The organism is Nonomuraea sp. NPDC001636 (assembly GCF_040298265.1).
Taxonomy (GTDB): Bacteria; Actinomycetota; Actinomycetes; order Streptosporangiales; family Streptosporangiaceae; genus Nonomuraea.
This window is the reverse complement of record NZ_JBEOZT010000020.1, coordinates 1-115,343: the sequence shown is the minus strand read 5'-3', so window position 1 is coordinate 115,343 and position 115,343 is coordinate 1. Positions and strand designations below refer to the sequence as shown.

At 72.8% G+C, this 115,343-nt stretch carries 95 protein-coding genes, 3 pseudogenes and 1 riboswitch; of the genes and pseudogenes, 43 read left to right on the top strand and 55 right to left on the bottom strand.

Going from position 1 to position 115,343, the window contains the following annotated elements:
* Positions 1–13 precede the first annotated feature (13 nt).
* Positions 14–859, top strand: coding sequence for a helix-turn-helix transcriptional regulator (locus ABT158_RS32110; protein ID WP_352359812.1), 846 nt, complete (start codon positions 14–16; stop codon positions 857–859).
* Between the two features lie 15 nt (positions 860–874).
* On the opposite strand, the gene ABT158_RS32105 is transcribed toward ABT158_RS32110, so the two are convergent.
* Positions 875–2,311 (bottom strand): MFS transporter, encoded by a 1,437-nt coding sequence (locus ABT158_RS32105; RefSeq protein ID WP_352359810.1) that lies wholly within the window; start codon positions 2,309–2,311, stop codon positions 875–877.
* 110 nt (positions 2,312–2,421) lie between these two features.
* Positions 2,422–2,853 carry an ester cyclase gene (locus ABT158_RS32100; RefSeq protein ID WP_352359808.1) on the bottom strand — a complete coding sequence of 144 codons (432 nt, stop codon included), beginning with the start codon at positions 2,851–2,853 and terminating at the stop codon, positions 2,422–2,424.
* A gap of 342 nt (positions 2,854–3,195) precedes the next feature.
* On the opposite strand from ABT158_RS32100, the gene ABT158_RS32095 reads away from it, so the two are divergent.
* From ABT158_RS32095 to ABT158_RS32070, 6 genes are read left to right on the top strand one after another with little or no spacing between them, the layout of a single operon-like run.
* The gene (locus ABT158_RS32095) at positions 3,196–3,387 is read left to right on the top strand and encodes a CbtB domain-containing protein (protein WP_352320001.1); all 192 of its coding nucleotides are present in this window, start codon (positions 3,196–3,198) and stop codon (positions 3,385–3,387) included.
* Positions 3,388–3,396: 9 nt separating this feature from the next.
* Positions 3,397–4,182, top strand: a complete 786-nt coding sequence (locus ABT158_RS32090) for a CbtA family protein (protein WP_352359806.1) — start codon at positions 3,397–3,399, stop codon at positions 4,180–4,182.
* Between the two features lie 5 nt (positions 4,183–4,187).
* Positions 4,188–4,739, top strand: coding sequence for a histidine phosphatase family protein (locus ABT158_RS32085; protein WP_352359804.1), 552 nt, complete (start codon positions 4,188–4,190; stop codon positions 4,737–4,739).
* Positions 4,736–6,844: a VWA domain-containing protein gene (locus tag ABT158_RS32080; protein ID WP_352359802.1), complete on the top strand. Its 2,109-nt coding sequence runs from the start codon at positions 4,736–4,738 to the stop codon at positions 6,842–6,844. The genes ABT158_RS32085 and ABT158_RS32080 overlap by 4 nt, the downstream gene beginning before the upstream one ends.
* A 2-nt stretch (positions 6,845–6,846) precedes the next feature.
* Positions 6,847–7,449, top strand: a complete 603-nt coding sequence (gene cobO / locus ABT158_RS32075) for a cob(I)yrinic acid a,c-diamide adenosyltransferase (protein WP_352359800.1) — start codon at positions 6,847–6,849, stop codon at positions 7,447–7,449.
* Positions 7,450–7,457: 8 nt separating this feature from the next.
* Complete coding sequence (locus ABT158_RS32070) at positions 7,458–8,810, top strand: cobyrinic acid a,c-diamide synthase CobB (protein ID WP_352359993.1); 1,353 nt, start codon at positions 7,458–7,460, stop codon at positions 8,808–8,810.
* Here the strand turns inward: ABT158_RS32070 and cobN are convergent.
* Positions 8,765–12,376: a cobaltochelatase subunit CobN gene (cobN, locus tag ABT158_RS32065; RefSeq protein WP_352359798.1), complete on the bottom strand. Its 3,612-nt coding sequence runs from the start codon at positions 12,374–12,376 to the stop codon at positions 8,765–8,767. The genes ABT158_RS32070 and cobN overlap by 46 nt on opposite strands.
* Positions 12,377–12,414: 38 nt before the next feature.
* A riboswitch (cobalamin riboswitch) is annotated at positions 12,415–12,596 on the bottom strand.
* Positions 12,597–12,627: 31 nt separating this feature from the next.
* Between cobN and cobG the strand changes: the two genes are divergently transcribed.
* From cobG to cobJ, 3 genes are read left to right on the top strand one after another with little or no spacing between them, the layout of a single operon-like run.
* On the top strand, positions 12,628–13,830 hold the full coding sequence (gene cobG, locus ABT158_RS32060) for a precorrin-3B synthase (protein WP_352359796.1): 1,203 nt from the start codon (positions 12,628–12,630) through the stop codon (positions 13,828–13,830).
* A complete protein-coding gene (locus tag ABT158_RS32055; RefSeq protein WP_352359794.1) occupies positions 13,827–14,447 on the top strand; it encodes a precorrin-8X methylmutase in 621 nt (206 codons plus the stop codon). Before cobG ends, ABT158_RS32055 begins: the two co-directional genes overlap by 4 nt.
* Before the next feature lie 5 nt (positions 14,448–14,452).
* Positions 14,453–15,931: a precorrin-3B C(17)-methyltransferase gene (gene cobJ / locus ABT158_RS32050; RefSeq protein ID WP_352359792.1), complete on the top strand. Its 1,479-nt coding sequence runs from the start codon at positions 14,453–14,455 to the stop codon at positions 15,929–15,931.
* Here cobJ and ABT158_RS32045 read toward each other — a convergent pair.
* From ABT158_RS32045 to cbiE, 4 genes and pseudogenes are all read right to left on the bottom strand, one after another.
* Complete coding sequence (locus tag ABT158_RS32045) at positions 15,922–16,677, bottom strand: cobalt-precorrin-6A reductase (protein ID WP_352359790.1); 756 nt, start codon at positions 16,675–16,677, stop codon at positions 15,922–15,924. The two genes, cobJ and ABT158_RS32045, sit on opposite strands and share 10 nt — an antisense overlap.
* A complete protein-coding gene (cobM, locus tag ABT158_RS32040; RefSeq protein WP_352359788.1) occupies positions 16,662–17,417 on the bottom strand; it encodes a precorrin-4 C(11)-methyltransferase in 756 nt (251 codons plus the stop codon). Before cobM ends, ABT158_RS32045 begins: the two co-directional genes overlap by 16 nt.
* A complete protein-coding gene (gene cbiT, locus ABT158_RS51330) occupies positions 17,414–17,977 on the bottom strand; it encodes a precorrin-6Y C5,15-methyltransferase (decarboxylating) subunit CbiT (protein ID WP_502911584.1) in 564 nt (187 codons plus the stop codon). Before cbiT ends, cobM begins: the two co-directional genes overlap by 4 nt.
* A gap of 63 nt (positions 17,978–18,040) precedes the next feature.
* A pseudogene (gene cbiE / locus ABT158_RS51325) lies at positions 18,041–18,622 on the bottom strand (precorrin-6y C5,15-methyltransferase (decarboxylating) subunit CbiE); the annotation flags it as partial.
* 150 nt (positions 18,623–18,772) lie between these two features.
* Between cbiE and cobF the strand changes: the two are divergent.
* Entirely contained in the window at positions 18,773–19,531 is a 759-nt protein-coding gene (gene cobF, locus ABT158_RS32030; RefSeq protein ID WP_352359784.1) for a precorrin-6A synthase (deacetylating), read from the top strand.
* A 46-nt stretch (positions 19,532–19,577) separates the two neighbouring features.
* Here cobF and ABT158_RS32025 read toward each other — a convergent pair whose 3' ends face one another.
* From ABT158_RS32025 to ABT158_RS32015, 3 genes are all read right to left on the bottom strand, one after another.
* A complete protein-coding gene (locus ABT158_RS32025; protein ID WP_352359782.1) occupies positions 19,578–20,792 on the bottom strand; it encodes a Dyp-type peroxidase in 1,215 nt (404 codons plus the stop codon).
* Positions 20,792–21,349, bottom strand: a complete 558-nt coding sequence (locus tag ABT158_RS32020; protein ID WP_352359781.1) for a copper chaperone PCu(A)C — start codon at positions 21,347–21,349, stop codon at positions 20,792–20,794. Before ABT158_RS32020 ends, ABT158_RS32025 begins: the two co-directional genes overlap by 1 nt.
* A 156-nt stretch (positions 21,350–21,505) precedes the next feature.
* Positions 21,506–22,069, bottom strand: a complete 564-nt coding sequence (locus ABT158_RS32015; RefSeq protein ID WP_352359779.1) for an MFS transporter — start codon at positions 22,067–22,069, stop codon at positions 21,506–21,508.
* Positions 22,070–22,306: 237 nt separating this feature from the next.
* Between ABT158_RS32015 and ABT158_RS32010 the strand changes: the two genes are divergently transcribed.
* The 6 genes from ABT158_RS32010 (at position 22,307) to ABT158_RS31985 (ending at position 29,328) form a co-directional block, all read left to right on the top strand.
* Complete coding sequence (locus ABT158_RS32010; protein WP_352359777.1) at positions 22,307–24,619, top strand: molybdopterin-dependent oxidoreductase; 2,313 nt, start codon at positions 22,307–22,309, stop codon at positions 24,617–24,619.
* Positions 24,620–24,668: 49 nt separating this feature from the next.
* Positions 24,669–25,220, top strand: coding sequence for an EF-hand domain-containing protein (locus ABT158_RS32005; protein ID WP_352359775.1), 552 nt, complete (start codon positions 24,669–24,671; stop codon positions 25,218–25,220).
* A gap of 136 nt (positions 25,221–25,356) precedes the next feature.
* On the top strand, positions 25,357–26,661 hold the full coding sequence (locus ABT158_RS32000; protein WP_352359773.1) for an MFS transporter: 1,305 nt from the start codon (positions 25,357–25,359) through the stop codon (positions 26,659–26,661).
* A 182-nt stretch (positions 26,662–26,843) separates the two neighbouring features.
* Entirely contained in the window at positions 26,844–27,359 is a 516-nt protein-coding gene (locus ABT158_RS31995) for a DUF3592 domain-containing protein (protein ID WP_352359771.1), read from the top strand.
* Positions 27,360–27,466: 107 nt separating this feature from the next.
* Positions 27,467–28,612 (top strand): hypothetical protein, encoded by a 1,146-nt coding sequence (locus tag ABT158_RS31990; protein ID WP_352359769.1) that lies wholly within the window; start codon positions 27,467–27,469, stop codon positions 28,610–28,612.
* 74 nt (positions 28,613–28,686) lie between these two features.
* Positions 28,687–29,328 carry a mycothiol-dependent nitroreductase Rv2466c family protein gene (locus ABT158_RS31985; RefSeq protein WP_352359767.1) on the top strand — a complete coding sequence of 214 codons (642 nt, stop codon included), beginning with the start codon at positions 28,687–28,689 and terminating at the stop codon, positions 29,326–29,328.
* Positions 29,329–29,448: 120 nt separating this feature from the next.
* Here the strand turns inward: ABT158_RS31985 and ABT158_RS31980 are convergent, their stop codons facing one another.
* A complete protein-coding gene (locus ABT158_RS31980; RefSeq protein ID WP_352359765.1) occupies positions 29,449–29,997 on the bottom strand; it encodes an NUDIX hydrolase in 549 nt (182 codons plus the stop codon).
* Between the two features lie 294 nt (positions 29,998–30,291).
* On the opposite strand from ABT158_RS31980, the gene ABT158_RS31975 reads away from it, so the two are divergent.
* Positions 30,292–31,554 carry an MFS transporter gene (locus ABT158_RS31975; RefSeq protein WP_352359991.1) on the top strand — a complete coding sequence of 421 codons (1,263 nt, stop codon included), beginning with the start codon at positions 30,292–30,294 and terminating at the stop codon, positions 31,552–31,554.
* Between the two features lie 72 nt (positions 31,555–31,626).
* On the opposite strand, the pseudogene ABT158_RS31970 reads toward ABT158_RS31975, so the two are convergent.
* The 3 genes and pseudogenes from ABT158_RS31970 to ABT158_RS31960 form a co-directional block, all read right to left on the bottom strand.
* Positions 31,627–31,981, bottom strand: a pseudogene (locus ABT158_RS31970) (DUF6624 domain-containing protein).
* A gap of 32 nt (positions 31,982–32,013) precedes the next feature.
* Positions 32,014–32,256 (bottom strand): hypothetical protein, encoded by a 243-nt coding sequence (locus tag ABT158_RS31965; protein WP_352359763.1) that lies wholly within the window; start codon positions 32,254–32,256, stop codon positions 32,014–32,016.
* A gap of 196 nt (positions 32,257–32,452) precedes the next feature.
* Positions 32,453–33,043 carry a hypothetical protein gene (locus tag ABT158_RS31960; protein ID WP_352359761.1) on the bottom strand — a complete coding sequence of 197 codons (591 nt, stop codon included), beginning with the start codon at positions 33,041–33,043 and terminating at the stop codon, positions 32,453–32,455.
* Between the two features lie 248 nt (positions 33,044–33,291).
* On the opposite strand from ABT158_RS31960, the gene ABT158_RS31955 reads away from it, so the two are divergent.
* On the top strand, positions 33,292–33,483 hold the full coding sequence (locus ABT158_RS31955; protein ID WP_352359759.1) for a hypothetical protein: 192 nt from the start codon (positions 33,292–33,294) through the stop codon (positions 33,481–33,483).
* 7 nt (positions 33,484–33,490) lie between these two features.
* Here ABT158_RS31955 and ABT158_RS31950 read toward each other — a convergent pair whose 3' ends face one another.
* Together ABT158_RS31950 and ABT158_RS31945 are read right to left on the bottom strand one after the other, a co-directional pair.
* Positions 33,491–34,504, bottom strand: coding sequence for a hemolysin family protein (locus tag ABT158_RS31950; protein WP_352359757.1), 1,014 nt, complete (start codon positions 34,502–34,504; stop codon positions 33,491–33,493).
* Positions 34,501–35,847, bottom strand: a complete 1,347-nt coding sequence (locus tag ABT158_RS31945) for a hemolysin family protein (RefSeq protein ID WP_352359755.1) — start codon at positions 35,845–35,847, stop codon at positions 34,501–34,503. The genes ABT158_RS31950 and ABT158_RS31945 overlap by 4 nt, the downstream gene beginning before the upstream one ends.
* A 319-nt stretch (positions 35,848–36,166) precedes the next feature.
* Here ABT158_RS31945 and ABT158_RS31940 point away from each other — a divergent pair, with 319 nt between their 5' ends.
* A complete protein-coding gene (locus ABT158_RS31940) occupies positions 36,167–36,985 on the top strand; it encodes an ion transporter (RefSeq protein WP_352359753.1) in 819 nt (272 codons plus the stop codon).
* 198 nt (positions 36,986–37,183) lie between these two features.
* Here ABT158_RS31940 and mgtA read toward each other — a convergent pair whose 3' ends face one another.
* The 10 genes from mgtA to ABT158_RS31890 form a co-directional block, all read right to left on the bottom strand.
* Positions 37,184–39,652 carry a magnesium-translocating P-type ATPase gene (mgtA, locus tag ABT158_RS31935; RefSeq protein ID WP_352359751.1) on the bottom strand — a complete coding sequence of 823 codons (2,469 nt, stop codon included), beginning with the start codon at positions 39,650–39,652 and terminating at the stop codon, positions 37,184–37,186.
* Positions 39,636–39,983 carry an ArsR/SmtB family transcription factor gene (locus ABT158_RS31930; protein WP_352359749.1) on the bottom strand — a complete coding sequence of 116 codons (348 nt, stop codon included), beginning with the start codon at positions 39,981–39,983 and terminating at the stop codon, positions 39,636–39,638. Before ABT158_RS31930 ends, mgtA begins: the two co-directional genes overlap by 17 nt.
* 69 nt (positions 39,984–40,052) lie before the next feature.
* A complete protein-coding gene (locus tag ABT158_RS31925; RefSeq protein ID WP_352359747.1) occupies positions 40,053–40,283 on the bottom strand; it encodes a twin-arginine translocase TatA/TatE family subunit in 231 nt (76 codons plus the stop codon).
* A gap of 126 nt (positions 40,284–40,409) precedes the next feature.
* On the bottom strand, positions 40,410–40,796 hold the full coding sequence (locus ABT158_RS31920) for a metalloregulator ArsR/SmtB family transcription factor (RefSeq protein WP_352359745.1): 387 nt from the start codon (positions 40,794–40,796) through the stop codon (positions 40,410–40,412).
* Positions 40,797–40,900: 104 nt separating this feature from the next.
* On the bottom strand, positions 40,901–42,340 hold the full coding sequence (locus ABT158_RS31915; RefSeq protein ID WP_352359743.1) for an FAD-dependent oxidoreductase: 1,440 nt from the start codon (positions 42,338–42,340) through the stop codon (positions 40,901–40,903).
* Between the two features lie 143 nt (positions 42,341–42,483).
* Positions 42,484–44,460 (bottom strand): YehQ family protein, encoded by a 1,977-nt coding sequence (locus ABT158_RS31910; RefSeq protein ID WP_352359741.1) that lies wholly within the window; start codon positions 44,458–44,460, stop codon positions 42,484–42,486.
* Positions 44,457–45,578: a VWA domain-containing protein gene (locus ABT158_RS31905; RefSeq protein WP_352359739.1), complete on the bottom strand. Its 1,122-nt coding sequence runs from the start codon at positions 45,576–45,578 to the stop codon at positions 44,457–44,459. Before ABT158_RS31905 ends, ABT158_RS31910 begins: the two co-directional genes overlap by 4 nt.
* Positions 45,575–47,821, bottom strand: coding sequence for a DUF5682 family protein (locus ABT158_RS31900; protein ID WP_352359737.1), 2,247 nt, complete (start codon positions 47,819–47,821; stop codon positions 45,575–45,577). Before ABT158_RS31900 ends, ABT158_RS31905 begins: the two co-directional genes overlap by 4 nt.
* Positions 47,822–47,824: 3 nt before the next feature.
* On the bottom strand, positions 47,825–48,901 hold the full coding sequence (locus ABT158_RS31895) for an ATP-binding protein (protein WP_352359735.1): 1,077 nt from the start codon (positions 48,899–48,901) through the stop codon (positions 47,825–47,827).
* Positions 48,898–52,407: a DUF4132 domain-containing protein gene (locus ABT158_RS31890; RefSeq protein WP_352359733.1), complete on the bottom strand. Its 3,510-nt coding sequence runs from the start codon at positions 52,405–52,407 to the stop codon at positions 48,898–48,900. Before ABT158_RS31890 ends, ABT158_RS31895 begins: the two co-directional genes overlap by 4 nt.
* A 113-nt stretch (positions 52,408–52,520) precedes the next feature.
* Here ABT158_RS31890 and ABT158_RS31885 point away from each other — a divergent pair, with 113 nt between their 5' ends.
* Positions 52,521–53,102, top strand: coding sequence for an RNA polymerase sigma factor (locus tag ABT158_RS31885; protein ID WP_352359731.1), 582 nt, complete (start codon positions 52,521–52,523; stop codon positions 53,100–53,102).
* The gene (locus tag ABT158_RS31880) at positions 53,099–53,980 is read left to right on the top strand and encodes a hypothetical protein (protein WP_352359729.1); all 882 of its coding nucleotides are present in this window, start codon (positions 53,099–53,101) and stop codon (positions 53,978–53,980) included. Before ABT158_RS31885 ends, ABT158_RS31880 begins: the two co-directional genes overlap by 4 nt.
* Before the next feature lie 27 nt (positions 53,981–54,007).
* On the opposite strand, the gene ABT158_RS31875 is transcribed toward ABT158_RS31880, so the two are convergent.
* Positions 54,008–55,048 carry a nitrilase family protein gene (locus ABT158_RS31875; protein ID WP_352359727.1) on the bottom strand — a complete coding sequence of 347 codons (1,041 nt, stop codon included), beginning with the start codon at positions 55,046–55,048 and terminating at the stop codon, positions 54,008–54,010.
* A 96-nt stretch (positions 55,049–55,144) separates the two neighbouring features.
* Here ABT158_RS31875 and ABT158_RS31870 point away from each other — a divergent pair, with 96 nt between their 5' ends.
* The gene (locus ABT158_RS31870) at positions 55,145–56,041 is read left to right on the top strand and encodes a LysR family transcriptional regulator (RefSeq protein WP_352359725.1); all 897 of its coding nucleotides are present in this window, start codon (positions 55,145–55,147) and stop codon (positions 56,039–56,041) included.
* A 53-nt stretch (positions 56,042–56,094) separates the two neighbouring features.
* On the opposite strand, the gene ABT158_RS31865 is transcribed toward ABT158_RS31870, so the two are convergent.
* Positions 56,095–57,348: an SGNH/GDSL hydrolase family protein gene (locus ABT158_RS31865; RefSeq protein WP_352359723.1), complete on the bottom strand. Its 1,254-nt coding sequence runs from the start codon at positions 57,346–57,348 to the stop codon at positions 56,095–56,097.
* Between the two features lie 176 nt (positions 57,349–57,524).
* On the opposite strand from ABT158_RS31865, the gene ABT158_RS31860 reads away from it, so the two are divergent.
* Positions 57,525–58,343: an alpha/beta fold hydrolase gene (locus ABT158_RS31860; protein ID WP_352359722.1), complete on the top strand. Its 819-nt coding sequence runs from the start codon at positions 57,525–57,527 to the stop codon at positions 58,341–58,343.
* Between the two features lie 34 nt (positions 58,344–58,377).
* Here ABT158_RS31860 and ABT158_RS31855 read toward each other — a convergent pair whose 3' ends face one another.
* Positions 58,378–58,863: a hypothetical protein gene (locus tag ABT158_RS31855; RefSeq protein WP_352359720.1), complete on the bottom strand. Its 486-nt coding sequence runs from the start codon at positions 58,861–58,863 to the stop codon at positions 58,378–58,380.
* Positions 58,864–58,935: 72 nt separating this feature from the next.
* Here ABT158_RS31855 and ABT158_RS31850 point away from each other — a divergent pair, with 72 nt between their 5' ends.
* The gene (locus tag ABT158_RS31850) at positions 58,936–59,424 is read left to right on the top strand and encodes a GNAT family N-acetyltransferase (protein WP_352359718.1); all 489 of its coding nucleotides are present in this window, start codon (positions 58,936–58,938) and stop codon (positions 59,422–59,424) included.
* A gap of 76 nt (positions 59,425–59,500) precedes the next feature.
* Here the strand turns inward: ABT158_RS31850 and ABT158_RS31845 are convergent, their stop codons facing one another.
* From ABT158_RS31845 to ABT158_RS31820, 6 genes are all read right to left on the bottom strand, one after another.
* Positions 59,501–61,477 (bottom strand): right-handed parallel beta-helix repeat-containing protein, encoded by a 1,977-nt coding sequence (locus ABT158_RS31845; RefSeq protein ID WP_352359716.1) that lies wholly within the window; start codon positions 61,475–61,477, stop codon positions 59,501–59,503.
* 25 nt (positions 61,478–61,502) lie between these two features.
* On the bottom strand, positions 61,503–62,360 hold the full coding sequence (locus tag ABT158_RS31840; RefSeq protein WP_352359714.1) for a carbohydrate ABC transporter permease: 858 nt from the start codon (positions 62,358–62,360) through the stop codon (positions 61,503–61,505).
* A 9-nt stretch (positions 62,361–62,369) separates the two neighbouring features.
* Positions 62,370–63,320, bottom strand: coding sequence for a carbohydrate ABC transporter permease (locus tag ABT158_RS31835; protein ID WP_352359712.1), 951 nt, complete (start codon positions 63,318–63,320; stop codon positions 62,370–62,372).
* On the bottom strand, positions 63,302–64,549 hold the full coding sequence (locus tag ABT158_RS31830) for an ABC transporter substrate-binding protein (RefSeq protein WP_352359710.1): 1,248 nt from the start codon (positions 64,547–64,549) through the stop codon (positions 63,302–63,304). Before ABT158_RS31830 ends, ABT158_RS31835 begins: the two co-directional genes overlap by 19 nt.
* Before the next feature lie 215 nt (positions 64,550–64,764).
* Entirely contained in the window at positions 64,765–66,597 is a 1,833-nt protein-coding gene (locus tag ABT158_RS31825; protein WP_352359708.1) for a heparinase II/III domain-containing protein, read from the bottom strand.
* Entirely contained in the window at positions 66,587–67,849 is a 1,263-nt protein-coding gene (locus ABT158_RS31820) for an alpha-L-fucosidase (RefSeq protein ID WP_352359706.1), read from the bottom strand. The genes ABT158_RS31825 and ABT158_RS31820 overlap by 11 nt, the downstream gene beginning before the upstream one ends.
* A gap of 95 nt (positions 67,850–67,944) precedes the next feature.
* Between ABT158_RS31820 and ABT158_RS31815 the strand changes: the two genes are divergently transcribed.
* The gene (locus ABT158_RS31815; RefSeq protein ID WP_352359704.1) at positions 67,945–68,745 is read left to right on the top strand and encodes an RraA family protein; all 801 of its coding nucleotides are present in this window, start codon (positions 67,945–67,947) and stop codon (positions 68,743–68,745) included.
* Positions 68,746–68,790: 45 nt separating this feature from the next.
* On the opposite strand, the gene ABT158_RS31810 is transcribed toward ABT158_RS31815, so the two are convergent.
* Both ABT158_RS31810 and ABT158_RS31805 read right to left on the bottom strand, forming a co-directional pair.
* A complete protein-coding gene (locus ABT158_RS31810) occupies positions 68,791–69,699 on the bottom strand; it encodes an aldo/keto reductase (protein ID WP_352359702.1) in 909 nt (302 codons plus the stop codon).
* Positions 69,696–71,597, bottom strand: coding sequence for a DUF8034 domain-containing protein (locus tag ABT158_RS31805; RefSeq protein WP_352359700.1), 1,902 nt, complete (start codon positions 71,595–71,597; stop codon positions 69,696–69,698). The genes ABT158_RS31810 and ABT158_RS31805 overlap by 4 nt, the downstream gene beginning before the upstream one ends.
* Before the next feature lie 147 nt (positions 71,598–71,744).
* On the opposite strand from ABT158_RS31805, the gene ABT158_RS31800 reads away from it, so the two are divergent.
* The 4 genes from ABT158_RS31800 to ABT158_RS31785 all read left to right on the top strand — a co-directional run bounded on the left by ABT158_RS31800 (position 71,745) and on the right by ABT158_RS31785 (position 75,324).
* Positions 71,745–72,602, top strand: coding sequence for an amidohydrolase family protein (locus ABT158_RS31800; protein WP_352359698.1), 858 nt, complete (start codon positions 71,745–71,747; stop codon positions 72,600–72,602).
* A gap of 25 nt (positions 72,603–72,627) precedes the next feature.
* Positions 72,628–73,623: an acetylxylan esterase gene (locus ABT158_RS31795; protein ID WP_352359696.1), complete on the top strand. Its 996-nt coding sequence runs from the start codon at positions 72,628–72,630 to the stop codon at positions 73,621–73,623.
* 56 nt (positions 73,624–73,679) lie between these two features.
* Positions 73,680–74,408, top strand: a complete 729-nt coding sequence (locus ABT158_RS31790) for a GntR family transcriptional regulator (protein WP_352359694.1) — start codon at positions 73,680–73,682, stop codon at positions 74,406–74,408.
* Between the two features lie 70 nt (positions 74,409–74,478).
* Positions 74,479–75,324, top strand: a complete 846-nt coding sequence (locus ABT158_RS31785; RefSeq protein WP_352359692.1) for an SAM-dependent methyltransferase — start codon at positions 74,479–74,481, stop codon at positions 75,322–75,324.
* Here the strand turns inward: ABT158_RS31785 and murJ are convergent.
* Positions 75,314–76,912 carry a murein biosynthesis integral membrane protein MurJ gene (gene murJ / locus ABT158_RS31780; protein WP_352359690.1) on the bottom strand — a complete coding sequence of 533 codons (1,599 nt, stop codon included), beginning with the start codon at positions 76,910–76,912 and terminating at the stop codon, positions 75,314–75,316. The genes ABT158_RS31785 and murJ overlap by 11 nt on opposite strands.
* Positions 76,913–77,000: 88 nt before the next feature.
* Positions 77,001–78,773, bottom strand: a complete 1,773-nt coding sequence (locus ABT158_RS31775) for a right-handed parallel beta-helix repeat-containing protein (RefSeq protein WP_352359688.1) — start codon at positions 78,771–78,773, stop codon at positions 77,001–77,003.
* On the opposite strand from ABT158_RS31775, the gene ABT158_RS31770 reads away from it, so the two are divergent.
* The 3 genes from ABT158_RS31770 to ABT158_RS31760 all read left to right on the top strand — a co-directional run bounded on the left by ABT158_RS31770 (position 78,760) and on the right by ABT158_RS31760 (position 81,151).
* Positions 78,760–79,080, top strand: coding sequence for a hypothetical protein (locus tag ABT158_RS31770; protein ID WP_352359686.1), 321 nt, complete (start codon positions 78,760–78,762; stop codon positions 79,078–79,080). The two genes, ABT158_RS31775 and ABT158_RS31770, sit on opposite strands and share 14 nt — an antisense overlap.
* A gap of 115 nt (positions 79,081–79,195) precedes the next feature.
* Positions 79,196–79,984: a hypothetical protein gene (locus ABT158_RS31765; RefSeq protein ID WP_352359684.1), complete on the top strand. Its 789-nt coding sequence runs from the start codon at positions 79,196–79,198 to the stop codon at positions 79,982–79,984.
* A 159-nt stretch (positions 79,985–80,143) separates the two neighbouring features.
* Positions 80,144–81,151, top strand: a complete 1,008-nt coding sequence (locus ABT158_RS31760; protein WP_352359682.1) for an RNA polymerase subunit sigma-70 — start codon at positions 80,144–80,146, stop codon at positions 81,149–81,151.
* A gap of 54 nt (positions 81,152–81,205) precedes the next feature.
* Here ABT158_RS31760 and ABT158_RS31755 read toward each other — a convergent pair.
* Together ABT158_RS31755 and ABT158_RS31750 are read right to left on the bottom strand one after the other, a co-directional pair.
* A pseudogene (locus tag ABT158_RS31755) lies at positions 81,206–81,367 on the bottom strand (dihydrofolate reductase family protein); the annotation flags it as partial.
* 201 nt (positions 81,368–81,568) lie between these two features.
* Positions 81,569–82,141, bottom strand: a complete 573-nt coding sequence (locus ABT158_RS31750) for a hypothetical protein (RefSeq protein WP_352359680.1) — start codon at positions 82,139–82,141, stop codon at positions 81,569–81,571.
* 96 nt (positions 82,142–82,237) lie between these two features.
* Between ABT158_RS31750 and ABT158_RS31745 the strand changes: the two genes are divergently transcribed.
* A complete protein-coding gene (locus tag ABT158_RS31745; RefSeq protein ID WP_352359678.1) occupies positions 82,238–83,593 on the top strand; it encodes a serine/threonine-protein kinase in 1,356 nt (451 codons plus the stop codon).
* Complete coding sequence (locus ABT158_RS31740) at positions 83,482–85,533, top strand: WD40 repeat domain-containing protein (protein WP_352359677.1); 2,052 nt, start codon at positions 83,482–83,484, stop codon at positions 85,531–85,533. Before ABT158_RS31745 ends, ABT158_RS31740 begins: the two co-directional genes overlap by 112 nt.
* Before the next feature lie 46 nt (positions 85,534–85,579).
* On the opposite strand, the gene ABT158_RS31735 is transcribed toward ABT158_RS31740, so the two are convergent.
* From ABT158_RS31735 to ABT158_RS31720, 4 genes are all read right to left on the bottom strand, one after another.
* Positions 85,580–86,110 carry a MarR family winged helix-turn-helix transcriptional regulator gene (locus ABT158_RS31735; RefSeq protein WP_352359675.1) on the bottom strand — a complete coding sequence of 177 codons (531 nt, stop codon included), beginning with the start codon at positions 86,108–86,110 and terminating at the stop codon, positions 85,580–85,582.
* Positions 86,100–86,822, bottom strand: coding sequence for an SDR family NAD(P)-dependent oxidoreductase (locus tag ABT158_RS31730; RefSeq protein WP_352359673.1), 723 nt, complete (start codon positions 86,820–86,822; stop codon positions 86,100–86,102). Before ABT158_RS31730 ends, ABT158_RS31735 begins: the two co-directional genes overlap by 11 nt.
* A gap of 72 nt (positions 86,823–86,894) precedes the next feature.
* Positions 86,895–87,860 (bottom strand): helix-turn-helix domain-containing protein, encoded by a 966-nt coding sequence (locus tag ABT158_RS31725; protein WP_352359671.1) that lies wholly within the window; start codon positions 87,858–87,860, stop codon positions 86,895–86,897.
* Positions 87,857–88,816, bottom strand: coding sequence for a transcriptional regulator (locus ABT158_RS31720; protein WP_352359670.1), 960 nt, complete (start codon positions 88,814–88,816; stop codon positions 87,857–87,859). The genes ABT158_RS31725 and ABT158_RS31720 overlap by 4 nt, the downstream gene beginning before the upstream one ends.
* 118 nt (positions 88,817–88,934) lie before the next feature.
* On the opposite strand from ABT158_RS31720, the gene ABT158_RS31715 reads away from it, so the two are divergent.
* On the top strand, positions 88,935–92,834 hold the full coding sequence (locus ABT158_RS31715) for a S8 family peptidase (protein WP_352359668.1): 3,900 nt from the start codon (positions 88,935–88,937) through the stop codon (positions 92,832–92,834).
* A gap of 49 nt (positions 92,835–92,883) precedes the next feature.
* Positions 92,884–92,982, top strand: a complete 99-nt coding sequence (locus ABT158_RS31710; RefSeq protein WP_352359666.1) for a zinc-binding dehydrogenase — start codon at positions 92,884–92,886, stop codon at positions 92,980–92,982.
* 85 nt (positions 92,983–93,067) lie between these two features.
* Here the strand turns inward: ABT158_RS31710 and ABT158_RS31705 are convergent, their stop codons facing one another.
* Positions 93,068–96,145: a S8 family serine peptidase gene (locus ABT158_RS31705; RefSeq protein ID WP_352359664.1), complete on the bottom strand. Its 3,078-nt coding sequence runs from the start codon at positions 96,143–96,145 to the stop codon at positions 93,068–93,070.
* Between the two features lie 300 nt (positions 96,146–96,445).
* Here ABT158_RS31705 and ABT158_RS31700 point away from each other — a divergent pair, with 300 nt between their 5' ends.
* Positions 96,446–97,255, top strand: coding sequence for a hypothetical protein (locus ABT158_RS31700; RefSeq protein WP_352359662.1), 810 nt, complete (start codon positions 96,446–96,448; stop codon positions 97,253–97,255).
* A gap of 43 nt (positions 97,256–97,298) precedes the next feature.
* Here the strand turns inward: ABT158_RS31700 and ABT158_RS31695 are convergent, their stop codons facing one another.
* Both ABT158_RS31695 and ABT158_RS31690 read right to left on the bottom strand, forming a co-directional pair.
* Entirely contained in the window at positions 97,299–98,510 is a 1,212-nt protein-coding gene (locus tag ABT158_RS31695) for a cytochrome P450 (protein ID WP_352359660.1), read from the bottom strand.
* Positions 98,507–99,499: a methyltransferase gene (locus ABT158_RS31690; protein ID WP_352359658.1), complete on the bottom strand. Its 993-nt coding sequence runs from the start codon at positions 99,497–99,499 to the stop codon at positions 98,507–98,509. The genes ABT158_RS31695 and ABT158_RS31690 overlap by 4 nt, the downstream gene beginning before the upstream one ends.
* Before the next feature lie 153 nt (positions 99,500–99,652).
* Here ABT158_RS31690 and ABT158_RS31685 point away from each other — a divergent pair, with 153 nt between their 5' ends.
* Entirely contained in the window at positions 99,653–101,194 is a 1,542-nt protein-coding gene (locus tag ABT158_RS31685) for a 4-hydroxyphenylacetate 3-hydroxylase family protein (protein ID WP_352359656.1), read from the top strand.
* 42 nt (positions 101,195–101,236) lie between these two features.
* Positions 101,237–102,391, top strand: a complete 1,155-nt coding sequence (locus tag ABT158_RS31680) for an epoxide hydrolase family protein (RefSeq protein ID WP_352359654.1) — start codon at positions 101,237–101,239, stop codon at positions 102,389–102,391.
* A gap of 62 nt (positions 102,392–102,453) precedes the next feature.
* Here ABT158_RS31680 and ABT158_RS31675 read toward each other — a convergent pair whose 3' ends face one another.
* The 3 genes from ABT158_RS31675 to ABT158_RS31665 are packed head-to-tail and all read right to left on the bottom strand — an operon-like array spanning position 102,454 to position 105,423.
* Positions 102,454–103,833: an FAD-dependent oxidoreductase gene (locus ABT158_RS31675; RefSeq protein WP_352359989.1), complete on the bottom strand. Its 1,380-nt coding sequence runs from the start codon at positions 103,831–103,833 to the stop codon at positions 102,454–102,456.
* A 1-nt stretch (position 103,834) separates the two neighbouring features.
* On the bottom strand, positions 103,835–104,236 hold the full coding sequence (locus ABT158_RS31670) for an SgcJ/EcaC family oxidoreductase (RefSeq protein WP_352359652.1): 402 nt from the start codon (positions 104,234–104,236) through the stop codon (positions 103,835–103,837).
* 11 nt (positions 104,237–104,247) lie between these two features.
* Entirely contained in the window at positions 104,248–105,423 is a 1,176-nt protein-coding gene (locus ABT158_RS31665; protein ID WP_352359650.1) for an acyl-CoA dehydrogenase family protein, read from the bottom strand.
* A gap of 174 nt (positions 105,424–105,597) precedes the next feature.
* Between ABT158_RS31665 and ABT158_RS31660 the strand changes: the two genes are divergently transcribed.
* The gene (locus ABT158_RS31660; protein WP_352359648.1) at positions 105,598–106,806 is read left to right on the top strand and encodes an acyl-CoA dehydrogenase family protein; all 1,209 of its coding nucleotides are present in this window, start codon (positions 105,598–105,600) and stop codon (positions 106,804–106,806) included.
* Positions 106,807–106,860: 54 nt separating this feature from the next.
* On the opposite strand, the gene ABT158_RS31655 is transcribed toward ABT158_RS31660, so the two are convergent.
* The 4 genes from ABT158_RS31655 to ABT158_RS31640 all read right to left on the bottom strand — a co-directional run bounded on the left by ABT158_RS31655 (position 106,861) and on the right by ABT158_RS31640 (position 113,040).
* Positions 106,861–108,408, bottom strand: coding sequence for an MFS transporter (locus ABT158_RS31655; protein ID WP_352359646.1), 1,548 nt, complete (start codon positions 108,406–108,408; stop codon positions 106,861–106,863).
* A gap of 24 nt (positions 108,409–108,432) precedes the next feature.
* Complete coding sequence (locus ABT158_RS31650; RefSeq protein ID WP_352359645.1) at positions 108,433–109,491, bottom strand: glucose-1-phosphate thymidylyltransferase; 1,059 nt, start codon at positions 109,489–109,491, stop codon at positions 108,433–108,435.
* Between the two features lie 73 nt (positions 109,492–109,564).
* On the bottom strand, positions 109,565–112,630 hold the full coding sequence (locus tag ABT158_RS31645; RefSeq protein ID WP_352359644.1) for an AfsR/SARP family transcriptional regulator: 3,066 nt from the start codon (positions 112,628–112,630) through the stop codon (positions 109,565–109,567).
* 215 nt (positions 112,631–112,845) lie between these two features.
* Entirely contained in the window at positions 112,846–113,040 is a 195-nt protein-coding gene (locus ABT158_RS31640; RefSeq protein ID WP_352359643.1) for a hypothetical protein, read from the bottom strand.
* Between the two features lie 368 nt (positions 113,041–113,408).
* On the opposite strand from ABT158_RS31640, the gene ABT158_RS31635 reads away from it, so the two are divergent.
* Positions 113,409–113,735 (top strand): hydroxyisourate hydrolase, encoded by a 327-nt coding sequence (locus ABT158_RS31635; RefSeq protein WP_352325979.1) that lies wholly within the window; start codon positions 113,409–113,411, stop codon positions 113,733–113,735.
* A gap of 18 nt (positions 113,736–113,753) precedes the next feature.
* The coding region (locus ABT158_RS31630) for a 2-isopropylmalate synthase (RefSeq protein ID WP_352359642.1) at positions 113,754–115,343 on the top strand (1,590 nt) is incomplete at its 3' end.

The window sequence follows — 115,343 nt, the reverse complement described above, 5'->3', positions numbered from 1 at the left end:
CAGGCTTGGGGCTATGTATCCCGCTTCTGCACTTGGTGAGTTCCTGCGGTCCCGGCGGGCCCGGCTGCGGCCCGAGGACGTGGGCCTGAGCTCAGGGGTCAGGCATCGGCGTGTCGCGGGGCTGCGCAGGGAGGAGCTGGCGCCGCTGGCCGGAGTCAGCGTCGGCTACTACACCCGCCTGGAGCAGGGGCAGAGCCCCAACGTCTCGGACGACGTCCTGGACGCCGTGGCCCGCGTCCTGCGGCTGGACGACGACGAGCTGGCCCACCTGCACCGGCTGGCCAGGGCCGCCCGGACCGGGGCGCGGGCCAGGCCGGAGCAGCTGCGTCCCGGCATCAGGCTGATGGTGGACGCCTTCACCGACCGGCCCGCGATCGCGGTCGGCCGGCGGGGCGACATCCTGGCCTGGAACCGTCCGGCGCACGCGCTGCTCGCCCCGCACTGGCCCTTCGAGGGGGCGGAGAAGCCGAACTTCGTCCGCCTCGACTTCCTGGAGCTGGAGTTCGCCCGCGGGCTGTACGTCGACTGGGCGCAGAAGGCCCGCGACGACATCGCCTACCTGGAGGGCTCCCTGAGCCGCTTCCCCGCCGACGAAGGGCTGAACGCGCTGGTCGACGAGCTGCTGGCGCTCAGCCCGGAGTTCCGTGCGATGTGGACCGAGCACCCGGTGAGCAACTGCGCCTCCATCTCGCGCGACTACCGGCATCCGGAGGTGGGGGTTATGACCCTCACCGCCGAGCTCCTGCGCACGCCCGACGACGAAGGGCAGGGCGTGACGGTCTTCCAGGCCGAGGCGGGCTCGCCGTCGGAGGACCGGTTGCGGCGGCTGGCCGAGCTGGCCGCCGCCGTCTCACCGTAGGGCCTCAGCGGCAGGTCACGCGGCCGGGGCGGGGCGGCGCAGCAGGGGGCCGCCGACGAGGGCGCCGGCCAGCGCCACCGCGCCGGCCACCAGGAAGGCGGCGTGCAGGCCGCCGAGGGTGGCCGACGCCTCGGTGGCGGCGGAGGCGAGCGCTTCCGTACGGACGGCGGCGATCGCGGTGAGCCCCGCCACGCCGACGGCGCCGACGAAGGTGGGCATCTGGGCGAGGCTTCCGGCCACGCCCTGGTCGGCCTCGCCCAGCCCGGACGTGATGGTCGTGACGGCGGCCACCACCGTCAGGACGTGCCCGAGCCCCATGGTGGCCGACGTCGCCAGCAGCAGGACCAGGCCGCCCTGGGCCGGCAGGAACACCATGGCGGCGGTGCCGGCGGCCTGCACGGTCAGGCCGGTGACGATGGTCGCCGCCGTCCCTCGCGTGCTGATCATCCTGGCCGCGAAGCTGCCCGCGACCAGGGCCGCGACGCCCTCCCCGAGGAAGCCGAGCCCGGTCTGCAGCGGCGTGTAGCCCAGGACGTCCTGCATGTGGATGCTGAGCAGCAGGGTCGCGCCGCCGCACATGCCGAAGGTGACCAGCCCGACCGTCATGCCCCACTTGACCGTCCTGCGGCGCAGCAGCCGCAGCGGGACGAGCGGGGCCGCGTGCCGCGCCTCGACGGCCAGGAACGCGCCCAGCAGCAGGGCCGCCGCCGTCAGCGTGGCCAGCGTCGGCAGGCTGCCCCAGCCCGCCGCCCCGCCGGTCGAGATGCCGTAGACCAGGGCGAACAGGCCGCCGCTCGCCAGGAGCGCGCCGGGCACGTCGAGCCTGGCGCGGCCGCGTACGGCCGTCTCCCGCACCACCGTCAGCGCGCCGGTCATGACCAGGACGCCGATGGCGAACAGGATGAGCATCGTCCAGCGCCAGTTCAGGCCGCTGGTGATGAGGCCGCCGCCGATCGTCCCGACGACGAAGCCCAGCGACAGCAGGGCGCCGTTGACGCCCAGCGCCCTGGTGCGCTGCGGCCCTTCCGGAAACGTGCCGGTCATCAGCGCCAGCGCGGTCGGGCCGATCATGGCCGCCGCCACGCCCTGTCCGGCGCGGGCCGCCACCAGCAGCCCCGGGGTCGGCGCCAGCCCGGCCAGCAACGAGAACACCGCGAACGCCGCCACGCCGATGACGAACAACCGGCGCCTGCCCACCATGTCGGACGCGCGTCCGAACAAGGGCATCAGCGCGGCGGTCGGCAGCAGGCAGGCGGTGGCCACCCATTGCAGCGCCGAGGCGGAGGAGAAGCCGAGGTCCCTGCCGATCTCCGGCAGCGCCACCGTGATGATCGAGTAGTCCAGCCCGGTCATCAACGTCGCGCCGCACAACGTGATGAGGACGAGCCAGCCGCGCAGCCCCCATCGCGGGGCCGGGTCGGCGGCGGTCAGGTGGTGAGTGTCCGTTGTCATGCGGCCAGAGTGCGGCCGGCCGCGAAGATCAACCAGAGCCCTGCTGAGGGTACATCTGCCAGATGCAGGACGAGCCGACGCGGGGGCGATCCATCGCGTCCGGCAATTCGCTAAGGAAGCTGCAAAGTCACCGAGCTGGAGAGCTGGGTGAGCAACTCCAGTTGATCGAAATAGAGGCGCAGACTCGTGATGAGCCCGTCTTCCACTGTGCAGACATAACAGCATCGCAAACGAAGAGGGCGGTCCGTCGCGGGAAGCACCTGACCGTCGGGCATGGTGTACGGGCCTCGGTGAGTTCCGACCATGAGAAGCTCGTCGACGGTCGTGGCCTCACCCGCGGAGGACTCCGTGATCACGGCCCGGACGTCGGGGAACGCCGTCCAGAACTCCTCCAGGTAAGAGGCCAGCTCGCTGTGTCCCTGAGAAACGCCTTCAGGGCTGATGGACACCCCGGCCGGGCTGAAAGTGCTGAGCAGTGCCTTCATATCGTGGGCGTTGAACGCGTCCGTATAGCGGTCGCGTACGTCGCGGGCAACATTCATGACACCGGGTCCTCCTCATATTCGCTCGATGCCCAGCGTGGCTGTCGATATGCGGTCGAATGACCAACGCAGGCTAGATCCGTACACTCGACGAGGTAGAATTCCGGGCCTTTCGCAAAGGCGCGCGGCGTGGCGGCAGGTGACGGAGGGTCACCATCCCGCATGTTGACGCGAACGTGAGGAAAGGATACGTTCCGGTAGATTTCACGGTTGTCCAAGGGAAATCCGGTGAGATGCCGGTGCGGACGCGCCACTGTATCCGGGACGTAGATCCCGGGAGCCAGGTCGCTTGGCAGCCGTGACCTCGTGATATGGGACGCGTGACCCCTGAGGAGGCTTGACATGACCGGGTTGTCCACCCCGTCGACGATTCCCTTTCCGCGCCTGCGCCCTTGGCTGCTGCTGGCCGTGCCCGTGCTGCTGCTGGTCGCCTACCTGGTTCTGATGGACAACGGCGCCATCTCCCAGACCGGCACCTTCCTGCACGAGCTGATGCACGACGGGCGTCATCTGCTCGGCGTGCCCTGCCACTGAGCGCCGGCCATGATACGCACCTTCCTGGCCAGAGGTCTGCTCGTCGGACTCCTGGCCGGACTGATCGCGGGCGCCTTCGCCTTCGCCTTCGGTGAACCTCGCGTGGACCACGCGATCGCCCTGGAGGAGGCCGCCGCCCAGGCCGAGACGCCCGATCCGGACGCCGGGACGGCCGGGCACGACCACGCCGAAGCGGCCGGGCACAGTCACGGCGAGGACGCCGTGGTCGGCAGGCCCGTGCAGAAGGCGGGGCTGTTCCTGGCCACCGGGCTCTACGGGCTGGCCGTGGGCGGGGTGTTCGCCCTGGTGTTCGCCGGACTGCGCGGGCGGGTCGGCCCGCGTTCCGACGGGCGGCTGGCCATGGCCGCGGCCGGTACGGCGTTCGCCGCGATCATCCTCGTGCCCTTCGTGAAATATCCGGCCAACCCGCCTGCGGTGGGCGATCCGGACACCATCAACAGCCGCACGCTGCTCTACGTGGTGATGATCCTCGTCGGGCTGGCGGCGACGGCGATCGCGGTGGCGACGGCCCGCCGCGTCGACGGCGGCCCGTGGGCGCGCTGGACGGCGGCGGCGGTCACGTTCCTGGTGCCCGTCGTCGCCGCGTGGTGGTTGCTGCCGGCGGTCGACGAGGTGCCCGAGGGGTTCCCCGCCACGCTGCTGTGGGAGTTCCGGCTCGCCTCGCTCGGCACGCAGCTCGTCTTCTGGGCGGCGTTCGGCGTGCTGTTCGGCTGGGCGAGCGACCGGGCGGAGCGGCGTTCGGCGGCTCATCCGCTGGTCGCGGCGCCGAGCTGAGCAAGGTGCTGTTCGTCCGGCATGCCACGACACCGGGGATGCGGGCCGGGTGCTTCCCCGCCGACGAGGACGCCGACGCGGCGAGCCTGACCAGGGCCGCCGCGTCGGGGCCCATCGATGCGGCGGCGGCATGGGCCGCTCCCGGCAGGGCCGCGCGGCAGACGGCCGCCGCCATGGGGCTGGCGGCCCGCGAGGTGCCCGCCCTGGCGGAGGCCGACTGCGGCCGGTGGCGCGGCCTGCCGTACGGGCGGGTCGCGCTGGAGGAGCCGGACGCGCTGGCGAGCTGGCTGACCGACCCGCACGCCGCCCCGCACGGCGGTGAGTCGCTGAGCGCGCTCGCCGCCAGGGTGGCGGGCTGGCTCGACTCGGCACGGGACGAGCCGCGGGCCGTCGTGGTCTGCGACGCCGGCGTCATCCGAGCGGCGCTCGGCCATGTCCTGGGGCTGGATCCGCTGCGCGCGGCCCGTTTCGACCTGGCTCCTCTGTCCACCACCGAGCTGACCGTCGCGCGGGACGGCTGGCGGGTGGTCCACGTCAACCGGAAGGCTGAGTCTTGATCGTCACCTATCCGTTCAGCGCCGTCGTCGGGCTCGGCGACCTGAAGCTGGCGCTGGTGCTGAACGCGGTGTCGCCCCGGGTGGGCGGGGTGCTCGTCCGCGGGGAGAAGGGAACGGCGAAGTCCACGATCGTGCGGGCGCTGGCGGCCCAGTTGCCGACGGTGGCCGTGGTGCCCGGGTGCCGGTTCGCCTGCGACCCCGCCGTGCCCGACCCCGAGTGCCCGGACGGGCCGCACGAGCCCGACGCCGGGCGGGTGGACCGGCCGGCCGCCCTGGTGGAGCTGCCGGTCGGCGCGTCGGAGGACCGGCTGGCCGGCTCGCTCGACGTCGAGCGGGCGCTGACGGAGGGGGTGAAGGCGTTCGAGCCGGGGCTGCTGGCGGCCGCCCACCGCGGCGTCCTGTACGTGGACGAGGTGAACCTGCTGCACGACCACCTCGTGGACCTGCTGCTCGACGCCGCCGCGCTGGGCACGTGTTACGTCGAGCGCGAGTCGGTGTCGGTGCGCCATGCCGCCCGCTTCCTGCTGGTGGGCACCATGAACCCGGAGGAGGGCGAGCTGCGTCCGCAGCTTCTCGACAGGTTCGGGCTGACGGTCGAGGTCAGGGCGTCCCGCGACCCGGAGGAGCGCGCCGAGGTGGTGCGGCGGCGGCTGGCCTTCGAGGCGGACGCGGCGGCGTTCGCCGATCGTTGGGCGGGGGCGGAATCGGCGCTGTCGGCCCGCATCGCCGCCGCGCGGTCCCGGGTTCCCGCCGTGCGGTTGCCGGACGCCCGGCTGCGGCAGATCGCGACGGTGTGCGCCGCCTTCGAGGTGGACGGCCTGCGTGCCGACCTGGTGACGGCGAACGCGGCCATCGCCCACGCCGCCTGGCAGGGCCGCGACACGGTGACGACCGAGGACGTGCGGGCGGCGGCCCGGCTGTCGCTGCCGCATCGCAGGCGGCGGGACCCGTTCGACGCTCCGGGCCTGGACGAGGCGCTGCTCGACGAGCTGCTGGACCGCACGTCGGCCGACGACGACCCGGACGGCGGCCCCGACGACGCCGGGCCCGGCGGCTCCGGTCCCGACGGCTCCGGTCCCGGCGGGCCTGCGGGAACGCCGCCACCGGGCGACGGCGCCGGACCCGAAACGCGGAACCACCCGACCGGCGCCGAGCCCCCGGCGGACGGCCGGACGGCCGCCGCTGACCCGCCGTCGTCCATGGCCGCCGGTGCGGACGCGCCGCCGGTGGCAGAGGAGCCCGCTCCGGACGCGTCGCCCGCCACGGGGGCGGTGACCTCCCGAGCAGCGGCGCCGCAGGCGGCCACGCAGGTGGCGGGCGTGGCCGCGCCGTACCGGGTGCCATTGCTGGCGGTGCCGGGGGTCGGCGAGGGGGCGGTGGGCCGGCGGTCGCGGTCCCGGACCCGGCGCGGCCGCAGCGCCGGCGCGCGCCGCCCGTCCGGTCCCGCACGCGACCTCCACGTGCCGGCGACGCTGCTGGCGGCGGCGCCGCACCAGCGGGAGCGCGGCCACCAGGGCCCCGGGCTGGCGCTGCGCGGCGACGACCTGCGCGAGGTGGTGCGCGAGGGCAGGGAGGGCAACCTCGTGCTCTTCGTGGTGGACGCGAGCGGCTCGATGGCGGCGCGCAGGCGCATGACCGCGGTCAAGACGGCCGTGCTCAGCCTGCTCCTCGACGCCTACCAGCGGCGGGACAAGATAGGACTGATCACCTTCCGGGGCGCCGGCGCGGAGGTGGCGCTGCCGCCCACCTCGTCGGTGGAGGCGGGCGCGGCCCGGCTGCGCTCCCTGCCCACCGGAGGGCGCACGCCGCTGGCGGCGGGGCTGGTGCGCGCGGCGGAGGTGCTGCGGGTGGAACGGCTGCGCGACCCCGCCAGGCGTCCGCTGCTGGTGCTGGTCACCGACGGACGGGCCACGGCCGGCGGTGACGTGGACCGGGCCGCCGGGCTGCTGGCCGGCACCGCCTCGGTGGTCGTGGACTGCGAGGGCGGGCCGGTCAGGCTGGGCCTGGCCGTCCGGCTGGCCGCCCGGCTGCGCGCGCGGCTCGTGCCTCTCGACTCTCTGGCCGAGCTCGGTTCGGTCGTCCGTGACCACAGGAAGGCGGTCTGACCATGCCTCAGGGAAAACCGGCTGTCGTGCCCGACGACGGCCTGACCACGCGCCAGCGGCGGACCCGTCCGCTGCTGATGGTGCACACCGGACCGGGCAAGGGCAAGTCCACGGCCGCCTTCGGGATGGCGTTGCGGGCCTGGAACCAGGGCTGGCCGGTCGGGGTGTTCCAGTTCGTGAAGTCGGCCAAGTGGCGCATCGGCGAGGAACGGGCGCTCAAGGTGCTCGGCGAGACGGGCGAGGGCGGCCCGGTGGCCTGGCACAAGATGGGCGAGGGCTGGTCGTGGATCCAGCGGCCCGGCAGCGAGGAGGACCACGCGGCCGACGCCCGTGAGGGCTGGGAGCAGATCAAGCGCGACCTGGCGGCGCAGACGTACCGGTTCTACGTGCTGGACGAGTTCACGTACCCGCTGAAGTGGGGGTGGCTGGACCTGGACGACGTGCTGCAGGCGCTGACGGACCGGCCGGGCAGCCAGCACGTCGTGATCACCGGCAGGGACGCGCCCGGACGGCTGATCGAGGTCGCCGACCTGGTGACGGAGATGGGCAAGGTACGCCACCCCATGGACGCCGGGCAGAAGGGGCAGAAGGGCATCGAGTGGTAGTTCCCCGCCTGGTGATCGCCGCGCCGTCGTCGGGCTGCGGCAAGACGACGGTGGCCACCGGGCTCATGGCGGCGTTGCGGGCGCGCGGGCTGCGGGTCTCGCCGCACAAGGTGGGGCCCGACTACATCGACCCGGGCTATCACGCGCTGGCCGCCGGCCGTCCCGGCCGCAATCTGGATCCGTGGCTCGTCGGGGAGGAGCTCGTCGCCCCGCTGTTCCTGCACGGCGCTGCCGGGTGCGACGTGGCGGTGGTCGAGGGCGTGATGGGCCTGTTCGACGGCAGGGGGGACACCGGCTTCGCCTCGACCGCGCACGTCGCGACGCTGCTGGACGCGCCGGTGGTGCTGGTCGTGGACGCGGCCCGGCAGAGCAGGTCGGTGGCGGCGGTGGTGCACGGGTTCGCCACCTTCGACCCGGATGTGCGGGTGGGCGGGGTGGTGCTCAACCGGGTGGGCTCCGACCGGCACGAGGAGCTGTGCCGGTCGGCGCTGGCGGCGGCGGGCGTGCCGGTGCTGGGGGCGATCCGCCGCGACGACGCCGTGGCCACGCCCTCCCGGCACCTGGGGCTGGTGCCGGCCGCCGAGCGCCGGACCGAGGCGGTCGCCGCCGTGGACCGGCTGGCCGCCCTGGTGGCGCGTTCGTGCGATTTGGACGCGCTGCTGCGGCTGGCGCGCTCGGCTCCCCCGCTGGGCGGTCCCTCCTGGACGCCGCCGACGCCCGCCGCGACGCGCGGCCGGCCGGAGGAGGCGGCGACGAGTGCCGCGCCCGGCCGGCCGGTGGTGGCCGTGGCCGGTGGGGCGGCGTTCACCTTCGGCTACGCCGAGCAGGCCGAGCTGCTGCGGGCGGCGGGGGCGGAGGTGGCCGTCTTCGACCCGCTGCGCGACACGCGGCTGCCGGACGGGACCGGCGCGATCGTGATCGGCGGCGGCTTCCCGGAGGTGTACGCCGCCGAGCTGGCCGCCAATGAGCCCCTGCGGCAGCAGGTCGCCGCCTTCCCCGGCCCGATCGCCGCCGAGTGCGCGGGGCTGCTGTACCTGTGCGACGAGCTGGACGGTCAGCGCATGTGCGGGCGCGTCCCCGGGCGGGCGCGGATGACGTCCCGGCTGACGCTCGGCTACCGGGACGCCGTCGCGCTGCGGCGCTCACCGCTCACCAGGACGGGCGAGCGGCTGCGCGGGCACGAGTTCCACCGGACGGCCGTCACGTACGCCGGCGAGCCGCTGTTCCGCTGGGACGGCGGCCACGACGGGTACGGCGACCCCGGCGTGACCGCGTCCTACCTGCATCTGCACTGGGCGGGCGCGCCGCGCCTGGCTCAGCGGCTGGTGTCGTCCTCCAGGTCGCCCTCGGTCTTGAGGTAGACCTCCTGCAGGCCGCGCAGGACCTCCGGATCCGGGTGCTGCCACATGCCGCGCTCGGCGGCCTCCAGGAGGCGTTCGGCGATGCCGTGCAGCGCCCAGGGGTTCGAGCGGGCCATGAACGCCTGGTTCTCGGGGTCGAGCACGTACGTCTGCGTGAGCTTGTCGTACATCCAGTCGGCCACCACGCCGGTGGTGGCGTCGTAGCCGAACAGGTAGTCGACGGTGGCGGCCAGCTCGAAGGCGCCCTTGTAGCCGTGGCGGCGCATGGCGGCCAGCCAGCGCGGGTTGACCACCCTGGCGCGGAAGATCCGTGAGGTCTCCTCCGACAGGGTGCGGGTGCGCACGGCGTCGGGGCGGGTGCTGTCGCCGACGTAGGCGGCCGGGGCCCTGCCGGTGAGCGCGCGCACGGTGGCGATCATGCCGCCGTGGTACTGGAAGTAGTCGTCGGAGTCGGCGATGTCGTGCTCGCGGGTGTCGACGTTCTTGGCGGCGACGGCGATGCGGCGGTAGGCGTCCTCCATCTGGGGGCGGGCGGCGACGCCGTCGAGGTCGCGGCCGTAGGCGTAGCCGCCCCACACGGCGTACACCTCGGCCAGGTCGGCGTCGTCGCGCCAGTTGCGGCTGTCGATGAGCGGCAGCAGCCCGGCCCCGTACGCGCCGGGCGCGGAGCCGAAGACGCGCATCGTGGCCAGCCGCTCGTCGCCGCCCGTCGCGGCCACGTGGGCGCGGACGTAGTTGTCCTCGGCCGGCTCCGCCAGCGACGCGACCAGCCGTACGGCGTCGTCGAGCATGCCGACCACGTGCGGGAAGGCGTCGCGGAAGAAGCCGCTGATGCGGACCGTCACGTCGATGCGCGGGCGGCCCAGCTCGGCGAGCGGGATCGGCTCCAGGCGGATGACGCGGCGCGACGCCTCGTCCCATTCGGGGCGGACGCCGAGCAGGGCCAGCACCTCGGCGACGTCGTCGCCCGCCGTGCGCATGGCGCTGGTCCCCCACACCGACAGCCCGACCGAGCGCGGCCACTCGCCGGTGTCGGCGCGGTAGCACGCCAGCAGCGACTCCGCCATCGCCTGGCCGGTCTCCCAGGCCAGGCGGCTGGGCACCGCCCGGGGGTCCACGGAGTAGAAGTTGCGGCCGGTCGGCAGCACGTTGACCAGGCCGCGCAGCGGGGAGCCGCTGGGGCCGGCGGGCACGTAGCCGCCGTCCAGGGCGTGCAGGACGTGGTCGAGCTCGTCGGTGGTGCGGGCCAGGCGCGGCACCACCTCGGTGGCGGCGAACGCCAGCACCCGCGCCACGAGCTCCACCCGTTCCTCGGCCACGCCACCCAGTACCGCGCGGGCGACGGCGGGGGCTGCGTCCGGGGCCCAGGCGTGCTGCTCCATGGCCTCGACCAGGGCGCGGGCGGTCGTCTCCGCGCGGTCCACGTCGCCCAGCGCCGCCGTGCCGTCCTCGGCCAGGCCGAGCGCCTCGCGCAGGCCGGGCAGCGTCTCCCTGCCGCCCCACATCTGCCGGGCGCGCAACATGGCCAGCACCAGGTCCACCCGCACCTGGCCGGTGGGCGCCTGGCCGAGGACGTGCAGCCCGTCGCGGATCTGGGCGTCCTTCACCTCGCACAGCCAGCCGTCCACGTGCAGGATGAGGTCGTCGAACTCGCTGTCGTGCGGCCGGTCGGCCAGCCCGAGGTCGTGGTCGAGCCGGGCGGCCTGGATCAGCGTCCAGATCTGCGCCCGGATCGCGGGCAGCTTGGCGGGGTCCATGGCGGCGATCGTGGCGTGCTCGTCCAGCAGCTGCTCCAGCCGGGCGATGTCGCCGTAGGTGTCGGCGCGGGCCATCGGCGGCACCAGGTGGTCCACCAGCACGGCGTGCGCGCGCCGCTTGGCCTGCGTGCCCTCCCCCGGGTCGTTGACGAGGAAGGGGTAGACCAGCGGCAGGTCGCCGATGGCGGCGTCGGTGCCGCACGCGGCCGACATCCCCGCCGACTTGCCGGGCAGCCACTCCAGGTTGCCGTGCTTGCCGACGTGCACCATCGCGTGCGCGCCGAACTCGGCCGACAGCCAGCGGTAGGCGGCCAGGTAGTGGTGGCTGGGCGGCAGGTCGGGGTCGTGGTAGATGGCGATCGGGTTCTCCCCGAAGCCGCGCGGCGGCTGCACCATCACCACCAGGTTCCCGGCCCGCAGCGCGGCCAGCACGATGTCGGTCCCGCTGTCGCCCTCGTGCACGAACAGCTCTCCGGGCGGCGGCCCCCAATGGCGCTCCATTCCCTCGCGCAGGGCCGCGGGCAGCGTCCGGTACCACTGCTCGTAGGAGGCGGCGGAGATGCGCACCGGGTTGCCCGCCAGGTGCTCCTCGGTCAGCCAGTCCTGGTCCTGGCCGCCGGCGGCGATCAGCGCGTGCACGAGCGCGTCGCCGTCCTGGTCGGCCACGCCGGGGAAGCCGTCGCCCAGGTCGTAACCCGCCTCGGCGAGCCGGGCCAGCAGCCGGACGGTGCTCGCGGGGGTGTCCAGCCCGACCGCGTTGCCGACGCGGGAGTGCTTGGTCGGGTACGCCGACAACATCACCACCAGCCGCCGCTCTGCGGGAGGGGTGTGCCGCAGCAGGCCGTGGCGCACCGCGATGCCCGCCACCCGGGCGGCCCGCTCGGGGTCGGCGACGTAGACGGTCAGCCCGTCGGGGTCGATCTCCTTGAACGAGAACGGCACCGTGATGATCCGCCCGTCGAACTCCGGGATCGCCACCTGGGAGGCGGCGTCCAGCGGCGACAGCCCGTCGTCGTTCTCCTCCCATGCCTGCCGGGTGGTGGTCAGGCAGAGTCCTTGCAGGATCGGCACGTCCAGCTCGGCCAGCGCGCCGACGTCCCAGGCCTCGTCGTCGCCGCCCGCCCCCGCGGTGGCCGGACGGGAGCCGCCCGCCGCCAGCACCGTGACGACCAGGGCGTCCGCCGCGCGCAGCGTGTCCAGCAGCTCCGGCTCGGCCGCGCGCAGGGACGAGCAGAAGACCGGCAGCGCCTGCCCGCCCGCGTCCTCGACGGCCTCGCACAACGCCTCGACGAACGCGGTGTTGCCGGCCATGTGGTGGGCCCGGTAGTAGAGCACCCCCACCACGGGACCGCCGGTGGTCCTGGCAGGGCGGTCCAGCCGTCCCCAGGCGGGGGCGGGGACGGGCGGCTCGAACCCGTGCCCGGTCAGCAGGACGGTGTCGGACAGGAACGCGTGCAGCTCGGCCAGGTTGGCCGGGCCGCCATGGGCCAGGTAGGCGTGCGCCTCGGCGCACACCCCGCCGCTGACCGTGGACAGCTCCATCAGCTCGGCGTCGGGGGCCTGCTCCCCGCCCAGCACCACCACCGGGCGCGGCCCGGCCAGCAGCGCGTCGAGCCCTTCCGGCCAGGCCCGCCGCCCGCCCAGCAGGCGCACCACGACGAGGTCGGTCCCCTCCGTCAGGCCGGGGACGTCCTCGGCGGTCAGCCGGGCGGGATTGCCCAGGCGGTAGCCCGCCCCGCAGGCGCGAGCGCTCAGCAGGTCGGTGTCGGAGGTGGAGAGCAGCAGAAGGGTACGGCTGTCGCCAGGCACGGCGCATTCCTCCCTCGGGGTCCTCGCCCCGGTCGCGGGTGACACGACGGCAGGAGTCTCCTGGCTCCCGGATCGACGCTCACCCCGGCCTTCCCGCCCGTCTCCGGACAGTGGCCTCGTGGTGGGGTTCGCTCCCCGGTCACAGTGGCGGGACCGCGCCGGATTCGCACCGGCTTCCTCCCATTGCCATCGTCTACGCCGAAGCTTACGACAGGAGCGACCCGTCCCAGAAGTGGCGTTACGATCCCTTCGTGCCCGTAGGTGAATCTTCCGGACGTACGCGTCCCGATGCCTGTCCGGGGGCGCTCCAGGTGCACGAGGCCGCAGACGGCCCGCTCGCCCGTGTGCGCCTGCCCGGCGGCGCGGTGTCGGCCGCGCAGCTCCGCGTGCTCGCCGGGTGCGCGGCCGAGCTGGGAACGGGCGTGATCGAGCTGACGTCGCGGGCGAACGTCCAGGTGCGGGGGCTGCGCGCGCCGGAGGTCTTCGCCGGGCGGATCGCGGCGGCCGGGCTGCTGCCGTCGCCCGCGCACGAGCGGGTGCGCAACATCCTCGCCTCGCCGCTGAGCGGGCGCGGTCCCGACGGGCTGCTGGACGTGCTGGCGATGGCCGACGCCCTGGACCGGGCGCTGTGCGCGCGGCCCCGGCTGGCCGAGCTGCCGGGACGGTTCCTGTTCGCCCTGGACGACGGCACGCGGGACGTCGCCGGGCTCGGCGCGGACGTCACCTACGTGGCGACCGGACGGCTGCTGCTCGCCGGCGCCGACACCGGGCTGACCGCCGCCCCGGACGCGGCCGTCCCGCTCATGATCGACTCCGCCGAGGCGTTCCTGGACGAGCTGTCCCCCGACGGCCCGCGCGCCTGGCGCATCCGCGACCTCCCGGACGGCCCCGCCCGAATCGCCACCCGCCTGCGCGACGGCGAACCAAGCCTGACCGACGCCCCGGACGCCGCGAACGCCCCGGACGCCCCGGAGGCCCCGGACGCCCCGCCCGCCTCCGCCTTCGCGCGCCGCCCGTCCCCGGGCAGGATCGCGCAGCGGGACGGCCGGGTGGCGATCGAGGCCCTCGTGCCGCTCGGCCGCCTGACGTCCGACCAGGCCGCAGCCCTCGCGGACCTCGGCCAGCCGGTGCGCCTGACACCCTGGCGGACCGTCGTCCTGCCGGACCTCTCCCCCGGCGAGGCGGACCCGACCGAGCGGGCGCTGGCCGCCGCCGGGCTCGCCACCGACCCGGACTCCCCCTGGGCCGGGGTGACCGCCTGCACCGGCCGTCCCGGCTGCGCGAAGGCGCTCGCCGACGTGCGGGCCGATGCCCGGCAATGGGTGCGGAGCCTCGGCCGCGCACCCGCCACGCCCGTCCACTGGGCCGGTTGCGAGCGGCGCTGCGGCCTGCCACGCGGCCCGGTCCGCCAGCTGATCGCAACCATCAACGGATACGAGGAACGCCAGGAGTGAGCGACTACATCCGCGACGGCGCCGAGATCTACCGGCGCTCGTTCGCGACCATCCGCGCCGAGAGCGACCTCACGGGCCTGCCGCCCGAGGTCGCCCAGGTGGCGGTGCGCATGATCCACGCGTGCGGCATGACCGACCTCGTCACCGACCTGGCCTGGTCGCCGCAGGTCGTCGCGCGGGCCAGGGAGGCGCTGCGCGGCGGCGCGCCGGTGTTGTGCGACGCCATGATGGTCGCCTCCGGCGTGACCCGGCGCAGGCTGCCCGCGGGCAACGAGGTGCTGTGCACGCTGGGCGATCCGCGCGTGCCCGAGCTGGCCGAACGCCTCGGCACCACCCGCAGCGCCGCGGCCCTGGAGCTGTGGCGCGACCGCCTGGAGGGCGCGGTGGTGGCGATCGGGAACGCGCCGACCGCCCTGTTCCGGCTGCTGGAGCTGGTGGCCGAGGGCGCGGGACGCCCCGCGGCCGTGCTCGGCATCCCGGTCGGCTTCATCGGCGCGGCCGAGTCCAAGCAGGCGCTGGCCGGCAGCGACCTGGAGCACCTGGTGGTGCACGGCCGCCGCGGCGGCAGTGCGATGACGGCCGCCGCGATCAACGCCATCGCGAACGAGACGGAGTGACGACCATGTCAGGACGCCTGTACGGAGTCGGCCTGGGCCCAGGCGACCCCGAGCTGGTCACGGTCAGGACGGCCCGGCTGATCGGCGAGGCCGACGTGATCGCCTACCACGCCGCCCGGCACGGCCGCAGCATCGCCCGTTCGATCGCGCTGCCGTACATGCGCGCGGGCCAGATCGAGGAGCTGCTGCTCTACCCGCTGACCACGGAGACCACCGACCACCCCGGCGGCTACCAGGGAGCGCTCGACGACTTCTACGCCGACTGCGCCGAACGCCTGGCCGCCCACCTGGACGCGGGCCGCACCGTGGTCGTGCTGGCCGAGGGCGACCCGCTGTTCTACGGCTCCTACATGCACATGCACAAGCGGCTCGCCCACCGCTACCCGACCGAGGTGGTGCCCGGCGTGACCTCGGTCAGCGCCGCCGCCGCCGTGCTGGGACGGCCGCTGGTCGAGCGGGGCGAGGTGCTGACCGTGCTGCCCGGCACGCTGCCCGCGCAGGTGCTGGCCGAGCGGCTGCGCGACACCGACTCGGCCGCCGTGCTCAAGCTGGGCCGCACGTTCGGGAAGGTGCGCGACGCGCTGTCCGAGGCGGGCCGCCTCGACGACGCCTGGTACGTCGAGCGTGCCACCATGGGCGCCGAGCGGGTCGCCCCGCTCAAGGACGTGGACCCGGACGGAGTCCCGTACTTCTCGCTGGCCCTGCTGGCCAGCCCGGCCGAGCGCACCTTCGTCCCCGAGCGCCCGGCGGACGAGGGGCCGGGCGAGGTGGCCGTGGTCGGCCTGGGCCCGGCGGGGCGGCCGTGGCTGACGCCGGAGGCGCAGGAGGCGCTGGCCGCGGCCACCGACCTGGTCGGCTACGGCCCGTACGTGGACCGGGTGGCTCCGAACCCGCGCCAGCGCCGCCACCGCACCGACAACCGGGTGGAGGCCGAACGCGCCAGGCACGCCCTTGAGCTGGCCCGGGACGGGGCCCGGGTGGCGGTCGTGTCGTCCGGCGACCCGGGCGTGTTCGCCATGGCCAGCGCCGTGCTCGAAGCCGCCGCCGACTTCCCGGACGTGCCGGTGCGGGTCGTGCCGGGGCTGACCGCCGCCCAGGCGGTCGCGGCCAGGGCGGGCGCGCCGCTCGGGCACGACTACTGCGTGCTGTCGCTGTCCGACCTGCTCAAGCCGTGGGAGGTGGTGGCCGACCGGCTGTCCGCCGCCGCGCGGGCGGACCTGGTGCTGGCGATCTACAACCCGGCCTCGCGCAGCCGTACGTGGCAGGTCGCCGCCGCCCGGGACCTGCTGCTGGAGCACCGCGCGCCGGACACCCCCGTGGTGATCGGCCGCGACGTCGGCGGCCCGCGGGAGAGCGTCACGGTCACCACGCTCGGCGAGCTGGACCCCGGCCAGGTGGACATGCGCTGCCTGCTGATCATCGGCTCGTCCACGACCCGGGCCACCGAAGGCGGCGTCGTCTACACCCCGCGCCGCTACCCCTGAACCCAGGCCGCCGCCGCCGCCACGCTGTCCGTGGCCCGGACGCCCGCGGGCAGCGGCGGCCGGTCCACCATGATCACCGGCAGGCCGAGCTCGCGCGCCGCGACGAGCTTGGCCGTGGTCATGCCGCCGCCGCTGTCCTTGGTCACCAGCACGTCCAGGCGGTGCTCCGAGATCAGGGCGCGCTCGCCCTCGACGGTGTACGGCCCGCGGTCGAGCAGGACGTGCACGTTCGCCGGCACCGGCCCCTCCGGCGGGTCCACCGACCTGGCCAGCAGCCAAACGCCGGGCAGCGGCGCGAACACCGGCAGGCTCCGGCGTCCGGTCGTGAGGAAGACCCGGGTCTCGCGGCCGGCCGCGCCCCACCGGGCCGTGGTCAGCAGCCCGGCCGCCGCCTGGAGCGAGCCGACCCGCAGCCACGCGTCGCCCGGCCCCTCCCGCCACCCCGGACGCCGCAGCACCAGCAGCGGCACCCCGGTCGCCGACGAGGCCGCGACCCCCGAGGCGGTCATCCGCTCCGCGAACGGATGCGTGGCGTCGACCAGCACGTCGATGCGCTCCTCCCGCAGCCACGCGGCCAGGCCCGACGGCCCGCCGAACCCGCCTTCCCGCACCTCGCCCACGGGGAGCCGCGGGTTGTTCACCCGTCCCGCCAGGGAGGACACCACGTGCAGCCCGGGATCGGCGGCCAGCTCGGCGGCCAGGGCCCGCGCCTCGGCGGTGCCGCCGAGGATCAGGACCCGTCGCACGCACGCTCCCTGGCGTCGCTGTAGAGGTGGCTGTCGGGGAACTGGGTCGCCGACAACACCCGGCCCACGACGATCACGGCCGTCCGCCGGATCCCGGCGTCGTGGACCTGTCCGGCGATGTCGGCGAGCGTGCCGCGCAGGATCACCTCGTCGGCCCGGCTCGCCCGCGCCACCACGGCCACCGGGCAGTCGGGGCCGTAGGAGGGCAGCAGCTCGGCGACCACCGCGTCGATCCGCTGCACGGCCAGGTGCAGCACCATCGTGGCCCGGCTCGCGCCGAGCGTCCCGAGGTCCTCACCGTCCGGCATGGGGGTGGCGCGGGCGGAGGTGCGCGTCAGGATGACCGTCTGGCCGACGCCGGGCACGGTCAGCTCCCGGCCCAGCGCGGCCGCCGCCGCCGCGAACGCCGGAACCCCGGGCACCACCTCGTACGGCACGCCCAGGGCGTCCAGCCGGCGCATCTGCTCGGCCACGGCGCTGAACACCGACGGGTCGCCCGAGTGCAGCCGGGTCACGTCGAGACCGTCGCGGTGCGCGGCGGCCAGCTCGGCGACGATCTCGTCGAGCGTCAGGTCCGCCGTGTTCACCAGCCTGGCCCCGGGCGGGCAGGCGTCGAGCAGCTCGCGCGGCACCAGCGACCCGGCGTACAGGCAGACCGGCGACGCCTCCAGCCGCCGCAGGCCGCGCAAGGTGATCAGGTCGGCCGCGCCGGGACCGGCTCCGACGAAGTACACGGTCACGGTTGATCCTTCCTCGTGATCGACCACACGGTCACCGGCATCGCCGCCCGCCAGCCGGTGAACCCGCCGACCGGCGAGGCCCGCTGGACGCTCAGGCGCACCAGGTCGCCGCCGAGCCTGCCGTACCAGTGGGCGAGGACGGCCTCGGACTCCAGGGTCACGGCGTTCACCACCAGCCGGCCGCCGGGGCGCAGCGCGGACCAGCAGCGGTCCAGCAGGCCGAGGGCGGTCGCGCCGCCGCCGACGAACACCGCGTCCGGCTCGGGCAGCCCGTCCAGCGCCTCGGGGGCCTTGCCCTCGACCACGCGCATCGACGGCACGCCGAGCCGCTCGGCGTTGCGCCGGACGGCCGCGGCCCGGTCGGCCCTGCTCTCGATCGCCACGGCGGCGCACGAAGGGTGGCTGCGCATCCACTCGACGGCGATGCTGCCCGCCCCCGCGCCCACGTCCCACAGCAGCTCGCCGGGCAGCGGGGCCAGGCGGGACAGGCTGACGGCGCGGACCTCCCGCTTGGTGAGCTGCCCGTCGTGCTCGTACGCGCCGTCGGGCAGCCCCGGCACCCTGGCCAGGGGCTCGGCGTCCCGGGCGAGGACGCACTCGACGGCGATCACGTGGAGCGCGGACGCCTGGCCCGCCGCCCAGCTCTCGGCCGTGCCCCGCCGTTCGGACTCTCCTGGACCGCCCAGCTCCGACAGCACCGTCATCGGGCTCGGACCGTACCCGTGCCGGACGAGCAACCCGGCGACCACCGGCGGCGAGCCGGGCCCCGCGCCGAGCACGACGATCCGGCGGCCCGGCTGGAGCGCGGCGGCCAGCGCCGCGGGCGGACGGCCCACCAGGCTGACGACGTCCACCTGCTCGGCCGGCCAGCCGAGGCGGGCGCAGGCCAGCGCCGGCGAGGACACGTGCGGCAGCACCAGGACGCGCTCCGCGCCCAGCAGCCGGACCAGCGTCGAGCCGATGCCGTGGAACATCGGGTCGCCGCTGGCCAGCACGCACACCTCGCGCCCGGCGTACCGGTCCATGAGCGCGGGCAGGGCGGGCAGCAGCGGCGACGGCCACGTCACGCGTTCGGCGGCCGTCGCGGGCACGAGGTCGAGCTGCCGCGCGCTGCCCATGAGCACGTCGGCGGCCTCCACCGCGCGGCGCGAGCCCGGGGTCAGCCCGTCCCAGCCGTCCGCGCCGATCCCGACGACCGTGATCACGCGTCGCGCCGTGTCAGCTGGATCTCCTCGGCGAGCCGCTCCTGACGGGAAGCGGTGAAGGCGTCGCCCTGATCGGCCAGGTTCACGATCCTCCTCTATGGCAAAGTGCGAGGGATATCGTATATCTGCCTATCTGGCAGACTTTGGCGGGTGAAACGGCTTCTCGTCATCGGGATCGGCGCCGGCGATCCGGACCATCTCACTCTGCAGGCGGTCAAGGCCATCGCCGCCACGGACGTCTTCTTCATCGTCGACAAGGGCGAGACCAAGCACGAGTTGATCCAGCTCCGCCTCGACCTGATCGCCGAGCACGGCCGCGAGCCGTACCGGATCGCCGAGGCCCGCGACCCGGAACGGGACCGCACCGCCCCCGCCTACACCGCCGCCGTCGAGGACTGGCGCTCGCGCCGCTCGCTCGCCTGCGAAGCGCTCATCCAGGACGAGCTGGGCGCCGGGGAGACCGGCGCGTTCCTGGTGTGGGGCGACCCGGCCGTCTACGACAGCACGCTCGCCATCCTCGACGAGATCCGGCGACGCGGGAACGTCACGTTCGACGTCGAGGTCGTCCCCGGCATCAGCAGCGTGGCCGCCCTCACCGCCCGGCACCGCATCGGCCTGACCCAGGTCGGCCGGCCCACGCACCTGACCACCGGCCGCCGCCTGGCGGAGCAGGGCCCCAGCGCCGACGACGTGGTGGTCATGCTCGACGCCCACTGCTCCTTCGCCGGTCTCGACGACTTCCACATCTACTGGGGCGCCTACCTCGGGACGCCGGACGAGATCCTGGTGTCGGGGCCGGTGCCGGAGGTCGGTGACCGCATCCGGCGGCTGCGTGCCGAGGCCCGCGAGCGCAAGGGCTGGATCATGGACACGTACCTGCTGCGCCGCCTGTCATCGGGGGACCGCTGACCTGACACCGAGGGGGCCCGCCGCCAGGCCGGCGGGCCCCCTCGCGTCACGCCAGCAGCCCCTGCCCGATCCAGCCGCCGGGCGGGCAGCCCGGCGGGATGGCGAACACCGCCGATCCGATCGGCGTGGTCCACTCGTTGAGCAGGTCGGCCTCGGCCAGCCGGCGCTGCATCGGCAGGAACTGCGCGCCGACGTCGGCCTGGTAAGAGGCGAAGAGCAGGCCGCTGTCGGGGTGTCCGGCCGCGGTGAGCCCTTCGTCGTAGTTGTAGGGGCGACGGAAGATGCCCTTGGCCGGGTCGGCGCTGTGCGCCCGCCTGATGTGGGCGTACTCGGAGATGACCGGGAACCCCACGGGCGTCAGCTCGGCGAAGTCGGGCGGGTCGTGCTCGGCGGTCCCGGTCAGCGGGGCGCCGGTGTCCAGGCGGCGTCCGACCGTGAACTCCCTGGCGACCCGGTCGGCGGCGTCCCAGGTCTCCAGTTCGACCCGGATCCGCCGCAGCACCAGCGTGGTGCCGCCGCGCAGCCAGTCCGGCGCGTCCGCGCCGGCCCACACCACCCGGTCGAAGACAGGGCTCCCGGGGACGGCGTTGGCGGTCCCGTCGAGCTGCCCCATGATGTTGTGCTGGGTCAGCCCGGACGCCTGCACGCCGGCGGCCCGCCGGAACCCGCGCTGGACCCATCGGACGCGGGTGAAGGCGCGGGCGTCCTTGATGATCATGCGGAGGGCGTGGGCCACGGTCAGCGGGTCGTCGGCGCAGATCTGCACCAGCACGTCGCCGCCGTTCCACCGGTCCTGCAGCCTGTCGATGGAGAAGCGGGGCAGCGCCTTCAGCGAGGACGGGCGCGCGTCCGCCAGGCCCACCTCGTCGAACAGACCGGGCCCGAACCCGAAGGTGACGGTCAGCCGGGCGGGCAGCACCGCCAGTTCCGGTTCGGTGTCGGCCAGGGCGGGACCGCCCGCGCTCAGGCGGCGGGCGTCGTCGGTGAGCAGCCGCATCATCCGGGACACCGCCGCACGGCCGACGCCGTCGCGCAGGTCCAGGCCGACGAAGACGGCGTGCGCCTGCGGGACGGTGGCGATCCCGGCCTGGTGCGGGCCGTGGAAGGGCTCCACCGCCGCACCCGGCGAAGCAGCCCGGGCCGGGCCCGCCGAAGCGGCCTGTGTCGCGAGCGCGCCGGCCGCGGCGGCCGCGGCGGCCGCGGTCGAGGCCAGCAGGCCGCGCCGGGTCAGGCGGGACCTGCCGCCGGTGTGCGCGTCCATCAGTGCTTGCCCTCGCCCGGCTGGTAGTTCTCCTTGCCGCCGGCGAAGTCCTTGCCGATCGCGGTGAACTCGACGGTGGAACCGTCGGCGAGCGTGAGGGTGAAGGGCACCTCGGCTCCCGGCTCCACCTTCCCGGTGACCCCCATCAGCATGATGTGATCGCCACCGGGCGCCAGCTGGTGCGAACCGCGAGCAGGTACCACGAACCCGCCCTTCTTGGGGCGCATCACCATCTTGCCCCCGGAGTCCACCACTTCGTGCAGCTCGACCGTCGGAGACAGCGGCGAGGCGCCGGAGACGACCGTCAGCTCCGCGTCGGTGTTGTTGACCAGGGTGCCGAAGGCGGCGGTCATCCCCTTCCCGCCGGTCTTGATCCAGGGGTCGGTGACGGTCAGAGCGGGCGAAGGGGTGGCGGCGGCGGCGGCGACAGTGGCGGCGGCCGGTGACGCCGACGCGGTCGTCGCGGTCGTGCTCTGGCCGCCGCAGCCGGCGACGAGCACGGCCACGGCCAGCGCCGCGGCGGGAAGAAGCGGGGAACGCGAACGGAGAGAGTACATGGTGGGCCTTTCCAGGCAGGCCTCGGCGCGCGGCGGCGTTTCCCACCGCGCCGGAGGCGGATCAGGCAGGGGCGCTTGACGCGGCCGCGACGTCGGCGGCCACGCGGACCCGGACGGAGCCGGGCATGACGACGTACTCCGGCCGCACCATGAGGGTCAGCCGGAGAAAGCGATCACCTGCGTGAACGGCGGCCCGCGCGTGGGGGCGGCGTGTGCAAGCACCGCCGGGCGCAGCCGGCCCGGCTCGGGCGCCGTCACCACGACGACCGGCTCGTGCAGCGGACGCGGGAGGAGCGCCAGGAGGACCCGGCACAGCCGCGCGGCCAGGCGGTGCAGCAGCCCCCACAGAGCGGCCTCGCCGCGGGCCAGCCACAGGGCGATCAGCCCGGTGGCACCGACATGCGTGACGAGCATGCCGAAGCCCGGCACCAGTCCCGAATGGCCGTGGACGAGCGCGGCGTAGGCGTCCGCGGCATGGCTGAGGGAGAACAGCACATGCAGCACCACCTGCATGCCGGCCAGCAACGGCAGGATCACCGCCAGCGTGCGCTCACGCGCCGAGGTCACGACCCCGCCCCCGAACGCCAGCAGCAGCCCACCGGCCGTCACCGGCCCCGTGACCGATCCCCCGCCGAACAGGTGCGCCAGCACGCCCAGCGCCACGCAGACCACGGCGAACACCGCGGCACGGGCGAGACGGAACGGCAAGGAGGCGGTCATAACGGGCCCATCATCCCATCGCACCCCCTCGCCCTGGCATCCGCCATCGTGCCTCTCCGGCCCGGGGGCTGGACGAAGCGTCACGGTCATGATGCAGCCGGTGCACACCGACGGGGTTGAGCAGCCGGGCATGGGGGAAAGTCTCCGTCCTGCGGGCCGTCGACTGGAGTGGAGGCCCCTGCGACGCCGGCAACCGCTGGTCGAAAGCAGGGGGAACTTCAGGGATGGGGTGGATGCATGGTGGAACGACGCATGTCGGTCGCGACGCACTGGGGCAGTCTCATCGCAGTGGTCGATTCCGGGCGATTAGTACGAATTGAGCCGAGGGACGACGACCCCGTGCCGTCACCCATCGGCCCCGGCATGGTGACGGCCGCCGACGACGGCGCTCGCGTGCTGCGTCCCGCGGTGCGCAAGGGATGGCTCGACGGCCGGCCGCGCGTCCACGACGCCGCCAGAGGCGCGGACGCCTTCGTGGAGGTGAGCTGGGACGACGCGATCACGCTGGTGAGCGACGAACTCCGTCGAGTGCGTTCGCAGCACGGAGACAGCGCGGTGTTCGGCGGGTCGTACGGCTGGGCGAGCGCGGGCGTGTTCCACAACGCGCAGAGTCAACTCCACCGGTTCCTGGCGCTGGGCGGGGGGTTCACCGACTCTCGCAACACCTACAGCACCGCCGCGTTGGAGGTCATCCTTCCCCATGTGATCGGCGGGCATCCGTGGAGCTATCAGTCGCGGATGCCGATGTGGGACGAGATAGCCGACCACTGTGAGCTGGTAGTGGCGTTCGGCGGGCTGGCCCTCAAGAACAGCCAGATCAACCCCGGCGGGCTGGCCAGGCACCAGACGCAGAACCTGCAGCGACGGTGCCGTGCGGCCGGGGTGCGGTTCGTGAACGTCAGCCCCATCCGCAGCGACGTCGCCGGCTTCCTCGACGCCGAGTGGCTGCCTGTCGTCCCCAACACCGACACCGCCGCGATGCTGGGCATCGCCCACACGATGCTGGTCAACGGGTGGCACGACGAGGACTTCCTGCGCCGGTGCTGCGTCGGGTTCGACCGCTTCGCCGCGTACGTGGCCGGCGAGCTCGACGGCGTCCCCAAGGACGCCGCCTGGGCGGCGAGGATCACCGGCATCGGCCGCGAGGCGATCATCGACCTCGCTCGCCGCCTTACCGAGCGACGTTCCCTCATCATGGTCAACTACGCGGTGCAGCGGGCGGACCACGGCGAACAGCCGATCTGGATGTCGGTCGTGCTGGCCGCCATGGCGGGCTCGATGGGCCGGCCCGGCTGTGGCTGGGGAGCAGGTTACGCGACGATGGACGCGACCGGCGTGGCCAGAGGCCGCCCCTCCGTGGCGACGGTGCCCGGGGTCGCCAACCCTGTCCCGGACTTCATCCCGGTCGCGAGGATCGCCGACACCCTGCTGCATCCGGGCAGGACCATCGGCTACGACGGACGGCGCCTCACGTTGCCGGAGCTTCGCCTGATCTACTGGTGCGGCGGGAACCCGTTCCACCACCATCAGGATCTCCATCGGCTGGCCCGAGCCTGGCAGACCCCTGACACGGTGGTGGTTCACGAAGCCTGGTGGAACACCACGGCCAAGTTCGCGGACATCGTCCTTCCCGTCGCCACCAGCTTGGAGCGCGACGACTTCGCCGCCGGATTCTCCGATCCCCACCTCGTCGCGATGCCCAAGGTCCGCGAGCCGGCGGGAGAGTCACGCACCGACCATCACATCTTCGCCGCATTGGCCTCCCGGCTCGGGTACGAGCAGGAGTTCACGCAGTCGCGCTCCGAGCTCGAATGGGTCCGGCACCTGTACGAGCAGACGCGGGCGACACTCGGCGACGATGCCGCGTTGCCGGGCTTCGACGACTTCTGGCGCAGCTCCACCGCTGAGCTGCCGGCGTTGACCGGACCGTTTCCCGGCAGCTTCGAGGCGCTCCGCGCAGATCCGCAGCGATTCCCCCTGCCGACGCCGTCGGGCCGGATCGAGATCTTCTCCGAGGAGATCGACTCGTTCGGCTACGACGACTGTGCCGGGCATCCGATGTGGTTCGAACCAGCGGAATGGCTCGGCGGCGATCTGTCGAGCCGGTTCCCGCTGCACCTGATCTCGAATCAGCCCGCCGCACGCCTGCACAGCCAGTACGACAACGGCGGCCACAGCCTCGACTCGAAGATCCGTGGCCGTGAGCCCGTGACGATGAACCCGTCGGATGCCGCGTCGCGCGGCATCGAGAACGGCATGATCGTACGCATCCACAACGACCGGGGCAGCTGTCTGGCCGGCGCGGTCCTGTCGGACGACGTCATGCCAGGCGTCGTCCAGCTGTCCACCGGCGCGTGGTGGGATCCGGTCCAGCCAGGTCTGAGCGGAACACTGGACCGCCACGGCAATCCCAACGTCCTTACTGCAGATCGGCCGTGCTCGCAGCTGTCCCAGGGGCCGAGTGCTCTCAGTGCGCTGGTAGACGTCGAGCCCTACGACGGACCTCATCCCGATGTGCTCGCCTTCACCCCACCGCGCCTGGAGCATTGACACGACAGGCGCTTGATTTAACGTAATCGATCGAATACTTTGCGTAATCGTGACTCGACTTCAAGACCTCAAGTACGGCCAATGGTTCAGGGGCGCCGACGTCGACGGCGACGGGTTCATCACCCAGCGGGACGTCCGGATGATGAGCGAGCGTTACATCGCCGCCCGCGGCGCCGCGCCCGACTCCGGGACCGCCCGCCTGCTCGCCGAGAGAATGGACGCATTCTGGACGCACGTGATCGCCCCGATGGATCGCGACGGTGACGGGAAGGTCGATCTGCGGGAGATGACCGAAGGGTTCAGGCGGGCCCTGACCGACCGCGCCCTGTACCCGGCACAGATCGAGCCGGTGACCAACTGCTTCTTCGACCTCGCCGACCTCAACGGAGACGGCAGGATCGACCAGGCGGAGTTCCAGCAGATGTTCGACTCGGTCGGCGGCGTCCCCGGCGACGACTGCGCCGCGGTCTTCGCCGCCCTCGACCGAGACAGCTCCGGCGTGCTGGACCGCGCCGAGTTCCATCAGGCGGTCACCGAGTTCTTCTACGGCGACGACCCGGACGCCCCCGCCAACCACCTGTTCGGCAGGGTGGCCGGCTGACGGCCCTGACGCCTCTGTCGTCCACCGAGGTCTCGCCCACCGGTGGCCGCGGGCACTCCCCACCCCGGTCGCCGCGACGTCCTCGCTGCCCGCCGGGTTGGACAGCGTCCTCCCTGACGGGTATCTTCTCCGCCTCGTGACCGACATCGTCCCGCTGCGGAAGAACGCGCGTTTTCAACTGTTGTGGGTCGGCAGCGCGGTCTCCCAGCTGGGGTCGGAGCTCACCACGCTCGCCATGCCGCTGCTGGTGCTGGCGCTCACCGGCTCACCGGGGCTGGCGGGCGTCGTCGCCGGAGCTCGTACCGTCGCCTTCCTGGCGGTGCAGATGCCGGCCGGCGTCTGGGTGGACCGGTGGGACCGCCGCCGTACGCTCATCACGGCCCAGAGCCTGCAGGCGGTCGTCTCCGCGCTGCTGACGGCGCTGATCATCACCGGTCAGGTGCAGGTCTGGCAGTTCGTCACGCTGGCGGTGCTGGACGGGCTGTGCGTCGCGTTCATCGGCCCCGTCCAGGACACGGCGGTCCGCGGCATCGTCCCCTCAGGCCAACTGCACAGTGCGTACGCGCAGGAGGAGGCCCGCACCCACGCGGCCGGACTGATCGGTCCTCCGCTCGGCGGCCTGCTGTACAGCCTGGGACGGGCGGTGCCCTTCGTCGTCGACACCATCACCTTCGTCGCCGCCACGCTCTTCTACGCGCTTGCCAAGGTGCCCCGCCGCCCGGCGGACGAGCCGCGGCCCTCTGCCGGAGATCATGGCGAGGAGCAGCGGCCGGTCCGGCGCAGCATGCGCCGGGAAGCGGCCGAGGCCGTCATCTGGCTGTGGCGGCGGCACGGCCTGCGGGAGGTCACCGCAGCGGTGATGGTCCTCAACCTGCTCGGCGGAGCGTTCCTCATCCCGCTGATCGTGCTCGTCGGCGAACGCGGCGGGGACGCGCGCATCACCGGCACGGTCCTGGCCGGTCTCGGCATCGGCGGGCTGACCGGTGCGCTGCTGTCGGGCCGCATCAGCAGGCTCCTGCCTCCCGGAAGGCTCCTGCTGACCGTCGTGACGGTCTTCGGGACCGCGCTGGCGGCCACGGCACTGCCCTGGGGGGCGTGGTGGCCGATGGTCCCGTTGGTGTTCATCACCTTGTCCACGCCCTCACTGAACGTGGTGATGAACGTCGTGGTCGCACGGATGGTGCCGGAAACGATGCTCGGCCGGATGGGCGCGGTCCTGAGCACGAGCGCGATGGCGCTCAAACCCCTCGGGCCCGTCCTCGGCGGGGCGCTGGCCGCGACGCTGGGCGGCGCGGTGGCACTCGTCGTGCTGGGCGGACTGCTCGTCCTGACCGCCGCGGTGGCCGCGCTCAGCCCGGAGCTGCGCCACTTCACCGGAGAGGCCGCCACCGCCGGAGACGACACTCCGACCGACGACAAGGCCCCGCACGCCCCCGCCTAGCTGTCGCATGCCGTGACGCCTGCTCCCGCCGGCCCGTGGCAGCCGGAGAACAAGGCCGATCCGGCCCCACGCCAGGAGCGCCGGCTTCCGCTTCCGGTTGGCCCTGCACTCTCCCGCGGTGCCGCGAACCATGCACCGCTTTCGATCGTTGTCTGGGTGTTGCCGATTTCGAGGGGGCCGCAGTGGAGCAAGTCTTCGAGTACCTGCCCTTACTGTTCGTGGCGTTCGGCGCCGTGATCGTGCTGGTCTCGGTCAGGGGGATCGTGCACGGCAGACGGTTCGTGCGCGGGGCGCGACGAGTGCCGGGCGTGGTCACCGACGTGGCCACCACGTTCACCGGACGCGGCGAGCATCTCAAGGCGAGCCGGCGTCCGGTGCTGACCTTCACGACCGCGGAAGGGCGGGAGGTGACCGCCGAGTCCTTGGTCGAGTCGCAGCTGGGCATCGGCAGGGAGACCGACGTCCTCTACGACCCGGAGGACCCGACGAAGGCCGCGCCCGCCGGCGACGCCGGTGTCGGGGGCGGTTACGCCGGCATCGTCATCGGGCTCATCGCCGCCGCCGTCGGCCTGGCCGTCTTCGCCGCCTTCTCCGGACATTTCACCCCGTCCGGCGGCACCGAGAACAGCTGCCAGATCGAACCCGCCGACGGCACCTCCGAGCCCGTCGACTGCCCTCCGGGCATGGACGTCGGCTGACGCGTCCCGCCGCTTTCTGCCAGGCGGTACGGAGATCGAAAGAATATGATGGACGAATGCGGCTTTGGCGGCGGCACCCGTCCCAGAATCATGTCATTGCTGGACATATGCAGAAGTTCTTCCGCAGCCTGCACCAAGATGAGCAACCAGAACAAGTAGCCAAGAAATACGCGGCCTACTTCTGGGACCGGGACGCGGACACCTTACGGGACATGAGCTCACTCACCCGACACGAGTTCGACGTGAGCCTCGGCCTCAGAGGAACCGACCTCACCGCCATCACCAAGCGTGTCTCGCTCATTTCCGACACCCTCCTTCTTTCTGACGGCATGGGTGGGACGTATCACGAGATCGGACTGACCGGAATCCACTGGGACGACCCGGCGAGACGCTCAGGGAGCAAACCGCAGCTCCCGCCCGGCACGCCCGCCGACCTACCGGCGTCGATGCTGCACATGGCAGCCGTCCGTGAGCCTCGTGAAGACTGGCGGGAGGACCACTTCGGCATCAGAACGCTCGATCTGGCGCAACTCGGCACCTGGATCCTTCAGGCCCGACCTCTGCTGCAAGCCGGGCTGACCTGGTACCTGCCCAACTACTGCCTCCGCACGCAGCAGGTGAAGAAGGGACGCCCCGTCCAAAGGAGCAGGGCGATCCATGACGCTCGGGCAGTCGACTTTCTCCTCAATGGGCGGCGCGCGATCGAGGCGTCAGGCGAGGAGCCCGTCAAAAGCCGGCTCGTCCGACCGATCCTGGAGATCAAGCTGCCCTACATCGACGGCGTCGGACTTCGGGACTTCAGCAGGATCACTGTCGAGGAGTTCGGGTCCTACGACCGTTTCCGCACTTACCTGCGCGGGAAATTCCTCCAGCTCGACGAAGCCCAGGACGCCGTCCAGTCCGAACTGGCCCTGACCCGGATCGGCCTGGAGATCCGGGAGCAGATTCAAGAATGCCAGGCCGAAATGGCCAGGATTCAACGGACCAGAGCCCTTGCCGCCACCGGCGCCGTCCTCGGAACGACGGGAGCGACCCTCACCGCCGTGTACGGTCCGGCTCTGACCGCCGCGCTCGGAGTCCTGGGCGCCACCGGTGGAATATGGAGCGTGGTCCAGGCGATCAGCCAGAACAGCGTCCGGACACTCCGTGAGGGGAAGTGGTACTACGTCTGGACCCTCGATCAGGCGTACGAACACAAACGAGCGAAGAGCGGCGCACGCCACCCTCCCCAGCGCTCGAAGAAGCGGCGTTAGCGCAGTTCCCGGGGCAGACGGGCCGGCAGCTCGCGTCGCGGGTGCGAGATCGGTCCGAGAGGAAGGAAGGCATCATGACGATCACGAAAGACGCGGAGCTCGTCGAGGTCCCGTTCTGGTTCGATCCGCTGTGCCCCTGGGCGTGGGTCACCTCGCGCTGGCTGCTGGAGGTCGAGAAGGTACGGCCGGTGCAGGCCGACTGGCGGGTCATGTCGCTGGCCCACCTGAACCTCGTCCAGCGCAAGGGCGAGGGGATGAGCGAGGACTACCGGAACCAGATGGAGAAGGCCTGGGGGCCGGTGCGGGTCTGCGCGGCCGCCGCCGAGCACGCCGGCCGCGGGGTTCTCGGCCCGTTGTACACCGCGATCGGCACCCGGTTCCACAACCAGAAGCGTCGCGATGACCCGACGGTCATCACCGAAGCCCTCGCAGAGGTGGGCCTGCCCGCCGCGTTGGCGGCGGCCGCCGACAGCGACGCGTTGGATCCGCTCATCAGGGACTCCCACGACGAGGCCTTCAACGAGGTGGGGCTCGATGTCGGAACCCCCGTTCTCCGCGTCGGCGGGATGGCCCTGTTCGGCCCGGTGATCAGGCAGGCGCCGCGCGGCGAGGCAGCCGGCAGGCTCTGGGACGGCCTGGCCCTGGTCGCCGAAACGGAGGACTTCTTCGAGCTCAAGCGGAGCCGGGGGCGGGGCGTCAGACCGTCCTTCGACTGAGGGACGCCGCATCTGGCCAGTGCCTGCTCCGGCTGGGCGCCCGTTCGAGGCTTCGCCGTTCCGTCCGTCCCAAGGGCAACGGCGGCGGGGCCTCGACGGGCGCGCCGCGGCCGACGGGTTCTACTCGCGGGCCGGCACGGCTCGCGCGATGCGCGGGCCGACGAGGCGCTCGGCCTCGCCGAGCGGGTACCAGCCCGCGTCCGTCACCTCCGACTCCTGGATCGGCCCCAGGTCCGCGTGCGTCACGAACGCGAACCCGATGTCGAGGTGGTGGTGCGCCGGCTCGCCCTTCTGCGGCCGTGCCGGAACGCGGGCGTACTCGATGTAGACGGGGGCCTGCGACGCCGGCACGACCTGCGCGGGGTCGATTCCGGTCTCCTCCGCCAGCTCGCGCACCGCCGCGTCGATCAGTGAGGCGTCGGCCGGCTCCAGATGGCCGCCGGGCTGCAACAGGATGCCGTAGGCGCGGTGCCCGACGAGCAGGACCTCGGCGCCGTCGCGGACCAGCAGCGCGCCGGCGGTCACGTGCATCGGGAAATTCCGCCGCGAGGCGAAATCCCGGCCCTCGGCCAGCAGGCGCAGCGGCTCGGACAGCAGCGCGGACTCGTCCGGGAACCGCGAGAGGTGGTCCCGGACGGCGCTCGCTATGTCCGCGTCAGTGATCGCCACAGGTCGCTCCCGCACCTTCCCGATGACCGAGAGGAGGCTTCGCACCGTACAGGTGCGACCGGTCGGCGCGCGCCTGCCACGCCGACGGGACGGGACATCGGCCAGGTGGGACGCTGGACCCGAGCAAGCGCGTGAGAGGTTCGGAGAAGGGGCCATGCACGAAGCTGCCGGATCAGGAAGCGGTCCTCCTCGGCCGGGCGAGCCGATCGCCTTGGCGTCGCCGGGGATCTCCGCCCCGAGCGCCACGGTCGCCCGCCAGCGGCACGTCCGGGCCGGACGGGGCCCGCGGCGGTGATGCGGGAGCGCCTCGGCGCCGCCGTGGAGCTGCTGCGCCGGAACCGGAACTTCCGCCGCTACGCCGTGGGACGAACCGCTTCGGTCCTCGGCACCACCACGGCCCCCGCCGGGCTGGCCTTCGCCCTCATCGACAGGGACGGCGGAGGCACCGCCATCGGCGTGGTGGCGACCGTCAGCATGCTCGTCTTCCTGACCGTCACCCCGGGCGCCGGGGTGCTGGCCGACCGGCTGCCCCGGGTATGGATCATCGTGACGTGCCAGCTCGTCTGCGGCCTCAGCCAGTGCGTCTCCGCCGCGCTGTTCCTGAGCGGCTCGGCGACCGTCTGGTCCCTGGGCGGCCTGGCGGTGCTGACCGCCGCGGCCGCCGCGTTCTTCGCCCCCGCGGCGAAGGGCCTGATCGCCGGCATCGTCGAACCCGGCGCCCTCGTCCCGGCCAACGCCCTGCTGCAGATCGCCGGCAACCTCGTCGCGATCGTCGGGCCCACGGTCGCCGGGCTGGTGATCGCCTCCGTCTCGCCGGGCTGGGTACTGGGCTGGGACGGGGTCACCTACCTGCTGTCCGGCGCGGTGTTCCTCATGGTGCGGGTGCCGGCCGCAGCCGTCCGTCCCGAGCGGCGTGGGTTCGCCGGGGAGCTGATCGAGGGTCTGTCCGCGTTCGCCGGTCGCCGCTGGTTGTGGACGCTGACCGGCCTGCAGGCGCTGACGTCGGCATGCTGGGGAGCCGGGTTCACGGTCCTCGGGCCGCTGTACGCGGCACGCCACCTGGAGGGCGGCGCGGTCGGCTGGGGCGTCGTCGGCTCCGCCCTCGGCGTCGGGCTGGCCATCGGCTCGGTGACCGCGCTGACGCTGGCACCCGTACGCGTGGGCCTGCTGCTGTGCGCCACGGCGCTTCCCGAGGCGCTGCTCCTGGCCAGCATGGCAGCCGCGGCGCCCACGTGGTGGATCGCCGCCGCAGGCGCGCTCACCGGAGTCGCCGGCACGCTCCAGCTCATCTCGTACACCAGCCTGCAGCAGCGCGAGATCCCGCAGGAGCAGCTCAGCCGGGTCCTCGCCACGTCGTCGGTCGTCGGCAGCGTCCTGGTCCCGCTGTTCTCGGCGTTCGCCGGCCCGCTCGCCGACGCCGTCGGGTTGCGAGCCGTGCTCGCCGGGTGCGCGACGGTCGTCGTCGCCGGTGCGGCGGCCGCGTTCGGTGTTCGAGACGTACGCCGTCTCCGCACGACCACGAGCACCGCCGGCCCCGCCAGCGGTCGATGCCAGTGACCCGGCCATCTGACCGCGCGGCGCTGCCGGCCCGGACCTTCACCGGCGACCGATTCGCCCTTGAGGCCGGTCTCACCCGTACTGCTGACGCATGGAGCTGTCGTAGTCGGCGTGCGGTCCCAGCCCGACCTCGGCTCGGCGCTCATCGAGCCGATCACGATCTTCTATGGGCTGCGGCTGGAGAACGCCGTCAGGGGCGTGGTACTGCGTGCCGAACACCTGCGGCCGCCCCTCCCCGACCCGAACGCGGTCCACGAGACGCTCCTTCCTCTCCGACGAGGTCGCGCCCCGGCCAGCCGTGCTCGTCGATCACCTGCTTGAGGTAGGCGGTGTTGTCGGTGTCCACGGTCGTCCATCGCTCCATCAGGTCATCGGGCACGGGACCGCTCTTGGGCAGGCTCAGGCGGACCTCCTGGTCGCGCCTCATGCGGTCCAGCAGCTCGGCACGGAGCTCATCGTTCATCGGCGCCACCTTTGCGGCCGGAGGTCAGCGGGGCGGTAGCCGGGCCAGGACTTGCGCGTGTCCTTGGAGACGTGGGGATTCGTCAGCAGGTGCTTGACGACGTCCCCGCCGGTCACCGACCAGGCGGTGAGGTCGCCGGGCAACCGGACGGGCACGGCCGGTCCGGCGGCGCGTAGGGAGTCGGCCTGCTCATGGATACGGCGTCCGCTGCTGTCGAGAACCACGGGTGTGGGGGTCACGCGTGCCTCCGGTGCGGGGTTCGGCGGGACACGGCGAAGGGATCGCCTTGTTGCGGCGAAGCTCACGCCGAGCGCTGCGAGGCAATCACGGAAAGCCTGGCCGGTCGGGGCCGCCTCTTGGCGGGAGGGTTTGCGCGGAGCGAGCCCCCGCCCCTCTCGCAGTTCAAGGGGGGCGGGGGCTCGCGGCGGTGCTCGTTCAGGCGGAGGGGGCCAGCCTCACGTAGCTGACCTCGACGTTCAGGTAGGTGGCGAGGCCGTAGTCGTGGCCGCGGATGGCCAGGAGGTTGCAGCGCTCCAGGTGCCTGGCGGGGATGACGACGTTGATCGCGCCCGCGGCGCAGCCGCCGCTCCTGACGGTCTGCACGAGGTGGCCGTTGAAGTAGACCCGCGCATCGTTGTCGATCGTTCCCTGGATGCGGACCAGCCGGGCGTTGCGCGGGATGTGCACCCAGTGGCGTACCAGGATGTCGGTGTTCACCGCCCAGGACGTCTTGACGTTGGTGGAATTGTTCCAGGCGCAGGTGCCGTTGGTGGTGCCGAATCCTTCTTGCCCGCTCGACCAGTCGCTGTCATCGAAGTCCGGCTCGTAGAAACGCGGGGCGTTGGCCCCGGACGGCACCTGGAGGTATTTCCAGTCGGTGCTGTTGTAGCCGAGGACGGTGACGACATTTTGCCGCGTTCCGGCTCGGGAGGCTGACGCCGACGCCGGAGCGGGCAGGGCCACGGTGGCCAGCAGCGAGCCGGCCGCGAGGCCAGCGGGAAGGAAACGCAGCAGTTTCTTGAACATGGCGATCTTCCTCCGTCGATGGTGCGAAATGTCGATCCTGCAGCCGCCGAAAGCGACATGTCATCCATGTCGCAATTCTGCCGCCTAGCATCCCGGCCGGAATGGGTAAATCGAATCATAATTTGAGCACACACCGACAGGTAAGGCAATGGCAAAGAAAGGCCGACGAGAAGAGGCGGGCGCATTCATAAACAAAGAGGAATTTCCCGATATGCCGAATATGAGTGCCCTGAACATGGAAACCTCAAGTGCATCCCCCGCCGACCCGCGAACCACTGGACGCCGAGCAGGCGGGCGTGCACGACGCCGGACGGCTCAGCCACCTGGCGATGCGCAAGGTGGGCAAGCGCTACGAGGACCGGCGGCTCGACGCCCCGGCCGGACAGGGCGTCGCCGAGTTGCCGCCCGGCCGGGCCACCGCACCGGACGAACTGCGCTGAACGGTGGTCAGGCGGGCACCAGCAGAGTGGTGAGCAGGTCGTCCAGGGTGACGAGGCCGATGACCGCGCCCGCGTTGTCGCGGATCAGGGCGATCTGGCTGTGCGCGGCGCGCAGCCGCGCGACCGCGTCGGCGACCGAGGTCTCCTGAGGCAGGTCCGGCACGCGGTAGGCGAGCTGGGCGGCGGTGGTGGCGGTGCCGCGCCGGCGGGCCAGGTAGGCGTCACGCAGGTGCACGACCCCGCTGGGCCCGGCGTCGGACCACACGATCAGCCGGGTTAGCCCGGACCGGTTGCAGGCGTCGATGATGTCCTGGGCGGCGGCGGTGGCGGGCACGCCGATGATCTGCTCGGCCGGGGTGATCAGCGCGGTGATGCCGGACTGCGGCGCCTGCAGGGCCTGGCTGAGCACCACGTGGTCGTCCGGCTCGATCAGGCCGAGCCGGCGTGACTCCTCCACCAGGTGCCGGAGCTGGTCGGGGGTACGCGCCTTGGCGCCGGCCTCGTCCGGACGGACGCCGAACAGCCGCAGCAGGCCGTTGGTGACCGCGTTCAGCGCGCTGATCAGCGGACGGACCAGCAGGGTGAAGCCGCGGAACGGCAGCGCGAGCAGGGTGGCCGAGCGCTCGGGGTGGGCGATGGCCCAGGACTTGGGCGCCATCTCGCCGAGCACCATGTGCAGGAACGTCACGACCGCCAGCGCGATGACGAACGCCACGGCGTGCGCGGCGGCCTCGGGCAGGCCGACGGCGTCGAAGAGCGGGACGAGGGTGCCGGCGATCAGCGGTTCGGACACCACGCCGAGCCCGAGCGAGCACAGCGTGATGCCGAGCTGCGCGCCGGCCAGCATGAGCGACAGCTCCTTGATCCCCGACAGGGCGGCGGAGGCGGCCTTGCTCCCCTGCGCGGCGGCCTTCTCCAGACGGTGCCGCTTGGCGGCGACCAGGGCGAACTCGGCGGCCACGAAGAAGCCGTTGCCGATCAGCAACAGCAGGGTGAGCAGCAGCCCGACGGACAGGTTCATGCCTGCTCCTGCGATTCGTCACGGTAGGGGGTCAGGCGGACGCGGTCGGGCACGTGCCGGTCCAGCGTCAGCACCTCGATGCGGGCGTGCGTGGGGGCGTGGGGGTCGAGCGTGGCGGGCAGGTCGGCGGTGATGACGTCGCCGGGGACGGCGAAGCGGCCCAGCCGGTGCAGGATGAGCCCGGCCAGGGTGTCGTACTCGTCCTCGTCGGGCAGGTTCAGGTCCGTCTCCAGAGCGATCTCGTCGATGCGCAGGGCGGCGTCCAGTTCCCAGCCGTCGCCCTGGCGCACTGCCCGGGGGGTGTCGGCGTCGTTCTCGTCGGCGATCTCGCCGACCAGTTCCTCGGCGACGTCCTCCCAGGTGACCAGTCCGGCCAGGCCGCCGTGCTCGTCCACCACGCAGGCCACTTCCTGGCCGCGGGCGTGCATCTGGGCCACCAGGTCCGGCAGGCTGATCGAGAAGGGCACGATCAGCACGTCGTGGGCGAGGTCGGCGACGCGCGTGGTGGCGGCCTTCTCGACCGGGACGGCGGCCAGGTCGCCCAGGCTGACCAGGCCGATCACCTCGTCGAGGGTGGCGCCGAGCACCGGGTAGTGGGTGTGGCCGTGGGCGGCGACGATCTCGTCCAGATCGGGCACGGTGGCCGCGCCGGTCACGGCGACCACCTCCACGCGCGGCACCATCACTTCCTCGGCGGTGTGGTCGGAGAAGGCCAGGGCCCGTTCGAGCACGTCGGCGTGGCTGCCGGGCAGGTGGCCGTGGGCCTCGGACTCGCCGATGATGTGGCCCAGCTCCTCCAGGGTGGCGCCGTGGTGCAGTTCCTCGACCGGCTCGATGCCGACGGCGCGCAGCAGCCTGTTGGCGGCGGTGTCGAACAGCTTGATCACCGGTCCGGCGACGGCCAGATAGACCAGGGTGGAGCCGGCCAGGGCGCGGGCCAGCGGCTCCGGACGGGCCAGCGCCAGGTTCTTGGGCGCGAGCTCGCCCAGCACCATCTGGATCACGGTGGCCAGCGCGAACCCGATCCCGAGCGCGATGCCGCCGATCGCCGCCTGCGGCACGCCGATCGCCTCCAGCGCGGGGGCGATCAGCTCAGCCAGCGCGGGCCTGGCGATGAAACCCACGATCAGCGCGGTGACGGTGATGCCGAGCTGCGCGCCGGACAACATGAACGACAGCCGTTCCATCACCTTGACCGCCTTGGCCGCCTTCTTGTCACCGGCGGCGGCCTGCTGGGACAGGGCGAGCCGGTCGGCGCTGACGTAGGCGAACTCCTGGGCGACGAAGTAGCCGGTGGCGAGGGTGAGCAGGACGATGGCCACCAGGCCGAGTGCGACACTCATCGCGGCTGTGCACCCCGCAGACGAAGGCCGTACCTGAGGCTGGGGCTACTGCTCGGGTCCGCTGACACGGACACCACCACCGATCCTTCCCGTTTCGTGTGCTGCGCCGCAGCGCGTCGGCTGCGGCTTCCTGGTCCGGACGTTACCGACCCCGGACAGGCCAGTCCTGACCGGGGCGTCTTCTCCCAGGTCAACGCATATGGGTGAGCGTAAGTGCCGGATGTGATCCGCGTCTCAGCCGGGTTCGGTTGCAATGGGAGCCTCTCGTCGCCTCTACCATGATCAGCGATTTGTGATCTTCACTGTGAGGAGCGATCCAGTGTCGTCCGGGCAAGAACGCGTGCGGGCCGTGCTCGAACACCGGCTCACCCAGCGGGCCGTCATCGGCGTCATCGTGCTCAACGCGGCCACGATCGGCTGCGAGACCAGCGCCTACCTGATGGACCGGGCCGGTGGGTTCCTGCACGCCGTCGACCGGATCGCGCTGGCCGTCTTCACCGTGGAGATCGCCGCCCGGCTGTTCGCCTACCGCCGCGCGTTCTTCGCCGACCCGTGGAACTGGTTCGACACGGTCATCGTGGCGATCGCGCTCGTCCCGGCGTCCGGCCCGGCCTCGGTGCTGCGCGCGCTGCGCATCCTGAGGGCGCTGCGCCTGGTCTCGGCGGTGCCCAGCATGCGCCGCGTGGTCAGCGCGTTGTTGTCGGCGGTGCCCGGGATGGCCTCCATCATCGGCCTGCTCGTCCTGATGATCTACATCGCCGGGGTGATCGCGACCAAGCTGTTCGGCGAGATCATGCCCGAACGGTTCGACGAACTGCCCCGCTCGCTGTTCACCCTGTTCCAGATCATGACCGGTGACGACTGGGGCAACGTCGCCCAGGCGGTCATGGAGCACAAGCCGTGGGCGTGGATCTTCTTCATCGCCTACATCCTGATGTCCACCTTCGTCGCGCTGAACCTGTTCATCGCGGTGGTGGTCAACGCCATGAACGACGCCGAGCCGTCCCCGGCCGAAGCGCGGACCCAGGCCGAGCTGGCGGAGGTGAAGCAGCAGCTGGCGGCGGTGAACGCCAAACTCGACCAGCTGCTGCCGTCGCGCGAGGCGGTCACGACCGACGGCCGCGCCGACGCGAACTGACGGGACGTCCGTGGCGATCGAAGGAGGCGACGAGCCCGCCTGACGGAACACGGCTCAGTCGACCCAGGCCCACAGGCAGAGGTCGAGCATGCACACCAGCGCCCACATGACGAGTGCGGCGACTCGTTGGTGCTCCCCTGCGCGCATGTGTTCGCCCCAGCGGTTCGACGGCCATGACAGTTGCTACATTGCGCAACTCTACAACCTTCTGTGGCGGTTGAGGACGGCCAGCGTCCCGCCGTACAGAACGGCCACGAGCACCAGCCACAGACAGCTCGTGACGGGCAGGGCGGTCAGGCCGACGGGACCGGCCAGCGGCGAGAGCGGCAGCAGTAACCCGATCGCCGCGAGCGAGCCCGTGGCCAGCCACAACGGCGGCGAGACCGGGGCGACGGGCCGCAGGAGCAGCATGATGACGGCCTGGGTGAGCAGGTTCTCGATGAACCAGCCCGTGTGGAAGGAGCGCTCGTCATCCGCGCCGACGACCTGGGTCAGGACGGTGAAGGTGGCCAGGTCGGCGACGGCGTTCAGCGCCCCGAAACGGGCGATGAACCCGAGGATGCCCCGCGGGCGCAGCCCGAACGGCCCCCGCAGCACGGCCGGCGCGGCCCGGTCGAAGGCGAAGGCGAGCTGGGCGACGTCGAAGCAGACGTTCTGCAGGAGCACCTGGACCGGCAACATCGGCAGGAACGGCAGCGCCAGCCCGGCCGCCAGCATCGCGATCACGTTCCCGAGGTTGGACGACAGCGCGATGCGCAGATAGGTGACGATGTTGCCGGTGCTGCGCCGTCCGGCGACGATCGCCTGGTCGATCGCCGACAGGTCCTTGCCGGCCAGCACGACGTCGGCGGCCTCGCGGGTGACGTCCACGGCGGCGCGCGGGCAGATGCCGACGTCGGCGGCGCGCATGGCGGGCGAGTCGTTGACGCCGTCGCCGAGGAAGCCGACCGTGTGCCCGGCCTCGCGCAGCGCGCGGACGACGCGGGCCTTGTCGTCCGGGGTGCAACGGGCGATCACCGTGGCCCGTTCGGCGGAGGCGGCGGTGAGGTCGGCCGCCTCGATCACCGCCCCCACGTCGAGGCCCAGCTCACGGCACGTACGGGCGGCGGTGGCCGGATGGTCGCCGGTCAGCACCTTCAGGGCGATGCCCCTGCGGGCCAGCAGCGCCAGCGCGGCGGCCGCGTCCGGCGACGGCTCGTCGACGAGGGTGAGGAAGCCGGCGAGCGTCAGCCCGCCGGCCGCGCCGTGACCGCCGGCGGAGCGGTCGGTCACGGCGACCGCGAGCACCCGCGCACCGGCCTCGGCCAGGGCGCGGGCGACCTCGCCGGCCCGCAGCCGGTCACCCGGGCCCATCGCGCACCGGTCGAGCACCGCCTCCACGGCGCCCTTGACCACGACGACGTCCGCGCCGCCGTCGCGGACCACCGCGCGGGACAGGCGCTCGGCGGGATCGAAGGGGGTGGCCTCCAGCCCCTCGGTGTCGCCCAGGTCGGGCGCGCACTCCAGGATCGCCTCGTCGAGCGGGTCGGGGATCGGCGGGTCGGTCAGGTGCAGTGTCCAGAAGCTGTTGACCGCCGCCCAGCGCAGCACCTCGGGATCCGGCTTGCCGTCAGGGCCGACGGACCCGCTGAGCACGGGCCGGTCGCGGGTCAGGGTGCCGGTCTTGTCCATGCACAGGACGTCGATCGCCCCCACGTCGTGCAGCGCGGGCAGCCGCTTGACGATCACGCCCTGGCGGGCCAGCAGCGCCGCTCCCCGGGCCAGCGCGGTGGTCACCACGACCGGCAGCATCTCGGGCGTCAGTCCCACGGCCACCGCCACCGCGAACGGCAGCGCCTCCAGTCCCCTGTCGCGCAGGACGGCGTTGGCCACCAGCGCCACGGGCGGGACGACCAGCATGAGCCGGACCAGGATCCAGGAGATGCCGTTCACCGACCGGTCGAAGGCCGAACGCCCGCGCGCCGGGGCGTGGTGGGCGCCGGCGAACAGGGTGCCGCCGCCGGTGGCCGTCACCACCGCGAGCGCGCTGCCGGAGGCCACGCTGCTGCCCTGCCAGCACAGGTGGTCGTCGCCGTCGGGCAGGTCGCGCGCCCGCTTGGGCACGGGCGCCGACTCCCCCGTCAGCGGCGCCTGATGGACGGTCAGGCCGGCGGCCCGCAGCAGCCGCACGTCGGCGGGGACCAGGTCGCCGGGCCCCAGCTTGATCACGTCACCGGGGACGAGCTGGTCGACGGGGATCTCCCGCTCCCGCGGCTCGCCTCCCTCGTGGGCGCGCCGTCGCACGGTGGCCGTGGTGGCCACGAGCTCGCGCAGGGCCGCGGTCGAGCGGTCGGCCCGGAACTCCCCGTTGGAGCGCAGCAGGCAACTCGCCACGACCAGCAGGACGATGACGCCCGCCGTGCCCCAGGAGGTGATCGCGGCGGCGACGAGACCCAGCGCGAGCAGCGTCATGGTGAACGGGTCCCGCAGGCTGCGGGCCAGGCGGCGCGGCCAGGACACCGGTCGCTGGGCGGGGATCGTGTTCTCGCCGTGTTCCAGCAGGCGGGCCTCGGCCTGTTCCTCCGTCAGGCCGCGTGGCCCGGTGTCCAGCAGGCGCAGGGTCTGGAGCTGGCTCAGCGGGGCCGGACCGGCATCGGCCGTGGTCGGCGCGTCAGGCGCCCAGACCATGGACGCGTCCTCCGGAGGCGCCGGCCCGTTGCGAGAGCCGTCCGACGAGCCCGCGCACGGTGGCCACGACGTCCTCGTCGTCGATCAGGTAGACGACCCTGCGGCCCTCCCGGCGGGAGCGGACCAGGCCGGCCAGCTTCAGCTTGGCCAGGTGCTGGCTGATCGCCGGCAGCGCGCCCCCCACCCGCTCGGCCAGCCCGGACACGTCGCACTCGCCCTGCGCCAGCGCCCACACGATGTGCAGCCTGGGCGGCGAGGCCAGCAGCGCGAAGGCGGCCGCAGCCTCGGCCAGCACTTCGGCGGGCGGATCAGGGGTCTTTGCGCCGGCCACCTTCACTCCTTTTTCGGACAGGTGCCAAGTCTAGGCGCGCGGCGCGGCGGCTCCCGAGCGTCGCACCTGTTACCGGCCGTCCTGTTGCGCGCCGGCCCGCAACCTGGCCGCCTGCTCCTCCAGACGCCGGGCCTGCTCCTCCAGCGAGGGGGCCGGCTCGTCCGTCCTGGTGGTCTCGGCCTTGAAGATGCGCAACGAACGGCCGACCGCGCGGGCCGTGTCGGGCAGCCGCTTGGCCCCGAACAGGAACATGAAGACGAGGGCGATGATCAGGATCTCCGCCCAACCGAGGTCGGCCATGGTGTCGTCCTTACTGAGCAGGCGTTTTGTCAGCTTCAGACTGCATCAAAGTTGCTCAGATGCGCAAGTCAGACATTGTCCGCCAGGGGCTGGGACGCTTGACCGAACGCAGGCGTGCCACGGCGGTCACACGGTGAGGAGTTCCACGTCCACCGGGCCGTTCTGCGCCTCGGCCGGGGCGGTGAGCGGCGTGAACAGCGCGCCCAGCTTGTTCACCACCTCGGGGATGATCCGGTAGTAGACCCAGGTGCCGCGGCGTTCGCCGTCGATCAGCCCGGCGGTGCGCAGCACCTTCAGGTGGTGGGAGATGGTGGGGGCGGTCAGGTCGAAGACGCCGGTCAGGTCGCACACGCACGCCTCGCCGCCGGGGTGGGAGCCGATCAGCGACAGCAGGCGCAGCCGTACCGGGTCGGCGACGGCCTTGAGCAGGGTGGCCAGTTCGGCGGCGTCGGCCTCGCCGAGCGGCTCGCGGGCGATCGGCGCACAGCACTGGGCGGTGGCGGGGGCGGCCATGGCGTGACTCCTTGATTCGATGCCGGTCTAAATCATAGGCGGCGGCAGGCGACCGGCGCGAACGCGGAGACGGCCCACGCCATGGCCGTGGCGCGGCGTCCCCCTCAGCCGCAGCAGCCGCCGCCGGACTCGGCACCGCCACCGGCCGGGGCGCTGACGGCGGCGCTTGCGGCGGCGAGCGGCAGAGGGGCCGACAGCAGGCCGCCGCTGATGCCCGTGGCCAGGCCGGCCCGCCGCTCCTGGTCCTCGGCCAGGCTGGACGAGCACACCCCGGTCTCGGGCAGGTCGAGCCGCACGTCGCGGGCGGCCTGCCAGTCGCCGGCCAGCGCGGCGACGACGGAGCGGGCCTGCTCGTACCCGGTGGCGAGCAGGAAGGTGGGGGCGCGGCCGTAGCTCTTGACGCCGATGGCGTAGTAGCCGGGCTCGGGGTGGGCCAGCTCGTCCACGCCGTGTGGCGGGACGGTGCCGCAGGAGTGCCGGTTGGGGTCGATGAGCGGGGCCAGGGCACGGGTGGAGCCGAGCACCGGGTCCAGGTCGAGACGCAGTTCCGTGGCGATGGAGTGGTCGGGGCGGTAGCCGGTCGCGCTGACGATCCGGTCCACGGTGATCGACTGCTCGCTGCCGGACGGGGTGCGGCTGGTCACTTCGACGCCGTCGCCGGTGGCGCGTACCTGGTGGGTGAAGAAGCCGGTCAGCAACGTGATGCGACCGGAGGTGACGTGGGCGCGCAGCCGGGTGCCGAGCGCGCCGCGGGCCGGGAGGGCGTCGGCGTCGCCGCCGCCGTAGGCGCGCCCGGCGCTGCCCGCGCGGATGGCCCAGGCGATCGGGGTGTCGTCCAGCTGGGCCAGGGCGAGCAGTGTGGTGGCGGCCGAGTGGCCGGCGCCGACGACCAGGACGCGCCGGCCCTCGTAGCGGTGACGGTCGGCGCCGAGGACGTCGGGCAGGGCGTGGTCGACGGGCACCTCGTCCTCGCCGTGGGCGGGCAGGCCGGCGGCGCCCAGGACGTTCGGGGTGGTCCAGGTGCCGGAGGCGTCGATGATCGCGCCTGCCTGTAGCTCGCCGCCGTCGGCCAGGCGGATCAGGAAGGGGGCCTGCTCGCGGCCCGCCGTGCGTACCCGGTCGTGGCCGAGGCGGCTGATGGCGGTCACTCGTGCGTTCGTGCGTACCCGGTCGCCGAGCAGCTCGGCCAGCGGGGCGAGGTAGCCGGCGACGATCTCGGCGCCGGTCGGCAGCCGGTCGGGGTCGGGGGCGGTCCAGCCGTCGGCCTCCAGCAGGCGACGGGCGGCGGCGTCGATGTCGTACTTCCAGGGGCTGAACACCCGTACGTGCCCCCACTGCGCCATCGACGCGGCGACCTGATCGCCGGCCTCCAGCACCAGGAAGTCGAGGCCGCGCTCGGTCAGGTGCGCGGCGGCGGCCAGGCCCACGGGGCCCGCGCCGATCACGACCACGGGCAGGTCGTCGCGCCACCCGGAGGTGGCCTGCCGAGGGGCCGTGAGCTGCTCGATCGCGATCGTGGCAGGGCCGCAGCAACTGTCGCTCATGACTGTTTCTCCAGGTGACGAGAGGGGGCAGAGCACACCTTGAATAGAAGTTCATCTAAACAGGAGCCATCATGTGCCCCTGTTTCGACAGAAGTCAAATCAGCACCATGTGCGCGGCGTCCACAGCGCCGCCGCGGATCGGGTCAGGCCAGTTCCAGGGCCACCTCCAGGCGCAGGTAGGCGTCGACCCAGGTCCGCTCGGCCGCCTCGCCCGAATCCTGGGACCGCGCCGCCGCGAACGCCGTGACGGCCTGCGCGATGCGGTGGAGCCCGAGCGCGGTCAGCCGCCGCGCGGCGGCGCCGAGGCGGGCGTCGTAGGTCGGCGGCAGGTGGGACAGGCCGTGGTGGGCCGCTTCCGCGAGCAGCCCGCGGGCGTCGATCAGCACGGCGGTCAGCGGGTCGGGCCGGACGTCCTCGGCGGCCGCGAGCCGCCCGCCGCCTCCGGCGGGTTGCAGGTCGGGCACGACGACCCGGCCACCGGCGGCCAGGCCGATGGGGTCGATGACGACACCGCCCGCGGTACGTCCGGCCACTCCGCTGACGAAACGCAGCTCGCCTTCCTCCCCGGTGAGCACGGCGGCCAGCGAGTCGAGGCGGCCGGGGGCGGCGCCGGTGTGGGTGGCGGTGACGGTGGCGATGTTTCCAGCCTGGTCGGCGATGAGGGCGTCGAGGCGCTGGTCACCGGCGGCGTAGGTCATGGCCACCACCTGGGAGACGGCGACGACGCGCACCCGCTCCGCTTCGACGCGCGGGCGAATGGGGCGGAGCGTGAGGGCGTCGAGCTCGCGGCCGAGCGCGGCGAGGTCCGTCACCACCAGGGACGGCGAGAGCTCACCCCAGTCGCCCCGCGACGGGCTGACCGTCGTTCTGGCGATCCGCCCGGTGGCCAGCCGCACGGTACGGCTGGCGCTGCGGACGGCGGATTCCGTGACGAGGTTGCCGGTGGCCAGGGCGGCCAGCGTGGAGCCGGCGACGCGTCGCCGTGCCAGGGCGGCGCCGTCGCAGTCGTCGCCGCCGTCCCGTTCGCCGTCCCATTCGCGGCGGAGTACCAGGACCATCGCGCTGTCGCCGTGGGCAAGGTAGACCTCGGCGATCCGCCGGTCGCCGAGGCTGCGGATCCGGCAGCCCAGGCTCTCCAGCCGGGCCCGGCGCAACGGGGTCTCGGCGGCCTCGGCGGTGCCGAGCACGCTGCTGCGGAGGGTGGCGTCGGGGCGGGTCACGGCCCGGTGCCGGGCGTGGAGCTCGGCGAGGTGGCTCGCGAGCAGCTCGGGACGGTAGTGGGCGCCGCGGTCGCGGTAGGCGGCCAGCTGCTCGGCGAGGTCGCCGACGGCCAGCAGCGGCCAGCGGGATCCGGCGGCGTCGAGGTGGCGCTGCACGTCGGCGATGGTGGCCGCCAGTCCCTGGCCGAGGTGCGCCGCGCCGTCGCGCAGGACCGTGCCGGCCAGCCCCAGGGCCCGCTCCAGCCCGGATCCGGTGCCGGTGCCGGCTGCGCCGCCGACGTCGACCCGTGCCTCCGGCGTCCCGGGATGCAGCTCGTCGGCCACCCGGAACGCCCACACGGCGAGGGCGATGACGTCGTCGCGGCTGCCCGCGGCGGCGTCGGTGTGCGCGAAGCCGAGGTCGCCGGGGATCAGGAAACGCACGGTCGCGGTGGGGAGCTCGACCTGCGGCGCGGGATCGGCGGCGGTGGCGCGGCGCACGCGGGCGGTGTATCCGACTCTTTCGGTACGGCGGGCGGCGGCCATCAGGCGGGCGCCGATCCTGGCGGTCAGCTCGTCGTCGCTCACCTGCCCCGGCGACCAGGCGGGGGGCTCCGGAACAGGCCCCTCGGCCTGCGGATGTTCTACGGTCTCGACGGTCGCGGCGTGCTGGTGCTGGTACGCCAGCACCACCCCGACGACATGCCGGCAGACCCCGGTGGCGCCGCACGTGCAGCGGGCCGCGTCGAGCCCGCCGGGTGGCAGGCTCGCGGTCGGTCCGCCCGCGAAGTCGCCGTGCACGGTCCCGTCGGCGTCGGTACGCAGGTCCGGCGCGGCTTCCTTGCCCGCCCGCTTGACCAGGCCGCGGTTGGTGAGCGCGGCCAGGGAGTCGGTGGTGAGCCCGAGCAGATCCGTTCTCATCGGCCCACATGCTCCGCGACGAAGGACGCCAGCTCGCCGGGGGTCATCGCGCCCACGTGCGCCCCGGCGTCGGCCAGGCGTTGCGCGAGCTCCCGGTCGTAGTCGGGGTTGGCCTGCTCGTCGAGGGCGGCCAGGCCGAGGACCTTGCTGCCCTGCTCGACCAGGCTGCGCACGATGCGTACCAGCCGGTGACGATCGCCGCCCTCGTAGAAGTCGGAGATCAGCACGACGACGGCCCGCCGCGGCTGGTCCACGAGCCCGGCGCCGTACGCGGCCGCGCGGGCGATGTCGGTGCCGCCGCCGAGCTGGACCTTCATGAGCAGTTCCACGGGATCGTCCACGTCGGAGGTCAGGTCCACCACGTCGGTGTCGAAGGCGACCAGGTGGGTGCGTACGCCGGGCAGCCCCCACAGGCAGGCCGCGGTGACCGCCGAGTGGATCACCGAGTCGGTCATCGAGCCGGACTGGTCGACGAGCAGGATCACCTGCCACTGTTCGAGGTGGCGGCGGGTGCGGGAGAAGAACAGCGGGGTCTCGATCACGACCTTGCCGGTGTCGGGCTGGTAGCGGCCGAGGTTGGCGCGCAGGGTCCGGACCATGTCGAAGTTGCGGGCCTGCCGCAGCCGGCCCGGCCGCCGCGCTTTCGTGCCCGAGAAGGCGCTGCGCACCTCGGTGGCCAGCTTCTCCATGAGCTGCCGGACGACCTGCTCCACGATGCGTCTGGCCAGCCGCAACACCTGCGGGTTCATCAGGTGTTTGGTGTGCAGGACCGCCTTGAGCAGCGCGGGGTTGGGCTCGATGCGCGCGAGCACGTCGGGGTCGGTGACGAGGTCGTGGATCTCGTAGCGTTCGACTGCGTCGCGTTGCAGGCGTTCGACGGTCTCCTTGGGGAACAGGCGGGTGATGTCGTCGAGCCAGCCGAAGGTGGTCAGGTTCGACGGGCCGCTCCCGGCCTCCCGCCGTACGCCGCGCCTGCGCAGGTCCTCGTCGCGGCCGTACAGCCAGTCCATGGCGGCGTCGCGGCCGGCGGCCTCCTCGTCGAGCTGCCCGCCGCCGAGGCAGGCGCCGCCGGCCTCGCCGAGCAGCAGGCGCCATCGTACGAGGGTGGGGTCGGTCATGGCGTGATCAGTCCTTCCCGGCGCAGTGCCGCATCGACTCGTTCGTCCAGTGCCATGCCTGCGGCCACCAGTTCCGGCGCCGCCTCCAGCCGCATCAGGTCCCACGCGGACGCGCCCGCGCCGGAGCGCAGTTCGACCAGGCGGGTGGCGATGAGGTGCCGCTCGCGGGGTGGGAAGTAGCCGAACGCCTGGCGCAGCGCCGGCAGGGCCACCAGGAAGTCGTGGCTGCTCATCGCCGCGACCAGCTCGTCGAGCAGCTCCAGCATGCCGCCGGTGTGCAGGACCTCCTCGCGGGCGAGCGCGAACAGCCCGGCCAGCCAGTCGCCGGCCGACGCGGGGACGAACGCGCCGCGTACCGCCCGGGTGGGGTCCGCGGCGGCGGTGCCGCGCAGTGACCAGCCCAGCCCGAGCGCGGCTCCGCGCAGGTCGGGCGGCGCGTCCTGGCAGGCGGCGACGCGGTCGGCGACGCCCAGCGCCGCGTCCAGGTCCAGGCCCAGCGGCGGCCCGGCGTGCCTGAGCGCGTCGCGGACGGCGTCCATGGCGCCGATGCGCTGCGGATCGGCGGGTACGGGCCCGCCGCGCACGCCCTCGGCCAGCCACAACACCCGCAGGGTGGCGGCCCGGACCACGGTGCCCAAGGTGGTGCTGCCGCTGGTGGCGAACAGGTCGTCGTGGCGCCACATCGCCAGGGCGACGGTGAGGGTGCGGCCCAGCGAGCCCAGGTCGGCCGCCGCGGCGATCGCCCGCGCGAGGTCGTCGAGCACCTGCCCCGCCAGCTCGCCAATGCCGCACAGCGCGGCGTCGAACAGCACGTCGGCCAGCTGGTCCAGGTCGGCGCCCCTGATCCGCTCGGCGAGCACGGAGGCCGCCGCCTCCTGCGGGTCCACGCCGTACCCGCCTGCCTCGATCAGGGCGGGCAGGCGGTGGTCGGTCTCGGTCAGGGTCCACTGTTCGACCAGCTCGGCGCCGCCCGCGGGGCGGGGTCCCGAGGTGCGGACCACGCCCGGGATGCCCAGGACGCGCAGCCTGTGCAGGAAGCGGCTGCGCGCCCGGCCGGCTGGCCCGCCGAGGTCGAGCCGTTCGTCGCCGGGGCCGCCCAGCTCGGCGAGCACCGCGTGGACCAGCGGCGGCAGCGGGGTCGAGGGGTGCAGGCGGCCTGTCCGGTCACCGCTGAGCGCCGCGATCATCTCCACGACGGCCGGGTGGTGGCCGGCCTGGAGGGGACCGCGGGACGCCCAGGGCAGCGGGGTCTCGATCGCCTCGCCGACCAGCGCGGTGGCCAGGCCGTCGAGCACGTCGACGCGGGCCGGATGCGGGTGGCCGCGCATCAGCGCGATCCCGTCGGCGGTGGCGCGCGCGGCGATCAGATCGGCGGTGGAGACCTGCTGGCGCCGGGCGCGCAGCCGGGCCGTCACCGCCTCGATGAGTCTGCGGGCGGCTCCGTCGGGGCCGTGCTCCCACAGGTCCTGGTAGTAGCCGGGCGACGGCATGCCCGACTGGTAGCCGTCGAAGGCGTCCAGCCTGCGGAACGAGTACGGCACCAGGTAGCAGCCGACCGCCGCTCCCTCGGGCGGTTGCGGCACCTCCGGCCAGCTCCGCTCGCCCCGCTCGGCCAGCCGGATCAGCGCGGGACGGTGGAAGCCGCCGGTGACCACGACCACCGGCCGCTCGCCCGCGTCACCGGCGGCCGCCCGGATCCACTGCGCCATGTACGCCTCGCGGGCCGTGTCGCCGGGATCGGCCCCGGTGTCGCCGCGTACGAGGTCGAAGTAGGTGGCCAGCCGTTCGGCCAGCCCGTCGGCCGGTTCGATCTCGAACAGGTGATCCCACAACGCGTCCATGTTGTCCACGGCGAAGGCGCGGCAGAGCCGCCGGGTCGCCTCGGCGTAGCGGGCCTCGGCGTCGGCGTACCGGTTGCTGACGTCCGCCAGCGCGGGATGCCAGGCGGGCAGGTCGATGAAGCGCAGCTCGGCGCCGGCCGCGCGGCCCGCGGTCAGCGCCGCCCACTCCGGGGAGTAGTCGCACAGCGGTGTCCATGAACCGTGGCGCCGCTCATGGTCGCGGTAGCCGGTGTGGACGGCGATCGGCAGCTCGTGGCCGAGCAGGAGCTCGTCCATCCTGTCGTTCATCTCCGCCGGGCCCTCGACCAGCACGTACGCGGGACGTACGGAACGGATGGTGTCGGCGACCAGCCGGGCGCAGGCGGGACTGTGGTGCCGCACGCCGAGGAAGACGACCGCCATCGGTCAGCCCGGCAGCAGGTGGCGGGCCTCGTACAGGGCCTGCCACTGGTCGCCGTGCCGCCTGCGCTCCAGGTACCTGCGGAGCTTGGCCAGGTCCTCCGGGTTGTCCTTGGCGGCCGTGCCGGCGAGGCAGGAGACCAGGTCGGCGGCGGTGCCCGGCTCGCGGCGCAGGAACCAGCCGCGCACCCCGACGGCATGGGCCACCGAGACGGCCTCCGCGGTGCTCATCACCCCCGACAGCCGGTCGGTGGCGTCGCCGCGCGCGGTGTGCCCCTGGCGCAGGTCGCGGAAGGTGGTGACCAGGACCTCCAGCACGTCGCGGCGCGGCGGCGCGGTGACGCCCGAGCGTCTGAGCAATGCCCCCGCCTCCGCCTCCACCAGCGCCAGCTCGGTGTCGAAGTCGGCGATCGGGAAGACGGTCTCGAAGTTGAAGCGGCGTCTGAGCGCGGCGCTCATCTCGTTGACGCCGCGGTCGCGGGTGTTGGCCGTGGCCAGGATCGTGAACCCCTCCTGGGCGAACACCATCGACTCGGGACCGCTCAGCTCCGGTACGGCGAGCACCCGGTCCGACAGCGGTGACAGCAGGCAGTCCTGCACCTCCAGCGGGCACCGGGTGATCTCCTCGAAGCGCACCACCTTGCCCTCGGCCATGCCGCGCAGCAGCGGCGCGGGCACCAGCGACCGGGTGGAGGGGCCTTCGGCGACCAGCAGCGCGTAGTTCCAGGAGTATTTGATCTGGTCCTCGGTGGTGGCCGCGCCGCCCTGGATGGTGAGCGTCGAGGTGCCGCTGACGGCCGCGGCGAGCAGCTCGGACAGCAGCGACTTCGCCGTGCCCGGCTCGCCCACCAGCATCAGCCCGCGGTTGGTCGCGAGCGTCACCAGGGACCGGTCGATCAGCGAGGGATCGCCCACGAACTTGCGGCTGATGCCCAGCTTCTCGTCCCCGAGGACGAACCGGCGGGCGGCCCGGAGGCTGAGCGCCCAGCCGGGCGGCCGGTCGTCGGTGTCGTGCTCCCGCAGCCTGGCCAGCTCGCCGGCGTGGCGGATCTCGGCCGGGGGCCGCTGGGCGTGTCCGTTCATCGGGTGATGTCCCTGAGGTCTCGGAGGATCTCGGAGGTGGTGATCGGATCGAGGCCGTCGAGCCCCAGTGCCGTGATGGTCTGCTCGTCGGCGAGGTCGGGGTGGCCGATCGCGATGCCCGGATCGAGGCCGATCGTGATGGTCCTGCCGCCGGGCACGTCCCGCTCGATCCAGCCCTGCCAGCCGGCGTCCTGAGGCGTGCCGCGCCGCCAGCCGCGCCGCTCCAGGCCGATCACCGCGCCGGTGGGGATCCTGGCGGCCTCGATCTCGGCCACCAGCGCCGGATCCAGCTCGTACGTCTCCCTGCCCAGCTGCGGGAACGGCTGCAGGATCTCGTAGTCGGCGAACACCTCACCCCAGGCGGCCAGGTCCTCCCCCAGCTCCAGCGGGTGCGCCACGCCAACGAGGGCGTCTTCGGGCAGCGTCAGCGTGTCGTCCTCGACGTCGGCGAAGCTGCGGTCCTCGGCCACGCGCAGGGTGCCCGTGAGCCGGCCCGACGGGTCGTACAGGCCCCATACCAGCCGCCGTACGATGTGCCGCAGCAGCGGGTGGCCGACGAACAGCCGGCCGAAGTCGCCGGCGCTCCAGCGACGCCGGTCCACCATGGCCTGCTCCAGGCGGTGGATGGCGTCCCCGGCCACGGAGCGCACGTCCTTCTTCAGCCCGGCGAAGCGCCGGTAGGCGGCGGTCGCGAGCTCCTGATCGTCGTTGGCGCCCGGCTTGGGCAGGTTCTTCAGCCGCTTGCCCGAGGCGTCGGCCACGTACGGCTTGAGCTGCTCGTCGAAGCCCACCACGAACCGCCTGCGGCCGTAGTCGAGGGTCAGGCTGCCGTCGGCGGACAGGCCGAAGTCGGGCACCAGCCGGTCGGCCAGCTCCTGCGGCTTCAGGCCGAGCTCGGCGGCGACCTCGGCCATCTTCTGCTTGGCCCGGTTCTTCAGCCCGCCGAACTTGACCTTCTCGGCGATGCCGTGCAGGTGCATCAGCGCCACCTCGGAGCCGATGGAGGCCAGCAGGTCCAGGCCGGTGACCGCGCGCGCGTGCCCGCCCTCGCCCGGCCAGGCCCTGATCAGCGGGGTCAGCAGCCGTACGGTCTCGTCGTCGCCGAGCAACCCTTGCGCGTCCATCACCCAGCTCTCCTTGGACGGGTAGCCGGCTGCCTGCCAGCACTGGAACAACGCCCAGGCGAAGTCGGCGAGGCTGCGGCCGTCGCAGGCCTCCTTGACCACGGCGAGACCGGCGTACGGGTCGCCGGGCTTGGAGATCGCCAGCATCGTCATCACGTGGCGGACCGCCTCGGGGGGCAGCGCGCCCGCGTCGCCGCGCAGGTGGATCGGGGTCGTGATCGCGACCTCCGTCCACTCGGGCAGCACCGGCATCCGGGCCGGCAGCGCGTCGAGCGGGTCGGCCACGAGCAGGTCGGCGATGGCGGCCTCGGCGGCGGGCCCGTACCCTGCGGCGGCCTCCGCCACGGTGTCGCGGTGACCGCCCGCGACCAGCGCCGCCAGCGCCTGCTCGGCCCGGAGCCGGGCCACGCCGGGCTTGCCGAGAGCCGCCGGGACCAGCGCCCTGGCGGCCGCCGCGGGGTGACGGTTCAGCCAGCCCAGCGCGGTGGCGCGGACCGACTTCAGCCGGGCCAGCCAGTCGGCCATCAGCACGGCGACCTCCGGCGCCGCGAACGGCAGCAGCGACGCGGCGACCGAGCTGGGACCGCGCCGGGCGCTGTCGACCACCATGGGCAGCGCCGACGTGCCGAACCTGGCCACCACCGTCGGCATCCAGTCGCCCGCCCCCCACAGGTCGCCAGGGCGCCACTTCCCGATCAGCGGCGCGGCCAGTTCCTCGGGCCCGGCGACGAACAGGGCGATCTCGTCCGACCAGTGGGCGCCCCGGCCCTCGGCGATCTCGCGGGCGATGTCCTTCCAGCTCCGGCGCCAGGACCGACCCCAGGAACCTTCCGTCCGGGAGGAACGCCAGTTGTCCCGCTCGCCCGGCGCCCACAGGAGAGCCGGTTCGTCGGTGCACGCCAGGCCGTCGACCACGAGCACCTTGCGCGCCTTGCGCGGGCGCGTCCAGGGCGGGCTGACCACCACCTCGGGCAGCGCCTCCGGCGCAGCGGCGGCGACGGTACCGGCGGTCGCGATCCTGTCGAGACGCTCGGCGGCGGCGCCGTCGCCGAGGCTCGCGCGCACCTCGTCCACCAGGTCGGGACGGGCCGCCACATGGGTGCGCAGCAGCAGGTCGACGGCCTTGCCGCCGGACTCGGCCAGCATCCGCATCGCGCGGCGGGGGAAGCGGGAGGCCGCGCGCAGGAAGGCCGGCTGGGTGTACTTCTGCTCGACGCGGTCGAGGATCGCCCGCATGGCCGTGTCGTACGGCAGGTCGGCGAGCACGTGCAGCAGCCGCTTGCGGCTGTCCGCGCCGTAGGCGTGGTCCACCCAGACGGCCAGCAGCGGCACGGCAGCCTCGCCCATGCCGTCGACGACCGTGGCCGGCAGGGTGAAGGAATCCCCTATGTAGCAGCCACGCACATGGTTCGCGATCAGCTCGGCCTGCTCCGGCGTGCTGATGGCGGCGATCAGGCGGAAGGCGAGAACCGGGAGGACCTGGCTCACCTCGGCGCAGTCGGCCGCGACCCACCCGGTCTCGGTGGGCGCCAGGTAGGAGGTGGCCACGCGGTGGTGGAGCCCGCCGGCGCGGCTCACCGACAGCGCCGCGACGACCTCGGCGTACTCGTCGTCGGAAGCGGCGGCCAGCACGGCGCGCACCCGGGCGTCGATCTGCTCGCCGGAGGCCCAGCCGTACCACGGGTCGGGGGCCTCGCCGTCGGCCAGCCGGCGGACCGTCGAGGTGTCACCATGGTGGAGGTAGTCCAGCGAGGCCAGCTCGGTCACGGCCACCGCCGCGAACACCGGACCCCGTTCGGCCAGCCAGGTCTCGGGGAACAGGGACAACAGCTCGCGCTCGGCCCATGGCAGGGAAGCGGCCATCGCCTTGGCGACCACAGCCGCGCCCAGCGGTGTGCCGGCGGGCTCCCCCGCCAGGTACGCCGCGCCCGCGGACGCGAGCTCCGGATCCGGGCACTTCGCCACCATGTCGGCGAGAATCTGCGCGCGGTTGCCCAGCTCGGCCGCCAGCTTCTGCGGCGCGCTCGTGTCCGGCTGCTGCACCGGGGCCTTCGCTCCGCCCCGCCGGGGGTGGAGAGCGCGCAACCAGGCGGGCGGCAACGCCAGCCGGTCCTCGTCCTCGACGCCGCCGGCGGCCGTGGGCGAAGCCGCCTGCGGCGAGGCGGCCGTTCGGTCCTCCGTGTAACCCTTGCGCAACTTCTCCGCCACCAGCTTGTCGGCGGCGGCAGTGGCGGCGGCGGCCGAGTCGAACGACTTGACCTGCGTCTGACCGGCCGCGCCCAGGCGTCCGTACCGGATGTGCAGCTCCGCGCCGTCCTGGCGCACCTCCCAGAACTTGGCCGAACTTCCGCCGACGAACGTCAGCGTGCGCTCCACGCTCATGCCGATACCTCCACGCCGCATCCCGTCGTCCTCTTGATCGACAGCGGCGAGTATGGCGGGCACGACCGACAAAGTTGCGACACATCTGTGGGGCTGCCGGACATGACCCAGGCATGAACGTCACCGACACCGGGCCGCCGGAGCGCGCTCAGCGCTTCGCCCGGCTCTACGAGCAGACGTATGCCGCGTTGCTGCGGTTCGTCGAGCGTCGCGTCCACCCCTCGCACGCCGAGGACGTGGTCGCCGACGTGTTCCTCGTCGCCTGGAGGCGCCTGGACGACGTGCCGCCCGCGGCGGACGAGGCGCGGGCCTGGCTGTTCGGCGTGGCGCACCGCACCCTCCGCAACGGGCTGCGGGCCGACCAGCGGCGGCAGGCGCTGGCCGTCCGGATCGCCGACAGCCGGCTGACCGGTGCCGCGGCGGCCGGGCTGGACCCCGAGCTGGTGGCCCGCCGGCTCGACCTCGTCCAGGCGTGGCGGCGGCTCAGCCCGCGCCACCAGGAGGCGCTGGCCCTGGCCGTCTGGGACGGCCTCACGGCCGCGCAGGCCGCCCGGGTGCTCGGCATCTCGCCCGTCGCGTTCCGGCTCCGGCTCACCCGGGCCCGGCGCGCCCTGCGCCACCATGCCGACGCGGCCCCCGCCCCGACCGCCCAGCCCGTGGCGACCGCCACCGCAGACACCCGGAGCATGCCATGAACGACAGCCTCGAACACGTCCTGCGCGGCCTCGACCCGGCCGTCACCCCCGCCGGCCTGGACCCCGCCGCCGAGCCCGGAGCCCGGGCCCTGCTGGCCCGGGTGGTCGCCACCGACCCGGCGGCGGCGTCCGCGACCGGCCGACCGCGCCCGTTCACGACCAGGCGTCTCGTCGCCGTGGCCGGCGGGGTGGCCGCCGGCGTCGCGGCGGCGGTGCTGCTGCCCGGCGTGTTCGGCGGCGGCTCGGCGATCGCGGCGTGGACCGCGACGCCGCACACGGTGACCGGTGACCGGGCCGCCGAGGCCCAGGAGAAGTGCCTGGACCACGCCCAGGACGCCGCCCGGCGCACGACCGGGCGCGAACTCGGCTTCCGGCCCGTGGTGACCGAGGGCCGGGGGCCATGGACGCTCGTCTACGTCAACGACGGCAGCAGCCGTCTGGCCGAGATCAGCTGCCTGTTCCGCGACGGCGGCATCGCCGCCGCGGGCGGCTCCACGCCCGGGCCCGGCGCACGGCCGCTTCCGCCGGTCCCCCCGGGGTCGGCGCGGGCCGCCCTCGGCGCGGTCGTGAGCTCCGGCGAGGAGAGCGTGCGCATCGTGACCGGCAGGGTCGGCGCCGGCGTGGCCGGTGTGGAGCTGTCCACGGAGGCGAAGGGCACGGTGACCGCGACCGTCACCGGCGGCTACTTCGCGGCCTGGTGGCCGGACGCACCGACGGACGAGGAGCGCGAGAGGGCCTCGTCAGGCCGGGGTGGCGTCAAGGGCGTCACGACGATCCTCCAGGACGGATCGCGGCACAGCGTCTCCCTGGAGGACCTCACCGGCTGGACGGGCGCGCACCTGGGCGCACCGGCCACGGGCGGCTCGGCGCGCGGCTGACCTGGGGCGCCACGGCGGCGCCGGGCCTCATGCCCCGGCGTCGCCGGCCCCGCCGCCGGGGGTGCGGAGGAGCGGCACCGGGTCGGTGGCGAAGCGGGCGGCGCGCGGGTCGCGTTCGTCGCCGAACTGGTGGGTGAGGATGTCGTAGAGTTCCGGGCGTCGTCCCTGGAGCCATCGGCGGCCGGTCGAGAGCGGCAGCAGGGTGAGGTCGAGGTCGGCGGTCACCATGTCGTCACCGGCCGCCCAGGTCTCGCCTAGGATGCGGCCGTAGGGGTCGATGATCATGGCGTTGCCGGTGCGGATCTCGTCGTCGTCCTCGCCGATGCCGTTACTGAACAGGACGAACAGCCCGTTGTCATGAGCACGGGCAGGCAGCCAGCGCATCAGCCACTGGCGTCCGCTGGGGCCGCGCAGCTCGGCCTCGATCGCCTCCGGGGCGCTGTGCCGGTTCCGCCAGAGCTGCACGGGGATCGGGCGCATCCCGTGGGGGCTGCGCGAGGCGGTGCCGCCGGTCTGGTGGGGCGCCACCAGGATCGAGGCGCCCATCAGCGCGGTGGCGCGGACGTTCTCGACCAGGTTGTTGTCCCAGCAGATGAGGATGCCCATGCGCACGCCCCAGGGGGTGTCGAAGACGGTGTAGGCGTCGCCGCTGCTGATCGCCGGGTGCTCGAAGGCGTGCAGCTTGCGGTGACGGTGGACGGATCCGTCCGGGAGGCAGAGGGCATAGCTGTTGAACAGCCGCCCGTCCGCGTCGCTCTCCAGGAAGCCGACTCCGACGGCGAGGCCGTGCTCGGCCGCCAGCGCGCGGACGGCGGTGACGGACGGGCCGTCCACCGGCTCGGCGAGCACCCGCAGCCGCTCGGGGGGCTGGCGGCGGAGATGCCAGTAGCCCAGCAGGCACATCTCCGGGAAGGCGATGACCTGCACGCCGTCCGCGCTCGCCACGCCCACGTGGTGCTCGACCTGGGCCAGGTTGTAGGTCTTGTCGTCGGGACGATGCTCGAACTGCACGGTCGCGCACCGCAATGCCGGCGTGGGGGTCTCGGCCGTCTCGTCGTTGTCCGCCATCGCGAACCTCCGGATCCTTGGGGTGGCTCACCAGGAGATCGCATGCGCGACCCATTCGTCCAATGAATCTTTTTCGCTGTTCGATAGGGTCATGGAATGGATCTGGTTCTGCTCCGCGCCTTCCTCACGGTCGCCGAGCACGGTCACTACGGCCGCGCCGCGCGAACGCTGAACGTCACCCAGCCGACGCTCACGAAACAGATCCAGTCGCTGGAGGCGCAGGTGGGAGGGCGGCTGTTCGACCGCGGCCGGCACGGCGCCGCGCTGACCGGCCTGGGCGCCGTCCTGCTCCCGGACGCGCAGGCTCTGCTGCGGCGCGCGGACGCGCTCACCCGGCGGATGGCGAGAATGGCCACCGGCGAGATCGGGCGGCTGGCGGTCGGCTTCGGGCTGTCGAGCATCGACCTGGCCCCTCGGATCGTCGCCGCTTTCCGGCGGCGCCACCCCGACGCGCACGTCACTTTGGATGACATGTCGTCACAGGCCCAGCTTGACCGGATCGACGCGGGCGACCTGGACGTCGGTTTCGTCCGGCTGCCTCTCGAAGGCGGATGGGGACGGCTGCCCCTGGCCGGCGACCGCCTCGCCCTCGCCTGGGCCGGCCATGACGACCGGCCTCCGCACGACGTCGGAGATCTCGCGAGATGGGCGGCCCGTCACGGCTTCCTCCAGTTGGCGCAGGAACGAGGGCCCGGACTGGCACGGCAGATCAGCCACCTGTGCACCGCCGTCGCGATCCGTCCTGCCGTCGTCCAGGAGGCGCAGGACCTGCAGACCGTCCTCGCGCTGGTGGCGGCCGGCGCGGGGGTCGCCTTCGTGCCGGCCAGCGCCCGCCGTATCGCGCCGTCCGCTGTCACGATCACGCCGATCCGCCATCCGGCGGCCGAATGGCAGATCGCCGTGGTGTGGAAGGACGGGCGGTCCGGCCCGTTGACGGCCGGTTTCCTGGACCTCGTACGAGAACACGGCCTGCTGGAAGGCGGCGGCTCCTGAGCCGCCGCCTCGGTCGCGGCGCGTCCCCGCCGGTCGCCGGCCTCGCGGCGACGTCAGGAGAGGGTGAGCGTGCCGTCCGGGTTGCGGGCGCACGTGACGATCGCGCGGGGCGCCGCGGCGAGCGCGCCGGTCAGGCACTGGCCGAGGACCGTGTGGCCGGCGGCGTTGGGGTGCCACGACTCCTGACAGGTCTGGAAGTAGGTGACGCAGGTGTTCGCCGCCCGCTGGATCCCGATCTTGTCCCAGCCGGACAGGCTGGTGATGAACGTGCCGGACGGCCCGTCCTGTACCCGGACCGGCGTCGCGAGCGCACCGGCCGGGCTGCCGGGGTTCTCGCAGAGCCTGGCCCCGTCGAAGGCCTTCTGGACGTCCAGCACGCGCAGGTCGGCCGCCGGGCGTTCGGCTGCCAGCGTGGTGAAGGCGTTCTTGACCAGTTGGCCGAGGTTCTGGGAGAACACGTGCCCGGGGGCGAGGCTCGCGCGGTGGATCGGGCACCCGGCGGCGTAGCGCTCGGCGCCGAGGGCGCGGAACTTGTCGCGGGTGTCGGTGCGGCCGTCCTCGTCGTAGTACTGCGGGGCGACGTCGGGCGGCAGCGGGTTGGTGTAGGTCTGCAGGATCACCTGGTGGACGCCGTCGGCGTCGATCTGGTCGAGGGTGTCCAGGATCTGGCGCAGGGCCGCGGTGGTCTCGGCGGTGGCGGCGGCGACCTCGGTGTCGGTGGCCAGGTCGGAGGCGGTGCAGGGCCGCTGCGGCACCTCGCCCTTCAGGTAGGCCCAGAACTCCCACCAGCCCGTCCAGGCGTCGGCGATGAAGCGGTTGGCGCACAGGGTGGCCACGTCGCCGAAGGTGAACTGGGTGTTGTTGGAGCCGAGGCCGACGAGGACGACGTCGATGTCGTGCGTCCGGGCGACCGCGCGCAGCTGGTCGAGTTGCGAGGCGACGGTGCGGCCCTCGGCCCGGGCGCTGGAGGGCGCGGCGATGTCGGCGGGCTGGGCGCCCGAGCACGCGAGGTTGAATCGTTGCTGGATGCCGGGGAGCGACGCCGCGAACACCGAGGCGTTCGCCGACCGGTGACAGAAGTAGGCGTTGCTGTTGGCCGCCGACCAGCCGGGGAAGCCCTGTGCCGCACCGGAGGCGTCGACGACGGGCTGGTAGTTGCCCGCGCCCTCGCCGCTGATGAAGCTGTCGCCGAGCGCGACGGCGGCGGTCGGCAGAGCCGCCTGCGCCGGTCCGCTCCGCACGGCCTGGATGCCCGCCACGCCCGCCAGGAGCATGACGACCGCGGCCGCACTCCGGAGGAGCCTCATGACCACCTCATTTCATACTGATTAAGTACGAAATACGCCTGGGTGGATCACAACATGCGGCGCCGGCAGCGTCAACATGCCGATGTGGGGGCCGCGCACGCCTACCTGGGACGTAATTGTTGCCCTTACCTCTGACTGAAAAGCTCAGGACATCGCACGACATGAGGAGTCATGAGATGTTCTTCGAGACCACGGACGGCACCCGCCTCGCCTACGAGGACTACGGTCAGGGCAAGCCCATCGTCTTCGTCGCCAGCGTGATGTTGTCGGCGGACATGTGGGAGTACCAGATCCCGTACTTCGTGGAGCGCGGCCACCGTTGCGTCGCCCTCGACCGGCGGGCCCACGGGCGCTCCGACCGTCCCTCGACGGGCTACGACCTGGACACCGGCGCCGACGACCTGGCCGAGCTGATCGAGCTGCTCGACCTGCGCGACATCACCTTGGTCGGTCACTCCATGGGCGGCGCCGAGGTCGCCCGGTACCTGGCCCGTCACGGCGACGAGCGCGTCGCGCGGGTGGCGTTCGTCTCGGCGATGCTGCCGTTCCTGCTGCGGACCGACGACAACCCCGAGGGGGTGCCGGGCGCCGTGCTGGAGGCCTCGATGGCGGCCCTGGACGCCGACCGTCCCAAGTGGCTGGCCCAGCGGGCGCAGGCGTTCTTCGCCACGCACCTGGGCAACGAGATCTCCCCCGCACAGGTGGACTTCACGCTGCGGCAGTGCCTTGAGGTCTCGCCGTGGGCGATCCGCCAGTACCAGCGGGCCGCCATGACCTTCGACCACCGGGCCTCGCTGGCCGAGATCGCCGTGCCCGCGCTGGTCGTGCACGGGGCCGCCGACGCCTCCGTGCCGGTGGCCGTCACCGGGCGGCGCACCGCCGAGCTGGTTCCCGGGGCGACCTACCTGGAGTACCCGACCGGCGGGCACGGCCTGTTCGTCACCCACCGCGACCGGTTCAACGACGACCTGCACGCCTTCATCAAGTCCACCTGACGGCGGTCGCCGTCATGACCGCCTGGAGCGGTGGTCACTCGACCACCCGGCCTGTCGCCTTCTTGCCGTCCATGCGTACGGCCAGGCAGTAGACGGTCCTGGTTCGAGGCCAGTCCTCCGGGCCCGGCCCGACCCACGCCATCCCGATGTCATCCCTTTTCGACTTCTTGATGCGCATTCTGGGAAGGCATCCGTTCTGCGCGAGCCGCGTCAGGTCCGCATCCGGGTACGGCCCGTCCGGGAGGACGTATGTGGTGGAGAACTCGGCCGAGTGCGGCACGTGGCAGGGGACGACGGTCACCAGGTACGTCTGGGGAAAGGGTTCGACGCAGTCGCCGGGTCGTAGTTCGGTGGCGTAATACCGTTGCGTGCCGGGAACGGTGCTCTGCTGCAGCGGAGTCTGCGGGGCGGCGGCGGGTTCCGGCCGAGCGGACCCGGACGACTCCACCGGCACCGGCTCACCTGCGCAGCCGGTGAGCGAGATGGCTAAGCAACATGCGATCAGTGATGTGCGAACCATGGCACAAGGGTGGCAGCATCAGAGCGCTCCGGAGGCCCCCTGGTGCCTCGGCGTCGCCGGTATATTGAGCGGATGCTGATCAGGGAAGCCACCGTGGACGACTGGTCGGCCATCTGGCCGTTCTTCCGCGAGATCGTCGCCGCCGGTGAGACCTTCACCTATCCGCTCGATCTCGGCCAGGAGGAGGGGCGCGGCTGGTGGTTGCTGCCCGCCCCGAACCGCACGGTCGTCGCGGTCGACGACGACGGGACGATCCTCGGCACCGCGAAGATGAACAACAACCAGATGGGCAACGGCGCGCACGTCGCGAGCGCCAGCTACATGGTCGATCCAGCGCATTCCGGACGCGGTGTGGGCCGCGCGCTGTGCGAGTACACGATCGAGTGGGCCCGCACCTCGGGTTTCCGGTCGATGCAGTTCAACGCGGTCGTGGAGACCAACGAGACGGCGGTGCGGCTGTACCGGAAACTCGGGTTCGAGGTGCTCTGCACCGTGCCGGAGGGCTTCCGGAGCCCGGCGAAGGGCTACGTCGGACTGCACATCATGTACCGCGCCCTCTGACGACCTCCCGGAAGGCGCTCCGCGCGCCGGATCCGGCGCCCGTGGTGGCGGCCACGGACGCCGGGCCGCTTCTGTCCTACCGGGTCGCTCCGGCCACCCACTTGGGGGCGCCGTACTGGTAGGCGCCGAGGCTCGGGAGCGGGTCCGTCGAGCCGTCGTTGACGCCGGGCAGCGGGATCGCCTGGTTGCGCGCCGGGGACGCCTCCGACAGCCGGTAGTCGCGCCCGGCCGGGTCGACGAACAGCGGGTCGACGTCGGCCGGCAGGTTGTTGGACAGCACCATCCCGCCGTTGGCGGCGCCGTCGAGGCCGCGGATCGGGCCGATGTTGTTGTAGACCTTGGTGCCGGTCGAGTTGCCGGGCTCCTTGACGTAGAACATCGTCATGCCGCCGGTGTTGTTGTAGACGCCGTTGTTGTGCGAGCCGCCGCCGAGGCCGTTGAGCATGACGGTCCCCTCGGGGTTGCCCCAGCCCACGTTGGCGGCGATGGTGATGTTGCTCTGCCCGTTGTCGGCGTAGACGCCGGTGACCCCGAACTTGGTGGCGCCCCACCGCGGCGCCGGATCGTGCAGCACGTTGTGGTCGATCGAGGTCCCCAGCATGTCGGAGCCGCAGCAGGTGTAGACCGCGGCCACGTCCAGGCTCAGCCGGGCGTATCGGGAGATGTCGTTGTAGGCGATGCGGTCCGGCCCCGGCGTGCCGCCGGCGGCGTTGTCCCACTGCAGGTTCACGCCGCTGCGGCCGACCCGGTAGATGGTGTTGTGGGTGACCGTCTGGCTGTTGCCCTGCACGGCGACGCCGGCCGCGTAGGTGCCCAGGTAGTCCACGTCGTGGATGACGTTGTTCGTCGCGGTGTTCCGCATGCCGCGCAGCGCGATGCCGTTGCCGGCGCTGAGTGACAGGTCGCTGTTGACGACCTTGTTGTCCGTGCCGTTGAGCACGATGCCGGTGTCGGCGACGCCCCGGGTGACGGTGGAGCCGCAGTCGGTGGCGCCGCGCGTGATGTCGGTGTAGTGCGACAGGTACGTGCCGGTGATCCCGTCGATCACGACGTGGCTGCTGCCGGGGCCGGTCTCGATGGTGGCGGCGAACAGGCCGACGCCGGCGATCGTCGTGTGGCCGGCGTTTCGCAGGTCGAAGGCCAGCGTGCGGGCCTTGGCCTCGATCACGTGCCGGTTGGGGTCGTCCTCGCTGTACAGGTAGAGCCGTTTGCCGGCCGGGTCGTAGAACCAGGTGCCGGGGTGGGCGAGCTCGCCGATCTTGCCGGCGAGCGCGTACCGGGTGTCCTTCGGGATCACCTTGTGGACGCACGGCGGCGCCACGTCGAGCACGACCGAGCCCACGTCGGAGCTCTTGATCGTGGAGGTCGCCGTGATGTACCAGTAGTTCGTCGTCACGCGGGCGCCGTTCCAGTAGCCGGCCGGGCGGGTCAGCGCGTCGTCGGCGACGGTGGCCTCCGCGCTGCCCGGGCCGGCGTACCGCACCGCGGGTTCGAGCAGGTCCAGGCCGGGGTAGGGCCACTGGGCCTCGACGTTCATCCGCTTGTCGGTGAAGGTCTGCACGGTCGTGACGTCGGGTCCGAGGTCGGCGCGGGCGCTGTGGACGTGACCGTCGCGCACGGCCTGGGCGAAGGGCGAGTCCGGCGCGTACGGGTCCGACTGAGCGATGCGGGCCACGTCCTGGGCGGTGACCGGGGACCAGCCCCTGATCCGCTTGGCGCCGCTCACCGTCACGCGCGCGCCGGGGGCCGCCCGGTAGGTGATGGGCAGTCCGGGGGCGCCCGGCCTGGCGGGCACGACGGTCTCCTCGTAGGTGCCCGACTGGATCAGGCAGGTGTCGCCGGGCGTCATGACGTCGGCGCACCGCTGGATGTGGCGGTAGGCCGTCGCGGCCGACCGGCCGTCGGCCGAGTCCCTGCCCCACGGCGCGACGTGGTAGGTGGTGCCACCTGCGCTCGTGCCCTGCTCGGCCGCCGCCGGGACGGCCGTGACAGCCAAGAGCACCGTCGCCACCGCCACGGCCGTGAACGGCCGCCGATTGCGTAACAAGGTCATGGTCCCTCTTTCCGTGACGGGCCGTTCAGCCCTTGACCGCGCCGACCGTGAGGCCGCTGATGATGTGGCGCTGCATGTAGACGAAGAAGATGACGACCGGTGCCACCGCCAGCAGCAGGTTGGGGAACACCCTCGTCAGGTCGGTCGAGTACTGGCTGATCCCGGCGTAGATGGCGGTCGTCACCGTGTACCGGCCGGAGCCGGGGCTGAGCAGGATCTGCGGGCTGACGAAGTCGTTCCAGATCCCGATCGAGTTGAGGATCAGCACGGTGACCACGGCGGGCCGCATCAGCGGGAAGATGATCGTCCAGAACGTGCGCAGCCGGCCCGCGCCGTCGATCATCGCCGCCTGGTCGATGGAGGCCGGGATGGTACGGATGAAGCCGACGAACAGGAAGATGCTCACCGGCAGGGTCGAGGCCACGTCGTGGGCCACGAGGCCCGCCACGGTGTTGGCCAGGCCGACCGAGCGCAGCACGTAGATCACCGGGATCACCAGCGCGGCGCCCGGGATGAACGTGCCCGCGAGGAAGTACAGCAGCAGCAGCTGGGAGCGGCGGCCGAGGCTGCGCGCGATCGCGTACGCCGCCGGCCCGGCCAGCAGGATGCACAGGACGTCCACGACGACGACGAGGAACAGCGTGAAGCCGTAGCTGCGGATCACGTTGTACTGGGGGCTGTCGACGGCGTTGGCGAGGTACTCGAAGGTGAGGTCGCCGAACGGGAGGGAGAAGGGGTTGCCGAGGATGTCGTCCTGGGACTTGAAGCTGTTGACCACGAGCAGGTAGACCGGCACGGTCATGGCCACCAGGAGCAGCGCCAGCATGACCGGGCGCACGAACGAGCGGCGCCCGCCGCGGGCGGCTCGGCTTTGTTCGATCATCACCGTCCCCTAACTCGTGGTGGCGCGGTCTTGCCGGTTGCGCGCGGCGGTCACCAGCAGGGCGAGGCCGGCGCACACGACCATGAGGAAGACGGCCTGCGCGTTGGCGTAACCGACCTTCGTCCCCTCGAAGGACCTGGCCAGGATGAGGAACGAGTACGTCTGCGTGGCGCCCGCGGGCCCGCCGTTGGTGAGGCTCACGACCAGGTCGTAGGTCTTGATCAGGCCGATGAGGTTCAGCACGGTGGCCACGGTCACCACCGGGGAGATCATCGGGATCACCACGCGCAGGTTGGCCTGGCGCCGGGTCGCGCCGTCGATCGCCGCGGCCTCCAGCAGTTCGGCGGGGACCGTCTGGAGCGCGGCGACGAACAGCACGACGTTGAACCCGAAGCCGGCCCACACGATCACCGCGATGAGCGAGACCAGGGCGAGGTTCTCCTCGAACAGGAAGCCGACGGGCCCGATGCCGAAGTGCTGCAGCGTGCTGTTGACGGCGCCGTTCGTGCCGAGGATCGCGGCCCAGAGGAAGCCGAGGATCAGCGCGCTGATCACGTGCGGGTAGTAGGCGAGCGTGCGGAAGAACGAGTTCGTCCGCGAGCGCTCCTTGAGCAGCAGCGCGTACGCCAGGCCGCCGCCGATCATGAGCAGGGTGCCGGTGACGGCGACGAGGGCGGTCACGTACCAGGCGCCGGTCGAGCTCGGGTCGTCGAACAGGTGCAGGTAGTTCTCGAAGCCGACGAACACCGCGTCGGAGAAGCCGTTCCAGTCCGTCAGGCTGAGGTAGACCGCCACGCCCACCGGGACGACGGTCATCACCGTGTAGACCAGCACGGACGGCGCGACGAGCCCGATGGTCACCGCCCTGGCCCGGTGCCTGGCCGGCAGCCACTCGCGGCGCGGGCGCCGCGGCTCGGACGCCTGCCGCTCCGGCCGCCGGGTCAGCTCTGCGAGTTCCACCACTTGTCCAAACCGGCGGCGACCTGCTCGGCCGTGGCGCCCGTGTACAGCTTCTGCACCTGCGTGTTGAGCTCGGCCGGATAGCCCTCGACCGGCTGGCGCTCGCCCGACTTGACCAGGACGGACGGCGCCTCCTCAAGAATCTTCTGGACCTGCGTGCCGAGGCTGGACATCTTGTAGGTGAAGCCCTTGCGCAGGTTGCCGTCGGCGGCGAGCTGGCTCTCGATCGCGGCCGGGTCGGTGACCAGCCACTTCACGAAGTCGATGGCGGCGGCCTTGTGCTTGGAGGCGTTGACGACCACGTACGGGCTGGCGATGTTGCCGTACTGGCCGGTGGGGTGGGAGCCGTCGGTCGGCATGGAGAAGACGCCGATCTCGTCGCTCTTCTTGGCCGCGTCGGCGGCCGGGACGAAGAAGGAGCCCATGACGTACATCGCGGACTTGCCGTCGAGGAAGGCCGTCTGCCCGTCGGCGTAGGTCAGGCCGAGCGCGCTCTTGTCGAGGTAGCCCTGGTCGATCCAGCTCCGGAAGCGCTGGAGGTACTTCAGGTAGTCGCCGGTGGCGAAGGCGACCTGGTTCTGCTTGCGCTTGACCGTCCAGTCGGGGTCGGCGGTGAGGACGCCGGAGTCGGCGATCAGGGAGAACTGCGCTCCCGGCACCCACTGGCCGGCGCTCTGCAGCGGCGTGTAGCCGGCGCTCTTCAGCTTGGCCATGGCGTCCTGGAACTGGTCGAGCGTCTTGACGGCGGTGGCGTCGATACCGGCCTTGGCGAAGGCGGCCTTGTTGTAGAAGACGAGCGACTGGATCTGCTGGCCGACGCCGACCAGGTAGCGCTTGCCGTCCACGGCGTACTGGTCGGCCAGCGGGGTCTGGCCGGTCCACGCCTCGCCGGTGAGGTCGGCGAACAGGGCGGCGTTCTCCTTGGTCGGGGTGATCTGCTGGGCGATGTCCGGCGGGTCGCCGGCGGCGAGGTCCTGGGTGAGCTTGGCGGTCGCCGAGACGGTCCCGGTGAGCTCCAGGTTGACCTTCACCCCTGGGTGGCTCTGCTCGTACTTCGCGAACAGTCCCTTCCAGTACTGCTCGGTCAGGTTCGGGCTGATGTTGACGATGATCCGCAGAGTCGTGGCGCCGGCCTGCGCCGGGTCCTCGCCGCCGCAGGCGGTGGCCGCGGCCACCACGGTGGTGGCGGCCACCGCGACCGCGCACGCCCGGCGCAACTGTGTTCCCATATCCGCTGCACGCTCCAATTGCATAGTCATGACCGGTGGAAGGTCGGGGGTGGACTGGCCGTCCTCGGGAGCCGCCCGCCCGGGGGCCACCTGAGTGAGGGGGTCGGGCTGCGCGGGCCGGCGTGGCGGCTCGACACGATCGACGCGGCGACCTCGACCACCGTCAACGTCCATCGCCTATCGATAGGTGATGTTATGTGGCATATCTAACTTGTTCAAGAGTCATTTCGTGCGGGCCGGCGAAAGCTCACGGCGAACCGGCCGCCGCTCCCGGGGCCGGTGACGGCCAGCGTCAGCCGGGTCAGCCGGGAGCCCCAGCTGCGCGCGAGGCGCGGGTCGTCGATGTCCCGGTGCTCGACGGACGCGACCGCGACGGCGGCGTCCCAGCGCAGTTCGAGCGGCGCTCCCCCGTCCGCCGTGACGACCGCCCGGCCCGGCCCGCACTCGACCTCGCCGGCGAGAACGTGCCGGAACAGCACGGTCCGCGGGCCCGCGGCCCATTCGTCCTCGACGCTGACGTACGGCTCCGGGCCGTCGCGCACCAGCCGTACGACGCGCTCCCAGCGGGTGAGCAGGCCCGCCGGATAGGCGGCGCTCAGGTCCGCCCGCAGGACGGCCTGGCCCTCGCCGAACCGGACGGCGACGTCCCGCGCGCCGTGCTCCGGGCCTGGGAGCTGCCCGTGCCCCGGTTCGGGCACGTTGTGCCAGGCGCTCTGGAACGGCCACTCCTCGTAGCGGCGCGGGCCGAACGTCGCGGCGGTGTAGGTCGGCTGGCCGACGTCCACGACGATCGGACGGCCGTCGAGCGCCACCCAGTAGGAGCCGACGTCGAGGTGGTTGTGGTGCTCGCCGTTGTGGCCGGCCTTCGCCGCCACGGTCAGCCCGTCCGCGCTCCCGGCCCGCTGGCGCGCGACCATGACCTGGATGCGCGGCAGCCAGCACTCGCGGGCCAGCCAGGGCGAGCCGTCCGGCGGCCCGGCGGCCGCGACCGCCCGGCGCCACCGCCGGTCGGCCAGCGCGGTCATGGCGCGCCCGAGCCCGGCCCTGGGCTGGACGACGCCGCCCGACGCGCGTGCGGCGGCCACCGCGTACGCCACGGTCTCCGGTCGCCCCAGGCGCTCGCCCCAGCGGAAGAGCACCTGCCACGGCCGCTCGCCGGAGAGCCGGGCCGGAGCGTCGCCGGTGTTGACGTACCAGTCCGCGCCGAGGTGCATGCGCGGCGGGTAGGCGAGCAGGGCGGGCAGCACCGGCGGGCCGGGGTCGTCCAGCAGGTCCAGCGCCTCCAGCAGCCGGCACGCCCCCTGCCACCAGTACGCGATGCCCTCGTCGATCCCGCCGTCGTCGGGGAGCCCGGCGACGTAGTGGTCCAGCCCCTCGGCGACCAGGCGCACCAGGCGCTCGCGCCGCCGGACGTCGTCGCAGAGCAGCAGCGCGGCCGCCAGGACGGCGCCGTGGATCCAGGGGTTCCAGTTGTTCGCCCGGCCGTCGCGGCCGATCCAGTGCCAGTCGCGCACCCGCTCGAACGGGGTGAGCACCCGCCGGTCGGCCTCGCGGCGCAACCTGCGGCGCAGCCCCGGCGCCCGGATGTCCAGATGCGGGCCGAGCGCGTGGTCGGCCCAGGCGAACAGCGTCGCGATCTCGGCCGCGCCCAGGTCGAGGAAGGGGTCGTCGGGATCGGGCACGACCTCGCCCCGTGCCGCGGCCCCGCGATCGTGCGGCGCCCAGCACCACGTGCTCGTCTCGGCGAGCGCCATCAGCCCGTCCACGACGGCGTCCAGGTGCGGGCACGCTCCGGGGGGCGCGGTCGCGGGGGCCACCTCGCCGGTGAGGACGGCGGCGAGGGCGAGGACGTCCACGCGCTCGCGCAACCGCCGCGCCTTGTCCTCGTGGACGGCCCGCGCCCCGTCGCGGAACGTCCGGGCCCAGTCGTCCGGGGACAGGCGCGGGGCCGGCCGGGCCAGCTCCTCGGCCGCGGCGGCCAGGACGGCGTCGCGGGCCTCGGCGGGCACCGCGTCCCACACCGGCCGCGCGGTGACGTCAGGAACCATCGCCGTCGCGCAGCACGAGCTCGACGACCGGCAGCGGCACGTCCGGCGCGGCGATGGGCAGGGTCAGCGTGAGCGTGCCCGGCGGCTGACCCGGCAGGGCGAGGTTGTTGTGCTCGTGCAGGTCTCCGTCCGCCTGGTGGAAGCGCACCTCGGAGCCGTCGTGGAGGAACTGGGCGTAGCGTACGCGTCCGGCCAGGCCGGGCAGGTGGACGTGCTTGAGCGGCCAGGACAGCAGGTGCAGGTAGAGGCGGCCGGCCCGCTGGGTGTAGAGGGCGTTGGGCGGCGGGGTGAACGCGCTCGGCCCCGCGCCGTGCACGGCCCTGGCGTGCGGCGACATCCACTCCCCGATCGCGGCCAGCGTCTGCCGGGCCCGCGGGTCGAGCGCGCCCCGGCCGGTGGGCCCGACGTTGAGCAGCAGGTTGCCGGCGCACGCGACGGACTGGACGAGCATCCGGATCAGCAGCGCCGGGTCCTTGTAGTCGTGGTTGTCGCGGTCGTAGCCCCAGGAGCCGTTGAGCGTGTGGCACGCCTCCCACCTGACCTGGACGCCGTCGCGGGTGAGCGGCCGGTCGGGCTGGTACTGCTCGGGCGTCACGTAGTCGCCGGGGATGCCGAGGCGGTCGTTCACCACGATCTGCGGGTTCAGGGCGCGCGCGGTCGCCATCAGCTCCTCCGCGCCCCAGTCGGCGGGCCCCTTCGCCGGGTAGGTGAAGTCGAAGAAGAGCAGGTCGATCGGGCCATACCCGGTCAGCAGCTCGCGTAGCTGCCCGTTCATGTACGCCCGGTAGCGGGCCATGTCGCGCGTGGCGTTCGCGTCCGGCGGCGCGCTGTCGCGCAGCGGGTGGTACTGGTCGATGGTGAAGTCGGGGTGACGCCAGTCGAGCAGCGAGTAGTAGAGCCCCACGCGCAGGCCCTCGGCCCGCATGGCCGCGGCGAACTCGGCGACCAGGTCCCGGCCGGCCGCGCGGACGCTGGTGTAGCCGGTGAGCCGCGAGTCGAACAGGCAGAACCCGTCGTGGTGCTTGGCGGTCAGCACCGCGTAGCGCATCCCGGCGGCACGGGCGTTCCTGGCCAGCTCGGCCGCGTCGAACAGGTCGGGGTCGAACTGTTCCAGGTAGCGGTCGTAGTCCGCGTCCGGCATCTTCTCCCGGCTGCGCACCCACTCGTGCCGGGCAGCGAGGCTGTAGAGCCCGAAGTGGACGAACATCCCGAACCGCGCTTCCTCGAACCACTCCGTCGGCCCCGCCGGCATCCCGGTCTCCTCTCACGGTTGACAGCCCTCATCGGTCGGCAGTTACATCTACCATCGATAGGCGATAATTGTCGATGTGTTGGGATGAGGCAGAAATGAGCACGAACGGGCATGCCGGGGCACCGGAGACAGGCGTCTACGAGACGATGCTGGGACCGGCGCACTCCTCGCCCTTCGTCCGGCCCGGCGCGGGCCTGGTGGACGCCCTCGCGGACGTGAGCGCCGCCACCGCGTGCGCCAAGCTCCACCAGATGGGCATAACCCGCACCTTCATCGACGGCCCCGTCCCCCTGCACCGGGAGCCGGGCGTACGGGTCACCGGCGGCGCCGTGACCCTGCAGTTCCTGCCCCAGCGCGAGGACGTCTTCTCCGGCACCGGACAGGAGGACGCCGAGCGCAAGACCGCGCTGTGGGCGGTGCTGGAGTCCATCCGGCCCGGCGACGTGCTGGTCGTCTCGGCGCAGGCCAGCCACTTCACCGGCTGCCTCGGCGACATGCTCGTCCGCTACTTCAAGCTGCGCGGCGGCGCCGGCATCGTCGTGGACGGGCGGGTGCGCGACGCCGAGCGGGTGCGCGCGCTCGGCGTGCCGATCTGGTGCACGGGGGTGACGCCGCACTACGCCTCGCAGGCCGAGCTGTTCCCCTCGGCCTTCAACGTCCCGGTCGGGGTGGGCGGCACGCTGGTGACGCCCGGCGACCTGATCGTCGCCGACGAGGACGGCGCGGTCGTCGTCCCGCAGCGGAGCGCCCTGGCGGTGGCCGAGGACGCCCTCCTGCACCAGGACCGCGAGGAGTTCGCCCGCCGCCGCCTGGACGAGGGCGGCCGGCTGTCGGACTACTACCCGCTGACCGGAGCCGGCCTCGCCGAGTACCTGGCCGCTCGCGAGAACGACTGAGCAACGGGGGGCGGGGCGGCGAACCCGCCCCGCCGGGGTCTTCCTCTATCCGTCCAGCAGCTCGTGCGGGACGAAGCCCTCCTCGGCGAGCCGGCGCCACAACTCCGGCGGGATCTCCGTACGCCAGGCGGCCGCGTTGGCCTTCACCTCGGCCGCCGACCGGCAGCCCACCACGACCGACCGCACGGCGGGATGGAGGAAGGGGAACTGGACGGCCGCCGCGGCGAGCGGCACCCCGAACTCCGCGCAGACGGCGCGGCAGCGCTCGGCCCGCGCGAGCACGCCGTCGGGAACCGGCCGGTAGTCGAACATGGCCTCCGGCCGCGGGTCGGCGAGCAGCCCGGTGTTGAAGACGCCGCCCACGACCACCGCCGTGCCGGTCTTCAGGCACAGCGGCAGCAGGGTCGTCAGCGCGTCGTGGTCGAGCAGCGAGAAACGCCCGGCGATGAGAACGACGTCCACGTCGAACTCGGCCACGTACGCCGCCAGCGGTTCGCTGTGGTTCATGCCGAAGCCGACGGCCCCGGCCAGCCCCTCCTCCCGCAGCCTGCGCACGGCCGGGTAGGCGGTACGGCGCACGTCCTCGGGGAAGTCGTCGGGGTCGTGCAGGTACAGGATGTCGACGGAGGGCCGCCGGAGCCGTTCCAGGCTGGACTCCAGCGACTGACGGATGCCGCGCTCCGTCCAGTCGGTGACCACCGTCTGCCCGGGGCGCAGCAGCCAGCCCGCCTTGGTCGAGATCACCGGCTCGGCGCCCCCGCCACCGGTCGCGAGCGCGCGGCCGAGCCGGTCCTCGGCGACCCCGTGGCCGTAGCGGGGTGCGGTGTCGAAGTAAGTGACGCCCTCCTGCACGGCGGCGGCCACCGTGGCGGCCGCGTCCTGCTCGGAGACGTCCTGGAACAGGTTGCCGATGGGGGCGGTGCCGAGGCCCAGCCGCGGCAGCTCGGCCCTCATCGCCGCACCTCCATCGGCGGAGTCTCGTACGTGGGCGTCCCGCCGCGCAGCGTCATCGTCAGGGTGAGCCGTACGTGCGTCGAGCCCGGCAGCCGCACGTGGACATGCGGCCCCTCGACCGGCGTGGGCGGCTCGTCGTCGGCGCGGACCTCGTGGATGACGTGCTCGGCGAACGTGCCCGCCTGCACGACCAGCGAGCGCGGCGCCTGGCCGAGGTTGGCCAGCTCGACCACGGTGTGCTCGGCGTCGATGCTCGTGACCAGCGCGGCGACGTCGGCGGGCAGGCCCGGACGGCGCTCCTCGGCGTCGAAGTACCGCAGGTGCATCTGCGCCAGGGCGCCGTTGTAGAGCACCTGCGGCGATCCGGTGGTCAGCTGCAGCAACGCCTCCGTGACGACCGGGTTGCGGTCCTGCCAGTCGTGGATGCCGAACGCGTCGGGGCCGACGGCGGGGTCCACCGGGTCGGCCGCGATGGACTCCAGCCGCTGGGCGCAGGTGTCGATGGCGCTGCGCAGCATCCGCTCGGGGAAGCCGGGGTTGCGGCCGGCGAGGTACTCGTACCAGGGCTCCTCGTGCCCGGACTCCTCCTTGGTGCGCTGGGTGTGCACCGCCGTCCAGTCCCAGCTCGCCTCCTCGCGCAGCCGGTCGACGCGCTCCCGGTCGGCGGCGGCCCGGCTGAACTGCCACAACGCCACGGGCAGCTGGGTCGGCATGATGTTGTGGTCGAACCACCCGGAGTCGTCGCGGCGCATGGGGGCCATGAGGGTCGGCTCGTGCTCCAGCCCGCGCAGGTGGGGCCGCCAGCGCTTGGTGATGGTGGGGACGTCGGCGGGGCGGCGCCGTTCGGCCCGGCCGAGCACGACGTCCAGCGGGTTCCTGGCCAGGTCCAGGTAGGAGGCGTCGCCCGTCAGCAGCGTCGCGTTGGCCGCGCCGACGATCGCCGCCGTCCCGACGGGTGGCAGGCCGTGGGGCCAGGACCAGCCGTAGTGGCCGCCGTACCAGCGGCCGTCCAGGTGCTCGCCGACCACGCCGTGCAGGCCGGCGTTGTCGGGGACGACGTCGCGGCCGTCCAAGCGCCGCCGCCAGGCGTCGACGTACTCCACCACCCAGTCGGCGTGGCGGGACTCGCCGCCGAGCAGGTAGGCGTTGGTGACGAGGCTGGTCGCGCAGAGGTTGACGATCGTGTCGCCGCGGCCCATGCGCTCCCACATCACCCGGCCGTACGCGCGGGCCCGCGCCGGATCGGCGGCCAGGTCGTCGAAGGGCACGGCCTCGTCGATCCAGTCGAGGGGCAGCCCGTAGGGGCGCAGGGCCAGGCTCCACGGGAAGTACACGTCGTGGTCGCTGAAGCCCCAGCGCGGACCGGCGGCGCCGTTGTGCGGCGCGCGGATGATCCGGTGCTCGGGGTCGTAGTTGGGGCCGCCGGGCAGGTAGAGGTCGGCGAAGCGCCCGGCCAGCTCCCTGAGCTCGCCGTCGCCGGGCGACGCGAGGCAGAGCCCGTAGAACAGCAGCATGCCCTCGCCTTGGTGGAACCAGTCGTAGCCGCGCTCGAACTCGTCGACCAGCATGCCCATCCCGGTCAGCTGGGCGGTGACGCCCCGCCAGTGCCGTCGCGCCGCCGCCAGGACGTCCGCGCTGCCGCCGAGCAGGTACAACGTCGGCCAGTTGAAGAACGCCTCGTAGAAGTCGTCGACCCCGTCGCGGCCGTCGAGCCCCTCCCCCAGCCTGTCGCGGAAGACCAGCCGGCCGTCGTCCTCGGTGTAGCGGTCGGAGAAGATCCGCCACGCCTTGTCCTGGACGGCGAACAGCTCCCGCTCCAGCACGGCCCACCGCGGCGGGGTCGTCAGTCCGCGGGAGGCCCGCACCTCCGGCACGCGCGAGGCGTCGAAGGCCGTCACCGCCTGCCACCCCGCTCCGCCGCACCGCCGGGACGTCTTGCTGCCATGCGCATGAGAACACCTGTAATCGCTGATCGATAGCCGATGATTAGAATCATCATGAGCGCGGATCAACGTGTCAATACTGGCCGAACATACGGAGCACAGGTGATCGACTGCCACGCCCACCTCTGGGACCTCGACGGCGGCTATCCGTGGATCACGCCGGAGTCGCCCCACCACCGGTCGTTCACGGCCGGCGACCTGGCCGCGGCGGGCGACGGCCTCGGCCTGACCGGGACGATCCTGGTCGAGGCGTCCAGGGGCGACCGCGGCGAGACCTGGCGGCTGCGCGACCTGCGCCTGCGTCACCCCGGCCTGATCGCCGGGCACGTCGGCAACCTCAACGTCCACGCCGGGGTCGAGCCGTCCCGGTTCCGGGACCTGATGGACGAGGCCCGCCCCAACGGGATGCGGCTCGGCGGCCCCTCCTGGGCGGCCACGCCCGCCTCGGCCCGCGCGCTCGTCCCCGTGCTGGCCGAGCTCGGGGTGGCGCTCGAACTCAACCTGCACGCCGCCGCCGTCGGCGTCGCGGCCGAGGTCGCCGCGCGGCACCCGGAGCTGACCGTGGTCGTCGACCACCTCGGCAACCCCCCGAACCTGCTGACGGCCGACCCGGCCGAGTGGCGCGAGCACGTGCGGCGGGCGGCCCGCACCCCGAACGTGATCATGAAGATCTCCGGCCTGCTCACCCAGCAGCACGGCGTGCCGCCGGAACGGGTGGCCGCACTGGTCGCCCACGTGGTCGAGGCGTTCGGTCCTGGCCGGTGCGTCGTCGGGTCCGACTGGCCGATCTGCCTGCCCCGGGGGTCCCGCGCCGAGTCGTTGCGGCTGGCGACGCTCGGGCTCGCCGGGCTGACGGCCGCGGAGCGCGAACCGGTGCTGCGTACCACCGCCGAACGCGTGTACCGCCTGGCACCCCCGGTTGACAACGCTCCGGAGCCCCTGCTTCGATGCGACAGTTGATCGATAAGCGATGATTGGTTAATCGATGGCCCATTTCGACCTCCCCCAGGACCAGCTCGAACGGTACCTGCCGCCCCTGCCGGAACCGGCGGACTTCGATGCGTTCTGGGCGAAGACGCTCGCCGGGACCAGCGGCATCGACCTCGCCATGACGGCCGAGCCGGCGCCGAACGGTCTGGCCACGATCGACACCTTCGACGTCACGTTCGCGGGCTACGGCGGCCACCCCGTCAAGGGCTGGCTGCACCTGCCGGTGACCAGGACCGGCCCCCTGCCCGCCGTCGTGGAGTACCTCGGCTACGGCAGCGGCCGGGGCGTGGCCCACGAGAAGCGGCTCTGGGCGTGCGCCGGTTACGCGCACTTCGTCATGGACACCCGCGGCCAGGGCGCCGAGACGCCCGACCCCGATCCCGCGACCGGCGACGTCGCGGCCCCCGGCTTCCTGACCCGCGGCGTGCTCGACCCCGAGCGGTACTACTACCGCCGCCTGTACACCGACGCCGTGCGGGCCGTCGCGGCGGTGCGCACGCATCCGGAGGTGGACGCGTCCAGGATCGCGGTGACCGGGACCAGCCAGGGCGGCGGGATCGCCCTGGCCGTGGCCGGGCTCGTCCCGGACCTCGTGGCCGTCATGCCGGACGTGCCGTTCCTGTGCCACTTCGGGCGGGCGACGACCTTCACCGACCAGCCGCCGTACGTGGAGTTCACCCGGTTCGTGAAACTGCACCGGGAGCACGCCGAGACGGCGACGCGCACCCTGTCGTACTTCGACGCCGCGACCCTCGCCCGCCGGGCCAACGCGCCGACGCTCTTCTCCGTCGGCCTCATGGACCGCATCTGCCCGCCCTCGACGGTGTACGCGGCCTTCAACCACTACGGCGCGCTGCACGACCTGCCCGAGGCGCGCAAGCGGATCAGCGTCTACCCGTTCAACGACCACGAGGGCGGCGGCCCGGCGCACGAGGCCGTCAAGCTCGCCTGGCTGGCCGACCGGCTGCAATCGATACCTGCTAACCGATGATCGCGTATCATGACAGCGGGGATCGGGGACGCGCGAGATCGCATGATGAGGACTTCATGGCATCGACACGGCAAGCCAACAGTGACTTCGCCTCCAGACTGGCCACGAGCAAAGACTCGGTCCGTCCCACCTTGATCTCCGATCGGGTGTACGAGCTGCTCCGCCAGGCCATCGTCGAGGGTGACCTCGCGCCGAACGAGCGCGTGGTGGAGTCGGAGATCGCACGCCGTCTGGGCGTGAGTCAAGCGCCGGTTCGCGAGGCCGTCAAGCAGCTGGCCCGCGAGGGGCTGCTGGTGCACGTGCCCCGCCGGGGCAACTTCGTCGTCGAGATCTCCACCGAGCACGCCGAGTACGCCCGCCAGGTGCGCGAGCCGCTCGAACGCCTCGCCGCCCAGCTCGCCGCCGGGCAGGTCACCGACGACCAGCTCCGCGAGCTGGAGGACCTGGTCGAGCAGATGCACCAGGCCGTGGCGATGAACGACGTCGGCAAGTTCCGCGACATCGACATCGCCTTCCACACCAGGGTCAGCCAGATCGCGGGCAACCCGTTCCTGACCCGGATGTGGGAGGTCCTCGAACCGAGCCTGCGTGCGCTGCGCGCCATCGCCGACCCGCTCTTCGACGGCGACTGGCACGCGATGGCCGACGAGCACGGCCGCCTGGTCTCGCTGCTGCGCGACGGCGATCCCGCCAAGGCGGCCGAGGCGTTCGCCGACCATTCCGCGGGCCGCTCCCCCGTCCCCGATCGCCGCACCCGCAAGAAGAGCAAGCCCTCTTCCCGCTGAGCCCAGGATGTTGTTGTTCCAGGTGGGATTCGCCGGATTCCACCGCCTGAATCCCGCTAACGTGGGGCACATGGCAGTTGATCAACACGGAGGTGCGGGGGTGGCCGGCGACCGGCGGACGGGGGTCGATCTCAGGACGAACGTGCCGCACTCGGCGCGGGTCTACGACTACCTCCTGGGGGGCAAGGACAACTTCGCGGCCGACCGCACGGCGGCCGAGGAGGTCATCAAGATCGCCCCCTACATGCCGACGTCCGTACGCGCCAACCGCGACTTCATGGTCAGGGTGACCCGCCACCTGGCGGCCGAGCGCGGCGTCGACCAGTTCATCGACATCGGCACCGGGCTGCCCACCTCGCCCAACCTGCACGAGGTCGCCCAGCAGGCCCACCCCGCCGCCCGGATCGTCTACGTGGACAACGACCCGCTCGTCCTCGTCCACGCCCGCGCCCTGCTCACCAGCAGCCCGGAGGGCAGGACCCGCTACATCCAGGCCGACCTGAACGACCCCGACGCCATCATCGGCTCGGCCGAGGTGCGCGACACCCTCGACTTCGCCCGTCCCGTCGCGCTGTGCCTGATCGCCGTGGTGCACTTCATCCCCGACGACTCCGACGTGCGCTCGATCATCGAGCACCTGATGAAGCCGCTGCCGCCGGGCAGCTTCCTGGCCCTGTCCACCATCACGCTCGACAGCGCGCCGAGCCGGCTGGTGAGCGAGGCCGTCGCCCAGTACAACCGGCGCGGCATCATGTCCAAGGCCCGTACCAGGGCGCAGATCGAGGAGTTCTTCACCGGGTTCGAGCTCGTCGAGCCGGGTGTGGTGCCGGTGCACCGGTGGCGGCCCGACGACCGGGCGCTGCTCGTGGAGGACTCCATGGTCTCGATGTACGGCGGGCTCGCCGTCAAGACCTGACCGGCCCCCGCAGTGCTGCGGTGAGGGCGCTGAACTCGGTGATGCGCAAGGCCCGCGCGGCCAGGACGTAGAGGGCGGCGCCGAGCACGGCCGCGGCGCAGAGGGTGACGAGCGAGCCGGTCCAGTCCGTCCCGAGCCTGGCGCCGAGGACGCGGTTGACGACGGCCGCGGCCAGGCCCGCGACGATCGCCGCGGCGAGCATCCGGGTGTGGGTGCCGAGAAGGCGGTGTCCGTCGACTCTGCCGATCCGGCGGCGCAGCATCTGGGCCGTGAGGAGCAGCCCCGCGGTGTAGGCGACGGCGGAGCAGGCGGCCAGGGCGACGACCACGTCCGGTCCGGGCGCGAGCCGGGCGGCGGCCGGGCAGGCGGCGACGGTGACGGCGGAGACGCCGATGCTGAGCAGAGCCAGGGTGCGCGTGTCGCCGAGGGCGTAGAAGACCCGCACCATGATCTGGTAGCCGGCGAACGGGACGAGGGCGAGCCCGTGGACGGCGAGCACCGAGCCGGTGAGCCGGGCGGCGGCGGCCGAGGCGTTGCCGTGGGCGAACAGCACGGTCGTCAGCTGCGGGCCGAGCACGACGAGAGCCGCGGCGACGGGAACCAGGACCACGCCGGTGAGCCGCAGGCTGCGGGACAGGTCGGCGGTGATCCGGGCGAGGTCACGGTCGGCCGCCGCCCGGCTCATCCTGGGCAGGACCGCGGTGATGACGGTGACCGCGATGACCGCGTAGGGCAGCTGGAACAGGGTGTAGGCGTTGGAGTGGACGGCGACGGCGCCCGGCCCGGCCTGCGAGGCGATCCGGGTGATCACGAGGAAGACGGCCTGGGCCGCGGCCACGGACGCGATGGTCCATCCGGCCAGGGCGACGATGCGCCGGACGCCGATGCCCCGCGGGTCGGCGCGCAGCCGCAGCCGGAACCCGGTTCGCCGGCTGACCACCACGAGAACCGTCATCTGGGCGGCGACCCCCGCGCTGGTGCCGATCGACAGCAGCAGCACCTGGACGCCGGTCAGCGACTCCAGCCTTCCGGTGCCGCCGAGCAGCAGGAAGACCGAGGCGATGGCGATGACGACGAGGTTGTTGCCCACCGGCGCCCACATGGGCGAGACGAAGCGGCCGCGTGCGTTGAGGATCGCGGCCAAGGTCGCGCTCACTCCGTAGAACAGGATCTGGGGCATGAAGTACCGGGTGAACACGACCGCCAGCTGCCGCTGGTCGGGGCTGAACCCCGGAACGTGGAGGTCCACGACGAACGGCGCGGCGGCGATCGTCACGATCACCACGGTGCCGAGGCCGTAGACCACCAGCGACAGCAGCCGCTGGGCGAACAGGTCGTCGTCGATGTCGCGGTCGGCGGCCGTGCGGACCAGCAGCGGAACGAGCACGCCGGCCAGCGCGCCGCCGAAGACGAGCTCGTAGACGGTGTTGGGGGTGACGTTCGCCGCGGTGTAGGCGTCCAGCAGCCGGGTTCCCAGCCCGAGCGCGGCGACCAGCGCCAGCGTGCGGACGAAGCCGGTGGCCCTTGAGACGAAGGTGGCGATCGCCATCGCCCGTCCCGTCCGCATGAGCCTGGGTTGATCAGGCATGGTGATCTCCTCCGTCTGCGTCTCGGTGCCGGAACGACGGCGTCGGGACGAGGCCCCCCGGTCAGAGGGGCCTCGGTGTTCTTCATGCCTACTGCGTCTGCGCCGCCCGCATCGCCACGTCGTCGATCCGGAACGCGGACCCGGTGGGGGCGCTCCAGACGAAGGTCCAGTCGACGCGGGTCGCGCCCGCCGGCGCGGTGAACGTGCCGGCCGCCTCGGTCCAGGCCGTCTCCCGGGCCAGGGGGACGGGGTCGGTACGCAGCACCGTGCCGTCCTCGTCGCGCCAGCGCACGTTCCAGGTGACGGTGGGCATCGTGGCCACGGCCTCCCGGTACCACAGCGACACGCGGTAGCTCTTACCGGCGATCACCCCGCTGTATCCGGGGTACTTGTCGAGCGCCACCGCGCTGCCCGATCCCTCGGTGCTGGTCAGCTGCAGCGAGCCCGTGCCGCCGTGCGCGTCGCCGGTCTGGTGCGCCAGGCCGGATCCGTACCACGCGGAGTAGGGCGCCGTCGAGACGTCCTCGAAGGTCTGCTCGGTGATCGGCGGCACCTCGGGCGCCTTTCCGTCGAACGTGCTGCCGGCGTCCTGGCCGTACTGGGGACCGACCCACTCCGCGGCCGTGACGCGTCTGCCCATGTCGTAGATCCTGAACTGCCACGGTCCCGTGTAGGTGTTGTCGTGCCAGGAGTTGTTCGACTCGAAGACGATCGACTTCTCGATCTTCTCGCCCAGGTACGGGGACCAGTCCGGGTGCGCCGTTCCCCAGTTGGACAGCAGGCTCATCTGCCCGCAGTACTGCGTCGAGCAGCCGCCGCCGACGGCGCCGGGGTCGAAGGAGAACGTGTTGTGGTGGATGTCGAGGTTCTTCGTCCACCAGCGGCAGTCGGTGTAGAGCGGCTCGTCCTTGATGGCGGGCGGCGCGCACTTCGAGGGGTTGGCCGGCCCGACGATCAGCGTGCAGTCGCTGGTGGTCGAGGCCGCGCTGCCGCAGAACCGGTCGGCGTTCGCCCACGCGGTGATGCCGCCCCAGTTGTTCTCCAGCAGGTTGCCGGTGACCTCGATCTTGCCGGTCCGCGCCGGGATGCGCGGCTCGCCGTCCGCCTCGGACAGGTAGATCGCCCCATCGGGGAACGAGTCGCCCTTCGCCGCCCGCTCGGCACCCGCCTTCCAGGTGTTACGACGGAGGGTGTTGTTCCGGATCACGGCGTTGTAGCTGATCTCGTAGAAGATCCCGATCGACTCGTTGTCCTCGATGAGGTTGTTCTCGATGAGGAAGTCGTTGTTGTTGGTGTCCGCCCAGATCCCCGGGCCGTGGTTGTGGTGCACCCAGTTGCCGGTCACGTCGGCGCCGTTCACCGCCCAGAACTTCAGGCCGCCGGTGCATCCGCACCCCTGGCCCTGGTGCTCCCAGTCGTCGGTGTTGTTGCCGGTGACCTCGTTGTCGGCCACCACCAGGCCGGTGATGTGGTCGCCGTGCTGGGACGCGTTCAGGCCGAGCTGGCCGTTGTCCTTGATGCAGTTGCCGCGGATCTGGTTCCTGGCCCCGGCCATCAGCGCCGCGCCGGAGTTGTCGCGGAACGTGTTGTGCTCCACGACCCAGTCGTCGGCGGCGCTGTGGTTGACCACGGCCTCCTCCTGCGGCGCGACGAACCCGGTGACGGTCAGGTACCGGATGGTGACGCCGGTCGCCGTGTCGCCGAACGCGTACTGGTTCACGCCGTTCCCGTCCAGCACCGCGCCGGGCGCGCCGATGAACGTCGCGTTCTCACCGGGCAGGATCTGGGCGTACTGGGATTGTTCCAGCGTGTGCCTGCCGGTCTCGAAGTAGTACGTGGTGTTCGCCTTGCGTAAGTTCACGCCGCTGTTGTCGCCCGCGGGCACCACCTCCGCGCCGGCGGGCGGTGTGGTGGGGCCGTTCAGCGACGAACTCCCGCAGACCGCGGCCTTCGCCGTCGCCGTTGTTGTCTGGGTTGCCGCCGTTGCCGACGTTGCCGTCGTTGCCCTGGTCGCCGGATCGCCGGCGTCGCCACTCGCCGGCGTCGCGCCGCCCATGACGACAGCGGCGAGCGCCACCAACGCCATCGGCCACGTTCTTCTCATTCATCTGCTCCTCGGGTTTCGGCCAGCCTTTACTGCCATTGACTGCTGGCCGTCGTCACTGTAGCCCGCGTCCGCCCACAAGATCGAAGCTTGGACAAATTGGACAAATTACTGCTCAATCGAGCTGGTCCGTGTTCCGGACGTGATCCGATCGCGGCAGGATCACCATCATGAGGCGGATGATCACGACTTTGGTGGCCTGTGCTGCTCTGCTGGCGGGCGCCGCTCCCGCGCAGGCAGTGAGCAAGGATCCCGTGCAGGCGCTGAAGGCCGTTCTGGGGGCCGGGCACGGCATGAGCTTCACCGAGACGACCACCCTTTCAGGCGGCGCTGACGAACGCGCGGAACGCCGGCGCAAGGGGGTCTTCGAATTCGACGCCGAGGGCCGTGTCAAGGCCCTGGACGTCACCACTACCGGAGGCGAGCACGGGCGCGAACGTGTCATCGGCTTCAACCACGACATCGGCGGCACCAGTTATCAGTCCGGCGGCTTCATCGGAAAGTGGCTGAAGAAGGGCAAGACCTGGTGGAAGGACAATCACCGGCTGCACCTCTGGCACACCGAATTGCTCGGCTATGACGAGCAACTCGTCAACCCGGCCGAGCCCGCGACCCTGGCCGCCCTGCTGAAGAACGGACGACGGAGCGGGGACACCGTCACCGGCACGATCGCCTTCAAGAAGCTTGCACCGGTTTCCCGCTGGGCGGGGCACTCGACCCACGCAGAGTGGGATCCGGACGGGAGGCTCGCCTACACCGTCACGCTGACCTCCGCGGGCCTGGTCAGCAGGGTGCAGAGCACGTTCACGTTCGCCGCCGGCCTCGACGAGCTGGTGGGCAGGACCCTGCACGTCGACACCCGCTACAGCCGGTGGGGCGGCAAGGTGTCGATCAAGGCGCCGGACCCCCGCGAGACGACCACCGAACTGTGCATCGAGGGCAACTGCCACTGGCGCCTTCCGCACTGACACCGAGGCCCTGGCGCTTCCGGACGTCCTCGGACCCGGCTACGTCAAGGCGAGCGGGCCTTCCTGACGAGCGGCCCGGTGCGGGTGCACCGCTCAGAAATCCTCCGCCACGTCGTCGGTACTGGCAGCCCCTCGCCACCCGCGGAAGGATTGACGACCATGACCGACGCCAGACTGGCAGGCGACGACGAAGCCACGTTCATCGCGGTGGCCCGCTCGCACGACGCGGCACGGTTCGCGCTCATCACGGAGCCCTACCGGCGCGAGCTCCAGGTGCACTGCTACCGGATGCTCGCGAACTACGACGACGCCCAGGACCTGACGCAGGAGACGTTCCTGCGGGCGTGGCACAAGCGGGAGTCGTTCAAGGGCCACGCCGCGCTGCGGACCTGGCTGTACCGGATCGCGACGAACGCCTGCCTGGACTTCCTGGACAAGCGCAACGACCGCACACCCGTGCCGGCCGAGCTGCCGGACGGGAGCTCGGACGTGCGCCACCTGCAGCCCTACCCGGACCGGATGCTCCCGGAGGACCCGCAGGAATCGGTGGTGGCGCGGGAGACGATCGAGCTGGCGTTCATCGTCGCCGTCCAGCACCTGCCGCCGCGGCAGCGAGCGGTGTTCATCCTGCGCGACGTCCTCGGCTGGCCGGCGTCGAAGGCCGCCGACGCCCTGGAGCTGACCGTCGCATCGGTGACCAGCGCGCTGCAGCGGGCCCGCGTGACGATGCGCGAGCAGCTGCCCGGCCGCCGCCTCGACTGGCGGAGCCCCGCCACGCACGAGCTGACGCGTGACGAGCGCGGCGTGGTGAAGTCGTACATGGACGCCCATGAACGCAACGACCTCGACGCGCTGACGGCCCTGCTGCGCGACGACCTGCGCTTCACGATGCTGCCCGACCCCGGCACCCTGGTCGTCACGGCCGAGGACGCGGTGGACGGCTGGGTCTCCCACGGGCTCTTCCAGCGCGGCTACGACGACTGGCGCTGCGTCGCCACGACGGTCAACCTCATGCCTGCCGCCGCGCTGTACCTGCGCACCGCCGACGACCCGGAGCACCGTCTGTTCAACATCGCGGTCCTGCACGTCGCCGACGGGAGGATCGCCGAGCTCACCGGGTTCGACGCCACCGACAAACCATGGCTGGGCCTGCCGGCGACGCTGTGATCGGACAGGGCCGGCGTCACCGTCGTCCTCGTCTGCGGCGCGTCGGCCCTGTGCTCATCGCCGCGTCTCGTACCGGGTCAGCACCACGCCGCCGGGAAAGGTGCGCGTCTCGACCAGGTTCAGCTGCACCCAGCTGTCCAGCGCGGTGAAGAACGGCGTGCCGCCGCCCACCAGGACCGGATGGGTGACGATCGCGTACTCGTCGATCAGCCCGGCCCCTCCCCCGCACTCCAGCCGATGTCGTCGCCGGGCGCGGCGATGTAGCCGTCCAGGGGCGCGTTCATGCCGAAGATCAGTTTTCGCATCGTGCCGGCCTTCCGTGAGTCGATGTCACGTGTGTACAGACGGGCGCGGCGCGGAAACCTGATCGGTGTGCGATCTGCTGCCGCCGGGCCCAGGGCCGGTACGGAGTCGGGATCAGAGCTGGATGCCCTTGATGATCTTCGTCAGCCCGGGCACGAGAGGCGGGGTCGCCATCACGGTGACGACGACTCCCGGGCGCTCGACCCAGCCCGAGTACACACCGGCCCCCAGCGCGCCGTCACCCCCCTGGCGAAGCACCTCGCGATCGCCGATCTTCGTGGTGGTCGTGTCACCGGAGAAGGTCCCGATGTGGAACGGCGCGTTCTTGAGCTGCGCCAGCGAGGTCGCCTTCGGCCAGCACACCACCCTGACCCACAGCGACCGGTGCCGGCGGCTCATGTCGTCGCGGTCGTCCGACCACTGGTAGCTGTACTCGACCATGCCGTCGTGCTTGTTGACGAGGACCTGCCCGAAGGTGAAGCCCTTCGGGATGTGGTTGACGCGGACCCCCTTCAGCGCCGCCGCGCCTCGCGCGGGCTTGTCGACCTTCTCGGCCGACGAGCGCCGCACGTCCGCCTTGGAGGGGGCGGGACAGGTGGGACGTTCCGCCGCCTGCGCGGGGAGGGCCACGAGAGTTGCGGCAACGGGAAGCACGGCCAGGGCGGCAAAGTTCTGAATCTTGTTCATGCCAGGGTTGGATGCGTCGGGATCAAGAAGGGTTCGGCACTCTTTTCACGGCATTTCGGGCGGAACTTCGTCCGTGATGAGCGCATCAAACCCAGCGTGTTGATCGAAGGAGACCCTCAGCGGCTCGGCCGCTACTGGCTGGCCGGGCGGCTCGGCGCCGGCGGCCAGGGCGTGGTGTACGAGGCCTACGCCGAGGACGGACGCCGCGTGGCGATCAAGGTGCTGCACGGCGATCAGGCGGCCCAGCTCGGCCGGGAGGCGGCGGCCGCCCAGCGGGTGGCCTCGTTCTGCACCGCGCCGATCATCGAGGCCAGGCTGGAGGGCCCGCGCCCCTACATCGTCAGCGAGTACGTGGAGGGCCCGAGCCTGCGCACGGCGGGCCGGATCTTCGCGGGCGACGACCTGCACCGCCTGGCCACCGCCATCGCGACGGCGCTGACCGCCATCCACGACGCCGGGGTGATCCACCGCGACCTCAAGCCCGACAACGTGCTGCTGGGCCCGGACGGTCCCCGCGTGATCGACTTCGGCATCGCCAGGACCGCCGATATGTCGCTCACCGCGACCGGCGTGGTGAGCGGCACGCCCACCTACATGGCCCCCGAGGTGTTCATCGGCCAGCGGGCGGACGCCTCGGCGGACGTGTTCGCCTGGGGAGCCGTCATCGTCTTCGCCGCCACCGGCCGTGATCCGTTCCACGCCGAGAACCTGGGAAGCATCATGCACCAGGTGTTGTCGGCCACCCCCGACCTGTCCGCGCTGCCCAGGACGCTGCGCCGGCTGGTCGCCTCGGCGCTGTCCAAGGAGCCGGCCCAGCGGCCGACCGCCCGCGAACTGCTGCTGGCGCTGGTCAGCGGCGACGGCGGCCTCGACACCGCCCGCCTGCTGGCCCAGGGCGGCCACCGGGCCGCCGGGATCGGCGCGCAGGGGCACGATCCCGCGCTCGGCACGCTGGCCGAACAGGCGTACACGATGCTCGACCCGGCCGAGCGCGAACTGGTCCCCGAGGTGTTCCTGCGGCTGGTGACCGTGGACGAGGCGGGCGAGCTGTCGGCCCGGCACGCCGAGCTGGCCGAGCTCGTCGAGGGGCGGCCGCAGCGCGAGGTGGCCGCCGTGCGGCGGATCCTCGCCGTGTTCGGCTACCTCCTGGCCGACCAGGACGGCGGCGTACGGCTGGCCCGGCCGGCCCTGCCCCATGCCTGGCCGCGGTACCGCCGGTGGATCGAGTCCAACCTCGACGGCCTGGCCGTACACCGGCAGATCCTCACCGCGGCGCGACGCTGGGAGGCGGCGGGACCCGGGACGGCGACCTGTTCCAGGGCAGCAGCCTGGAGAACGCGATGCAGTGGGCGGCCACCGCCCGCCGCGACATCACCCTGTCGCCCACCGAACGCGACTTCCTGGCCGCGGCGGCCACCCTGGCCAGGCAGCGGGCCAGGCGGGCCCGGCTGACCTCGCTGAGCCTGGGCGGGCTGCTGGTGATCGCGCTGGTGGCCGGCGGGCTGGCCGTGCAGCAGAGCGCGGTGGCCGACGACCGGGCCGAGCAGATCGCCGGGCAGCTGACCAGAGCGGAGGCGGCCAGGCTGGCGGCGGCGGCGACCACGACCCGCCGGAGCGACCCCCACCAGGCGATGCTGGCGAGCCTCGCGGCCTGGCGGCTGGACCACACGCCGGCCACCAGAGCGGCCCTGGTGGCCTCGCTGGCACAACGCGAGACGGCGATGTTCGGCGACCCGTCGACCGCGGGCGACACGGTGCGGACGCTCGGCGCCGACGGCCGCACGCTCATCAGCGCCGACTCCGCCACGACCCGCGTGTGGGACGTGCGGAACGGCCGCCTCCTGCGGACGCTCGCCACCCGGCCGGCCGAGCCGCTGGACAGCGTGACACTGAGCCCGTCGGGCAAGGTGCTGGTGACCGTGACGGCCGGCCGCGCCGCCGCGGTGGACCTCGCCGGCGGCAGGCCGATCAGCGACTACGCCTTCCCCGCCGCCAAGGACTTCACGAGCGAGTGGGTCGACGTGGTGTTCGAGCGGGACGACTCCGTCCTGCTCCTGGAGGCTGACCGGCGTACCCGCTGGGACCTGCGCACCGGCGCCGCCAAGGCGCTCGGGGCCGCCCCCGCGGGCACGTTCAGCCGGGACGGGGTCTGGCGGGCCGCGCGGCGCGGTCGCCTGCTGGAGCTGACCAACCTGCGGACCGGGGCGAAGGACGTCATCGGCGACAAGGACGGCGCCGGCACCCAGGGCACCTGGAACGGCGGCGCGGCCGTGTTCGGCCCTGGCCTCATCGCGACGGTGGGACCGCGGTCCATCCAGTTCTGGCGCAGGTCGGACACGCAGCTGCTCACCTCGGTCCAGATACGTGGGGGCGAGGAGGGGGTGCAGGGGGCCTTCGACGGAAACACGTTCCGCTACCTGCTCGGCGACCAGGTCCTCTCGGTGGACGTGGCGGACCTGAGCATCGAGAACGACGATCACCTGGTGACCATGGCGGCGCTGAGCGGCGACGGGCGGCTCGTGGTCCGCGACGGCGAGCTGTCCGCCGTCGGCGGGCGGAAGATCGGCGCGGTGCGGGAGGCGGAGAACGCGGTGTTCAGCCCGGACGCCCGTTTCGTCGCCACGTACGGGCCCGAGGTGCGGATCGTGGACACCGCCTCGGCCGCCGTCCAGGGCACGCTGCGCACGTCCGCCGCGCAGGCGGCCTTCTCCCCCGACGGCGCCAGGCTGGCCGTGGTCACCGAGGAGGGCGGGGTCGAGCTGTGGGACCGGCGGACCAGGCGGCGGGTGTGGTCGGCCAAGGCGGGCGCGGCGACGTCCGCGGCCTTCTCCTCCGACGGCCGGACGCTGGTGGTGGCGGGCGACCGCGTGCACCTGCTGGAGACGGCGGGCGGCAAGGCGCTGGGGCCGGCGTTCGGCGGCGGCGGCAGGAACGCCGAGGGGGTGCGCGCGTATTTCACCCGCTCCGGCAAGGCGGTCGTGGTGCTCGACGCGCGGCGACGGATGACGGTCTGGGACGTGGCCACGCGCCGCAGGCTCGCCACCGCGCGCGGGTTCGACGTGCCCGCCGCCTACTCGCCGCGCGAGGACCTGCTGGCCAGCCTCCAGGTGGGCGGCAGGGTGCGGCTCGTCGACGTGATGTCGGGCACGGACCTGGGCACGCTGCTCGACGAGGGCGGCGGTCAGGACCCGGAGATCGGGCAGCCGCTCGACGTGGCGTTCACCCCCGACGGTTCGGCGGTGCTGACCGTGGACGGCAACGGCGTCGTCAGGCGGCACGCCGTGGGCGGGGAGGCGATGGCGGCGGCGGTGTGCGCGAAGGCGGGCGGGCTGAGCGCGGCCCAGTGGCGAGTGATCGTACACGCGCTGCCGTACAGGAAGGCGTGTCCCTAGCCGTCGATCGCGACGCACAGCGATCGGGAGCAGGCGCGGCCGGGAATCAGTCGCCGACCTGGCCGGTCGGCTCGGGGCCGCCGAACCCGGCGAGGAGTTCGCGCAGGAGGTCGGCGAGCTGCTCGCGGCGCTGGGGCGGCAGGTGGCCGACGAGGCGGTCCTCCGCGGTGAGCAGACCGGCGACGACGCGGTCGAGCAGGGCGTGGCCGGCCTCGGTGAGGGTGACCGCACGGGTGTGGTAGCCCGATCCGGCGGTGGTCCGTTCGACCAGGCCCGCCGTGACGGCCCGCTCCACGCGCTGGGTGATCGCGCCGCGCGTCACCATGCACGCCTCGGCCAGCGCGCCGGGGCTCATCCGGTACGGCGGCCCGGAACGGCGCAGGGTGGACAGCAGGTCGAGCGTCGCGACGTCCACGCCGAGACTGGCGAGCAGGCGGCGGCGCTCGTCGCCGAAGACCTTGGCGGCCCACCAGATGCGGGTGATCACCCCGATCGAGTCCACCGGGACGCCCGGCAGCTCACGCCGCCAGGCGTCCTGGATCGCGTCGGCTCCGTCGCGGGGCAGGTCAGCGGCCACGTTCGGCGCCGCCGTTGACCTGGACGACCTGGGCGGTGACATGACCGCCGCCGGGTGAGGCGAGCCAGTGGACGGTCTCGGCGACGTCCTCCGGCGTCCCGGCGCGGCCGGTGCAGGTCTGGGCGACGAGGGTGGCGCGGCGGTCGTCGTCCAGGGCGCCGCCGAAGAACTCGGTGTCCTCGATGAACCCCGGCGCGACCACGTTCACCGTGATGCCGCGCGGCCCGAGGGCGGCGGCGAGGTCGTAGGCGTACGGGTGCAGAGCTGCCTTCATCGGCCCGTACGACGTGCCGCCCGAGCCCCGCAAGGCGGCGATCGAGCTGAGGAACACCACCCGTCCGGCCGGATTGAGCAGGTCGCGCAGCGCCTCGGTGGGCAGCACCGAGGTCAGCACGTTGGCCCGGAAGTTGGCCGTCCACCGCTCGGCCAGGTCGTCGATGCCGCCGCGCATCTCGACGTTGCCGCCCGCGTTGTTGACCAGGACGTCGATCGCGCCGAACCGTTCGGCCAGCTCGCCGCGCACCCGTTCGACGTCGGCCGGGTCGCTGAGGTCGGCGGGCAGGGCGAGGGCGCCGAGCTCGGCGGCCGTCTTCTCCAGCACGTCGGCGCGACGGCCGACGATCACCACCTGGTCCCCGTCGGCCGCGAAGCGGGCCGCCACCGCCCTGCCGATGCCGGTGCCGCCACCGCTGACCACGATCGTGCGTGCCATGCTCACTCCTCCTTCGAGTTTAGCTCTAAAGTCAGGCTACCGGACGCGCGTCCCCGCCGCGCCACCGGCCCCTCACCGTCCGGGCGGGGTGCTCCGGGCCTGGGAGCGGGCGGCCTGCACGCCGGCCTGGAAGCGGGTGTGGGCGCCGAGCCTGGCCATGAGCTCGGCGATGCGCCGCTGGGCGGTGCGGTAGCCGATGCCGAGCTGGCGGGCGATGGCCTCGTCGGTCAGGCCGGTCAGCAGGAGGGCGATCAGCCGTTCGTCGTCCTGCGGCGCCTCGCGCGAGCCGGTCAGCCGCATCGGCAGCGCCCGCTCCCAGATCCCCTCGAACAGCCTGCTCAGCGCCTCCAGCAGCCCGGATGGGTGCACCAGGAGCGCCGCGGAGTCGGGCGACTCGTAGCGCAGCACCAGCAGCGCGAACCGGTCGTCGACCAGGTAGAGCTTCATCGGCAGGCCGGGCAGCACCCGCGCCAGCTGGCCCGCGCCGATCATCCCCTCGATCAGCCGCAGCGCGCCCGGCCGGTCGATGAAGTCGCGCTCGTAGATGACCCGGCTGGTGATGCCGCGCTCCAGCAGCTCGCGGTGGGCGGCCACGCTGGCGTGCCGGTCGAAGTACGGCGGCTGGGAGAAGGTCCGTACCTGGTGGCGGGCCGCGCGCTGGAGCTGGAGGAGGCGTTGCCGGACCGCGGCGGCGCCGGTGATCACCTCCACGACCAGCGGCGGCTGCTGCTGCCCGGAGGCGCGCTGCCGGAAGGCGTCGTCCAGGTCGGCGGCGCGCTCCCTGGCTCGCGCGAGCCCCTCTTCGGCGACGGTGAGCAGCGCGTCGAGCGCGATGTCGGGGGCGACGGCGACGTACCGCGCCGGTTCGTCCGGCAGCCGGTTGACCAGGCCCCTGCTCTCCAGCCCGGTCAGCAGCGCGGGCAGGCCGGAGCCGGCGAAGCCCGCGGCGAGCCGGTCGAGGGTGGCCGGCGCGCACTCGACGAGCAGCTCGTAGAGCTCCTCCTCGGCCGGGCTCAGCCCGAGCGCTTCGAGCGTCACCGCAGCCAGCCGCGCAAGACGGCCTGGTAGCCGGCCTGGAACCGGGTCTGCGCGTCGAGCTGGACCATCATCGCCTGCACCCGCCTGCGCACCGTGCGCGCGCTCCAGCCGAGCTGCGCCCCGATGGCCGCGTCGGTCAGCCCGGAGATGAGCAGCGGCAGCAGGTCCTCGTGCGCGTCGGCGGGGCTCCGCTCCTCGGGCAGCCGGGCCTGCCCCTGCCGCACGCCCAGCGGCACGGCGCGCTGCCAGTTCATCTCGAACAGCGCGCCGAGCGCCTCCAGCAGCGTCGGGTCGTGCACCACCAGCGCGGATTCGACCAGGTGCCGGTCGTGCCGCAGCGGCACGATCGCCGTCGGCCGGTCGTTCAGGACGAGCTTCATCGGCACCTCGCCGACCCTGGCCTGCTCGCCGGCGGTGATGTAGTCGGTGACCACCGTCAGCGCCCCGGGCAGCTCCATCGCCTTCCTGTCGTACAGGACGCGGTAGTTCACGCCCCTTGCCAGCAGGTCGAACTCGCGCGCGTTCGCCCCGACCACCCCGGCGTACGGCGGCGCGTCGAACACCCGGATCGAGCGGTGCGTCTCCCGCTGGAGCTGCTCGAAGCGGTCGTTCACCGCCTGCCTGCCGATCACCACCTCGACCAGCCCGGCGGCGTCGCGCTCGGTGCCGGCCCGGTGGAAGGCGGCGCTGAGCCCGGCGATGCGGCCCCGGGCGGCGGTCAGCGCCCTGGCCCTGGCGCTGATCAGCGCGTCGAGGCCCATGCTCGGGGCGACCGCGGCGTACCTGGGCGGGTCCTCCGGCAGCCGGGTGACCAGCCCGAGTTCCTGGAGCCTCGCGCAGAGCGCGGCCTGCGGGCCGGCGAGCCGCTCAAGGTCGGCGGCGGTGATCGGCGAGACCTCGATCAGCGTCTGGTACAGCGCCTCTTCGGCCGTCGACAGGCCCAGGGATTCGAGCATGCGCCCATCGTGTCCTCTTCCCGCCAACGGCGTGAAGAGGACGAAAGGTCATCTTTCCGGATATGGCGCGGAATGGGAGGTTTTGTGTGCTCGATCATGAACTACTCCGAGGAGAACCATGGCTCGCCGCCCGCTCGCCGGGCTGACCGCGTTGGGGTTGGTCCTGTCCATGGGGATGGCCACGCCCTCCCCTTCACCCGAGTCCGCCGACACCCCGGCCCCCGCCCCGGGCGCCTTACCCGCCGCCACCCGGCTCACCCTGATCACCGGCGACGTGGTGACGTACGGCAAGGCCGCCGACGGCACCCCGCGCGCCGACGTGGAACCGGCCAGGCGCGCCGGAGGAGCGCCGGTGTCCTTCGTGACCCTGCGCAAGGGCGACTCCTTCTACGTCTTCCCCTCCGACGCGATGGCCCCGGTGGCCTCGGGCCAGGTGGACAAGGGCCTGTTCGACGTGGCATACCTGGCCGCCAACGGCTACACCGACGCCGAACGCCCGACCCTGCCGGTCATCGTCCAGTACGGCGCCGCCAAGCAGGCCGCCGCGACGCTGTCGGCACGGGCCGACGCGCTCCCGGCCACCGCCTCGCCCGTCGCCCTGGCCAGCGTGGGAGGCGCCGCCGTCAAGGTGGACAAGAAGGCGGCGCGCGAGTTCTGGGCCGCGGCCGCCGCGTCCCCCACCGCGCCCCCTTCCGCGTCCTCTTCTGCGTCCTCTTCTGCGCGCCCGGCCGCGCCGACGGCGATCTGGCTCGACCGCAAGATGAAGGCCGTGCTCGACAAGAGCGTGCCGCAGATCGGCGCGCCGCAGGCCTGGGCCGCCGGTTACAAGGGCAAGGGCGTCAAGGTCGCCGTGCTCGACACCGGCGTCGATCCCGACCACCCCGACCTGGCCGGCCGGATCGGGGCGACGGCCAACTTCACCGACGACCCCGACGCCCGCGACGGCCACGGCCACGGCACCCACGTCGCCTCCACGATCGCCGGCTCCGGCCGGTACACGGGTGTCGCCCCCGAGGCCACGCTCCTGGTGGGCAAGGTGCTCAGCTCGTCGGGCACGGGTACCTCGTCGCAGGTCATCGCGGGCATGCAGTGGGCCGCCGCGCAGGCCAAGGTGGTCTCGATCAGCATCGGCGGCGACTACGAGGACCAGAACGGCCCCGTCAACCAGGCGGTGAACACGCTCAGCGCCGAGACGGGCGCGCTGTTCGTGGTGGCCGCCGGCAACGACGGCGGCAGCCGTACCGTCAACGCGCCGGGATCCGCGGCGGCGGCGCTGACGGTCGGCGCGGTCGACCGCGAGGAGAGACTGGCGCCCTTCTCCAGCAGAGGCCCGTCCCCGTTCGACTACGGGCTCAAGCCCGACGTGGTCGCGCCCGGCGTCGGCATCGTCGCGGCCCGCGCGCGAGGGACGTCGATGGGCTCGCCCGTGGACCAGCTCCACACCGCCGCCTCCGGCACCTCGATGGCGACCCCGCACGTGTCGGGCGCGGCGGCCATCCTCGCCGGGCAACACCCCGGCTGGACGGGCCCGCAGCTCAAGGCGGCGCTCGTCGGCACCGCCAAGGACGACGGCCTGACCGCCTACCAGCAGGGCGCCGGGCGCATCGACGTGGCCAGGGCGGTCACCCAGCAGGTACGCGGATCGGGCAACCTCGACTTCGGCTTCCTGAGCTCCCCGCAGAGCGGCCCGGCCACCAAGAAGATCACCTACACCAACGACGGCGACCAGCCGGTGACGCTGACCCTGCGCGCGAGCATCGCGGCGCACCGCGGCACCGCCCCCGAGCGGGCGCTCACGCTGGACCGCGACACGGTGACCGTCCCCGCCCACGGCGCCGCGGACGTGGCCGTCGCCTTCGACCCGTCAGGACCGGCCACCTGGTACGCGGGTTCGGTGGTGGCCACCGGCGGCGACGTGGTCGTGCGCACGGCCGTGGGCGCGTTCGTCGAGCCGCGCCGGGTCAAGCTCAGGACCGAACTGATCATGCCGGACGGCGCGACCGACGCGGTCTCCGTCCCGTGGCTGTTCCTGCGTACCGACGACCGCGACGACCTGGACTCCTTCTACCAGACGGCCGAGGGCGAGGCGAGCGTCTACCCGGGCACCTTCAGCGTCAACACCATCGCCGCCTGGCGGGGTGAGGACGGCGAGTGGCAGCAGTCGCTGCCGACCGCCCCCGAGGTCAAGGTGGACCGGGACACCACGGTCACCCTCGACCTGCGCAAGGCCCGCGAGGTCCGCCTGGACACCCCCCGCACGACCGAGACCTATCTGTCCCACTACGCCCTGCGGCGCACCACCGCGAACGGCGTCGTGGCCGACTTCCTCTCCTCCTACCCGGCGTACGGGCTGCACCACTACTGGATGCTGCCCACCGAACCGGTCAAGCAGGGCGCCCTCGACCTCACCGGCCAGTTCTGGCAGGGCGCGCCGCTCGTCACGATGAAGGCCGGCGGACGCACGCTCGCCCCCCGCTACGCGGGCGTCACCCCCGACCTGCCCAAGCTGACCGGCAGGCAGACCCTCCCGCTGGTGGACGTGGGCCACGGCACCGACCTGTCCGGCCTGGACGTACGGGGCAAGCTCGCCCTGCTCGACCTCGGCGACCTCTGCCCGGAGACGACCTGCTCCGGCGACGGGCTCGACCGCGTGCAGGCCCTGGCGGCCGCCGGCGCGGTGGGCGTGCTCGGCTACGGCGCGTCGGGACGGGCCTTCCTCGACCCGACCGGAAGCTGGGCCTTCTACCCGATCCCGACCATGAGCCTGCCCGCCGACCAGGGCAGGGCGCTGGCCCGCAAGCCGGTGGACATCAAGGTCGAGGGCAGCCCGGCCACGCCGTACATGTACTCGCTGTTCTTCCCCGAGCGCGGCCGGATCCCCGCCGGCCTCGACTACCGGGTGACCAGGAAGAACCTCCAGGAGATCGACGACCGTTTCCACTCGGACCGTCCCGGCGTCGTACGCATGAGCTGGACCCCCGTGCTGATCAACGGCTCCGAACCGTTCGCCGCGTGGGGTCTCGGCGGCGCCTGGCAGGCACGGACCACCGTGACCGAGTACGTCGGGCCGGTCTCGCCCGACGTGGCCTGGCAGCGTGACGTCCGGATGCGGTACGACGAGGGCGACCTGTCCAGGACCGGCTACACCACGGTCGCGCTCGACGTCTTCACCAAGGCCGGGCGCCGGACGGAGCGGTGGGGCATGCAGCCCAGGGTTCCCGGCGGCCCGCGCGACGGGGACCGCGTGATCGACTCCGGCACGGCCACCTGTTTCGCGTGCCGTACCGGCGACCTGTTCACGTCGGCGGTGCCCGTCATGGGCCCCGAGCCCAACCACCAGGAGCCCTTCACCTGGAGTGCCAACTTCCAGGCGTGGGCCGGCGGCAAGGACGAGCTGCACCTCTACCGCGACGGCCGGGAAGTGCCCCTGGAGGAGAAGATCGGCGCGCTCGGCCCCGTCGCGATCAAGCTGCCGACCTTCACCCTTCCGCCCGATGAGGCCGAATACCGGCTCACCGACACCTTCCACACCCCGCAGCCGGGACAACGCTTCGCGACCGACGTCGAAACGGCCTGGACGTTCCGCTCCAAGCGCCCCGAATCCGGGATGAAGGACCTCACCGACGGCCTGTGCGCGGGCTGGCTCGTCACCCAGGTCCTGGCTCCCTGCGCGCCGGTACGCCGGCTCAACCTCAGCTACGACCTGGACCTCGACCTGGACAACCAGGCCACGGCCGGGGTCGCCCGCCGCGTCACCGTCACCGGCTACAACGGCTCCTTCGGGCAGCCCGACGCCAAGCTGACCACGCTCCGGCTCTCGGCCACCTTCGACGGCGGCGCCCACTGGGTGCCCGTCCCCATGTCGGCCTCCGGCGACCACACCTTCACCGGCACCATCACCCATCCGCCCCTGTCCCGGACCGACGGCGCCGTCGGCCTCCGCGCCCAGGCCACCGACCAGGAGGGCAACACCGTGGACCAGACGATCCACAAGGCCTACGGACTGAAGCAACCCTGACGAGCCGTCGTCGGATCCGGGGCGTTGTGGGCGCGACGGCAGGCCGGCGGTGAGCGGAACCTTTCCGCTGGAGCAGGCCGGCGCGGCCCACGCCCGCCTGGAGACCGGCCGCGCCCGCGGCAAGCTCGTCCTCACCGTGACCGGCTGAGACCCCTCCGGGGCGCGCCGGGGCGGGACGTCGCCGGGCGAGAACCGGGCCGCGGGACGTCGCCCGTCCCGCGGCCCGGGCACGGTCAGCCGACCGCGTAGGCGCGGGTCACCGTCTGGGTGACGCCGTCACCGGCGGTGTCCTTGGCCGTCGCGCGCAGGGAGACGAACCCCGGGGAGGCCGGGTTGGCGACGGTCGCCGTCCAGCCGGAGTCGGCCGCCCGGGTCCTGACGGGCTGCCAGGTGGCGCCGTCGTCGGTGGAGAACTCCAGCTCGACCGTGCGCACCGCGGCGCCGCGGGCGCCGGGGTTGCGTTCGATCCAGATCGACAGCGGGGTTCGCGACCCGGGTCTGGCCCGGTTCGCGGTGTCGAGGCCCTTGGGCGCGTACCTGACCGCCATCAGCGGCAGGGGCGTGGCCTGCGCCGTACGGGCCGAACGGAACGTCCAGACGGCGTCGACGCCCGTGGACAGGGTGTTCGCGGACGTGTCCCGGCGCGAGGACGCGGCGAGGGTGTAGGTGCCGGCGTCCTGCGGCAGCGTGGCGGACAGCGCGCACTGGTCGCTGCCGCCCGGCGCGCACCCGGCGATGCCGCTCGTGGCGAGCTGCCTGCCGTCGCGGGAGAGGGTCAAGGTGCCGGTGGCGGTGGCGTCCATGCCGGTCAGCCCCGCGACGCCGTCGGTGTGGAGCCGGCCCGCGAAGAACTGGAGCGTGTCTCCGGTACGGCTGCCGCCGGGCGTGGCGAACGACGGGCCCGCGACCGCCGCGTTCCAGACCTCGGAGAAGGCGCGCTCCCGCACCGGGCTCGTGCCGATCTGCCGGGAACCGCCTGTCTGGAACTCCGAGGACCAGGCGAGCCCGGGGCTGCGGTAGTGCGTCATGGCGGAGGGCAGCGGGATGTCCTTGGTGGGCAGGGTGAGCGCTCCGATGCCGGCCGGGTCCAGCGGTCCCGTCCACATGGTGCCGGTGCCGGCCGCGCCCGTGGAGCGGAACGTCTCGGACGCCTTGACCAGGTGCTTGGTCCGCGCGGAATAGGTGGGGTCGTCCGGGATGCCGCCGGTGCGGCGGTCGACGAGGTCGTAACGGTAGGGGCTGGGCGCGGCGTCCTTCTTGTGCCAGACGGTCCAGGACTCGTAGGTGAGCCCGGGTTGCCGGACCGGAATGACGTAGTAGCCCTCATTGGGGTCCGGACCGGAGGAGTACCAGCCGTACTGCCATGGGCCGTTGGCGAGGTAGAGGCCGAACTGCGGGTCGGCCGCGGCGGTGGGGTCGTCCACGGCGAACCGGACCTGCCTGCCCTCGCGTGCGTCGACCGTGACGCGCAGGTCGTCGGCACCGACCGCGAGGGGCCGGTGCCCGACCGTCAGGACTACGGGGTCGAAGTCGTAGATCTCGGTGTAGAGGTTCCAGGCGCCCTTCGGGAGCCGTGTCTTCGCCACCCCGTCGTGGAAGGTGAGCATCCGCTGGGCGCCGCGCGCCTGGTCGTAGACCATTCCGAACGCCACGCCGGGCGCAGCGCCCGACCTGGCGACAGTGGTGACGGTGACGTCGTGGGACTCCGGTTCCACGTACGCGCCCGCCGGGGTACGCAGGATCGTGTCGCCGGAGGTGGCGGTGAGCACGCCGGGGTAGTCGCCCGCGGGCTTGCCGGTGACGTCGAGAGTGAGGGTGAGGGACGCCTGCCCGCGCGCCGGGACCTCCAGCTTGTCCTGCGGCAGCTTCAGCACGTCGGTGTCGGTCGTGAGGTTCAGGGTGACGGGGGCGTCCCCGTCGTTGGTGTAGGTGATCGTCCGGGTGGCCTGGTCGCCGCCGGTGTGCTGCCACGGGAGGGCGGCCCAGACGGTGGCGGGAGAGGCGATCACCTGCTGCGCCAGGGCGCGGGGCACGTCCACCCGCCCGGCGCCCTGCTCGTAGAGGCCGGTCCCGCTGGTGGGCTTGGCGCTGTCGACCAGCGCTGCCTTGAGCTGCTGCCCGGTCCAGCCGGGGTGTCGCTGGGCGAGGATCGCCGCCGCGCCGCTCACGTGCGGCGCCGCCATGGAGGTCCCGCTGTGCGCCACGTACGGCCCGTCGGCGGTGCCCTCGGCCGCGGCGGCGACGATGTCCACGCCAGGGGCGGTGATCTCGGGCTTGATCGCGTGATCGCCCGTTCTGGGGCCCTGGTTGGAGAACCTGGACACCTGGTCCGACCGGTCGACGGCGCCCACGGAGAGCGCGGCGTCCGCGGTGGACGGGCTGGACACGGTCCCTTCGCCGCCGCCGTTGCCGGCCGCCACCACGAAGAGCGTGCCCGTCCGTTCCGACAGGGTGTTCACGGCCTGCTCGACGGGATTGTCGCCGGGTTCGTCCACCGTGCCGAGGCTCATGTTGACGACCTTGGCGCGGACCTCGGTGGCGGCCCACTCCATGCCCGCCAGCAACGCCGAGTCGGCGATGCCGTCCACGCCGCCCACCTTCCCCACGGCGATGCGGGCCCCCGGCGCGACGCCCCGGTACTTCGTCCCGGCTCCGGCGACGATCGAGGAGACATGCGTGCCGTGGCCGACGCGGTCGGTCATGTCCGGCTCGTCGGAGAAGTTGCGCTCCTGGGTGACGACGCCCTTGAGATCGGGATGACCGGCGTCGTAGCCGCTGTCGAGCACGGCCACCGTGACGCCCTGGCCGGTGAACCCCTGCTTCCACGCCTCGGGCGCGCCGATCTGCGCGGTGCTGCGGTCCAGCGAGAAGGACCGGCGTCCGTCGAGCCAGATCTTGCCCTTCCCCGCGGCCGACGTACGAGCCCCGCTCACCAGGTCCCGCCACGTCCGCGCGGCGGTGCTCTTCGGCACCCGCACCGCCGCCACGCCGAGGTCGTCGAGCTTGCGGGTCAGGCGGGTGCCGCTCAGCGTCGGGGCCGGCTGCTCCCCCAGGGTCTGGCTGATCAGCGGGATCTCGTCCGTGTCGGCGTCGCCGTACTTCCACGCCAGAAGCCGGGTCACGTCGAAGAGCCGGTCGTCGAGCAGGCCCTCGCTGACCAGCGGGAACGCGTCGGAGGGGATCACGTAGAGGTGTCCGTCGCGAAATTGCGCCGAGAAGCGGACCCGCCGGCCGGGGGCGCTCTCCACCCGGTGGCCCCGGCCGCTGACCGTCACCTTGTCCCCGGTCAGGAGCGTCACGCTACCGGCCACGACCGAGCCGGTTCCTGCCGGGGCCGCGGCAAGGGACGGCTCCTGAGCCGTGACGGCCCCCAAGGAACCGGCCAGTACGGCGGCCACTAATCCTGTTCGCAAAGTTGTGAATGCCACACCCCTACTTGGACGAACCGTCGTGAAGCGTTATGAGCCACGTCGCCAACCGGCCGGCATTGAGGGATCGATCCACCTGTGCGACATTTGCGGCAGGCTCTCAGTGAGCAGCGCGGAGGCGGCGATGGTCCGGTCGTGGCGCGCCGCCGCACTTGTCCTGCGGCCGGACGGGGTGAGGGGCGTATGACCCACGTTCTCGAAAAGCGGTACCGCCGTCTTCTGCGCGCCTATCGGGAGACGCTGTCTCTGCTGGCGGGCGGGTTCACCGTGCGCGTCCGGGCCAACCGGCCGGCCGGCGTGCCGGGGTGGGCCGACGGCCTGCATCTCGGCGCGCTGGCCGTGGCGGTCGTGACCGTCGCGCAGCTGCCCGTGCTGCCCTACCTCGTCTTCAAGGTGTGGACCGCGCTCGGGGTCGTCCTGGTGGTGGCGCTCGTGCGGGGCTGGACGCGGGTCGCGGCCCCGCTCGCGGCGATCGCCGCGCTGCTGACGAGCTGGCCCATGGTCCTGGGATGGTTGCACGGCCCGCTGGTCGACGTCGGCCCGCTGTACGGCGACCTCGGGCCGGTCGCGCCCTACTGGGTGGTCGCGGCCGCGTCGGCGGTGCTCGCCTTCCGGCGGACCGGGGCGGGCCGCGCGCCGGGGCAGGCCCGGTGGTGGGGCGCGACGATGCCGGTCCGGTCGCCGTGGTGGCTGGTCGTCCCGCCGGTCTGCTGGGCGCTGCAGCTCGCGCAGGCGCCGGCGTACGACACGGTCTGGGGCGTCGTACGGGCCGGCGTCGAGGTGGTGGCCCTGCTGCTGGTGCTGGCCGCCACGCCGGCCGCCCGGGACGGCCGCTGGGCGCTGGCCGCCGCCGTCTACCTGGTTCCCGGCCTGGTCCATCTGGCCGAGAACCTGCTGGTGACCCGTGTGGGCGGTTTCCTGTACTGGAGCCTGCTCACGGTTCTCGTGGCGGCCTCCTGGGTGGTGGCCCGGCGGGGGCGCGTCAGGGCGTGACCGCCGCCTGGCGCCCGCACGGCGTGCTGCGGGCGTCTGGAGGTCAGGAGGTGGTGATGAGGAAGCGGTGGAGGCCGCGGCCCACCCAGCGGTCGCGATGGTCCGGCGGCTCGGCCGCGGACAGCGCCGGGAAACGCCGCAGGAGCAGCGGCAGCGCGATGCGGGCCTCCATGCGCGACAGCGGCGCCCCCAGGCAGAAGTGCGGCCCGGCGCCGAAGCTGAGCGGCTGGACGTCCGGACGGTCCGGGTCGAAGCGGGCCGGGTCGGGGAAGCGGCGCGGGTCCCGGTTGCCGGCGGCGAGCATGAGGACGACCTTCGTCCCGCCCGGCACCGGGACGCCGGAGACGTCGGTCGCCGTCTCGGCCCACCGGCTGGTCGCCTGGACGGGCGCCTCGAACCGCAGGACCTCCTCCACGTACGCGGTGGCGAACCCCGGCTCCGCGCGCAGCCGCGCGGCCAGGCCCGGGTGCTCGAACGCCAGCCGCAGCCCGTGCCCGAGCAGGAAGCTCGTCGTCTCGAACCCGGCGGTCAGCAGCAGCATGAGGTTGCCGACCAGCTCGTCGTGGCTGAGCCGGGTGCCGTCGTCGTGGGCGCGGACGAGCGCGGTCAGCATGTCGTCGGCGGGATGGCGGCGGCGGTCGTCGATCAGCTCGCCGAAGTAGCCGGCCAGCTCGTCCATGGCCCTGTCGGCGATGGACAGCCTGGCGACGTTGGTGATGCCCTCCAGGGCGATCGTCAGGTCCGAGGCGACCTGGCGGAACCACTTCTGGTCCTCCTCGGCCACGCCGATGAGCGCGCTGATGACGGCGATCGGCAGCCGGGAGGCGAACTCGGCGATGTAGTCGACGGGCGTGCCGCCGGCGCCGAGGTCGGCCAGCCGGTCCAGCAGCCGGTGGACCATCCGCTCGACCGACTCCTGCATCCCGGCCACCCGGGCGGGCGTGAAGCCGCTGCTGACCAGGCGCCGGGTCTGGGTGTGGCCGGGCGGGTTGCGGTACAGCATGGAGTCGGTGTAGCCGCGCAGCGAGGAGTGCGAGCGCCAGGCGGGATAGATGTGGTCGTACCCGGCGGCGTCCTGGACGCGGAGGCGGTTGTCGCGCAGCGCGCGGTTGATCTCGGCGTACCCGACGGCGACCGTGAGACCGGGACGTACCGGGACGACCGGGCCGTGGGCGCGCAGCAGCTCGTACAGCGGGTAGGGGTCGCGGCGGCCCTCGGGGGCGACCAGGGCGGCGACGATCTCGGCGGGGGTCACGGGCGTGCCACCAGCCGGACGATCCGCAGCGCGCCCGCCGGATGCACGGAGGCGACCTCCAGGCCGCACCGCGCGGCCAGGGCCCGCAGGTCGGCGACGGCGCGCTCGCGGCCGCCGTAGTAGACGAGCATGCGCAGGTCCATCCCGGTACGCGGCGACTCGCCGTCGGGGCCGAAGTCCTCCACCACGAAGACCGAGCCGCCCGGCCCGGCCGCCTCGGCGCAGCGGCCCAGGATGACGGCGGCGTCGTCGTCGCTCCAGTCGTGCAGGATCCACGACAGCAGGTAGCCGTCGGCGCCCGGCGGCAGCGGCTCGAAGAAGCTGCCCGCCACGGCCTCGCCGCGGCCGGACAGTCCGGCGGCCGCCAGCGCCGCGGCGGCGGCCCGCGCGGTGGCGGGCTGGTCGACGACCGTGCCGCGCAGGCCGGGGTAGGCGGTGAGCAGGGCGATGAGCAGGGATCCGTCGCCGCCGCCGACGTCGACGATCCGGCCGAGGCTCCCCCAGTCGTAGCCGGCCACGATGGCGGGGGCCCGGCCGGGGACCTCGGCGGCCATGCGCGCGTCGAACGCGGCGGCGCGGGCCGGGTCGGCGGCCAGGTCCGCCCAGAACGAGCGGCCGAACTGGCGGGGGAAGGCGGCCTCGCCGGTGCGCACGCTGTGCAGCAGGTGGGCGAAGGCCAGCTCGGCCCGGCCTTCCCAGCTCTCGATGTCCAGCATGGCGCGCATCCCGGCCGGATGGTCGTCGCGCAGCTCCTCGCCGACGGCGGTCAGCGTGTACCTGCCGTCGTCGTCGCGGCCGAGCACTCCCCTGGCGGCCAGGTAGCGCATGAGGCGCTCCAGCACGCCGGGGTCGGCGCCCACGGCGGGGGCGAGTTCGGCGCCGGTGGCCGGCGCCTTGGCGAGCCGGTCGGCGATCCTCAGCGTCGCGGCCACCCGGATCGCCATCGGTGTTCCGAGGTGGGCCAGCGCCCACAGGCGATGCTCCGTCACGCGGTCATCGTCACATCGGGGCGCGCGCACGGGCACCTTCCAGAATGCCGCCCGCGCCCGCGCCGGCCGAACAGCGCACATCGCGAGATGGCCGCCGCGCGCGCGGGTGCCACGCTGAGGATGCACCGTGCTGCCTGCCCAGGGAGATGTCCGATGCCCGATGCCGCGCCGAAGACCCGCCCGCTCACGGGCAGCGAGTACGTCGAGAGCCTGCGTGACGATCGTGAGATCTACCTCTACGGTGACCGCGTCAAGGACGTCACCGAGCATCCGGCGTTCCACAACCCGGTGCGGATGACCGCCAGGCTCTACGACGCCCTCCATGCCGACGGCACCCGTGAGCTGCTGACCTGCCCCACCGACAGCGGCGGCGAGGGGTACACGCACCGCTTCTTCACCACCCCGCGCACGGTCGAGGACCTGGTCGCCGACCAGCGGGCGATCGCGACGTGGGCCAGGATGAGCTACGGCTGGATGGGCCGCAGCCCCGACTACAAGGCCTCCTTCCTCGGCACGCTCGGCGCCAACGCCGGCTTCTACGCGCCCTTCGACGGCAACGCCCGCCGCTGGTACCGCGAGTCGCAGGAGAAGGTGCTGTTCTGGAACCACGCGATCGTGCACCCGCCGGTCGACCGCAACCGGCCGCCGGACGAGGTCAACGACGTCTACGTGCACGTCGAGCGGGAGACCGACGCGGGGCTCGTGGTGAGCGGCGCGAAGGTGGTGGCGACCGGCTCGGCGCTGACGCACTACAACTTCATCGCCCACTACGGCCTGCCGGTCAAGAAGCGCGAGTTCGCGCTGGTGGCCACCGTGCCGATGGACGCGCAGGGCCTGAAGCTGATCTGCCGCCCGTCCTACGGCATGAACGCGGCGCTGACCGGCGGCCCGTTCGACTACCCGCTCTCCTCCCGGCTGGACGAGAACGACAGCATCCTCGTCCTGGACAAGGTGCTCATCCCCTGGGAGAACGTGTTCATCTACGGCGACCTCGGCAAGGCGCAGCTGTTCACCGGCCAGTCGGGCTTCACTGAGCGGTTCACCTTCCACGGCTGCACCCGGCTGGCGGTCAAGCTGGAGTTCATCGCCGGGCTGCTGGTCAGGGCGCTGGAGATCACCGGCACCAAGGACTTCCGCGGCGTGCAGACCCGGATCGGCGAGGTGCTGGCCTGGCGCAACCTGTTCTGGGCGCTGTCGGACGCCGCCGCCCGCAACCCGGTGGAGTGGCGCAACGGCGCGCTGCTGCCCAACCCGCAGTACGGCCTGGCCTACCGCTGGTTCATGCAGATCGGCTACCCGCGGATCAAGGAGATCGTCCTTCAGGACGTGGCCAGCGGGCTCATCTACGTCAACTCCGGCGCGGCCGACTTCAAGAACCCGGACATCCGCCCGTACCTGGACAAATACCTGCGCGGCTCGGACGGCACCGACGCCGAGGGCCGCGTCAAGGTGATGAAGCTGCTGTGGGACGCGATCGGCTCGGAGTTCGGCGGCCGCCACGAGCTCTACGAGCGCAACTACGGCGGCAACCACGAGAACACCCGGGTCGAGCTGCTGTTCTCGCAGATGGCCGGCGGCCAGCTGGACGAGTACGCGGCCTTCGTCGACCGCTGCCTCGGCGAGTACGACCTGGACGGCTGGACGGTGCCCGACCTGTCCTCCTTCGAGGAGCTGCGGCGCACCGGCACCGGCTGACCCGCTCGACCCACCCCTGACAAGAGAAGGGCGAACCCACCCATGCGTCCATTCCGCATCGACATCCCCGAGGCCGACCTGGCCGACCTGCACCGCAGGATCGACGCCACCCGCTGGCCGGACGAGCTGCCCGGCACCGGCTGGGAGCGCGGCGTGCCGCTGGGCTACCTCAAGGAGCTGGCCGACCACTGGCGGCACGGCTTCGACTGGCGGGCGGCCGAGGCCGAGCTGAACCGGCACCCGCAGTTCGTCACCGAGATCGACGGCGCCGACGTGCACTTCCTGCACGTGCGCTCGCCGGAGCCGCAGGCCGTGCCGCTGCTGCTGACGCACGGCTGGCCGGGCTCGGTCGCCGAGTTCCTGGACGTGATCGGGCCGCTCACCGACCCGCGCGCGCACGGCGGCGACCCGGCCGACGCCTTCCACCTGGTCATCCCGTCGATCCCGGGGTTCGGGTTCTCGGGGCACACCAGGGAGGCGGGCTGGCATCCGTACCGGGTGGCGCTGGCCTGGGCCGAGCTGATGCGCCGGCTGGGCTACGACCGCTACCTGGCGCAGGGCGGCGACGCGGGCGCGGTGATCTCGCTGGAGCTGGCCAGGCTGGCCCCCGAGCACGTGATCGGCGCGCACGTCAACATGCTGATGGCCTTCCCCTCGGGCGATCCGGCCGAGCTGGCCGGCCTGACGCCCGCCGAGCAGGGGCGGCTGGCCGGGCTGGCGCGGTTCGACGAGGAGCTGTCGGGCTACATGAAGCTGCAGTCCACCCGTCCGCAGACGCTGGCGTACGCGCTCACCGACTCGCCCGTGGGGCAGCTGGCCTGGATCGTGGAGAAGTTCCACGACTGGACGGACTCCGACAAGTCGCCCGAGGACGCCGTGGACCGGGACCGGATGCTGGCCAACGTCTCGATCTACTGGCTGACCGCGACGGCCGGGTCGTCGGCGCGCTTCTACTACGAGGGCGCGGCGGGGCTGAAGATGGCCGCCGAGGGGCACCGGCCGCCGCCCATCACCGTGCCCGTCGGCGTGGCGGTCTTCCCCAGGGACATCTTCGTGCCGGTGCGCCGGCTGGCCGACCGGGACATCCCGACGATCAGCCACTGGACCGAGTTCGAGCGGGGCGGCCACTTCGCCGCCATGGAACAGCCGGAGCTGCTGGTGGGCGACGTACGCGCGTTCGCCCGCTCGCTGAGGTAGCCGTACCGACGAAAGGACGCCGGCGGGGATCCGCCGGCGTCCCTTTCGTCGTTCGGACGGGGTCAGGACTTGAGCAGCGGCACCTGCGGACGCTGCTCGGGGGCGGCGGCCGGCGCGGGGCCGCCGCCGCTCTGGCACAGGACCCGCAGCATGAGCGCGGGCCGCATGAGCGTCTGCGGCGGGTCCACGAGCCCGGCCACCCGCATGAACGCGGCCGTGACCGCGCCGTCGCGGGCCGCCGCGGCGTGCAGGCGCGCCATGTAGGCGTTGCCGAGGCGCACCTTGGCGGTACGCCGCCCCTCCACCCCGGGGAAGGCGAGGTCGGCGCCGGCGGAGATGTCCCACGGGACGTCGATGACCCGCGAGATGTCCCTGAAGAACGCCCGCCACGGCGGCACCGCGCCCGCCTGGAGGTGCTCGCGCAGGATCATCGCCTCCATGGCGGCGACGGTCATGCCCTGGCCGTAGACGGGGTTGAAGCTGCACACGCCGTCGCCCAGCACCAGCAGGCCGTCGGGGAAGGCGGGCAGACGCTCGTAGCGGCGCCGCACGCTGGCCGGGAAGGTGAAGGTGACGCCCTCGTCGAGCGGTTCGGCGTCGCGGACGGCGTCGTAGACGTCGGGCACGGGCAGGGACTTGGCGAAGGCGAGGAAGCCCTCCAGGTCGGCCGGCGGGTGGTCGCCCAGGATGCCGGTGAGGGAGAGCATGCTCATGTCGCCGGGCAGCTTGGGGAAGAACGCGCCGCGCGGGTTCGCCGGCGAGGCGACGGGGTTGATCGACAGGTCCTCGCCGTACGGGTCGCGGCGCAGGCGGAAGTGGCGGGTGGTGTAGGCCAGGCCGATCTTGACGCGGTCCTCGTCCGGCCGGGGGAAGCCGAGCTCCTGGAGCCAGGCGGGGGTGCGCGAGCCGCGGCCCGTCGCGTCCACCAGCAGGTCGCAGGCCAGGTGCTCCTCGACGCCGTCCGTCCCGCGGACGCGGACGCCGGTGACCCGGTCGCGGGCCGGCGTCGCGGTCGGCCCGAGGATGTCGGTGCGCTCCAGGAAGCGCACGTTGGGCAGGGCCGAGACACGGTTCCTGACCTGCTCCTCCAGGACGGGCCTGGTGGCCGAGACGCTGATCAGGCCGGTGGGGGCCGGGCGCAGCCGGCGGCCGTTGAAGTACCAGCGCAGGCTGGTGGCCAGGTCTCCGGCGGGCACCCCGTCGTCGATCATCTGCTGGGTGAGGCCGGGGAACAGCTCGTCCAGGATCTGCTGGCCGCGGGCCAGCAGGGCGTGGGCGTGGCAGCCGTGCGGCACGCCCCGGCGCGGGCCCGCCGCGCCGGTCAGCGTGTCCCGGTCCACCAGCAGGACCTCGGCGCAGTGCTCGGCGAGCACGCGCGCGGCCAGCAGCCCCGCCATGCCTCCGCCGAGCACCACCGCGCGCTGTGCGACGTGAGCGGCCATCTCAGTCACGCGGGCTGTTCTGGTAGGCGGCCAGCTTCCACTGCCCGTCGCGGCGGACGGCCAGCCAGGAGGCGCGGACCGCGCGCTCGGGGGCGACCTCGCTCTCGCCGGCCGCCAGCACGCCGCCCTCGGTGGTCAGCAGGCAGACGTCCTCCGCCAGGAAACGCAGGTCGATGGGCTGCCCGGTGACCTGGGTGCCCTGGTACGGCCCGGCGAAGGCGTGGGCCATGAAGGCGCGGATCTCGGCCTGGCCCTTCCGGTACACGCCGGGCAGGATCATGGAGCCGTCCTCGGTGAAGACGGCGGCGAACGCCTCGGCGTCGTGGGCGGCCCAGGCGGCGATGATCTGCTGCGGCAGGGCGGCGACGGCGAGGGTCTGGTCGGGGGCGGACACGGTGGTCATGGCGATCTCCTTCAGATGTAGAGGGTGTCGGGTTCGAGGCCGCACAGAATCCGCCCGTACAGCTCGGCGTTGGTGTTGGGGTGCATGAGGGCGTGCTGGTTGACGGCGTGCACGTCGCGGGTGATGCGCTGGATGGGCACGTCGCTGTAGATGGAGGAGCCGCCGCTGGCGGTGGCCAGGATGTCGACGGCCTCCTTGGCCAGGCGGCAGACGGCGCCCATGTCGGCGCGGGCGCGTACGCGCTCCTCGATCGTCCACTGGGCGGAGTCGGCGTCCTTGGCGTCCACGGTGGCGGACAGGCGGTGGGCGTGGAACTCGGCCTGGTCGATCTTGAACGTGGCCTCGGCGACCTGGAGGTGGGTCAGCGGGGCGGCGCTCTGGCTGGCGTACCCGGTGTAGGTGATCTTGCGGTCGGGCAGCCGCTCGAAGAAGACCTCGCGGGCGGCCTTGGCCAGGCCGAGCACGGTCCCGACCGAGGAGGCGGCGGCCACCGGCAGCAGCGGCGAGCGGTAGATCGGGGAGCCGGCGTTGGCGCCGTCGGCGTGCTGTCCCTGGAGGATCGCGCCCAGCGGCATGACCCGCGCGGCCGGGACGAACAGGTCCTGGGCCACGGTGCTGACGCTGCCGGTGCCGCGCAGGCCGGAGGTGTGCCAGTCGTCGATGACGGTCAGGTCGCTCATCGGCACCAGCGCCATGACCGGCTCGGGCTCGCTGTCCGGGCCGACGACGACGGCCACGATCTCCTGCCAGTGGCTGTGGTGGGCGCCGCTGACGAAGCCCCACTTGCCGTTGACCACGATGCCGCCCTCGGCGCGCACGGCCATCGCCGTGGGGCTGAGCGTGCCGCAGATGCGCACGTCGGGGGTGGCGAACACCTCGTCCTGGACGGCCTCGGGGAAGTGGGCGGCCATCCAGGTCGGGATCCAGTAGACCGAGGCCGTCCACGCCGCGGCGCCGTCGGCGCGGCCCAGCTCGGCGGCGACCTCGACCAGGGTGCGCGTGTCCGCCTCGAAACCGCCGTAGCGGCGCGGCGTCCGCAGCCTGAAGACGCCGGCCTCGGCCAGCGCCTCGATCGTCTCCTCGTGCAGCCTGCGGTTCTCCTCCGCCCAGGCCGCGTTCCTGCGCAGGACAGGGCCTGCCTCCGTCGCGCGGCGGACGAGGTCTTCCCGCGCCGGAGCACCTGTCATCAACACCATGTCCTCCCGGGACGTCAGTCGAGACACTGCTTCCTGAACGTCCCATTCGCCGGTTGACGGGCGCATCTTCCGGCGTGCGGGATTGCCGGGCACGCACGGAGATGCGAAGGTCACCGGGGCCGGGCGAGCCTTGAGGAAAAACCCGAGACGAAGGGTTCGCGCAGCATGACAGCCGTCACCCACGCCCCCATGGCTCCGCCCGAGCCCGGGCTCACCCCAGACGAGATCGTCGCCAGGGCCGAGGCCATGGTGCCCGCCCTGGTCGAGCGCCAGGCCGAGACGGAGCGGCGCACCTACTACGCCCCCGACACCCACGAGGCGTTCGCCAGGGCGGGCTTCTACCGCATCCTGGTCCCCCGCCGCTTCGGCGGCTACGAGTTCGGCGTGGAGACCTTCATGCGGGTGTCGATGACGCTCGCGCGGGGCTGCCCGTCCACCGGCTGGATGTACTCCTTCGGCTCGGCGCACACGCTGGCGGTGGCCACGCTGTTCGGCGAGCGGGCCCAGAGCGAGCTGTTCGCCTGCGGGGACTTCGTCTGCCCGGCCACGGTCGCGCCCGGCGGCTCGGCCCGTCCGGACGGCGAGGGCGGGTGGCTCCTCGACGGCACCTGGAGCTACTGCTCGGGGGCCCCGTACGCCACCCACTTCATGGGCCACGTCGTCGAGGACGGGCAGCCGATGTTGTTCGTCGCGCCGCGCGACCAGTGGCGCCGGCTGGACGACTGGGGCGGCCAGCTCGGCCTGAAGGGCAGCGGCTCGCACAGCATCGCCATGGAGGGCGGCCGCGTCCCCGGCCACCTCACGCTGCCGATCCACCTCAGCCAGGCCGTCGTCACCGGCGGCACCCCGGGCCGGGACCTGCACGGCAACCCCGAGTACGGCGGCGGCCCGCTCAGCGTCATGCTGCTCGGCAGCGCGGCCGTCGTGCTCGGCATGGCCCAGGGCGCCCTGGACGCCTACGAGGAGCTGATGCGGACCAGGACGACCATCTTCCCGCCGTTCACCACCCGCGCCGAGGACCCCGACTACCAGTTCTGGTACGGCGAGGCCGCCGGCCTGCTCGCCGCCGCCGAGGCGGCCCTGACGAACGCCGTCCAGCAGTGGAGCCGGACCTGCGCGGCGGGCCCGGCGTCGTTCACCAGGGAGCGGGACGTGCGCCTGGCCACCGTCAGCCGCGAGGTGGCCCGGCTGGCCTGGCGAGCCGTGGAGGGCTGCCTGTTCCCGACGGCCGGTTCCAGCGCGGTCAGGGACGGTCAGCGCATGGAGCGGATCTGGCGGGACATGTCCACCACGCACAGCCACGCCGGGTTCGCGATCTACCTGGCGGCCCTGGCCAACCGGGAGCTGTCCCGCGCCCGGTTCGGCCTGGACTGACCGTACGGACGAGGAGGGCGGGCCCGGCGAACCGGGCCCGCCCTCCGCGTGCGCTCAGCCGACCGGGGCGGGCTCCTGGTCCGGCTGGTGGTGGCCGTCGTGCACGCCGGCAAAGGGCGCCACGCCGCGCAGCCGGACCAGCGCGAGCACGGCCAGCACGGCGCACAGGGCCGCGCTCGCCCAGGCGACCGCGTGCAGCCCGGCGGTGAACGCCTCGCGGGCCGCGCCGAGCAGCGCCGCGCCCTGGTCGGCGGGCAGCTGCCCGGCCACGGTGACCGCGCCGGTGATGCCGTCCTGGGCGAACGCCGGGGTGCCGGCGGGCGGGGTGAACGTGCCCCGGTAGACGGCGGTGCCGAGGCTGCCCAGGGTCGCGACGCCGAGCGCGACGCCGAACTCGCCGCCGGTGGCCACCAGCGAGGCGGCCGAACCGGCCTGCTCCGGCGGGCTGGTGCTCATCGCCACCTGGTTGATCATGCCGCCGACCGGCCCGACGCCGAAGTAGCACACGCCCAGGAAGACGATCAGCGCGGTCACCGCGCCCACGACGACCTGGGTGAGCAGGAGCTGCCCGACGACCGCGATCACCATGCCGCCGCCCAGCAGGTACGCCGGCCGCACCCGGCTGGCCAGCCGCGGGGTGAGGTTGATCGAGACGATGAGCGCGACGGCCGGGCCCAGCAGCCACAGCCCCGCCTCCAGCGGCGACATGCCCTCGACCGTCTGCAGGAACAGCGCGACCTCCATCCCGGTCCCCGTCTGCAGCGCCCCGCACAGCAGCCCGATCAGCACCGCGGCGGTGAACGCGCGGTGCCGGAACAGCCGCACGTCCAGCAGCGGGTGGGCCAGCGCGCGCTGGCGGTGCACGAACACCGCCCCCACGAGCAGCCCGGCGGCGACCGCGACGGCCGGACCGGCGCCCCAGCCGTCGCGGGCGACCGCCTTGAGCCCGTAGATCAGCGGCAGGATCGCCGCCAGCGACAGCACGACGCTGACCAGGTCGAGCCGGCCGCCGGCGGGATCGCGGAACTCCGGCAGCAGCGGGGCCGCGGCCAGCAGCAGGAGCATGACCGGCACGCCCATCAGGAAGACCGACCCCCACCAGAAGCGCTCCAGCAGCGCGCCGCCGACCACCGGGCCGAGCGCGATGCCCAGCATGAACGCCGTGCCCCAGGCGGCCATGGCCAGGCCGAACTGCCGGGGGTCGCGGAACATGACGCCGATCAGCGACAGCGTCGAGGGCAGCAGCGTGGCCCCGGCGACGCCGAGCAGCGCGCGGGCCACGATCAGCATCTCGGGGCTGGTGGAGAAGGCGGCCAGGAGCGACAGCAGGCCGAAGGCCGCGCCCCCGGCCAGCAGCAGCCGGCGGCGGCCGATCCGGTCGCCGAGCGAGCCCATGGTGACCAGGAACCCGGCGGTCATGAAGCCGTAGATGTCGGTGATCCACAGTTGCTGGGTGGCGTCCGCGCCCAGATCGGCGCTGAGGTGCGGCAAGGCCAGGAACAGCACGCTGATGTCCAGGGCCACGAGCATCGTGGGCAGGAACAGCGCCACCAGCCCGAGCCACTCTTTCCGCCCCGCGCGCGGGGCGCCGTCGTCGGTCACGTCCTCACTCCTTGTTCCCTGGGTTCATGTGGTCAGCTCGATCCGCGTGTGGTCGCCGACCACGAGACGGTGGTCGCTGCGGCCGGGAGCGACGGTGGTGTAGCGCCCGATGAGCGAGCCGCGCAGGCCGCTGGCGGCCACGATGGAGGCGCCGTCGAGCACGATGGAGTCGGACAGGCGGGTGGAGCGCACCACGCAGTCGCGTCCGATGGAGGTGCCCGGCCCGATGTGGCTGTCCACGATCAGGGTGTCCGGGCCGATGATCGCCGGTCCCTCGACGACGGAGGCGACCACCCGCGCGCCGGGGCCGAGCACGACGTCGCCGCGTACCAGGCTGGCGGCGTCCACGTGGCCGGCGATGTCGCGGGAGAGCCGGGCCAGCAGCCGCCGGTTGCACTCCAGGACGTCCTCGACGCGGCCCGCGTCGCTCCAGTAGCCGCGGTAGAGGCTCGCCCTGACCTCCTGGCCGGACGTCAGCAGCCACTGGACGGCGTCGGTGATCTCCAGCTCGCCCCGGCGTCCGGGGACGATGCGGTCCACCGCCTCGTGGACGGCCGGGGTGAAGAAGTAGACGCCGGTCATGACCAGGTCGCTGCGCGGCTGTTCCGGCTTCTCCACCACCCGCAGCACCGCGCCGGTCTCGTCGGTCTCGACAACGCCGAACGGCCGCGGGTCGGCCACCCGGTGCACCACGATCTGGGCGGCCGGGCGCAACGCGTGGAACTCCTCGGCGATCGGGCCGATGCCGTCGGCCAGGACGCAGTCGCCGAGGTACATGACGAAGTCGTCGCCGCCGAGGAAGGGTCGCGCCAGCTTGACGCAGTGGGCCAGCCCCAGCGGGCGGAGCTGGCGGATGTAGGTGACGCGCGTCCCGAACCGTGAGCCGTCGCCGACGACCTCGGCGATCTGCGCCTCCCTGTCGCCGACCACGAGGCCGATCTCGGTCACGCCGAGCGCGCGCAGGCTCTCCAGCACGTGCTCCAGGACCGGTTTGTTGGCGATCGGGATGAGCTGCTTCGGCATGGAGTGGCTCAAGGGACGCATGCGGGTGCCAGACCCGCCGGACAGCACCAGAGCCTTCATGCTCGCCAGAATCCCAACGACGGGCCCCCGCGGGCATCTCTGACAGTGCGGGATGACGGCGAAGAAGGGCTGATCAGCCGATGCCCTCCACCAGCCCGGCGGCCGAGGACAGGTTGTCGCGCAGCCGCTGACCGGCCCGTTCGTCGACCGTGTCGGCCAGTTCGTGCACCCGCGACAGCGCCCGTTCGGCCGCGCTGGCGTCGCCGAGGGCGACCAGCACCTCGCTCAGCATCGTGAGCGTCTGCGCCTCGAACAGCGGCGCGCGCATCTGGCGGAACAGCGTGACCGCCTTGCGCAGCCGGCCGATCGCGTCGCCGGGCTCGTTCGCGGTGACGGCCAGCTCGCCCAGCCCGGCCAGGGCGTGCGCCTCGGCCAGGCGGTGGCGGGCGGTCTCGGCCACGGCCAGCGCCCGGCGCAGCATGTCGCCGGCCTCGCGCAGGCGTCCCCTGCGCAGGTGGGCGATGCCGAGGCCGTGCAGGGCGAAGGACTCGCCGACGGTGTCGCCGATCTCCTCCACCAGCGTGAGCGCCTCCTCGAACGCGCCGGCCGCCAGCGCGAACTCCTCGGCCTGCAGGTGCACCCGGCCCATCCGGTGCAGGATCTGGGAGATGATGCGCCGGCTGCCGCCGCTCTTGCCGCGGACCAGCGCCTCGGCCAGCATGATCTTGGCGTCGTCGATGTCGCCGCACTCCGACCGGATGGCGGCCAGGTTGTCCAGCGTGTGCGCGGCCGAGATCTGGTCGCCGATGTCGGTGAAGATGGCCAGCGCCTGTTCCAGGTGCGTCGCCGCGGCGTCCAGCTGGCCGTTCATGCGTTCCAGGAACGCCAGGTTCCGGCGGGAGCGGGCGATCTGCACGACGTTGCCGGTCTTCTCGAACAGCGTCAGGGCGGCCTCGAAGTCGCGTCTGGCCTCGCCGAAGTGCTGCTCGGTCTGGGCCAGCGTGCCGCGCACGCACAACATCTCGGCCTGGCCGCGCTCGTCCCCCGCCCGGCGGGCGGCCTCCAGGGCGATCTCCTGGATCTCGCGCCAGTCGTCGAGGTAGACGTGCAGCTCGAAGAAGGGCTCGGCGTTCATCGCGGTGCGCCAGCACAGCTCCACGAACCCGGCCTGGGCGGCCTGGCGGATGCCGGCCAGCAGCACGTGGCGCTCACGTTCGAACCAGCCGATCGGGTCGGTGACCAGCCGCTCGACCAGCTCGGCCGGGAGCGGCGAGTCGGGGCCGGGCCGCAGGTGGGGGCCGGCGGGCGGGCCGTACTCGCGGGTCCTGGCGGTCTCGGTGAGGCGGTGCAGCGCGTCCAGCACGCGGGCCAGCGCCGCGCTGCGCTCGGCGGGCGGCTCCTCGGCGGCCAGGCGTTCGTGGGCGTAGACGCGGATGAGGTCGTGGAAGCGGTACTGGACGTTGACGTTCCTGCCGACCCCGGCGACCTCGATGAGCTGGGCGTCCACCAGGTCGTCGAAGAGGTCCTGGGCGTCGGCCAGCGGCCGGTCGAGCAGGGCGGCGCCGGTCCAGGCGGAGAAGATGTGCGAGTGCAGGATGGCCAGCCGGCGGAACAGGCGGCGGGCGTGCTCGGTGAGCGCCTCGTAGGTGAGCGACAGGCTGGCCCTGATGCCCATGTCGCCGTGCTTGAGCTCGTCGAGCCGGCGGGCCTCGTCGCCGAGCCGGTCCACCAGCTGCTCCACGGCCCAGTGGGGGCGCGAGGCCAGGCGGGCGCCGGCGATGCGCAGCGCGAGGGGCAGGAAGCAGCACAGCTCGGCCAGGGCGGCGGCCGACTCCGGCTCGGCCCGTACGCGCTCGGCCCCGGCGATGCGGGACAGCAGCTCGACGGACTGGGCGGCGTCGAACAGGTCGACGTCCACGTGCGTGGCGCCGGCCAGCCCGCCGAGCCGGGTCCGGCTGGTGGTGATGACGGCCGAGGTCGGGCTGCCGGGTAACAGCGGCAGCACCTGGCTCTCGGCGGCGGCGTCGTCGAGCACGATCAGCATCCTGCGGTCGGCCAGCAGCATGCGGTACAGCTCGGCCCGCTCGCCGAGGGTGTCGGGCAGCGCCGTCCCCTGCACGCCGCAGGCCCGCAGGAACCGGTCGAGCACCTGCATCGGGTGGACCGGGCGGGAGACGCCGCCGTGCAGGTCGGCGAAGAGCTGGCCGTCGGGGAAATGCGCGGCGACGCTGTGCGCGGCGTGCACGGCGATCGTGGTCTTGCCGATCCCGGCCCGCCCGGCGACGGCGATGACGGGCACGGCGAAGCGGCCGTCCCCGGCCAGGGGGACGGTCACCCGCTGCCTGATGACGTCGAGCTGGGCCTGCCGCCCGATGAAGTCGGCGATGTCGGAGGGGAGCATGCCGGGCACCGCGGGCGGACGTGCGGGCGGCTCGGCCGGGGCCGCCGCGGGCGGCGGCTGCGCCTCCAGGCTCTCGTCGGAGGTGAGGATGGCCGATTCGAGCTGCTGGAGCCGTTCGTTGGGCTCGATGCCCAGTTCCTCGACGATGACCCGCCGGGCGTCGCGGTAGACCTGGAGCGCCTCGGCCTGCCGTCCTGAGCGGTAGAGGGCGACCATGAGCTGGGCGGCCAGTCCCTCCCTGAGCGGGTGTTCCTGGACCAGCGCGGCCAGCTCGCCGACGAGCTCGTGGTGGCGGCCGAGGTCCAGTTCGAGCTGCACGCAGTCCTCGTTGGCGGTGACGCGCTGCTCGGCGATGCCGCTGGCCAGCGCCTGCACGGCCCTGCTGTCGATGCCGTCGAAAGCCGGGCCGCGCCACAACGCCAGCGCCTCGCGGTAGTACTGGATGGCCTCGGGGAAGGAACGTCCGTCGCGAGCCTTGCGGGCCCGGCTCACCAGGCTCTCGAAACGGCGTGCGTCGATCGCGTCGGCGGGGGCGCGCAACATGTAGCCCTGCCGGGTGGTGACGATCATCTCGGGATGGCCGTGGGCGCTGAACAGGCGCCTGAGCGCGGAGATGCAGATCTGCACCTGCGCGCGCGACGTGGCCGGGGGGTCCTCGTCGTAGATCGCCTCGACGAGGCGATCCAGTGTGACCGAGTGATTGGCGTTCAGGATCAGGACGGCGAGGACGATCTGCTGCCGCGCCCCGCCAAGATCGAGCTGTCTCTCGCTCGCAGTTACCTCGAGCGCACCCAACACGCGAAACTCCACCCGCATCCCCTCAAACAAATCATCGCCCTCGGTCAAAGATCTTTCCCGACGCGACCGGAATCCGGGCGTGATTGCCATGATGAGCGGTGTAACTGGTGCTTACCCCTCAAAAGTTTCTGCCATGGTTGGGTGGATGGTACAACGCCCTTGGGTATGTGGCCAGTTTTGGAGCGTTTCAGGGTGATCCGTGTTGCCTGTCACCGTCAGCGCTGAAAGGCGCCCTCGATCAGGCCCCACGGCCAGTCCATCGTGCCGGTGACGGTGTCGTGCTGCCCGGCGGTCGGAACGGCGTGCGCGGGGGCCGGTACGGCGGCGATGGCGGCGAAGCCGGCCAGCGCGGCCAGCAGCAGCGCGAGGGTGAGGCGGACGCGGGCGGTGATGGTGGTGGTCGCGGTCATTTCGATCTACCTCCGGGTGATTACCGCGGTCTTCGTCCGCGGCTTCGGAAATGACGCTCACACGGTGCGCAATTCGCGCTTTATCCATCTTCTTTTCACCGGGCATCAGCGCACGTTGGACGCTGTGCACACCCGTCTCCGCACCCGCCGTCGATAGCGGCGATAGCGCGAAATAAGGCGGCCGCCTCTTTTCGCGATCGGCGGCGATCGGACGGCGATAGCGCGGCGATAGCGGCCGGAGGTCCGGCGAATAGGCGGCGGCGCGAGCCTGGGGCGCGAGCCCGGACGGCGCGACCTGTCGCCGTCCGGGTGGCCATGTGCGCGGACGGCCCGCGCGGACCACTCGGAGAGGTTCGATGGGAATAGCGGTGCAAGCCCAGGACGCGGTCTACGGCCGGGGTGCGGCTGACCTGCACGTACGCCTGGACCATGACGCCGACGGGCATTGGGTGCTCGAAGCCGAGACCCGGACGGACCAGGACGGATCGGTCAGTGAGTGGGCCGACCGCCCGCTCGACCGCGGCCTGTACCGCATCGTGTTCGCCACCGACCCGTACTTCGTCGGACTCGGGCTGCGGCCGGCGTATCCGGAGATCGTCGTCACCTTCCGCATGGTGGACGAGACCGCCGTGAACCACATCGTCGTGCTGATCTCGCCGCATTTCTCGACCGTCTATTTCGGATCGCTCAGCTGAGGGACAGTGAGGCCGGACATGAAGATCAGCCGCTATCGACCCTTCCCCCGGATGCCGCTCGGCGACCGCGCCTGGCCGGACGCCGTGCTCACCGCGCCGCCGCGCTGGTTGTCCACCGACCTGCGGGACGGCAACCAGGCGCTGCCCAGGCCCATGGACCCCGGCCGCAAGCTGGTGCTGTTCGACCTGCTGGTGGGCATGGGCTACAAGGAGATCGAGGTCGGCTTCCCGGCGGCGAGCCAGGACGACTACGACTTCGTCCGGCTCCTGGTCGAGCGCGACCGCATCCCGGACGACGTGTGCGTGACCGTGCTGACCCAGGCGCGCGACGAGCTGATCGAGCGCACGGTGGAGAGCGTGAGCGGGGCGCCCGGGGCGACGATCCACCTCTACAACGCGACCTCGCCGCTGGCGCGGCGGCTGGTGTTCGGGATGAACCGGGACGAGTGCAAGGACCTGGCGGTCCAGGGGACCCGATTGGTCATGAAATATGCCGATAAATTACTCGAAGAGGGTGATGTTCGGTTTCAGTACTCGCCTGAGCATTTCCACGACACCGAGCCGGACTTTGCGCTGGAGGTCTGCGCGGCCGTCATGGACGTCTGGCAGCCCGGCCCCGACCGGCCGATCATCCTGAACTTCCCGACGACGGTCGAGCGCTCGACGCCCAACGTGTTCGCCGACCAGATCGAGTGGCTGCACCGCAACCTGCCGCACCGCGAGCACGTCTGCCTGTCGGTGCACACGCACAACGACCGCGGCACCGGGGTCGCGGCGGCCGAGCTGGCGATGCTGGCCGGCGCCCAGCGCGTCGAGGGCTGCCTGTTCGGTAACGGCGAGCGGGCGGGCAACGTCTGCCTGGTGACGCTGGGCCTGAACCTGGCCACCCAGGGCGTCGATCCCGGCGTCGACTTCTCCGAGCTCGACCGGGTGCGGCGCGTCGTCGAGGAGTGCACCGGGCTCGCGGTGCCGCCGCGCCACCCGTACGGGGGCGACCTGGTGTTCACCGCCTTCTCCGGCGGGCACCAGGACGCGATCAAGAAGGCGTTCGACGCCATGGACCGGGAGGCGGCCCGTACCGGGGACGATCCGGCGGGGCTGCCGTGGGAGGTGCCGTACCTGCCGGTGGACCCGCGGGACCTGGGGCGCACGTACGCGGCGGTGGTCCGGGTCACCAGCCAGTCGGGCAAGGCGGGCCCGGCGTACCTGCTGAACGCCCGGTACGGGATCACGCTGCCGCGCGGGCTGCAGATCGAGCTGGGCCGGGCCGTCCAGGCGATGGCGGAGGCCGGGCAGGGCGAGGTCGAGCCGGAGCGGATCAGGCGGCTGTTCGAGCAGGAGTACCTGACACCGGGCGACCCCGTCGGCCTGCCCGGCGATCTCGCCGGGACGGTGGCCACCCTGCACGTCGACGGCGGCGCGTACGGGCAGGCCCGGTCGGACACGGCGGCGGCGCTGCGCGCGGCGCTGGAGGCCGAAGGCGTCCGGGTCCGGGCCGTGCACCACCTCGACGGCGCGGCCGGCGCCGCCGGCGGCGAGGTCACCGTCTACGCCCGGGGCGGCCCGGACGGCGGCACGGCGTGGGGCGCCGGCGCCGCGCCCGACGCG

Bases quoted from the DNA above. Each gene is read 5' to 3' on its own strand.
- ABT158_RS32110 (WP_352359812.1), top strand. From the start codon at position 14: ATGTATCCCGCTTCTGCACTTGGTGAGTTCCTGCGGTCCCGGCGGGCC.
- ABT158_RS32105 (WP_352359810.1), bottom strand. From the start codon at position 2,311: ATGACAACGGACACTCACCACCTGACCGCCGCCGACCCGGCCCCGCGA.
- ABT158_RS32100 (WP_352359808.1), bottom strand. From the start codon at position 2,853: ATGAATGTTGCCCGCGACGTACGCGACCGCTATACGGACGCGTTCAAC.
- ABT158_RS32095 (WP_352320001.1), top strand. From the start codon at position 3,196: ATGACCGGGTTGTCCACCCCGTCGACGATTCCCTTTCCGCGCCTGCGC.
- ABT158_RS32090 (WP_352359806.1), top strand. From the start codon at position 3,397: ATGATACGCACCTTCCTGGCCAGAGGTCTGCTCGTCGGACTCCTGGCC.
- cobO (WP_352359800.1), top strand. From the start codon at position 6,847: ATGCCTCAGGGAAAACCGGCTGTCGTGCCCGACGACGGCCTGACCACG.
- cobJ (WP_352359792.1), top strand. From the start codon at position 14,453: ATGTCAGGACGCCTGTACGGAGTCGGCCTGGGCCCAGGCGACCCCGAG.
- ABT158_RS32025 (WP_352359782.1), bottom strand. From the start codon at position 20,792: ATGGACGCGCACACCGGCGGCAGGTCCCGCCTGACCCGGCGCGGCCTG.
- ABT158_RS32020 (WP_352359781.1), bottom strand. From the start codon at position 21,349: ATGTACTCTCTCCGTTCGCGTTCCCCGCTTCTTCCCGCCGCGGCGCTG.
- ABT158_RS32015 (WP_352359779.1), bottom strand. From the start codon at position 22,069: ATGACCGCCTCCTTGCCGTTCCGTCTCGCCCGTGCCGCGGTGTTCGCC.
- ABT158_RS32010 (WP_352359777.1), top strand. From the start codon at position 22,307: ATGGTGGAACGACGCATGTCGGTCGCGACGCACTGGGGCAGTCTCATC.
- ABT158_RS31990 (WP_352359769.1), top strand. From the start codon at position 27,467: ATGCAGAAGTTCTTCCGCAGCCTGCACCAAGATGAGCAACCAGAACAA.
- ABT158_RS31985 (WP_352359767.1), top strand. From the start codon at position 28,687: ATGACGATCACGAAAGACGCGGAGCTCGTCGAGGTCCCGTTCTGGTTC.
- ABT158_RS31975 (WP_352359991.1), top strand. From the start codon at position 30,292: ATGCGGGAGCGCCTCGGCGCCGCCGTGGAGCTGCTGCGCCGGAACCGG.
- ABT158_RS31960 (WP_352359761.1), bottom strand. From the start codon at position 33,043: ATGTTCAAGAAACTGCTGCGTTTCCTTCCCGCTGGCCTCGCGGCCGGC.
- ABT158_RS31950 (WP_352359757.1), bottom strand. From the start codon at position 34,504: ATGAACCTGTCCGTCGGGCTGCTGCTCACCCTGCTGTTGCTGATCGGC.
- ABT158_RS31945 (WP_352359755.1), bottom strand. From the start codon at position 35,847: ATGAGTGTCGCACTCGGCCTGGTGGCCATCGTCCTGCTCACCCTCGCC.
- mgtA (WP_352359751.1), bottom strand. From the start codon at position 39,652: ATGGTCTGGGCGCCTGACGCGCCGACCACGGCCGATGCCGGTCCGGCC.
- ABT158_RS31925 (WP_352359747.1), bottom strand. From the start codon at position 40,283: ATGGCCGACCTCGGTTGGGCGGAGATCCTGATCATCGCCCTCGTCTTC.
- ABT158_RS31920 (WP_352359745.1), bottom strand. From the start codon at position 40,796: ATGGCCGCCCCCGCCACCGCCCAGTGCTGTGCGCCGATCGCCCGCGAG.
- ABT158_RS31915 (WP_352359743.1), bottom strand. From the start codon at position 42,340: ATGAGCGACAGTTGCTGCGGCCCTGCCACGATCGCGATCGAGCAGCTC.
- ABT158_RS31910 (WP_352359741.1), bottom strand. From the start codon at position 44,460: ATGAGAACGGATCTGCTCGGGCTCACCACCGACTCCCTGGCCGCGCTC.
- ABT158_RS31905 (WP_352359739.1), bottom strand. From the start codon at position 45,578: ATGACCGACCCCACCCTCGTACGATGGCGCCTGCTGCTCGGCGAGGCC.
- ABT158_RS31900 (WP_352359737.1), bottom strand. From the start codon at position 47,821: ATGGCGGTCGTCTTCCTCGGCGTGCGGCACCACAGTCCCGCCTGCGCC.
- ABT158_RS31895 (WP_352359735.1), bottom strand. From the start codon at position 48,901: ATGAACGGACACGCCCAGCGGCCCCCGGCCGAGATCCGCCACGCCGGC.
- ABT158_RS31890 (WP_352359733.1), bottom strand. From the start codon at position 52,407: ATGAGCGTGGAGCGCACGCTGACGTTCGTCGGCGGAAGTTCGGCCAAG.
- ABT158_RS31885 (WP_352359731.1), top strand. From the start codon at position 52,521: ATGAACGTCACCGACACCGGGCCGCCGGAGCGCGCTCAGCGCTTCGCC.
- ABT158_RS31880 (WP_352359729.1), top strand. From the start codon at position 53,099: ATGAACGACAGCCTCGAACACGTCCTGCGCGGCCTCGACCCGGCCGTC.
- ABT158_RS31875 (WP_352359727.1), bottom strand. From the start codon at position 55,048: ATGGCGGACAACGACGAGACGGCCGAGACCCCCACGCCGGCATTGCGG.
- ABT158_RS31870 (WP_352359725.1), top strand. From the start codon at position 55,145: ATGGATCTGGTTCTGCTCCGCGCCTTCCTCACGGTCGCCGAGCACGGT.
- ABT158_RS31865 (WP_352359723.1), bottom strand. From the start codon at position 57,348: ATGAGGCTCCTCCGGAGTGCGGCCGCGGTCGTCATGCTCCTGGCGGGC.
- ABT158_RS31860 (WP_352359722.1), top strand. From the start codon at position 57,525: ATGTTCTTCGAGACCACGGACGGCACCCGCCTCGCCTACGAGGACTAC.
- ABT158_RS31855 (WP_352359720.1), bottom strand. From the start codon at position 58,863: ATGGTTCGCACATCACTGATCGCATGTTGCTTAGCCATCTCGCTCACC.
- ABT158_RS31850 (WP_352359718.1), top strand. From the start codon at position 58,936: ATGCTGATCAGGGAAGCCACCGTGGACGACTGGTCGGCCATCTGGCCG.
- ABT158_RS31845 (WP_352359716.1), bottom strand. From the start codon at position 61,477: ATGACCTTGTTACGCAATCGGCGGCCGTTCACGGCCGTGGCGGTGGCG.
- ABT158_RS31840 (WP_352359714.1), bottom strand. From the start codon at position 62,360: ATGATCGAACAAAGCCGAGCCGCCCGCGGCGGGCGCCGCTCGTTCGTG.
- ABT158_RS31830 (WP_352359710.1), bottom strand. From the start codon at position 64,549: ATGGGAACACAGTTGCGCCGGGCGTGCGCGGTCGCGGTGGCCGCCACC.
- ABT158_RS31825 (WP_352359708.1), bottom strand. From the start codon at position 66,597: ATGGTTCCTGACGTCACCGCGCGGCCGGTGTGGGACGCGGTGCCCGCC.
- ABT158_RS31820 (WP_352359706.1), bottom strand. From the start codon at position 67,849: ATGCCGGCGGGGCCGACGGAGTGGTTCGAGGAAGCGCGGTTCGGGATG.
- ABT158_RS31815 (WP_352359704.1), top strand. From the start codon at position 67,945: ATGAGCACGAACGGGCATGCCGGGGCACCGGAGACAGGCGTCTACGAG.
- ABT158_RS31810 (WP_352359702.1), bottom strand. From the start codon at position 69,699: ATGAGGGCCGAGCTGCCGCGGCTGGGCCTCGGCACCGCCCCCATCGGC.
- ABT158_RS31795 (WP_352359696.1), top strand. From the start codon at position 72,628: ATGGCCCATTTCGACCTCCCCCAGGACCAGCTCGAACGGTACCTGCCG.
- ABT158_RS31790 (WP_352359694.1), top strand. From the start codon at position 73,680: ATGGCATCGACACGGCAAGCCAACAGTGACTTCGCCTCCAGACTGGCC.
- ABT158_RS31785 (WP_352359692.1), top strand. From the start codon at position 74,479: ATGGCAGTTGATCAACACGGAGGTGCGGGGGTGGCCGGCGACCGGCGG.
- murJ (WP_352359690.1), bottom strand. From the start codon at position 76,912: ATGCCTGATCAACCCAGGCTCATGCGGACGGGACGGGCGATGGCGATC.
- ABT158_RS31765 (WP_352359684.1), top strand. From the start codon at position 79,196: ATGATCACGACTTTGGTGGCCTGTGCTGCTCTGCTGGCGGGCGCCGCT.
- ABT158_RS31760 (WP_352359682.1), top strand. From the start codon at position 80,144: ATGACCGACGCCAGACTGGCAGGCGACGACGAAGCCACGTTCATCGCG.
- ABT158_RS31750 (WP_352359680.1), bottom strand. From the start codon at position 82,141: ATGAACAAGATTCAGAACTTTGCCGCCCTGGCCGTGCTTCCCGTTGCC.
- ABT158_RS31740 (WP_352359677.1), top strand. From the start codon at position 83,482: ATGCAGTGGGCGGCCACCGCCCGCCGCGACATCACCCTGTCGCCCACC.
- ABT158_RS31730 (WP_352359673.1), bottom strand. From the start codon at position 86,822: ATGGCACGCACGATCGTGGTCAGCGGTGGCGGCACCGGCATCGGCAGG.
- ABT158_RS31720 (WP_352359670.1), bottom strand. From the start codon at position 88,816: ATGCTCGAATCCCTGGGCCTGTCGACGGCCGAAGAGGCGCTGTACCAG.
- ABT158_RS31715 (WP_352359668.1), top strand. From the start codon at position 88,935: ATGGCTCGCCGCCCGCTCGCCGGGCTGACCGCGTTGGGGTTGGTCCTG.
- ABT158_RS31700 (WP_352359662.1), top strand. From the start codon at position 96,446: ATGACCCACGTTCTCGAAAAGCGGTACCGCCGTCTTCTGCGCGCCTAT.
- ABT158_RS31685 (WP_352359656.1), top strand. From the start codon at position 99,653: ATGCCCGATGCCGCGCCGAAGACCCGCCCGCTCACGGGCAGCGAGTAC.
- ABT158_RS31680 (WP_352359654.1), top strand. From the start codon at position 101,237: ATGCGTCCATTCCGCATCGACATCCCCGAGGCCGACCTGGCCGACCTG.
- ABT158_RS31675 (WP_352359989.1), bottom strand. From the start codon at position 103,833: ATGGCCGCTCACGTCGCACAGCGCGCGGTGGTGCTCGGCGGAGGCATG.
- ABT158_RS31670 (WP_352359652.1), bottom strand. From the start codon at position 104,236: ATGACCACCGTGTCCGCCCCCGACCAGACCCTCGCCGTCGCCGCCCTG.
- ABT158_RS31665 (WP_352359650.1), bottom strand. From the start codon at position 105,423: ATGACAGGTGCTCCGGCGCGGGAAGACCTCGTCCGCCGCGCGACGGAG.
- ABT158_RS31660 (WP_352359648.1), top strand. From the start codon at position 105,598: ATGACAGCCGTCACCCACGCCCCCATGGCTCCGCCCGAGCCCGGGCTC.
- ABT158_RS31650 (WP_352359645.1), bottom strand. From the start codon at position 109,491: ATGAAGGCTCTGGTGCTGTCCGGCGGGTCTGGCACCCGCATGCGTCCC.
- ABT158_RS31640 (WP_352359643.1), bottom strand. From the start codon at position 113,040: ATGACCGCGACCACCACCATCACCGCCCGCGTCCGCCTCACCCTCGCG.